Here is a 115,343-nt window from a genome sequence, read left to right on the forward strand (position 1 = left end):
CAAAATTTCACAGTACGGTATAGCAGGCAGGCAAAGTTACGCAAGCTCGCCCACTTGTATCCAGCCCGCACAATACCACTCGTGTAGCAGTGCTGTCACCGACGAATCGTCCGAGAGTGTTACAAAGCGTTTCGCACTCAGACACCGGTGATTAGCGAGGTCAAACAACCACTTTTTTGCGCCATCAAATGACGTTTCCTCTCCATTTAGGAAGAAAAAACGGCGGTTGTACAACAAATTAGTCTTGCGGTCCAGACGGACGCCTGACTTCGACGCTTGAGCGATGAAACGGGCTTCATTAAGCGGCCTTTGCGGCGGATCAAACACGACACTCGGCTTGGGTTCGCTGAGGTACGTGCCAAGGAACGACGCAATGTCCTGCTCTTTCCATTTGACCCCAGCAAGGATCGCGCCCACCCGTTCGACGAGGGCGGCGGGCAATTCGGCAGGACGGTCGACGGCAGGCTGCTGCGGGTCGCGATACAGCGCCCCGGCCTGCCCCGCGGACTCGCCGCGCTCGGCCAGATGGTAGAGGAACTGCGCGGTCAGCTCGCTCGCCGACGGCGCGCGAAAACCGATCGAGCAGGTCATGCATTCGCCCTCGGCGATCCCGTCGTGCGCGATATGCGGCGGCAGATACAACATGTCGCCCGGCTCGAGCACCCATTCCTCTTCTGCCTGGAAATTCTGTAAAACTTTCAAAGGCAAGCCGGCTTGCAGCGTCAGATTTTTCTGCGCGCTAATGCGCCAACGGCGCTTACCTTTTACTTGCAAAAGAAACACATCGTAGGAATCGAAGTGGGGGCCTACGCCGCCGCCATCACTTGCATAGGAAATCATCAGGTCGTCGAGGCGCGCGTCCGGCACGAACCGGAAGCGGTCCAGCAAGGCACGCGCGCGATCGTTGTAAAGGTCCACGCCTTGCACGAGCAGGGTCCAGGCGCGCTGCTTTAGCGTGGGCAGTTCGTCGGGCGCAAATGGACCGTGCTCGAGTTGCCACTTGTTGCGAAAATGCGTGATCAGGCGGGCTTCGACTTCGTCGCGATCGGCGAGCTCGAAAAATTCGTCGCGCGAGAGCGGCGCTTCGACGTTCGGAATCGCCTGGCGGATCAATAGAGGCTTCTTCTGCCAGTACCGGCGCATGAATTGCGACGGCGTCAGATTGCCGAGCAGCGGCGTCGGCGTGTCCGGCGAGGGCGGCAGAGTCGGCCGGGATGCCGGTGATGAATTCGTTGCCGAAGCTGGGTCGGCCGGGGTATTGGTGGGCCGCTTGGGCATCGTATAATGTGAGTTGTATTCTGGAGAATCGAATGAAAATCGCAAAGAACACCGTCGTGTCGGTCGCCTACAAGCTGTCGGATGCGCAGGGCAATCTGATTGAAGAAAGCGACGAGCCGATGGTCTATCTGCACGGCGGCTATGATGGCACGTTCCCCAAGATCGAGGAAGAGCTCGACGGCCACGAGGCCGGCTTCGAGGCTCAGATCCAGCTCGAGCCCGCAGACGCGTTCGGTGAGTACGATCCCGATCTCGTGAAGATCGAGCCGCGCGATCGCTTCCCGGAACCGCTCGAAGTCGGTATGCAATTCGAGGGCACGCCGGAAGAAGGCGACGAAGATCTCGACTCGCTGGTCTACGTCGTAACCGACGTCGCTGAAGACAAGGTCGTGCTCGACGGCAACCATCCGCTCGCCGGCATGGCGCTACGTTTCGCGTTGACCGTGAAAGACGTGCGCCCGGCAACGGAAGACGAAATCCAGCACGAGCACGCGCATGGCGCCGACGGCCTCGAAGTCCTCGACGAAGACGACGATGCCGAAGACGACGCTTCAGGGCCCACGCTGCACTGAGCTGGCGGGTAGGCCGGGCACGCCGGAGACGGCGCCCGGCACATGCGCCTGTGTCGCCGAAGCGGGTGGGACCGACATCGCCGGTCCGTACCCGCCACCGCCTTGATCGGCGGGAATGCGCGGTGACTCATCCTGTTGCGACTCGCCTGGAGTTTGCAGCAGCGGTGGTAAGTCCGAGGCGGGACCCGGCGCTGGGGCGGCCGGCATCGACGCCGCCGGCTCCTCGCGCAGTAACGTCGGCTGAGCAGAGGGCATTGGCATCTGCTTCGGCACGTCGTGCACACTCACGCGGAACGGCGGTTTCCTGGCGAGATCCGCGTCAATCTGAATCCACTGGTTAAGACGGTCATGCGGCGCAATCGCGACTCGCGTGAGATTCGTTACCAATATCCCTTTGTCATTGCGTAGCGGCTGATCGATCACGAAGCCGCCGCTGGCGTGTTCGTCGTCACAATGAATTACCAGCACCGGGCCGCGAAAAATCTGCGCCAGTTTGACGAGGCTGCGTTTGAACTCCAGAAAGCCGTCCCGGCGTGGGTTGCGTCCAAAGCGCAGCCACGCGAAGCGGTCTGGCCGTTCGTAGCGTTCCGGATCGGGATCGCCCTGAATGAACACGACAATGGCGCGTGCCTCGCGGCGTTTTGCATATTCGCCCGCATGCTCGAGCCAGAACGCATTGGCGATCACGCGATCTTCGAATTCGCCATTGCGGCCGCCCGCCGTCAGATAGTGATTGTTCGGGCTCGGCACATTCAGCCCGACGAACACGGTATCCGCCACTTGCCAGCGCACGTTCTCGCGATACGGCCGAAAGCGCGAGACTTCGCTTTCGCGTGTCAGCGCAATCGGGTTTTGACCCATCGAGGTGGGATCGACGAAGAGCGTCTGACGCAACTGGTCGAGCCGCTCCACGGGATCGAAGCCGCCGGCCTCGAGCGCGCCGCAGTCGGCCCAGTCGTGCTGGCCCGGAATGAAGAAGAGGGCGGGGCGCGAAGTTTCTAGCAGTGCGTGACGGCGTTCGTAGAGGGCATCGCGGCACGCTTCTTTTGCACCCTTCAGATTGCCGTCATAGACGATGAACGACAGCCCGCGTTCACGGCCGATCGCTTCGATCAGGCGTTGCGTGAAGGCTTCGTCGGCGACGCTTTGCATCGTGTTGGCGATGACCGCGAACGCATAGCGCTGCGTTTGCGCGGCGGCCGGCGAAGCATACGCGACAAGTCCGGCGAGCGGCACGAGGCCGCCCGTGAACATGAGTGCAAAGCTCAGCGCCGCGCGAAATCCGCGCGGACGCTGCGAAGGTTTGTGCGCGTCAATGATCCGCATCCGGCGCGGCGGCCAGCGCGTGGAGGTCGTACAGCAGATCGAGCGCTTCACGCGGGCGCAGATCGTTCGGATCGATGGCGCGCAGACGTTCGATCAGCGTCTCCATGGCGGGCGATAGCGCTGGCGCTGCCGGTTGGGCGTCGCGTTCGTCGTCCGCATCTTCGAGCAACATCGGCATGGGGGCGGCGAACAGATCGAGTTGTGGCGCGGGTTGCGCGGCCGACTGCTGTTCGAGATGCGCCAGATGTTTGCGCGCGGCGCGAATCACCGCGTTCGGCACACCCGCGAGTTGCGCGACCTGCAGACCGTAACTTTGATTCGCCGGGCCTTCGTTGACCGCATGCAGAAACACAATGCCGTGTCCATGCTCGACCGCCGAGAGATGCACGTTGGCCGCCTGCGCAAACTCGCCGGGCAATTGCGTCAACTCGAAATAGTGCGTGGCGAACAGCGTATGGCAACCGTTATGCGACAGCAGATGGCGCGCGATGGCCCAAGCCAGCGCGAGCCCGTCGAAGGTGGACGTGCCCCGGCCGATCTCGTCCATCAGCACGAGACTTTGCGGCGTGGCGTCGTTCAGGATCGCGGCCGCTTCGGTCATCTCGACCATGAAGGTGGAGCGGCCGCCGGCGAGGTCGTCTGCCGCGCCGATCCGCGTGAAGATGCGATCGATCGGTCCGAACGCCGCGCGTCGCGCCGGCACGTAGCTGCCGACATACGCCAGCAATGCGATCAGCGCGGTCTGCCGCATGAAGGTCGATTTACCGCCCATGTTCGGGCCGGTGATCAGCAGCAGTTTGCGCTCGGGCGTGAGCGAGCAGTCGTTGGCGATGAACTGCTCGACCTGCGCCTCGACCACCGGGTGCCGCCCTTGTTCGATCTCGATGCCGGTTTCCGGCGAGAACGTCGGCGCAACCCAGTCGAGTGCGCGGGCTCGCTCGGCAAATGCTGCGAGCAGATCGAGTTCGGCGAGTGCCGAGGCGACCCGCTGGCAATCCGGAATGAAGGGCAGGAGCGCCTGCAGCAACGCGTCGTAAAGCGAGCGTTCGCGCGCGAGTGCACGGTCCTGTGCGGACAGTGCTTTGTCCTCGAAAGTCTTCAGCTCCGGCGTGATGTAGCGCTCGGCATTCTTCAGCGTCTGACGGCGGCGATAGTCGTCGGGCACTTTGTCGGTTTGCCCGCGCGTGACTTCGATATAGAAGCCATGCACCTTGTTGTACTCGACGCGCAGATTGTTGATGCCAGTGCGCGCGCGTTCGCGGGTTTCGAGGTCGATCAGGAACTGCCCGCAGTTCTCCGAAATATCCCGGAGTTCGTCGAGTTCCGCATCGTAGCCACGAGCGATCACACCACCGTCGCGCACCATTGCCGAGGGTTCCTGCATCACCGCGCGACGCAGCAGTTCAACGCAGTCTTCGGGCGGCACGAGCGATGCGTCGATCCGCGCGAGCGAATCCGCATTCGACGAAACTGCCGCGAGTTGCGTGCGCAACTCAGGCAAGGCAATGAACGTATCGCGCAGGCTCGACAGATCGCGCGGGCGCGCCGACAGCAGCGCAAGCCGCCCGGTAATCCGCTCGATATCCGAGATCTGCCGCAACGCGCCGCGCAGCGAGTCGACGCTGGCGCCCGGTGGTGCGTCGAGCAGCGCGCCGATGGCCTGCTGACGCGCCTGCGCCACCGCCGATTCGCGCGGCGGATGATGCAGCCAGTGACGCAGCAGCCGGCTGCCCATAGTCGTGCAACAGGTGTCGAGCAGCGAGCACAGCGTGGGCGATTCGGTGCCGCGCAGCGTCTCGGTGAGTTCGAGGTTGCGGCGCGTGGCGGGGTCGAGGCCGATATATTCCGACTCGTATTCCACCTTCAGGCTACGCACGTGGCGCAGTTGCTGGCCTTGCGTGGCCGCCGCATACAACAGCAGCGCGCCGGCCGCGCCGCATGCGCAGGTCAGCGAATGGGCGCCGAAGCCGTCGAGGCCCGCCACTTCCAGTTGATCGCACAGCCGTTGCGTGCCTGACGCTACGTCGAAGTGCCACACCGGCACGCGGGTCAACGCGCCGGCATTGACTGGCGGCGTCCAGTTCGCCGAATCGGCGGGCGAGTCGGCCACGAGAATTTCGGCGGGACGAATCCGTTCGAGCGCGGCCGCCACCTGGTCGGGCGCGACTTCCGCGAGGCGCAGCGCGCCGCTCGCCAGATTCAGCCACGCCAGGCCGACGCTGGTCGCGACGCCGCGACGATTGTGCGCGACGCACAGCGCCATCAGGTAGACGTCGTTCTTGTCGGAGAGCAGGGCGGCGTCGGTCAGTGTACCGGGCGTAACCACGCGCATCACTTTGCGTTCGACCGGACCTTTCGAGGTGGCCGGGTCGCCGATCTGCTCGCAAATCGCGACGGATTCGCCGAGCTTCACGAGCTTGGCCAGATATTGCTCGACCGCGTGATGCGGCACGCCCGCCATCTTGATCGGATTGCCCGCCGACGCGCCACGCTGCGTGAGTGTCAGATCGAGCAGGCGCGCGGCTTTTTCCGCGTCTTCGAAAAAGAGTTCGTAGAAGTCGCCCATCCGGTAGAACACCAGTGTGCCCGGATGATCCGCCTTGATGCGTAGATACTGCTGCATCATGGGCGTGTGTTGTGCGACCTCGCCGGCCGCTGCGGTTTGAATACCCATCCTCGGTGTCTTTGCTTAAGCTGTTCAGGGCGTGAGTTTAACCTGCCGACGCCGCGAGCGGACCCTGGCCGGATGGCCAACGCGCCGCGTTTATTCTTCCACCATCGCGCGCATGTCCACGGTGCGCTCGTTCACCGCGCTGCGCCGTTTCGCGAGCCACATCATGAACGTGATGAAGCTGCCGAATACGACGATGATCCACTGCGCCGGCATTTTTGCCGTGAGCAGCAACGCGTAGACGCCGAGCATCAAGAGCACGGCGAGGTTCTGGTTGAAATTCTGCACCGCGATCGAATGACCGGCCGACAGCAGCGTCGCGCCGCGATGCTGAAGAATCGCGTTCATCGGCACGATGAAGAAACCCGACAGCGCGCCGAGCAGGATCATCAGCGGATAAGCGAAGAGGATGTAGAGCGGCAGTACGTAGGTGCCGATACGTATGCCCGCGCCCGCCGGAAACAGATCCTTGTTATAGAAGGCGACCGCAATCGCCACTGCGCCGGTGAGAATGCCGACCGGCAGCACCCGCAGCGATTTGCGTAACGGAATCAACGCGGCCGCGGCGGATGCGCCGACCGCGATGCCGAGACCCGTGACACCTTGCATCACTGCCGCTTTCGAAAGTGTTAATCCAAGGTTCACGTTGGCCCACTTGAGCACCAGCAATTGCAGCGTCACCGCGCCGCCCCACATCAGCGTCGTGACCCACAGCGCGATCTGCGCCAGCTTGTCGGCCCACAGCACGTTGAAGCAATGATAGAAATCGCCGACCAGTTTCTTCGGTTCCGAGAGACGGTTCGGATAGCGCGCGCCGGTGTCGGGGATGAACATGTTGACGGCCGCGGCGATCGCGTAGGTGAGCATCACGGCGAACATCGCCAGATCGGCGGAGGAGCGGATCAGCGGCAGATGCGCGTGTGCGACGAAGCGGTCGGCGACCGTGCTGATGAGCGCGCCGCCCACCATCGTGCCGACGATCGTCGACAGCACCGTCGCCGATTCGAGCCACGCGTTCGCCTTGACGAGCTTGTCGGGCGGCAGGAGCTCGGTGAGGATGCCGTACTTGGCCGGCGAATACGCGGCCGCGCCGAAGCCGACCACGCCGTAGGCGATCATCGGATGAACGCCCGCGATCATCATCAGGCAGCCGCTCGCTTTCAAGGCGTTGGAGACGAACATAACGTGTCGCTTCTGCAGGGAATCGGCAAACGCGCCGACGAAGGGCGCGAGCAGCACGTAAGAGACGGTAAAGAAAATCTGCAGGAGCGGCGTGACCCAGGCGGCCGAGCGAATCACCGAGAGCAGGGCGATGGCGGCGATCAGCAGGGCATTGTCCGCCAGCGACGAAATGAACTGCGCCGCGATGATGGTGTAGAAGCCTTTTTTCATGAAGCGGATCGGAAGCGGTGCGCGCGGTGGCGTACGGCAGGGCGCAGCAAAAACGCGCGAAAGGCAGCCGGCGTTTCACGTGCATGCGCCGGCGCGGCTTCCCGCTTTGTAGCACGAACGCTTCGTGTATGCAGGCGCGCCAACGAAAAAGCGGCCGAAGCCGCTTGTGGTGATTCTCTATGTGATCCGTTGCGCAGTCGGCCGATCGAATCAGACCGCCGCGCTTGCCGCCCTTTAGCCCGCTGCCTGCTGACGCGTGCGGCTGTAGCGCGAGAGGATCGGAATCATCTGCGCGTAGATTTTTGGGTTGCCCGTGACGATTTCGCCGATGTGCAGGAAGTCCGAGTCGCCCGTGTAGTTGCCGACCAGACCACCGGCTTCGGTGATCAGCAGGCTGCCTGCGGCGACGTCCCACGGATTGAGACCTTGCTCGAAGAAACCGTCCATGCGGCCGGCGGCGACGTTCGCCAGATCGAGTGCGGCTGCGCCCGGACGGCGCAGTCCGGCACAGGCTTCGGTCATTTCGGCGAACTGGCGGCCGTAGGCCTGCAGGCCGTCGGTTTCACGGAACGGAAAGCCCGTGCCGATCAGGCCGTCGGCCAGACGGTCGCGCTTGGCCACGCGGATGCGTCGATCGTTCAGGAACGCGCCGCGGCCGCGCGAGGCGGTGAACAGGTCGTTGCGAGTCGGATCGTAGACCACGGCTTGCGTCACGATGCCCTTGTGGGCGAGCGCGATCGACACGCAGTAGTACGGGAAGCCGTGAATGAAGTTGGTGGTGCCGTCGAGCGGATCGATGATCCACTGGAATTCGGATTCGTTATCCGACTTGCCGGATTCTTCGGCGAGGATGGCGTGATCGGGGTAGGCGGTCTTGAGCGTGTCGATGATCGCCGCTTCAGACGCTTTGTCGACCTCCGTGACGAAATCGTTGTGCTGTTTCTTGCTGACCTGGATCAGATCCAGATCGAGCGACGCGCGGTTGATGATCTGGGCTGCGCGGCGCGCGGCCTTCACAGCGATATTGAGCATGGGATGCATGAGACTGGATCCTTGTGCCGGGGCAGCACGGCTGCTGGCCGGTAAATGAGCGCGAACCTGCGCTAACTGGGCGCCCTCGATGAGGCGCGAAAACAGCACGGAACGCTCGCCCGGTACTGGACCGGTGCGCATTCCGCCGACGGAGACGAATTGAATAAGAACGAGGCGCCCAGGGAGCCGGCTGGCTGAACCAACGCAGGCAAAACCGGGCGCGAATATTGGTATTTTACCTGAGTCCGGGCGCGAAGGCAGCGATACCGAAACGGCGCACTCGCCAGATGCCAGCGATTTCCAGGGGATTTCCAGGTATTTCGCCTTGTATTCGCACGCAATTCAGGCCCGGCGCGGGGGTTGGCGCTACCATACGCGTCTTTAGCCTGCCGAATCCATCGTGGAACATACCCACCATTCTTCCGATCCCGCCGTGGCCGATCTGCGCGGCGGTTTCACGTCGACGCGCTTCGTGCTGGTCGAGCCGAGTCATCCGGGCAACGTGGGCGCCGCGGCGCGCGCGCTGAAAACCATGGGTTTCTCGCGGCTCGTGCTGGTGTCGCCGCGCGTGCCGCATGTGCAAAGCGATCCGGAAGCCATCGCGATGGCGAGCGGTGCCGACGACGTGCTGGCCTCCGCGCACATCGTGCCGACGCTCGCCGACGCATTGAGCGGCGCGCACTGGTCGATCGCGTTGACCGCGCGCCTGCGCGAATACGGTCCGCCGCAGTGGACGCCGCGCGCGGCCGCGAGCATCGCGCGTGGGCAGGCAGTGCATGGCGAGATCGCGCTGGTGTTCGGCAACGAGCGCACGGGGCTGTCAAACGAGGACGTCGAACGATGCAGCGCGCTCGCGCACATCCCGGCCAATCCGGCGTACAGCTCGCTCAATCTTGCGCAAGCCGTGCAGGTGTTGGCGTATGAACTGCGCACCGCTTATCTGGCGGCTGAAGACGCGGCGGCACTAGCCAGGGCGGTCGCGCAGGCAACTGCCGGTCACGGCGAGCCCGCGGGTCCGCGTGCGGCCAGCGACGAAATCGAAAGCATGTTCTCGCATCTGCAAAGTGCGCTGGTCGCACTGGACTTTCTCGATCCGGACAATCCGAAGAAGCTGATGTCGCGCTTGCGGCGCCTGTTCGCACGCTCGGGGCTCGAGCGCGAGGAAGTGAATATCGTGCGCGGCATCGCCAAGCACATCCTGCTGAAGACCAAACCGACAGACCACGACGCCTCCTGACGCAAGCGTGGTGCCGGACGTGACGACCTTGCCGGCAGCGTGGGCTTCCGGCAGGGTTTGCGCAATCGCCCTACAATCCTCGAAACGTTCCAAGTAAAGCTGCCGGCGTGCTAAGGCATGCAACAAGCTTTGCGCGTCGCGTGCGGCAGTTCGCGCAGGCGGCCATTCCCCTTTGGTCCCACCACACCGTTCCTGCCATGTTCACGAGACTTCGCGAAGACATTGCCACGATCCGCGAGCGCGATCCCGCGGCCCGCAGCGCCTGGGAAGTGCTCACGTGTTATCCGGGTTTGCATGCGCTCGTGCTGCACCGTCTCGCGCACGCATGCTGGCGAGCCAAACGTCGCTGGCTCGCGCGCTTCGTCTCGCAGATGGCGCGCTTCATGACCGGCATCGAGATCCATCCGGGCGCGACGCTCGGGCGGCGCGTGTTCATCGATCACGGCATGGGCGTGGTGATCGGCGAAACCGCGCAGATCGGCGACGACTGCACGATCTATCAAGGCGTGACGCTCGGCGGCACGTCGCTCACGCGGGGCGCGAAGCGGCATCCGACGCTCGAGCGCGGCGTCATTGTCGGGGCGGGGGCGAAGGTGCTGGGCGGCTTTACGATCGGCGCGGAAGCGAAGATCGGCTCGAACGCGGTGGTCACCAAACCGGTGCCCGCGCACGGTACGGCAGTGGGCAATCCGGCGCGGATCATCGTGCCGGCGGCGGCTGCCGTGGCGTCGGTCGCGCAATCCGCCGCGGTGCGAGCCGATGCGAACGGCGCCGCTGCGTGCGACGACGCAAAACGCCCCGGTGGACGCAGCAGTGCATTCTGCGCGTACGGCATTACGCCGAATGCGGACGACCCGGTGTCGTTGGCGATTCATGGGCTGATCGATCATGCCGCGACGCAGTCCAAACGTATCGATGAAATCGTCGACGCGCTGGAGCGGCTCGGTACGAGTCTGGAAGGGCTGCAAGGCGCCGATGCGGCCTTGCTCGATCTGCGGCGTTTGTCCAATGCGATTGCAGGGAAAGTGGACGGCGTGGCGGAACGCTGATCTGCGCGTTGCATTGCGAGGCGGCGATGCAACTGCCGCGCCGACACGACCAGCCGCCGTCAATCCAGCGGCAACGCCCGAATCCCTTCGGCATCGATTCGCAGATAGCCGCCACGGTGCTCGCCGTGGTCGAGTTCCCAGTCAGGCAGCACCCAACGCACGCCGCCCGGTTCGCGATGCCGCGCCGGACGATGCGTGTGGCCGTGAATGATCGTCGCCGTTTTCGACGCTTTGAATAACGCGGCGATCGCCTTCGACGTTACGTCGTATTTCGGCGAGACGGGGCGCGAACGACCTTGCTCGCTCTTCGAGCGCATGTTCTCCGCGAGCGCCTGGCGCCAGCGAAACGGCGACGCCAGAAACACGCCCTGCGCGATCCGGCTGCGCGCAAACCGCCTGAACGCCTGATAGCCGCGATCCGCGGTGCAAAGGCCGTCGCCATGCGCGAGCGCGATGCGCGTGCCGAATGCGGTAATCACGAACGGGTCCGGCAGCCAGATCGCGCCGGCCGCTTTCATGAATCTCTTGCCCAGCAGAAAATCACGATTGCCATGCATGATGTAGAGCGCGATGCCGCGCTCCGACAAGGTATGCAGCAGGGCCGCCATGCGCGCGACGAAGGGCTCGACGAGCATGTCGTCGCCGACCCAGTACTCGAACAGATCGCCGAGTATGAACACGGAATCGGCCTGCTCGGCCGTCACGCGGATGAAATGCTCGAACGCGGCGACCGTCTGCGGAATCGCCTCGCTCAAGTGAATGTCGGAGAGGAAAAAAAACGGGCGTGCGGCGTGCGGGCGTTTGCCCTCGCCAGGCACGCCCGCGGCGACGCTTCGCAGCGGCGTTTCTTGCAGCATTGAAGGTGCCTGATTCAGTTCGAACGAGCCGACGCTTAGTCGACGATCACGGCTTTTTCGATCACGACGTCGTCAGCCGGCACGTCCTGATGGAAACCCTTCGAGCCCGTCTTGACCTTCTTGATCTTTTCGACGATGTCGAGGCCGTCGACCACTTTGCCGAACACGGCGTAGCCCCAGCCCTGCGGCGTCGGCGACGAGTGGTTCAGGAACTCGTTGTCGTTCACGTTGATGAAGAATTGCGCGGTGGCCGAGTGCGGGTCGTTCGTGCGAGCCATCGCGACCGAGCCGTTGACGTTCTTCAGACCGTTGTTGGCTTCGTTGGTGATTGCCTCGCCCGTCGGCTTCTGCTTCATGCCGGGTTCGAAACCGCCGCCCTGAATCATGAAGCCGTCGATCACGCGGTGAAACACCGTGTTGTCGTAGTGACCGGCCTTCACGTAGTTGAGGAAGTTCTCAACCGATTTCGGTGCTTTTTCAGCGTCCAGTTCGAGCTTGATGACGCCGTGGTTCGTATGCAGTTCAACCATGATGGAATCCTTTGATGAACGGGGTGGGTAGAAAGACGCGGCGAGTCGTCATGTTCCGACGAGGGGCCGCGCCGGGGCGTGGATTTTACTTGCCGACAACCGTTGCCGACTCGATCACGATGGCCTTTTGCGGCACATCGCTCATCGGGCCGCGCGAGGTGGTGGGCGTGGTTTCGATTTTCTTTACGACGTCCATGCCGCCCGTGACCTTGCCGAACACGGCGTAGCCGTTGCCGTCCGGATTCGGATAGTCGAGACCGGTATTGTCCACCGTGTTGATGAAGAATTGCGCGGTGGCCGAATTCGGATCGCTGGTGCGCGCCATCGCGAGCGTGCCCGTGCTGTTCTTCAGACCGTTGCGGCTTTCCAGCGGAATCGGCGCGCGCGTGGGCTTCTCGGCGTAGCTCTGGGTGAAGCCGCCGCCCTGGATCATGAAGCCGGGAATCACGCGATGAAAGATCGTGCCGCTGTACTGGCCGGCCTTCACGTAGTCGAGGAAGTTGGCCACTGTTTTGGGCGCCTTCTCAGGATACAACTCGACACGGATGTCGCCTTCCGACGTCTTGAAGAGGACCGACGGATGCGCGGCTTGCGAACCGGACTGGGCAAAGGCGGGGGCGTTTGCGATCAGGGCGGCGCTGCCGAGCGCCAACATCAACCATTTCATGAAGATCCTCAGGGGTGGAAAAAACGTGATGCACGCAAGGGGCGTAGCAAAAGCCGCGCCCTTACTTCGACGGCGCCATGTAGGGCGGCTGGGCCAGCGAGCCGTTCGGGCCGCCGTACTGGAAGCTCGGCGACTGCGTCATGTTCGACATGGCGCGGGCGGTGTAGTCGCTGTCCGTCGTGGTGGCCTGCTTTGCGGTCGCGGGCGTTTTGCTCGGCGAGATCACTTTCTGGATGTCGGCGAGACGCTGCGTGGTGGTGGCGCTGGCCTTGCCGAGGCTCTGCGCGCGGCGATAGGCTTCGTTGGCCAGGCGCAGATACAGGTCGCCGAGATTTTCGTAGGCGAGACCGTAGCCGGGGTTCACCTTGGTCGCGGTTTCGAGCGCGGCGCGCGCTTCCGCATAACGGCCTTGCTTCGCGTAGAGCGCCGCCAGGTTGTTATACGGCTCCGGCAATTCGGGGTACAACTGCGTGAGTTCGGTGAACGCGGCGATCGCGTCGTCGTCGCGATTCAGGTGCGCGAGCACGGTGGCGCGCTTGAACTTGGCCTGGGCGTCGTGCGGGTTCGATGCGATGCGCGCGTCGAGCTGGGTCAGTGCGGTCTGCCAGTTTTTCTGCGTGATCGAGGCATCGATTTCCGGCGTGTTGTCGCGTACTGCCGGGCCTTGCGGCATGGTGGCGGCTTTCTGCGCGAAGGCCGCTGCACCGGGCAGTACCGCAAGGGCGACAGCCAGCGTGACGCGCAGGCTGAGGGCGCGTGCGCCGTCGAGGGTCACGCCACGCGTGACGCCGCCGAAGGCCGTCGCGGCGAGGGTCGCAGCGCTGCGCGCGCGGCCGCTGGAAGGTTTCATAGGCTCAGGTCTGGATGTTATACTCCGAGCCATTCTAACAAAAGGTCTGCGCGTTCCGTCGAACCGCAAACTGTCTTTTCGCCACTCGTGGTCGTCTCCGCCTTGATCGCAGCTTGATCGCCGCACCAGGTGCACCGGTTCAGCTGTATGCGACGCACCCGCCTTGCAGTTTTTGCGGGCGCGGCGCACAACGAAACACATTGCGGATTTCTTTCGGCCCACGCACCGTTCTCTATGGAATCACTGCGCATCTACAACACGCTCGCGCGTGACAAGCAAACTTTCGTGCCGCTGCAAGAAGGCGTCGTGCGAATGTACGTCTGCGGGATGACCGTGTACGACTATTGTCACGTCGGTCATGCGCGGGTGATGGTCGTGTTCGATATCGTGCAACGTTGGCTGCGCAAGCTCGGCTACGACGTGACCTACGTGCGCAACATCACGGATATCGACGACAAGATCATCCGGCGCGCAGTGGAAAACGGCGAGACGATCAAGGCGCTGACCGATCGTTTCATCGCGGCGCTGCATGAAGATGCGGACGCGCTCGGTATCGAGCGGCCCGACGTCGAGCCGCGCGCCACCGACTACATTCCGCAGATGCTCGGGATGATCGAACAGCTTGAAACAAACGGTTACGCCTATCAGGCGAGCGACGGCGACGTGAACTACGCGGTGCGCAAATTCGCGGGCTACGGCAAGCTCTCGGGCAAGTCGCTCGAAGATCTGCGCGCGGGCGAACGCGTCGCCGCCAACGACGCGAAGCAGGACCCGCTCGACTTCGTGCTGTGGAAAAAAGCCAAGCCCGAAGAGCCCGCCGACACCGGCTGGGACTCGAAATTCGGGCGCGGCCGTCCAGGCTGGCATATCGAATGCTCGGCGATGGGCTGCACCTTGCTCGGCGAACATTTCGACATTCACGGCGGCGGCCAGGACCTGCAGTTTCCGCACCACGAAAACGAAATTGCGCAAAGTGAAGCGGCCACCGGTCAAACGTTCGTCAATTACTGGATGCACAACGGCTACGTGCAGATCGACAATGAGAAGATGTCGAAGTCGTTGAATAACTTCTTTACGATCCGCGAAGTATTGGCGCAGTACGATGCCGAGGTCGTGAGATTTTTTATTGCGCGTGCGCATTACCGTTCGCCGTTGAATTACAGCGACGTGCATATCGACGACGCCCGCAACGCGCTTTCGCGTTTGTACACCGCGCTGAAAGACGTCACGCCGGACGACGCCGCATTGGACTGGAACGAAGCGCATGCGCAGCGTTTCCAGGCAGCAATGAACGACGACTTCAACACGCCGGTGGCAGTCTCGGTGCTGTTCGAGTTGGCAACTGAAGTGAACCGCACGCGCGACCCCGCGCTCGCCCGTCAATTGCGCCTGCTCGGCAATGTGATCGGGCTGCTCGGCCGTGAGCCGCGTGCATACCTGCAGCAGGCAGCCGGCGCCGCGGCACAAGGCGCGCTCGAGCCCGCCGCGATCGAAGCGAAGATCGCCGCGCGCGTGGCCGCCAAGCAGGCGAAAGACTATGCGGCAGCAGACCGGATTCGAGCCGAATTGCTCGAGGCCGGCGTTGCACTTGAAGACAAACCCGGCGGCTTGACCGAGTGGCGGCGCGTGTGAGCGCACCTCGAGCTTCCCTTTGATCGACTCGCCAGGCAGGAGGCAGGATGGCAACGGCCACGAAGACGCCGGCTAAACGAGCCACGTCTCAAACAAACGCAGCAGCCGCGGCAAAGTCGACACGGACGTCGGCTCGCACGGGCAGCGGCGCGGTAAAGAAAGCATCGTCGAAGGCCGCCGGGGTGGCGGCCAAGACCGGGGTGGGCGCCGCGAAGAAGACGGCTGCGAAGCGTGCGCTCAACGGCGCATCGGCGCATGCGCCGATTGCGAAACACGCCAAGGCCACGCGCGCCAAAACGAACGGCGCCTTGCCGCCCGAACTGGCGGGCAACGTACAGGAACTCGTGCGCGATACGAACGAAGGCGAAGTCGTGCGCAAGACGCGCGCGTCCACCAGTGTGGGCGGCGAAGCGGCGAGCGCGAACGAAGTCGCGGTGCCGGTGCAGATCGGCGGCCTCACGCCTGAGGTCACACGTCCGGCGTATTGGGACAAGGCGTGTGCCGACCTCGTCAAGCGCGACCGGATTCTGAAGAAGCTGATTCCGAAGTTCGGTCCGGTGCATCTGTTGAGCCGCGGCGATCCGTTCGTCACGCTCGCGCGTTCGGTGGTGGGGCAGCAGATCTCGGTCGCTTCCGCGCAAGCCGTGTGGGCAAAAGTCGAGGCGGCGTGTCCGAAGCTCGTGCCGCAGCAGTTCATCAAGCTAGGTCAGGAGAAGCTGACGGCATGCGGTTTGTCCAAACGCAAAGCCGAATATGTGCTCGATCTCGCGCAGCATTTCGTCTCGGGTGCGCTGCACGTCGGCAAGTGGACGTCGATGGAAGACGAGGCGGTGATCGCCGAACTCACGCAGATTCGCGGCATCGGCCGCTGGACCGCGGAGATGTTCCTGATCTTCAATCTGTCGCGCCCCGATGTCCTGCCGCTCGATGACCTCGGTCTGATCCGCGCAATCAGCGTCAACTATTTCAGCGGCGAACCCGTCACGCGCAGCGAAGCGCGCGAGGTCGCGGCAAACTGGGAGCCGTGGCGCACTGTCGCCACCTGGTATATGTGGCGTAGTCTTGACCCGTTGCCGGTCGACTACTGAAGAACAAGAAACGAGGCCGCCTCAAAAAACTATCGATTGTTGGAAATTGATAGTTGCGAGGGGGTTTTGACATCGGCGCGCGCGGTTAGAATACGCGCTGCCGGTAAGTCCAAGGATTACAAACAATGAAGACCACCTTTCTGGATTTCGAACAGCCGATCGCTGAACTCGAAGCGAAGATCGAAGAATTGCGCTTCGTGCAGGACGATTCGGCCGTCGATATTTCGGAAGAGATCGAGCGGCTGTCCAAGAAGAGCCAACAGCTCACCAAAGATCTGTACGCGAACCTGAGCCCGTGGCAGGTGTCGCAAATCGCCCGTCATCCGCAACGCCCGTATACGTTCGACTACGTGAGCGAACTGTTCACCGATTTCCATGAACTGCACGGCGACCGCAACTATGCGGACGACCTGTCGATCGTCGGCGGCCTCGCGCGTTTCAATGGCCAGGCCTGCATGGTGATCGGCCATCAGAAGGGTCGCGACACCAAGGAGCGTGCGCTGCGCAACTTCGGCATGCCGCGTCCGGAAGGCTATCGCAAGGCCGAGCGTCTGATGCGTCTCGCCGAAAAATTCAATCTGCCAATTTTCACGTTCATCGACACGCCGGGCGCTTACCCGGGTATCGGTGCGGAAGAGCGCGGGCAGTCCGAAGCGATCGGCCGCAATCTGTACGTGATGGCCGAGCTGAAGACGCCGCTGATCGCGACGATCATCGGTGAAGGCGGTTCGGGCGGGGCGCTCGCCATTGCCGTCGGCGACAGCGTGCTGATGCTGCAATTCTCGACCTATTCGGTGATTTCGCCGGAAGGCTGCGCGTCGATTCTGTGGAAAAGTGCCGCGAAAGCGCCGGAAGCCGCGGAAGCGCTCGGCCTGACCGCGCATCGTCTGAAAGCGCTTGGTCTGATCGACAAGATCGTCAACGAGCCGCTCGGCGGCGCGCATCGCGATCCGAAGGGCATGGCCGCCATGCTGCGCCGTGCGCTCGCCGATTCGCTGCGCCAGTTCCAGGGTATGAGCATTAACGACCTGCGTCAACGCCGTTTCGATCGGTTGATGTCGTACGGCAAGTTCAAGGAAACGACGCCGGGTGCGTAAGCCCGCGCGCGTGGCCTTTCGTCCTTCTGCGCATCGAGCGCTAGCGACGTGACTACCACCGCTGATTCCGCCGCCGACCGCCTCGTTCTCGAGGCGGTCGGCGTTTCGCTTTCTGGGCTGCCCGCGAATGCGCGCATTGCGATTGCGTTCAGTGGCGGGGTCGATTCCAGCGTGTTGCTCGATGCGACGGTGCGTGTGGCCGGTGCGTCGCGCTGCGTCGCATTGCATGTGCATCACGGCCTGAGCGCTCACGCCGATGCGTGGCTCTCGCACTGCGAGGCGTTTGCGCGAGAGCGCGGGGTGGCGTTCGAGGCGCGGCGCGTCGACGTGTCGCGCGATACGGGCGTGAGCGTCGAAGCTGCTGCGCGCGACGCGCGTTATCGCGCGCTGGATGCGCTGTGCGCGGCGCACGGCTCGCACACATTGTGGCTCGCGCAACACGCTGACGATCAGGCCGAAACGGTGCTGCTGCAACTCCTGCGCGGCGCGGGTCTGGCGGGCCTTGCGGCGATGGCGCCGGAATATCTGCCGGCGGGTGCGTCTGCCACGCGAGTGCGGCCGTTGCTTCATCTGTTGCGTGTGCAACTTGAACAGTACGCGAGCGCGCGTGCGCTGCAATGGATCGACGACGAATCGAACGCCGATACCCGCTACGCGCGTAACGCACTGCGCCACGAAGTCACGCCGGCGTTGGCCGTGCATTTTCCCGGCTTTCGCGATGCGCTCGCGCGAACCGCTGCGCATGCCGCGTCGGCGCAGCGTCTACTCGACGAGCTCGCGCGCATCGATATGGACACGCTCTCGCGCGACGAAGGACGCGCGCTGTCGCATGACGCGCTGGTCGCACTCGACGACGATCGCGCGCTCAATCTGCTGCGTTACTGGATGCGCGGTTTGGGCATGGTCGCGGCATCGAGTGCGCGGCTTGGCGACGCGCTGCGTCAACTGCGCGAAGTGGGCGCGGCGGGCGAGGGTCACGCCTTGCGGATCGATCATGCGGGGCAGGCTTTGCGCAGCTATCGCGGATCGATCTATTGGGAAGCCGGCGACAGTAGCGAACCTGCCGACGAAACCCGACTCACGGCGCGCGCGACAAGTGAACTCGCCTGGCACGGCGAGTCGATCTGGCGTTTGCCGCAATGGCGAGGGAGCTTTGTGTTCGCGGCGGTCGATTCGGCGGACGCCGACAAGATTGCGGAGACGCCGCCAAATCAGGCTGGCTCCCCGGCGAAACTTCACGACAGCGTCGACTCTGCCGCCACCGCAAACGACGACGACATTGACTCGGCCACCATTCCTCTAAGCGTTCTCCAACGCGCATTGTTGACCGCCCGTTCGCGCAGCGGCGGTGAACGGATGCGCACCGGCAGGTCGCAAAATGCGCCGACCCGCACGTTGAAAAACCTCTTCCAGGAACGCGGCATTCCCGCCTGGAAACGCGACGTGCCGCTGCTTTACCTCGGCGATCGGTTGCTGTTCGTGCCCTTGCTCGGCGTGAACCGCGCCACCATCCCCGATCCGATGAGCCCCGGCGAAGCGCGCGTCAGGATCAGCTGGCGAGAAGATCTGCTGATCGCCTGACCGACCGGTCGGACACACCGGTTATCCAGACGGTGAATCTGGCAATAATGCGCAAAATAGGGCACAAAACCACGCTGGACAAGCCTTCGCGGCCTCGATTCGGGCTATTTCAATGCCCCCTTTGGCTTGTCTTTTTACGCTCGATCGGGTACGTTAACTTGTTTGCCCGACCCGATTTAGCCCTCGCTTTTGTCGCTATCGTCGGTTGGCGATCGTGATCCGTCGTTTCCGGTAAGCCATTAGCGACCATTCCCGGGCAAACCCGCGCGTGCTGCACGCGTGCTGCATCTACGCCGCCACACACTCTGCCGTCGTTCACAAGACGTTGCGCGCCTGTGCTTTTGTGCGGTCGTCTCCAGCGCGCCAGCGCGGTTTCTCTTTCAGTTCAGAACGACAATGGCACTCATCGTACATAAATACGGCGGCACCTCGATGGGCTCGGTCGAGCGCATCAAGAACGTCGCCAAGCGCGTCGCGAAATGGCACAAGGCAGGCCACAAGATGGTCGTCGTGCCCTCGGCGATGTCTGGCGAAACCAACCGCTTGCTCGGTCTCGCGAAAGAAATCACCGCGCAGCCGAGCCCGCGCGAACTCGACATGATCGCCGCCACGGGCGAGCAGGTCAGCTCGGGGCTGCTCGCCATCGCGCTGCAGGAAGCCGGCGTCGACGCGGTCAGCTACGCCGGCTGGCAAGTGCCGGTCAGAACGGATAGCGCATTCACGAAAGCGCGCATCAGCGAAATCGACGGCGAGCGCGTGCTGCGCGATCTCGACGCGGGCAAAGTGGTGGTGATCACCGGCTTTCAGGGCATCGATCCTGAGGGCAACATCACCACGCTCGGCCGGGGCGGCTCGGACACGTCGGCAGTGGCGGTCGCCGCCGCGCTGAAAGCCGATGAATGCCTGATTTACACGGACGTCGACGGCGTCTACACGACCGACCCGCGCGTGGTGGAAGAAGCGCGCCGGCTCGATCGCGTGACATTCGAAGAAATGCTGGAAATGGCAAGCCTGGGTTCCAAGGTGCTGCAGATACGCTCGGTGGAATTCGCCGGCAAATATCAGGTGAAGACGCGCGTGCTGTCGAGCCTGACCGATCCGCTCATCCCGCTCGACGCCGAAATGAAGTCGGGCACCCTGATTACTTTTGAAGAAGACGAGACCATGGAAAAAGCAGTCATCTCGGGCATCGCGTTTCAGCGCGACGAAGCTCGTATCGCCGTGATGGGTGTGCCCGACAAGCCGGGTATCGCGTATCAGATTCTCGGCCCGGTGGCGGACGCGAATATCGACGTCGACATGATCATCCAGAACCAGAGCGTCGAAGGCAAAACGGCCTTCACGTTCACCGTGGGCCGCGGCGATTATCAGCGTGCCATGGACATCCTCACGACCCAGGTAAAGGGCCACGTGCAGGCTGAGCAGGTGCTGGGCGATCTGAAGGTGTCGAAGGTCTCGGTGGTCGGCGTCGGCATGCGTTCGCATGTGGGTATCGCGAGCACGATGTTTCGCACGCTGTCGGAAGAGGGCATCAACATCCAGATGATCTCGACCTCCGAAATCAAGATTTCGGTGCTGATCGACGAGAAGTATATGGAGCTCGCCGTACGCGCGCTGCATAAGGCGTTCGAACTGGATCAAGCGTAATTGCCTTGAAAACCGGGCGTACAGGAGCGCGCTGTTTTGCATTTGCGCGGCCGATCCGAATAATGGCGTGCCGATGACGAAACTGGCACAAAAAGTGTTCGCAAGACATTGACCTTCGCGGTGCGGCCCGCTATTATCTTGGCTTCGTTGCGCTGACTCCCTGCGCAACCGAAAGTTTGGGAGACGTGGCCGAGAGGTCGAAGGCACTCCCCTGCTAAGGGAGCATCTGGGCCAAAACCTGGATCGAGGGTTCGAATCCCTCCGTCTCCGCCAGAAGTGGTAGAGAGAACCCCGCAGAGTCTAGGCTCTGCGGGGTTTTTGTTTTGGGCGGCCGATAATTCCTGCCGATGGCGCGTGAACAGATCGCGCAGTTGGGCGTGATGCGGTCGTCGATTCAGTCGATTGCAGCGCGAAGCGTCGCGGCAAAGTACGCGGGTCGAGTATCCCGACGTTGGTCGCGCGGCTGCTGCCCGAGGCGTCGCTGAAACACGCGGAAAAGTATCCGCGAGTCGGCGTGCAGATACTCGACGGAAATCAGAATTTCGTGCTGTCGCAAGTACGGGCCGGCATCCCGGAGTTCGGCGTGTCTCTTCACCTCGGCGACGACGAGGATCTGATCTTCGAGCCTTTCCTTAACGATCGCTACGCGCCTGCCGTGCATCGCGACGATCCATTCGCCGATGCCCGATCCATTCCGCCTGGCGATCTGAAGCATACCAAACTGATTATCGGCGGACGCGACAGCGGCAATCGCCTGCGGCTGGAAATGCTGCTCGGCCAGGAGTCGGTGCGGCTGCGCTGGTTCTGTGACGTGGAGCACATCTCCCGGGTGACCGCGCTAGTCGAGCCGGTGTCGGACGACATCGATGCGCTCTATAGCAAGCTGGCGAAGCGGATCATTCCGCTGATCCAGGCGCATACCTGAAGACGTGAGCTCAGCGCATTCATTACAACGCCGCGATTGATCGCAGAAACCCTATCCGATGTAACGAGACGTAACTGGTTGGCCGAGTGTGCGATGTTATGCATCAGTTATTACAAAGTTGAAATACGCGCGGCGACACCTTGCGCTATATTTCCGCCAACAACACATTCTTCCAAAGGGTGATAAATGAAGTCCGCTCGTCTTGTTCCGCTTTTGATCGGGGTTTTCGCGTTGGGTGCGTCGGGTGTCGCAATGGCCGGCGGCCTTAACGTTGGTGTCAACATCGGCATTCCCGCGCCGATTTATGTCGCTCCTGCGCCGATGTATGCAGCGCCGCCGCCCCCGCCGCCGGTCGTGTATCAACCGGCTCCTGTGTACTACGGTGGCCCGGCAGTCGTGATCGGCTGGCATGGCGACCGCTACTGGGACGGCCGCCGCTACTGGGGACGCGACGACTGGTATCGTCATCATCCCCCGGGTCGTGCCGACTACGGTCGCGACCACTACGACAACCATCGCGGCTGGCACTAAGCGCGCGAACGGACTGCGGCTCGACGTAGCCGCAGAGTAAAAAAACCGCCCTCAAGGGCGGTTTTTTATTGCGCTCGCGTGAGACGCAGACGTCGACCCGAGCGCTTGCGTTATTGCGTCGCACACGTCATGCACATTCGCACACTTGCGCGAAGCCGCAAGCGATCGACCGGTTCGACAGCAGCCCGGTCGGCACGGGTTTATTGGGTAGAATTCCCTCACATTGCCATCGCCCAATCACCAATAAGGCCCCTATGACAACTGGCTTGCGCAGGGTTCAAACGCTTCGTGCACTTCGGTGCGGCGTGCTTCATAAACTCTCGCGTGTCGGTTTGCCGGTGGCGCCGCGTGCATGGCGCACGGCGTGTGGGCTGGCGATCAGCGGCGTACTCGTCGTCGTGGGCATGCTCGCCGCGTCGCCGGCCCACGCGGTCTACGCGATCGCGCAATATGGCGAGCCGAAATATCCCGCCGGCTTCAAGCACTTCGACTACGTCAACCCCGACGCGCCGAAGGGCGGCACGCTCGTGATGGCCAATCCGGGCCGTCTCACGAGCTTCGATAAATTCAATCCGTTCACGCTGCGCGGCAATACCGCGCCGGGTATCGACCTGCTGTTCGAAAGCCTGGCGACCGGCAGCAGCGACGAAGTGGCCTCGGCCTACGGCCTGCTCGCCGACGACATCGCCATTGCGCCGGACGGCATGTCGACCACCTTCCACATCAATCCGCGTGCGCGTTTTTCGAACGGCGATCCGGTGACCGCCGACGACGTCAAGTTTTCGCTCGACACGCTTAAAAGCCCGCAGGCCGCACCGCAGTTCGCCTCGTACTTTGCCGAGATCACGCGCGCGGTGGTGGTCGATCCGCACACGATCCGCTTCGAGTTCCATCAGCGCAATCGTGAGTTGCCGCTGCTCGCGGGCGGCATGCCGGTGTTCTCGCGCAAGTGGGGGATGAAGCCCGACGGCAGCCGCATTCCGTTCGATCAACTGGCGTTCGAAAAGCCGATTGCGAGCGGTCCATATCTGATCGACCAGTACGACAACGGACGCACCATCACGTACCGACGCGACCCGAACTACTGGGGGGCAAGCTTGCCGGTGCGGGTCGGCACGAACAACTTCGACCGGATCGTCTACAAGCTTTATTCGGATGCGGTCGCGCGGCTCGAAGCGTTCAAGGCAGGGGAGTACGACGCGCTGGTCGAGTACGTCGCGCGCAACTGGGTGCGGCGCGACGTGGGCAAGAAGTTCGACAGCGGCGAGCTGATCAAGCATGAATTCCCGCAACATAACGGCACCGGTATGCAGGGCTTCATGCTGAATACACGTCGGCCGCTGTTTCAGGACGTGCGGGTGCGCAAGGCGCTCGACCTCGCGCTCGACTTCCAGTGGCTGAACCGTCAGTTGTTCTTCAATCAGTACAGCCGCATCGACAGTTTTTTTGCCAACACCGATTTGCAGGCGAAGGGACTGCCTTCGCCAGGTGAGCTGGCGTTGCTCGAGCCGTGGCGCGCGACACTCGATCCCGCCGTGTTCGGCTTGCCGCCCAAACAGCCCGATACCGATCCGCCCGGCTCGCTGCGTGCCAATCTGCTGCAGGCGCGTGCGTTGTTGCAGCAGGCCGGCTGGACCTATCGCGACGGCGCGTTGCGCAACGCCAAAGGCGAGCCGTTCCAGTTCGAGATTCTCGACGACTCCGGCTCGTCCGCGCAGATGGAGCCGATCGTCGCGACCTTCATCCGCAACCTGCAGAAGCTGGGCATTACCGCGACGTTCCGCGTGTCGGATTTCGCGGTCTATCAGAAGCGTCTCGATGCCTTCGATTTCGACACCACGACGATTCGCATGCCCGACGTGCAAGTGCCGGGTTCGGAGCAGATCGACCGCTTCGGCAGCAAGGCCGCGGGCACGCCGGGTTCCGACAACCTGATCGGGCTGAAGTCGCCGGCCGTCGACGCGATTCTGCGCGCGCTCGTGCAGGCGCAGACGCGCGAACAGCTACTCGACGCAACTCATGCGCTCGACCGCGTGCTGATGCATGGCTACTATGTTGTGCCGCATTGGTACAGCGCGACGCATCGGGTGGCGTTCAAGCGCGGGCTGGCGTGGCCAAAAACGCTGCCCCTGTACTATGGCGCGGAAGGCTGGATCACGTCGACGTGGTGGTACGCGCAGCCGTCTCAGCCCGCGCAGCCGTAGCCGTAGCCGCGTCCGCACGAACGCCTGCGCTGATTCACGCCCATCATTTACCCAACGTCGTCGCACCGGAAAAGCCGCCATGTGGAGCTACATCCTCAAACGCCTGCTGCTGATGATCCCGACGCTGCTCGGTGTGCTGACGCTCACCTTCGCCGTGATCCAGTTCGTTCCGGGCGGCCCGGTCGAGCAGATGCAGCACGAACTGCGCAAGGGTGCGGAGAACGGCGCGCCGTTCGGTCTGCGCGCGCATAGCGGCGTGGACGCGCAGCAGATCGCGCAGCTGAAAGCGCTATACGGTTTCGACAAACCGCCGCTCGAACGCTACGGGCTGATGCTCAAGCGCTTCTCGACCTTCGATCTCGGGCAGAGCTACTTTCGCCATCAGAGCGTCTGGTCGCTGATCGTTTCGAAGCTGCCGGTGTCGATCAGCATCGGCTTATGGACCTTCTTTCTGACCTATCTGATATCGGTGCCGCTCGGCATCGCGAAGGCCGTGCGTAACGGCTCGCGCTTCGATATCGCGACGAGTCTGGTGGTGTTGATCGGCTACGCGATTCCGGGCTTCGTGCTCGGCGTACTGCTGCTCGTGCTGTTCGGCGGCGGCACCTTTCTGCAACTGTTTCCGCTGCGCAACCTCACCTCGGACAACTGGTCGCAGTTGAGTCTGGTCGGCAAGGTGCTCGACTATCTGTGGCATATCGCGATGCCGATCACGGCGTCGGTGGTGGGCAGTTTTGCGGTCGTCACCATGCTCACCAAGAATGCTTTTCTCGACGAAATCCGCAAGCAATACGTGTTGACCGCGCGCGCCAAAGGTTTGTCCGAGAAACGCGTGCTGTGGAAGCACGTGTTTCGCAATGCCTTGCTGCCGCTGATCGTCGGTTTTCCGGCGGCGTTCATCGGCGCGTTCTTCACCGGCAGTCTGCTGATCGAGACGCTGTTTTCGCTCGACGGCCTGGGCTTGCTGTCGTACGAATCGGTGGTGCGCCGCGACTATCCGGTCGTGCTCGGTACGCTGTATCTGTTCACGCTGATCGGTCTGGCGACCAAGCTGATTTCCGATCTTTGCTACGTGTGGGTCGATCCCCGCATCCAATTCGAACAACTGGAGCGTTGATGAATCGAACTCGCCTTTCAGCCGACGCGGCGGCGCGCACCGAACCGGCCCGCGCGTTCGTTTCGCCGACGCCCGCCCGCCGGGTCTGGCGGCGCTTTCGCCAGCAACGCCTCGGCTACTGGAGTCTGATTGTGTTCGTGGTGGCGTTCGCGGCGAGCCTCGCAGGGCCGCTGTGGTCGAACGACAAGCCGTTGGTGGTGCGCTATGACGGCCACCTGTATTTCCCGATGTTCAAGACCTACGCCGAGACCACCTTCGGCGGCGATTTCCCGACCCCGGCCGACTATCTCGATCCGTACGTCAAGCAGCGTCTGGACGCGCCGGGCAATTTCGTCCTGTATCCGCCGAATCGCTACTACTACGACACGCTGAACTACTTCTCCAAAGCGCCGAATCCCGCCCCGCCGTCGCGCGAAAACTGGCTTGGCACCGACGACCGTGGCCGCGATCTGTTCGCGCGCCTGCTCTATGGGTTCAGGGTGTCGGTGGAGTTCGGGCTGGTGCTGACCTTCATCGGGACGATCCTCGGCATTGCGGCAGGCGCCGTGCAGGGATACTTCGGAGGACGTACGGATATCATCGGGCAGCGGCTGATCGAAATCTGGAGCGCGATGCCGGAGTTGTATCTGCTGATCATCTTCTCGTCGATCTTCGAGCCGGGCTTCATTCTGCTGATCGTGCTGCTGTCGCTATTCGGCTGGATCGGTCTGTCCGATTACGTGCGCGCGGAGTTTCTGCGCAATCGCCAGCAGGACTATGTGCGGGCGGGGCGCGCGATGGGTCTGTCGAACTGGCAGATCATGTGGCGCCACGTGTTGCCCAATAGCCTGACACCGGTGATCACGTTCCTGCCGTTTCGTATGAGCGGGGCGATTCTCGCGCTGACGAGCCTCGATTTTCTCGGCCTCGGCGTGCCGTCGCCGACCCCGAGCCTGGGCGAACTGCTTGCGCAAGGCAAGGCGAATCTCGACGCGTGGTGGATTTCCCTGTCCACCTTCGGCGTGCTGGTGGCGATGCTGTTGCTGCTGACCTTCATGGGCGACGCGCTGCGCAACGCGCTCGACACCCGCATCGCCGATGCGATGCGCGCCGGAGGCAATCAATGAGCGCGCCGCTGGACCACGACGCACGACAGGGCGTGACGCCGCCGCTGCTCGAACTCGACCGTCTGCACGTGAGCTTCGGCGACACCGTCGCCGTGAGCGACGTTACGCTTGCGATCCAACGCGGCGAACGGGTCGCGCTGGTGGGCGAATCGGGCTCGGGCAAGAGCGTGACCGCGCTATCGATCCTGCGCCTCCTGAGCGACGCGCAGGTGAGCGGGGCGATCCGTTTCGACGGCGAGGATCTGCTCGTCAAAAGCGAGCGCGAGATGCGCGGCCTGCGCGGCTCGGACATCGCGATGATCTTCCAGGAGCCGATGACGGCGCTGAACCCGCTGTTTACGGTCGGCGATCAGATCGCGGAAACCATCGTCGTGCATGACGGCGTGAGCGCCAGCGAGGCCCGCAAACGCGCCGTCGCGTTGCTGGGGCGCACGGGTATCGCCGAGCCAGGCAAGCGTGTGAACAGCTACCCGCATCAGCTCTCGGGCGGTCAACGGCAACGCGCGATGATCGCGATGGCCCTCGCGTGCCGTCCGCGTCTTCTGTTGGCCGACGAGCCCACCACGGCGCTCGACGTGACGATCCGCGCGCAGATCGTCGAGTTGCTGCTCGAACTGCAGCGCGACGAAGCGGAGAAGCGCGGCATGGCCGTGCTGCTGATCACGCACGACCTGAATCTCGTGCGCCACTTCGCGCAGCGCGTCGCGGTGATGGAGAAGGGCGTGCTGGTGGAGAGCGGACCGGTCGAGCAGGTTTTCGCGTCGCCGCAGCATCCGTACACGCAGCGCCTGCTCGCGAGCCGGCCCGAGCGCACGGTGGTGCCGGTGCTGCCGATTGCACCCGTGCTGCTCGAAGCACGCGAAGTGTCGGTGGAATTCAAAACGAAGCTGCCGGGTTTCAGCGGCTGGTTTCGCTCGGGACATTTTCGCGCGGTCGACGAGGCGAATATATCGGTGCGCCAGGGCGAGACCCTGGGGATCGTCGGCGAATCGGGATCGGGCAAGTCCACGTTGGCGATGGCGCTGCTCGGACTGCAGCGCGTCGCGCACGGCGAGATCGACTTTCAGGGCAGGGCGCTCGGCAGCTATCGCGGCGCCGAGCAGACCGCCTTACGCTCGAACATGCAAGTCGTATTTCAGGATCCGTTCAGTTCGCTGTCGCCGCGTCAGACCGTCGAACGCATTGTCGGCGAAGGGCTGGCGCTGCATCGTCCGCAGATGAGCCCGCAGGCGCGGCGCGACAAGGTGGTGTCGGTGCTGCGCGAAGTCGGCCTCGACCGCACGGTGCTGTATCGCTATCCGCACGAATTCTCCGGCGGTCAGCGTCAACGGATCGCGATTGCGCGGGCGCTGGTGCTGGAGCCACGCATCCTGATCCTCGACGAACCAACCAGCGCGCTCGATGTTTCCATCCAGCAGCAAGTTCTCAAACTGCTCGCCGGGTTGCAACAGAAGTACAACCTCGGCTTCGTTTTCATCAGCCACGACCTCGCCGTCATCGGGGCAATGGCGCACCGAGTGGCGGTGATGCAAAACGGTTCGATCGTGGAAAGTGGCGCGGTTGAGCAGATTTTTGCGACGCCGTCGCACCCGTACACTCGAAAGCTGCTGAAAGCGGCGCTTGACCATTGATTTTTCACCCTTTCACCAATTGGGTGCGTCTCTCGATTGTATTTTTCTATTTGTTTTGACACGTGAATACTTACTGGCTAGTATCGACCAAACTTTTTTCCGTAGACCCCTGATTTTTAGGCAAAAAATACCGACCAATGCAGCACAGAAACCTAACCCAGGCTTGCACGCGCGTCGTCGCCGGGATGTTCATTGGCGTCTTGATGGCAGCAACTCCCGGCGCTTTCGCCGACGAAGTAAGCAGTTTTAATCAGAATGCCTCATTTTCGACCTCCACCGGGTCGAATTCCTTGTCCTCCCCGAATTCGCAAGCGGCCGCTCCCGACAGCGACGGCGGCGCCAAATCGTTCCTTTCCGGCATGGCCGGCAAAGCGGGCGACGTGGTCGTCGGCGCGCTGAACATGATCGGCGTTCGCTATCGCTGGGGTGGCAACACCCCCGATTCCGGGCTCGATTGCAGCGGTTTCGTCCGCTACGTGTTCCAGGACACGCTCGGTATGGCGCTGCCGCGTCGCGCCGAGGAAATGAGCCGTGTCGGCGAAAAGGTTCGCGTCAGCGACCTGAAGCCGGGCGATCTGGTGTTCTTCAACACCATGCGCCGCACTTTCTCGCACGTCGGCATCTATATCGGCGACAACAAGTTCGTGCACTCGCCTTCTACGGGCAGCACGATCCGCGTCGACGACATGGATAGCGGCTATTGGGAAAAGCGTTTCACCGGCGCGCGCCGGATCGAGACTTCCTACCAGGAAGGCGAAGATCTGCGCAAGCGTGTGAACGCGACGATCGGCGGCAATAACTGATTCTGCCCCGCGTCGGTGCATCCGGCGCCAGGTACAAAAAAGCCTGCTTCGAATGAAGCAGGCTTTTTGCATTGGGGCGGCGTGTTTTGGTGCAACCGGCCGGCGCTTGATGCCCGGACGTCGCGCTATGCCGCGACGCGACTTGCGGCGAGCTTGCGTTGCAACTCCGGCATGATCTTCGCGGCTGCTTCCTCACCGGCCAGAATCGCGGCGTTGCGCTGCGAGAAGTCGCTGCCGCTCATGGCGGCCAGATTCGGGCGGATGACGATGTCGGCGTATTTGTCGAGCTCGTAGGCCTTGATCGTCTGGCCCATGATCGTGAAGGTCTGCATCAGCACGTCGAAGGAACTGGCCGTCAGGCCGCTTTCCGGACGCTGCGAGATATCCACGGCGATCACGAAATCCGCGCCCATCTTGCGTGCGAACGACGCCGGCACCGGGCTCACCAGGCCGCCGTCGACATATTCGTGACCGCCGATCTTCACTGGCTCGAAAATCGACGGCACGCTGCACGAGGCGCGCACCGCGATGCCGGTGTTGCCACGCTGGAACAGGATCGGCTGACCGGTTCTGAGGTCGGTGGCGACCACGCCGAGCGGCTTGACCATCTTCTCGATCGGACGATTGTTCAGCGTCGTGTTCAGGTAGTTCTGCAGCGCCACGCCTTGCAGGAAGCCGCGGGTGCGAAACGGCATGGCCCAGTCGCTGATCGACGCTTCGTCCATCGTCAGCGCCAGCTTGTTCAGCGCGAAGCCGTTCATACCGGACGCGTACAGCGCGCCCACCACCGAGCCCGCGCTAGTGCCGGCCACCAGATCCACCTGAATGTTACGCGCCTCGAGCGCCTTGATGACGCCAATGTGGGCGAACCCCCGCGCGGCACCGCCGCCAAGCGCCAGCGCGACGCGGACGGGCCGCTGCGGCTTGTCGAGCGGCGGCGTGGGCGGCACGGTCGTGGTGGCCACCGGGGCGTTGTCGGTTTTGCCGCCGGTCGTGGTGCAGGCGGCCAGCACGGCGGATGCTGCGGCCAGCGAGAAATTGCGACGGGCGAGGTTAGGCGGTGAAGGTTTCAACGAATTCTCCAGCAACGGCGCGGGCGGCGTAGTCAACGTCGCTGCGGGCCGCGATCAGGCGGATAGTCAAACGGACGGGATCGCCGGCTGGCGATTCCATGCGCTGTGGTTACTATCTCCAGCCGCAGCGCGCGCACATCATAAATCAAAGCTTCGCGGGCGCGGCTGCGCCGTAATGAAACGTTGCAGAGGAAGCCCTCGGGCGTCGCGCTACGCGTCCCACGACCCGCTTGCACATCACACGGCGCTTCGCCATAGGCCGTTTGGACGAGGGCAGGCAGGCCGCTGTCGGAAGGTATAATTCGGCTCTCATATTTAATTCCTTCGTGTCCGTGCCCGGCGTTGTCCTGCCGGTAGGGCGCGTTCCGCTGCCGCGTTTCGCAGGCGATCTCTGCCTCGGGCGCCGGCGCCTGTCTTCCGAGTAACCGCTAATGACCACCTCCGTCCGTACCCGTTTCGCACCGAGTCCCACCGGCTTCATCCACCTCGGCAACATTCGCTCCGCGCTGTATCCGTGGGCGTTCGCGCGCAAGATGAAAGGGACTTTCGTGCTGCGGATCGAGGACACCGACGTCGAGCGCTCCACTTCCGAATCCGTCGACGCAATCCTCGAAGGCATGAGCTGGCTGGGCCTCGATTTCGACGAAGGCCCGTTCTACCAGATGCAGCGCATGGACCGTTATCGCGAAGTGCTCAAGGAGATGCAGGACAAGGGGCTGGTGTACCCGTGCTACATGTCCACGGAAGAACTGGACGCGCTGCGTGAGCGTCAACGTGAAGCGGGCGAAAAGCCGCGCTACGACGGCACGTGGCGCCCCGAACCGGGCAAGGTGCTGCCGCAGCCGCCAGCGGGCGTGGAGCCCGTGTTGCGCTTTCGCAATCCGCTCACCGGCGTGGTGGCGTGGGACGACGCCGTCAAAGGCCGCATCGAGATCTCGAACGAAGAACTTGACGACCTCGTGATCGCGCGCCCGGACGGCACGCCCACCTACAACTTCTGCGTGGTGGTCGACGATCTGGATATGCGGATCACGCACGTGATTCGCGGCGACGATCACGTGAACAACACGCCGCGCCAGATCAACATTCTGCGCGCGCTCGGCGGCGAACCGCCGGTCTACGCACACTTGCCGACCGTGCTGAACGAGCAGGGCGAGAAGATGAGCAAGCGCCACGGCGCAATGAGCGTGACGGGTTATCGCGACGCCGGTTTCCTGCCCGAAGCGGTGGTCAACTATCTGGCGCGTCTGGGCTGGTCGCATGGCGACGCGGAAATTTTCACGCGTGAACAGTTCGTCGAATGGTTCGATCTGGATCATCTGGGCAAGTCACCCGCGCAGTACGACCACGACAAGCTGAACTGGCTGAACGCGCACTACATCAAGGAAGCGGATAACGCGCGCCTTGCCGAACTGGCCAAGCCATTCTTCGCCGAATTGGGTATCGACGAAGCCGCGATTGCACAAGGCGCCGATCTGACGGCGGTGGTGGGCTTGCTGAAGGACCGGGCGTCGACGGTAAAGGAAATCGCCGACAACGCGGCGATGTTCTACCGCACGCCGGCGCCGGAAGCCGAAGCGGTCGCGCAGCATGTGACCGACGTCGTGCGCCCGGCGCTGGCCGATCTGGCCGCCGCGCTGAAAACGGCGGAGTGGACCAAGGAAGCGATTGCCGCCACCCTGAAGACGACGCTTGGCGCGCACAAGCTGAAGATGCCGCAACTGGCCATGCCGGTGCGTCTGCTGGTGGCGGGTACGACGCATACGCCGTCGATCGACAACGTGCTGATGCTGTTCGGCCGCGAGGTGGTCGTCGGCCGTATCGAAAAAGCGCTGGGCTGAGCGCGTTCGCGCCTGCCTTGAGAGGGTTTGCGTGCGTCTTTCAAAAAAAGTCGCACGCAATTGCTCAAAGGGTATTTACAAAGCGCAAATTGGCCTCTAGAATCTCGTTTCTGTTCTGCAAGGGGGGTATAGCTCAGCTGGGAGAGCGCTTGCATGGCATGCAAGAGGTCAGCGGTTCGATCCCGCTTACCTCCACCATCAGAGCAGTGTGAAGTTGTTCCGAAGTCTGGAACTTGTAGCAAAAAAGACTTCACAAACAGTTGTAACGTAGTTAAAATAGCGGTCTTCGCAGTTGACAAAACGAATTAACTACCAAGTTAGCGTGAGTTAGCAGCGAATTAAAGACAGATCTGAAAAGATTATGTCCCCTTCGTCTAGAGGCCTAGGACATCACCCTTTCACGGTGAGTACAGGGGTTCGAATCCCCTAGGGGACGCCAAGACATCGGCGTCGTTCGGTAAGAAGTTGAACGGCGTAGCTGGCAAGTGAGCATGGCTCATAAGCTGCGGTGCAAAAATCTGGAGCGGTAGTTCAGTTGGTTAGAATACCGGCCTGTCACGCCGGGGGTCGCGGGTTCGAGTCCCGTCCGCTCCGCCAGATTTGAGAAAGCCCACTTCGAAAGAAGTGGGCTTTTTTTATTCCCGCTCGCCTTCGTGCCGGGTATGCTCCGGACAAACAGCCATTGCCAGCGCGGACGCGCTGTTTTACCGTTGACCCGACTCATCTTCGTCGCCCGCCATGTTCGATCCAACTGAAGCCCCGTCACCGTTTCATCTGCGTTTGGCCAGCATGGACGATTTCGAGTTCGCCGAGGCGCTGACCCGCAACAACATGGGCGGTTACTATCGCCGGCACCATCTGGTCTGGCGCGGCGATCTGTTTCTCGGCAGCTGGCGCGAATCGGAGAATTTCATTCTTGAAGTGGACGGCACGCCGATCGGCGTGCTGCGCATCACGCAGGAAGGCGATTCGCTGCATATCCGCGACGTCCAGATTGCCGAAGGGCATCGGCGGCTCGGCGCGGGCACGTATCTGCTCGATATCTCACACCAATGGGCGCGTGAGCGCGGCCTGCGCGAGTTGCAGTTGCGCGTGTTCGTCGACAATCCCGCCGCGCGGCTTTATCAGCGCAAAGGCTACAAGCTGGCGGGGCCGCGTCTTGCGCAACTCGGCGCGATCCGGCATCTCGCGCGACGCGTCTGATACGCGCTTATGGTTGCTCCACGTCGCGCTCATTCTCACTCTGCTGCGCGCGATGTTCCGAGCCACGCTCGATGAACGCCCGCGGACTTTCGCCGAACGCCCGCCTGAACATCGCCGAGAATGCGCTCTGGCTTTGATAGCCCAGCTCCTGTGCAACGTGTGAAAGCGGGCGCCCCTGGCTCAGCAGCGGAATCGCGCGCGCCAGAATAGCCTGCTGACGCCACTGCGAAAAGCTCACTCCCAACTCCTGACGAAACAGCCGCGCGATCGTGCGCGTGCTGGCGCCGACGCTCGACGCCCACTGTTCGAGCGACTCGCCGTGCGTCGGGTCGGCGATTACCGCCTCGCACAGTGCGCGGAGACGTTTCTCGTTGGGCATCGGCACGGACAGCGGCAACGGCTCGGAGCGGGTCAGTTCGTCGAGCGCCAGGGCGCCGAGCAATTGCTCGCGAGTCGCCGAAATCGCGGAGGTATCGAGCGCCGCGATCACTTCACGCAACAGGTCGGACACCTCGACGACGCGCGGCGCATCCAGCCCGGCCGGCACGGTGTTTTCGGTGATGTAGAGCGTGCGCAGAAAGGCGTCTTCGACGGCGACGACCTCGTGCTCCACGTGCGGCGGCACCCAGATCGCGCGCGAGGGCGGCACCATCCACGTCGTGCCGGCCGTCGCGACCCGCAGCACGCCGCGCGATGCATAGGCCACCTGGGCCCATGCATGCGTGTGCCGTGCGATGCGCCAGCCGGAAGGCATCGGCCGCGAGCGTACGCGAATCGGATGCGTCTCGTTCGGCTGAAACTCGGGTGGAATGTCGGCGAAATGGACGAGACTCAATGGGTCTATGTCGATGGACGCAGTCATGAAAACGTTCGATCCAGATAGCGGAATCCGAAAAGCGACGGAGGCAGAGGCGCGACGGCGTCGACCCCGAACATGAATCGCCGTGAGCCCGACGCGCCGCGCGCCTCTCATTGTAGGTGTTGCCCGCGACCCATCGTTGCATAATGTCCCGACTACCCGGACTCGAGGACTACGCCATGACGTTTGCTACCGCGGATTTGTGCGACGCGCACGAAGATCAACTGGCGCAGGGCACCTTGCGTGTGCTCGAGCCGGTGTTTCACCTGTTCAGCCGCACCGAGTCTTTCAGCGGTGAAGCGGTGACGCTGAAAGTCTTCGAAGACAACGCGCTGGTGCGCAGCACGCTCGAAGAAAAGGGCGCGGGCCGCGTGCTGGTGGTGGATGGCGGCGGCAGCCTGCGCTGCGCGCTGGTCGGCGGCAATCTCGCGCAGATCGCGGAGCAGAACGGCTGGGCGGGCGTCGTCGTGAACGGCTGCGTGCGCGACGCGCTGGAGTTGAACGAAGTCAACGTCGGCGTCGCCGCGTTGACGACCTGCCCGCGGCGCAGCCAGCGACTCGGCGCGGGCGAACGCGATGTGCCGGTGCAACTGCCCGGCGCGTGGGTGCGTCCCGGCGAATGGATTTATGCGGATATCGACGGCGTGCTGGTGGCGAGTGCACCGCTGAATTGAACCCGCGTTTTCGGGCACAGGGCGGCTAAGGTTCGCTTCAGGACCGCCCGACTACCCACTTCAGGAGAGCAAACAATAATGCAGACTGTCTTTGTATACGGCACCTTGCGAGCCGGTGAAGTGAACGACATCCGCGATGCCGCAGCGCGCAACGACATCGACGCGCCCAACCTGCTCGGCACGGCCAGCGTGCGCGGCCATCTGTTCGACTTCGGCTCGTATCCGGGCCTTGTCGCCGACGAGGCGGGCGTCGATGTGATTGGCGACGTCTACGAAATCGAGGACGAACTGGTCGCGGTGCTCGACGAGATCGAAGCTGTCTATCCGGGCGTCGAAGACCGCTTTCTGGCGCGTGAAGTGATGGTGAAAGTGGACGGCGACGTCGTCAACTGCCGCTTCTATCCCGTCACGCCCAATGCGGTGAAGGGCCTGCCCGAGATCAAGTCGGGCGACTGGGTCGAGTACCGCACCACCCGCTGAAGCTCACGCGTCACGGGTAAAAAAACGGCCCGGCAAGCATGCGCCTGTCGGGCCGTCCGGTCGGTCAGTCTTGCGACGCAAGCCGCCTTCATGTGAAAGAAGGCGTGCCTGCTACTGCGTCGTTCGTTGCGAATGCATCGAATCAATCCGATGCGATGAGGCAAGCCGCGTGCCTCAAATTTCCTCGTACAGCGGCAGCGTCAGGAAGTCGGTGAACTGCTCCGACGTCGACATCTGCTCGAAGATCTGTGCGGCGCGATCGTACGGCGTCGTATCGCCGCCCACGGCCTGCTTCACCTTGTCGAGTTCCTGCGCCGACAGTTCGCGCACCAGCTCGGCTGTCACCTTGCGGCCGTCTTCGAGCTTGCCCTTCGGCGAGCGAATCCACTGCCACACCTGCGAGCGCGAAATTTCCGCGGTAGCGGCATCTTCCATCAGGTTGTGAATCGGCACGCAGCCATTGCCCGCGAGCCATGAACCCAGGTAGTGAATGCCGACGTTGATGTTGTTGCGCAGACCGCCTTCGGTGATCGGTGCTTCCGGACGGAAGTCCATCAGATCGGTGGCCGTGACGAGCACGTCGTCGCGTTGCTTGCCAATCTGGTTCGGTTTGTCGCCGAGCACCTTGACGAATTCTTCCATCGCGATCGGCACCAGACCCGGATGCGCAACCCAGCCGCCGTCGTAGCCGTCGCCGGCGTCGCGCGCCTTGTCGGAACGCACGCCGCCCATCGCCTTGTCGTTCGCGGCCGGATCGTTCTTGATCGGAATCAGCGCGCTCATGCCGCCGATCGCCGGCGCATGACGACGATGACACGTCTTCAGCAACAGCAGCGCATAGGCACGCATGAAGGGCGAGGTCATCGTGATCTGCGAGCGGTCGGCGAGACAGAAATCGCGATCGGCCTTGAACTTCTTGATTGCCGAAAAGATGTAGTCCCAGCGCCCGGCATTCAGACCCGAGCTATGTTCGCGCAACTCGTACAGGATCTCGTCCATTTCGAACGCGGCGACGATCGTTTCGATCAGCACGGTCGCGCGAATCGTGCCGCGCGGCACGCCGACCGCTTCCTGCGCGGCGACGAAAATGTCGTTCCACAGACGCGCTTCAAGGTGGCTCTCCATCTTCGGCAGATAGAAGTACGGGCCCGAGCCGCGCGCCACCAGTTCTTTCGCGTTGTGAACCATGTACAGCGCGAAGTCGAAAATGCCGCCCGACACGCGCTTGCCGTCCACCGTCACGTGCTTCTCGTCGAGATGCCAGCCACGCGGACGCACGATCAACGTAGCGACCTTGTCGTTCAATTGATACGACTTGCCGTTCTGCTCCAGCGAAATCGTGCGGCGCACCGCGTCCTTCAGATTGATATGGCCGGTGATCTGGTTGTCCCAGCTCGGCGCATTCGAATCCTCGAAGTCGGTCATGTACGAATCCGCGCCCGAGTTCAGCGCGTTGATGATCATCTTGCGCTCGACCGGACCGGTGATCTCCACGCGACGGCGCTGCAGATCCTGCGGCAGCGCGGCAATGGTCCAGTCGCCTTCGCGCACGCTCTTCGTCCCGGCGAGGAAGTCGGGGCGTTCGCCGGCATCGAGCCGCTGGGTGCGTTCCACACGCGCCTGCAGCAACTGCTGACGGCGCGGTTCGAAGGTGCGATGCAGGGCGGCGACGAGTTCGAGCCCTTCGCGCGTGAGGATCGCTTCATAGCCCGGCTTGATCTCAGCCGTAATTTCCATGCCCTGCGGCAACGGCAGTGACGTCAACATCGATGACTGCGGGTTCGCCATGTTTTCTCCTTGGTCGGTCAGATTGCAAAGATGCATATGTTGAAATGGGGTGGAGGTATGTCGCGGGTCCGGTGACAGCCTCATGCGCCAGGGCTGTGGCGCGTGCGGCTGCCGCCGGGGCCGTTGGTGCGGCCAGGCGACGTGGGTTTTTTCAGAAAGGCGAGCAGATCGTTCATGCTGCCGCCCGTGCCATGCGGCGCGATGCCCAGTTCTTCGACGGGTGCGTTTTGCCGGTTGAGCCAGAAAGTGGTGAAGCCGAACCACGTCGCGCCCGCCACGTCCCAGCCATTCGACGACACGAAGACGAGCTCGCGCGGCTGCGCGTCGAAGGCTTGCGTCGCGAGCGCGTAAGAGGCGGGCGAGGGTTTATAGACGCGCACCGCGTCGACGGACAGCACGTGGTCGAACAGGTTCGTCATGCCGGCGCTCTTCACGGCGATGTCCAGCATTTGCGGATTGCCGTTGGAGAGGATCGCGAGCTTGGGACGTGAATGGGAGGCGTCTTCCGTCGACGTCTGTCCGGCCGACGCGGGTCCATCGCGCAACAAACGCAGCGCGGACACGGCATCGGGGAAAGCGGACAGGCACGCGTATTCGTCCATCAGACGCTTTTCGGCCGCGGGGCCCAGCGTGAGCTGAAGCTTTTTTGCGGCGAAGCGCAGTGCGTCGAGCGTGATGTCCCAGAACGGCCGGTAGTGCGCGCCGGGTGCATTCGCGGGCGCCGCGAGCGTACGCAGTTGCGTGTACTCGATCTGCTTCTGACGCCACAACTGCGAGAGCGCGTCGCCATGACCGGGGAACATCTGCTCCGCGGCAGCGATCACCGAATGCACGTCGAACAGCGTGCCGTATGCGTCGAAAATCACTGCTTTTGGGGAGAGTGTCGTTGTGGCCGACATTGCCGTGCACTCCTATCAGAGGTCAGGGAGGATTGTATTAGTGATGCTCTACGCTAAAAAAGAGGCTAAAGATCACTTGATCTTTTACTTTCATGCACCTAATCTGACGCGCACCGACCACTTTCCCGCACCGCTGCGGCTCCAATTCCCATGGACCGTTTCAAGCAGATCGAAACTTTCACGACCGTCGCGGCGAAGGGCAGCCTGTCTGCGGCGGCCTCGGCCGAGGGCGTCGCGCCCGCGATCATCGGCCGACGGATCGACGCGCTCGAAGAGCGTCTCGGCGTCAAATTGCTGGTGCGCACCACGCGCAAGATCACGTTGACTTTCGAAGGCTCGGCCTTTCTCGAAGACTGTCAGCGCATCATTCACGACATGCAGAACGCCGAGGCGAGCGTCTCGGCGGGCGGGGTCAAAGCGAGCGGCCATTTGCGGCTGTCCGCGCCGGCGGGTTTCGGGCGTCGCCACGTCGCGCCGCTGGTGCCGGCCTTTACGGTCGCCCATCCGGATGTGTCGATCACGCTCGATCTGTCCGACCGGCTGGTCGATCTCGTCAACGAAGGTTTCGATTGTGCGGTGCGGCTCGGCGAGTTGCCCGATTCGTCGCTGGTCTCGCTCAAGCTCGGCGAGAACCGGCGCGTGTGCGTGGCGTCGCCCGCATATCTGAGCCGGCGCGGCGCGCCGCATACGCTCGCCGATCTCGCGCATCACAACTGTCTTGCGCTCGGCGCGAGCGCCAATCAGCAGCGCGGCTGGGTATTCCAGCAAGCCGACAAGGTGGTCTCGATCAAGGTGTCCGGCACGATGGAATGCTCGGACGGCGTGGTGCTGCACGAGTGGTGCATGGAGGGCTATGGTCTCGCGTGGCGCTCGTGGTGGGAAGTCGGCACCGATATCGCGGCGGGCCGGCTCGTGAGTGTGCTCGATGAATTCGCCGCGCCACCGATCGGCATCCACGCGGTTTTTCCGCAGCGCCGTCATTTGCCGCTGCGGGTGAGGCTGTTTCTGGATTTCCTCAAGCATACGTATGGGCATCCCGGGTATTGGGGCTGATCGCGCCCGGCGTCGCGAGTTGCAGGGGGTTTCCGATATGCGGACAGACCCTCGGCCGATCCACTCCCTCGCGCGCTCACGACCTACAATCGATTGAAGCGGCTTGTACGCCGAGCCTCGTTGAACGCTGACGCCGCGCGGCGTGCAGCCTGTGAGGGAGGGCATCATGTTCAGACACGTTCTGGTTCCGACCGACGGTTCCGACCTGTCGCGCAAGGCGATCAACGGCGCGATCGATCTCGCGCAGGCCGTCGGCGCGCGCATCACGGCCTATGCCTGCCTGCCGCAATATCCGTACTCGCCGTTTTCCGACGTGGTGGTCGAGCCGCCGTCCGAGTTTCTGCAGCGCAGTGAACGCGAAGCGCGCGTGCATCTGCGCGACATCGAGATGGCGGCGCACCGCGTCGGTGTCGAGGTGGTGAGCCGCACCAGCGTGCATCCGGCGCCGTATCTCGGCATCATCGAAGCGGCGGAGCAGGGTGGCTGCGACGTCATCTTCATGGCCTCGCACGGGCGGCGCGGTCTCGGCAGCCTGCTGATCGGCAGCGAAACGCAGCGCGTGCTCACGCATACGAAGATTCCGGTAATCGTGTATCGCTGACTGAGGCGTCACGACTCGCGCGTCCGTCAGCGGCATAAAAAACGCGCCGGCGACAAGGCCGGCACGTCCCGTACTCGCCGCACGATTCCGCTGTGCTGGCTTTATCTGCGCTGCAGCCCTTTCTCCCAGATTCCGGCCTTCGGGGCGACGAACTTGACCGCCGACGCCCCGAAGACCCGACCTCCCTGTGACGGCGGCTCTCTGACGGAGCCGCTTGATCGTCTGTCTGCCTTGCCGTTCCCGCGATCAGGCCGCGGGGTCGGTGTCGATACGCTTACGCGACCTTCTTCTCGAAGAACTGTTCGTCTTCCGTCGAGCCGTGCAGCGCGGTTGTCGACGCTTCGCGTTCGACCGTTTGCGTCACGGCGTCGAAGTAGCCCGTGCCGACTTCGCGCTGGTGCTTGACCGCGGTGAAGCCCTTGTCGGCGGCGGCGAATTCAGCCTGCTGCATTTCGACGAAAGCCGTCATCTGGTTGCGGGCGTAGCCGTGCGCGAGGTTGAACATCGAGTAGTTCAGTGCGTGGAAGCCGGCCAGCGTGATGAACTGGAACTTGTAGCCCATCGCGCCGAGTTCGCGCTGGAATTTGGCGATGGTCGCGTCGTCCAGATTCTTCTTCCAGTTGAACGACGGCGAGCAGTTGTACGACAGCAGTTGGTCCGGGTACTCCTTGTGGATCGCGTCGGCGAATTGCTTCGCGAACTCGAGGTCCGGCTTGCCGGTTTCACACCAGATCATGTCGGCGTACGGCGCGTAGGCGAGGCCGCGCGAGATCGCCTGTTCGATACCCGGCTTGGTGCGGTAGAAGCCTTCCACCGTACGCTCGCCGGTCAGGAACGGCTTGTCGTTGTCGTCGATATCCGAGGTGATCAGGTCGGCGGCTTCCGCATCGGTGCGAGCGAGCAGCACGGTCGGCGTGCCGGAGACGTCGGCGGCCAGACGCGCGGCGGTCAGCTTGGCGATGTTTTCGCGGGTCGGCACGAGCACCTTGCCGCCCATGTGGCCGCACTTCTTCACCGACGCCAGTTGGTCTTCGAAGTGAACGCCCGCAGCGCCGGCTTCGATCATCGCCTTCATCAGTTCGAAGGCATTCAGCACGCCGCCGAAACCGGCTTCCGCGTCGGCCACGATCGGCTGGAAGTAGTCCACATAGCCTTCGTCGCCCGGACCCTTGCCTTCCGACCACTGGATCTGGTCGGCGCGCGTCAGCGTGTTGTTGATGCGCTTGACGACGAGCGGCACGGAGTTGGCCGGATACAGCGATTGATCCGGGTACATTTCGCCGGCGACGTTCGCGTCGCCCGCCACTTGCCAGCCCGACAGATAGATCGCCTTCAGACCAGCCTTCACCTGCTGCATCGCCTGATTGCCGGTCAGCGCGCCGAGCGAGTTGACGAACGGCTCGGTGTTGACGCTTTCCCACAGCTTTTCGGCGCCGCGCCTGGCGAGCGTGTGCTCGACTTGCACCGAACCACGCAGACGGATCACGTCTTCCGCCGTGTAGCTGCGCTTCACGCCTTTCCAGCGCGGATCGGTTTCCCATTGCTGCTGGAGTTGCTTGGCTTGTTCTTCGCGCGTCGTCATGGTGTGCTCCTTATTTGCCTGTAATGGATGGGTGACTATCTGCCTTCTGCGAAGCGGTTGGCCCGGTTGGACGTTTCGTTTTCGTGAAGTCTTATAGAAGAGTCTAGGCAAATCGACGGCGCTGCAATAGCCGTCGCGAAGCGTTTTTGTGATATTTATATTTGTTTTAAATCAATGGCTTGTAATTGACGTTTCGCATTAAGAAACGATTTTTTCCATCTTGCAATAGGCTGTCTTGTGCTGTGCAGCACGATTTTTTACGACGCAAAAAAATTTTCCACATCGTGAAATTTAGACCGTGCCTGGAGTCGGGACGAAAAAAAACCGGCGCCTGAGCACCGGTTTCTTTCGACTCAGGGACGGCGCGGGGCCATCCTGGTCTTTTTCTAGCTGACTGCGAGTACTTCGTGAGCGCTGCAACCGGTCTTGCGACCCGAAGCAGCCTACGCTCACTTCAGCAATTAGCTGCCGCGACGCGCCGTACGCGGGCCGTCGCTGCGGCGCGCGCCGTAGCCGCCGTCACGCGAACCGCCGAAGCCTTCGCGCGAACCACCGTCACGCGAACCGCCGAAGCCTTCACGCGAACCACCGTCACGCGAACCGCTGCCAGCGGACTTGCCGGCCCAGCCGCCACCACTGCCGCTGCGCGAACCGCCGCCGTTGCCGGCCGGCTTGCCAGCGCCACTGCCGCTACCAAAGCGACGACCAGCACCGCCACCGTTGCCACCGCCCGGACGGCCACGGCCGCCAAAGCCAGGACGGCCGCCGTTGCCCGACGGAGCCGACTTGCGCGGCTCGAAGCCTGCGACGACATTGACCGGCAGCGGGGTGCGCACGAAGCGCTCGATGCGCTTCAGCGCGCCTTGTTCAGCGTGGTGCACGAGGCTCACTGCAATACCCGAGCGGCCAGCACGGCCGGTACGGCCGATACGGTGCACGTAGTCTTCAGCGAACTTCGGCAGATCGTAGTTGAACACGTGCGTGATGCCCGGGATGTCGATACCGCGAGCGGCGACGTCCGTTGCGACCAGCACGCGAACGCGACGCTCGCGCAGTGCCTTGATGGTGCGGTTACGCGCGCCTTGCGGCAGATCGCCGTGCAGAGCTGCCGATTCGAAACCGGCGTCGGCCAGACGGCCAGCCAGTTGGTCAGCGTCCATCTTGGTGGCCGTGAAGACGATAGCCTGATCGAGGCCTTCGTCGCGCAGCAGGTGGTCGAGCAGACGATCCTTGTGATCGCGGTCGTCCACGTAGTGAACCGTTTGCGAGATGTTGGTACGTTGTTCGAGGCGTTGAACGATCTCGATACGCTCCGGATCCTTCAGCAGGCGGCCGGTCAGCGAACCGATCTTGCCGTCGAGCGTGGCCGAGAACAACATCGTCTGACGCGTAGCCGGCGTAGCGGCAACGATCGTTTCGATGTCTTCGATGAAGCCCATGTCGAGCATGCGGTCGGCTTCGTCGAGCACCAGAATCTGCAGTTGCGACAGATCGATACGGCCGCGTTCCAGATGGTCGATCAGACGACCCGGCGTAGCAACCAGGATTTCCGGGTTCTTCGCCAGCAGCATCAGCTGTTGACCGTATGCGACGCCGCCCAGAATGCTGACGGTGCGCAGACGCTTCAGGTGCTTGCCGTACGTGGAGGCAGCGGTGGTGACCTGCATCGCGAGTTCGCGGGTCGGCGTCAGAACCAGCATGGTCGGACGTGCAACCGGTTGCGGACGACGCGTGGTGCGAGCGCCGTCGGCCGGGCGCGGCTCACGCGGCTGGCTGGCTTGCGACTTTTGCAGTTGCGAGAAACGCTCGATAGCCGGCAGCATGAACGCGGCGGTCTTGCCCGAACCGGTCGGGCTCGAGACCATCAGATCGCGACCGGCGATACCGGCGGGGATGGCGCGTTGTTGAACCGGCGTGGGGTTTTGATAACCGGCGGCGGTCAGCGCGGAGACGACATCCGCGGAGAGACCCAGCGACGCGAACGTCGGGCCGGTCGGCGCAGCGGCTTCAGCGACAACGGCTTCCGGAGCGGCAGCAACGGCTGCAGCTTGTTCGGGAGCGTCGGCGAAACCGAGGGCTTGATCGGCGATGGCGTTCAGCGGGCTATTGGTATTGCTCGAAGTCATGAGAATCCTTGGTAAATCCTTGGTACACACGGAATTAAAACGTCGGCGCCAATCGGCATACCCAAGTCGTCGGATTCAGCGAGCAAAGAAGCAGCGAGCAAATCGAAAAACGGGGGCAGCTCGCGACAATGAAGGCGAGCTTTTCGTTAGAAGCTGTATCGGATGCGACATGCCAACACGGCGTGCCGCCAGCCTGGGACATGATCGCCCGTAGGGGGCTAGGCAGGAGGGGACAGGTTCTAAACTGGATTGGAGCTAAACGCTACGAGGCGCTGCGCCGCAAAGGCCGCTAGAGGAAAGCCGGGCAAAGCAGTGAAGCGCAGGCAGCATTGTATAGGGTTTTGTTGCACTGCGCCACCATTAGGACATTTCCTATTCGGAAAAGTCCTAATTATCGAAGCGGGATCAGGCCGAGGCGCCGCTCCTGAGCGATTCGACCAGATCGACGTATTGCTGCTTGGCGGCGTCCTGCGCGGTGCCCTTGAGCGCGGCCCACGCGTCGTACTTGTATTTGCCGACGATGTCGGTGAAGCCTGGCTTGTCGCCCGTGACATCGCCTTCGCTGGCCTGCTTGAAGAGGGCGTAGAGACGCAGCAGGGTCAGGTTGCCCGGACGCTCCGGCAGTTGCTTGACGTCTTCCTGGGCTTGGGCGAATTGGCTATTGATGTCGGTCATGGTCGTGGTGCCCGCCGGGCGGGATCGGGTTGAAGTCGGCCGACGATCATAGCAACTGAGCGGCGCGGCCGGACCGAGGGCTCCTTCCAAACCGCGCCGTCGACCCAGGCGAATCCAACGCGCTGCTTCCAAACCGTGACCGTCAGTCCGCGGGAATCCAACGCGGTCCAAACCACATGGGCGCGCGCCGCGCCGATTACAATACGGTCCATGACTCAAACTGTGCTCCTTGCCCTTGATACCTCGACCGAATTCTGCTCGGTGGCGCTGCTGTCCATCGGCAGCGGCACCGCTCCCCAGCTCTGGGTCCGCCACGAGCAAACCGGTGCGGTTTCCAGCACGCGCCTGCTCCCCGCAATCCGCGAACTTTTCGACGAAGCCGGCCTGAAACTGGCCGACTGCGACGCGATCGCCTTTGGCTCCGGACCCGGCTCGTTTACCGGTTTGCGTACGGCTACCGGCGTCGCGCAGGGACTCGCGTTCGGGTTGAATTTGCCGGTGGTGCCGGTCAGCACCTTGCTGGCCTGCGCCGAAAGTGCACGCTTGCGCGATCCGTCGGCGACGCGCGTGCTCGCCGCGCTCGACGCGCGCATGGACGAAGTCTATTGGGCCGACTACGCCTGGGACGACGCTCAGGGCGAGTGGCGCACCGTGCAGGCGGCGTCGCTCGATGCGCCGGAGCGCGTGGTGTTGCCGGAGGTGCCGTTCACGCTGGTGGGCAACGCCGCGGCGGCTTTTGGCGCGCGATTGCCGGCTGTCGCCGCCGCACGCGTGGTCGATGGCGAAGCGTTGCCGCATGCCGGAGCGCTGGTCCACGCGGCGTTGCGCGCGCTTCGTGCCGGCCGCACGGTGCCGGCCGATCAGGCGGCGCCGGAATACATCCGCAACAAGGTCGCGCAAACCACGGTGGAGCGCGTCGCCGAGAAAGCAGAAAAAGCCGCCAAGGCGGCTAAAGCTGCCGACGAGGCCGCTCAAATCGCCAATAGTGGAGCGCAAAACGCACCGCACGGAGAGCACCGGCAATGAGTGGCGTGTTGCTAGCCGACCGCTACATATCGCCGATGACCGAAGGCGATCTGGACGAGGTCGCCGCCGTCGAGAAAATCGCCTATGAATTTCCGTGGAGCCGGGGCAACTTCGGCGACTCGCTGCGCAACGGCTATTTCGGCATCTGCCTGCGGCATGTCACGGGCACGCTGATCGGTTATTGCGTGCTGATGCCGGTGGTCGACGAAATGCATCTGCTCAATCTGTGCGTGACGCCGGCCGCGCAGGGCGCCGGCGCCGGGCTCGCGCTGCTGCGCGAAGCGGTGCGCATGACCCGCGCCGAAAAGCTCGAGGGGCTGCTGCTCGAAGTGCGGCCGTCGAATCATCGGGCGATCCGGCTTTATGAACGCTTCGGCTTTGCTTCGATCGGCCGGCGCAAAAATTATTATCCGGCGCGGCATCGCAGCCGGGAGGACGCCATCGTGATGCGTTTCTCGTTTGCCACGGAGGGCGCAGATGGCGCTGCATGAATCGGTATTGGAAGAGTTTGGACTCACCCCGTTGTGGGTGCGTCGCGGTATGGCTGCCGCACAGGAACCGGCCGTTGAAGCGCAAGCCGGAACCGACGCCGGGCAGGGCACGCAGCGCGACGATGGGCGCGGCGCAGCGCAGACGTTGCCTTCCGTTCCAGTAGAACGGGATGGCGTGCAACCAGTCGTGCGTGCGAACGAGCCGCAACCGCAACCGCAACCGCAACCGCAACCGCAACCGCAACCGCAATCTCGCGTCCCCCGGCAACCCGCTTCCGACGCATCGCCACCCGAGGACGATTTCGCATGGTTCGACGATCTGCCCGCCCACCCGCCCGGACAGGCGACTGCTGAAGCGCGTCGGGAAGCGCCTGCGGCGCCTGCCATCCACACACTCGATTGGGACGCGTTGAGCCAGCGCGTCGCTGCCTGCGAAAGCTGCCGCCTTTGCGAAAAGCGCGCCAACACGGTGTTCGGCGTCGGCGATCGGGAGGCCGACTGGATGCTGATCGGCGAGGCGCCCGGTGAAAACGAGGACCGGCTGGGCGAGCCGTTCGTCGGCCAGGCCGGCAAGCTGCTCGACAACATGCTGCGTTCGCTCACGCTCGCGCGCGACACCAACGTCTACATCGCGAACGTGATCAAGTGCCGGCCGCCCGGCAACCGCAATCCCGAAGCGGACGAAGTCGCGCGCTGCGAACCTTATCTGCAACGTCAGGTGGGACTGGTCAAACCGAAGCTGATCGTCGCGTTGGGCCGCTTTGCCGCGCAAAGTCTGCTGAAGACCGACGCCAGCATTTCGTCGCTGCGTGGCCGCGTGCATGGATACGAAGGCGTGCCGGTGATCGTCACTTATCATCCGGCGTACCTGCTGCGCAGTCTGCCCGACAAGGCCAAGGCTTGGGCCGACCTATGCCTTGCGCGCGACACGTGGCGCGCGGCTGACAACGCGCCGTCGAGCGCGTCGCAGTGATGGCTGCGGATGCGCCGGCGGCGCGTCCCGTTTTCATGCGCGCTGCGCATGGGGAAGTGCTCGATACGCTGCTCGACACATTGCGCGACCCCGCGGTGCGTGATCTCGCGTGGCTGCTGCTGAGCGCCGACCTGTTGCGTGCGCAACCGCCTGTGGGCATCCTGGCGACTCCCTTCGACACGCCCCACGCGTTCCACGCGACCGTCGACTGGCTACGGGCGCTCGATGCCGCTCCCGAGCCGTTACATCGCAACCTCGCTGAACCACGCATCACGCGACTCGGTCGCTATGCCGAGCGGCTGCTTGGCTGGTTTCTGGAGAATGGACCCGGCGCGCGCCTGATCGCCGCGGGTGTGCCGCTGCGGCGCGACGGCGTCACGCTCGGTGAGTGCGATTTTCTGCTGCGCACGCAAGCGGGCGAGCGGCTTCATTGGGAACTCGCCGTGAAGTGCTATCTGCACGCCGGCGACTCGCGTGCGCAACTGGCGGACTACGTCGGCCCAAACCTGAAAGACCGCTTCGACCTCAAGCTCGCGCATGTGCTGAATCATCAGTTGCCGTTGAGTGCGCGCGAGGAGTTTGCTTCGGTCGGCCATGCGGGGCCGTGGACGCCGCAAATGTTCATCAAAGGCTGGCTGTTCTGCCGGCATGGCGAGACGCCGGTCGACCCCGACGCACTCGACCCAGCGCATGGATGCGGCTGGTGGGTGACGCGCAGCGATTGGCCGGCTTTTAGCGCGACGCATGCGCGATGCTGGCGGCCACTGCCGAGGCTGGAATGGCTCGCGCCGAGGCGCTATGAGCGTGGCGTGACGCCGCCCGAGGAAGCGTTTTTTATCGATGCCGGCACGCTTGCCGCGCAACTATCGCAGCAGCATGGTCCGTCGATGGTTGCCGCATTCGTCGAGGACAGTACTGGCAATCTGATCGAGCGCTCGCGCGGTTTCATCGTGCCGGACGAGTGGCCGGAACTGGCACGGGACTACGCACGTCGCGCCTGACGGGCAGCGATCGACTGCGTCCCGCGAACCATGCGTACGACGCAGCCCAGCAGCCTCACCACCACCGATAAAAATGATGCACCGGCCCGACGCCGTGACCGACCGCGAGCCGGTCGCTCGCCTGTAGCGCGCCGGTCAGATAAACCTTCGCGTCCGCAACCGCGCTTGCCAGATCGCCACGCTGCGGAATCAGCGCCGCAATCGCCGACGACAGCGTGCAGCCGGTCCCATGGGTATTCTTCACCGGCACGCGCGGACCGCCCAGGCGCAATGTGCCGCTGTCCTGCACGAGCCAATCCGGGCTGTCCGCCGCGCTCAGATGGCCGCCCTTCATCAGCACCGCACGCGCGCCGAGCGCGCGCAGCGCTTCGCCTTGCTCGACCATTCCGGCCTCATCCGTCGCAGCTTCCACACCGAGTAGCGCGGCGGCTTCCGGCAGATTAGGCGTCAGCAGATCGGCCAGCGGCAGCAATTCGTCACGCACCGCCGCGACCGCATCGGGTAGCAGCAGCGCGTGATTGCTCTTCGAAATCATCACCGTGTCGAGCACGATGTGTCCCGGCCTGTGGCGACGCAGCGCTTCGGCCACCGCGCGTGCGATCGGCGCGTTGGCCAGCATGCCGATTTTCACGGCGTCGATGCGGATGTCATCGAACACCGCATCGAGCTGCGCCGTAATGAAACCAGGGTCCGGTGCGTGAATCGCGGTGACGCCGCGCGTGTTCTGTGCGGTCAGCGCGGTGATCACGCTTGCGCCGTAAGCGCCGAGCGCCGAAAAAGCCTTCAGATCGGCCTGAATGCCAGCACCGCCGCCGGAATCGGAACCGGCGATCGTCAGCACATTGGGAATCGGTTGAGTCATGGCAAAGCGAGGAAGAAGGATGACGCGAGGATGACGCGAGGATGACACGGGCCCGCTCGCGAGAGCCGGCCCGCTGCGGGTCAGTGCTGCTTGACTTCGCCGATCAGCGCGACCGAGTCGAAGGCGCGCTGGTTGGCCTGATGACGGCGCATCACGAACCACATCATCACGCACACGAAGGTGCCGAACAGCACGATCACCGCGGCGACCGGCACGTCGAGCCAGACCAGCACCGCGTACAGACAGAGCATCACGAGCACCGAGAGGTTTTCGTTGAAATTCTGCACGGCGATCGAATGACCCGCCGACAGCAGCACGTGACCGCGATGCTGAAGTAGCGCGTTCATCGGCACGACGAAAAAGCCCGACAGGCCGCCGACGATCATCAGGAAAATATACGCAAAGATGAGATAGCCCGGCACGCGGAAGTGGCCGATGTGCAGGCCCCAATGCGCGGGGAACAGATCGCGCGTGTAGAAGGCCATCAGCATCACGGCGATACCCATCATGATTCCGACCGGCAGCACGGAGAGCGATTTCTTCAAGGGCACGCGCGAGGCGGCGAAGATCGCGCCGGCGGCGACGCCCACGGCCACGACCGCCTGCAGAATGGCCGCTTCGGAGAGCGACATGTTCAGCGACACTTCGGCCCACTTCAGCACGATGAATTGCAGCGTCGCGCCCGCACCCCAGAACAGCGTGGTGACCGCAAGCGAGATCTGGCCGAGCTTGTCGCGCCACAACACGAGGAAACAGTCGGCGAAATCGGTGACCAGCTTGATCGGGCCGCGCTCCTGTCTCGGGTAACGGGCGCCGGTGTCGGGAATGCGCAGGTTGAAGAGCGCGGCGACCACGTAGATCGCCATGATGACGAGCATCGCGGCTTCAGCCGGCGTGTTGACCGTGGGAATGTGCTGCCGCAGGATCGGCGCGGCGATGTGCGGGCTGATCAGCGCGCCACCGAGCACCGTGCCGAGAATGATCGAGCCGACCGTGGTGCCTTCGATCCAGCCGTTCGCGGCGACGAGGCGGTCAGGCGGCAGAAGCTCGGTGAGGATGCCGTATTTGGCGGGCGAGTAGGCCGCCGCGCCGAACCCCACGATGCCATAGGCGATCAACGGGTGCGCTCCGACCAGCATCGTGATGCAGCCCAGCACCTTGATGGTGTTGGTGACGAACATCACGCGACCCTTGGGACGGGAATCGGCGAAGGCCCCCACGAAGGCGGCCAGCACGACGTACGACAGCACAAAGAACAACTTGAGCAGCGGCGTCATCCAGTTCGGGGCGTGAAGATCTTTCAGCAGTGCAATAGCAGCGATCAGAAGCGCATTGTCGGCCAGCGACGAAAAAAACTGCGCGGCCATGATGGTGTAAAAACCTTTTTTCATCTGATGCGATGCTTTCCTCGCTGCGGTCTGTCCGCCCCGGCCGTGTGCAAAGCGTCCGGGCTTATGCCGTTCGAAATGGGTTGTGCGCACGGCTTTATATCATGAAAATAGCTGGATTCGGACTAGCAGAATCCTTGATCGCACCGCCCAGCGGGCTGCCGAGCGCTGAAAACGCCCTGTAAGCCGCTGATTCGCAAGCGTCTTTACGAAAATATCCCATGCCGCGCCCCCTTTCAGCCACGATCCACACTGCCGCTCTCGCCAATAATCTCGCCGTCGCCCGGCGCTACGCGCCAAAATCCAAAATCTGGGCCGTCGTCAAGGCCAATGCCTACGGGCACGGGCTTGCGCGCGCTTTTCCGGGCCTGCGCGCCACCGACGGCTTCGGATTGCTGGACCTCGAAGAAGCGGTGAAGTTGCGTGAATTGGGCTGGGCCGGTCCGATTCTGCTGCTCGAAGGTTTCTTTCGTCCGACCGATATCGACGTAATCGACCGCTACAGCCTGAGCACCGCGCTGCATTCGGACGAACAGCTGCGCATGCTCGAAATGGCGCGTCTGTCCAAGCCCGTCAACATCCAGCTGAAGATGAACACCGGTATGAACCGGCTCGGTTACACGCCGGAGAAATTCCGCGCGGCGTGGGAACGGGCGCGCGCGGCGCAAGGCGTCGGCCAGATCACGTTGATGACCCATTTTTCCGATGCCGACGGCGAACGCGGCATCGACTATCAGATGGAGGCGTTCGAACGCGGCGCGCAGGGCATCGCCGGCGCGCGCAGCCTCGCCAATTCGGCGGCTACGCTGTGGCATCCGGCCGCGCATTTCGACTGGGTACGGCCGGGCATCATTCTGTACGGCGCGTCGCCCTCGGGTGTCACGGCCGCGATCGAAGGCACCGGTTTGCAACCGGCCATGACGCTGGCCTCGGAGCTGATCGCCGTGCAGACGCTCACCGAAGGGCAGACGGTCGGTTACGGCTCGTCCTTCAGGTCGCGCGCGCCGATGCGCATCGGCGTGGTGGCGTGCGGTTACGCGGACGGCTATCCGCGCGTCGCGCCGGAAGGCACGCCGGTGATCGTCGACGGTGTGCGCACGCGGATCGTCGGTCGGGTGTCGATGGACATGCTCACGGTGGATCTGACGCCGGTGCCGACCGCCAACGTCGGCTCGCGCGTCGAACTGTGGGGCAACGCGTTGCCCATCGACGACGTTGCGCAGTCGTGCGGCACGATCGGCTACGAGCTGATGTGCGCGGTCGCGCCGCGCGTGCCGGTGCGGGCCGAATAAGGCGCGCGGCCTTTCCCGTGGCCGCTGCGCGCGGCGGCCCATCCAGCGTATCTATCCAGCAAACCGCAACACAGGCAAAAACGCGCGTGGCTAAACCGAAAACCTTGTACATCTGTAGTGAATGCGGCGGGCAATCGCCGAAATGGGCCGGACAGTGCCCCTCATGCCAGGCGTGGAACACGCTGGTCGAATCGGTGGCCGAAGCGCCTTCCACCCACCGTTTCCAGTCTCTCGCGAAGAGCGCGCCAGTGCGCCGCCTCGCCGACATCGACGCGTCCGACGTGCCGCGCTTTTCCACCGGCGTCAGCGAATTCGACCGCGTGCTCGGCGGCGGTCTGGTGCCCGGCGGCGTGGTGCTGATCGGCGGCGATCCGGGCATCGGCAAATCCACGCTGTTGCTGCAATCGCTCGCCGAAATCGCCGCGGACAAACGCGCGCTCTATATCAGCGGCGAAGAATCGGCCGCGCAGATTGCGTTGCGCGCGCAACGGCTTTCCTTGCTGGAGCCCGGCTCGAAAGCGAGCGAGCTGCAATTGCTGGCGGAAATCCAGCTCGAAAAAATCCAGGCGACGATCACCGAGCAGCGTCCCGACGTCGCCGTGATCGACTCGATCCAGACGGTCTATTCCGATGCGCTGACCTCCGCGCCGGGCTCGGTCGCGCAGGTCCGCGAGTGCGCGGCGCAACTCACGCGCATCGCCAAGCAGTCGGGCACGACCATCATCATGGTCGGCCACGTCACGAAGGAAGGCGCACTCGCCGGGCCGCGCGTGCTCGAGCACATCGTCGATACGGTGCTGTACTTCGAGGGCGATACTCACTCGTCGTACCGTCTCGTGCGCGCGATCAAGAACCGCTTCGGCGCGGTCAACGAACTGGGCGTGTTTGCGATGACCGAGCGCGGCTTGCGCGGCGTCGCCAATCCGTCGGCGCTGTTTTTGTCGCAGCACGAGCAGTCGGTGCCGGGTTCCTGCGTGCTGGTGACGCAGGAGGGTACCCGTCCGTTGCTGGTGGAAGTGCAGGCGCTGGTCGACTCGGCCAACGCGCCGAATCCACGCCGGCTCGCAGTCGGCCTCGAACAGAACCGGCTCGCGATGCTGCTGGCGGTGCTGCACCGCCACGCCGGCATCGCCTGTTTCGATCAGGACGTGTTTCTGAACGCGGTGGGCGGCGTGAAGATCACCGAGCCCGCCGCCGACCTGGCGGTGCTGCTGGCGATTCACTCGTCGATGCGCAACAAGCCGCTGCCGAAGGGGCTGGTGGTGTTCGGCGAAGTGGGGCTGGCCGGCGAGATCCGGCCCTCGCCGCGCGGTCAGGACCGGCTCAAGGAAGCGGCCAAGCTGGGCTTCTCGGTAGCGGTCATTCCCAAGGCAAACGCGCCGAAACAGCCGATCGAAGGCTTACAGGTCGTTGCGGTCGAGCGGATCGAACAGGCCATCGATCGGGTCCGCACGCTTGAATAGACGGGGCGAGGGCGTCGGCGGGGGTCCTTTGCGCCGTAATGGTCGGTAAATATCTCCATATTGGCTGTAACCTGAGCGCCATTCCTTTTTCTTAAGCTGCACGGATATTGCATCGCATCCCTATGCCCGAAAAAGGACCGCGCCTTGAAACACTCATATGAAACCGTACCCGAGCGGCCGATGCAGGTGCGCGGCTGCCGCGTCTCCGCACCGATTCGTCAGCCATGGGGCGGCGCCTGCCGGATTGTCGAGTGGATCGACACGACGGGGCAGATTTCGCGCCGCGTAGTCGCTGAAGATGTAACGGCGGCCGAGGTGCGCGCCACCATCAACCGTCATGTGGAAGGCCGCAAACACTTTCTCTACGACGACGAAAAGACGCCGCGTCAGACCTTGCCACGGCAGACCGTGGTGCGCCGCTGAGGCTCTGGCCTCGGGCCAGAGGTTGAGCGTTAGCCGGTCAGCCTGCTCTGATCGTTTTTGTTTTCGCCTTCGCCTTCGCTCGCCGCGGCGTACGCCTGCGGATTGAACAGCGGATGCCGCGCGGCTTCCGCTGCCGTCAACACAGGCGAGACGCAACAGTCGAGTGGCTCCAGCAGCAATACCCAATCTTCCAGATCATGCTTGCCGATCACGTCGGCCAGCTCCTGCGCCAGCGCGGCGGCGTCCGGGCCGCCGATCGCCTGACCGAGGCTCCAGTGTCGGGTGGCCCATTCGGGCCGGTCGAGCGCCATGCACAGCGTTTCCCAGAACTTCAGTTCGAGTGCGCCGACCGCGAGCCAGCGGTTATCGCGCGTGCGATAGAGGTTGTAGCAGGGTACGCCGCCGTTCAGCAGACCTGCGCCGACCGGCGGCGCGTCGCCGTCGTTGGCGAGCCCGACCTGAGCGACGACGTTGTGCGCGTAGGTCGCGTGCGTCATTGATACGTCGACGAAACGGCCTTCGCCGCCTCGCGACACGCACCAGAGCGCCGCGAGAATCTGCGTAACCGCGCTGAGCGCTCCGCCGAGCAGGTCGGCGATCTGGAAATTCGGCAGGATCGGCGTGCCGTCACGGCTCGCCAGTTGTTCCAGCACGCCCGCGTAACCGATGTAGTTCAGATCGTGACCGGCATGGTCGACGAACGGGCCGCTCGCGCCGTAACCGCTGATCGCACAGTAGACGAGCCGCGGGTTGATCGCGCGCAAAGTTTCGTAGCCGACGCCGAGACGCTCCATCACACCGGGCCGGAAGCTTTCGATCAGCACGTCCGCTTCGGCGGCCAACGCGCAGAGCACGTTGCGCCCGGCTTCCGATTTGAGGTCGAGACGCGTCTCGCGTTTGCCGCGGTTCACCAGCCGGTAGAACGCGCCGGGCCGGCCGGCCACGCGGTCGCTCGAAGACTGCATCATCGTGCGGGTAGGGTCGCCTGCGCCGGGCGCTTCGATCTTCAGCACATCGGCGCCGAGTTCGGCGAGCCGCAGGGCGGCCACCGGTCCCGGCAGCAGGCGCGTCAGGTCCAGCACGCGCAGTCCTTGCAACGCCGGCGGCGTTGCAGCGGACGGAGACACGGATATAGTCGTGGACGACAAGGCCAAACTCCCCTCGATGCCGGCGCGGATCGCAACAGCCTGCCGCTAGCCGATTTGTTCGAGTTCCTCGTGAGTCTCGAGCCATTCGGCTTCGAGTGCTTCGAGGCGCGCGTTCACATCTGCCTGACGACGGATTGCCTCCGTCAGTTTGCTCTTCTGCCCGGGCTCGTAACTCGCCGGATCGACGACGAACGCATCGAGCGTCGCCTTCTCGGCATTGAGCGAGTCCATTTCCTTCTCGATCTTGTTGATGCGGCTTTGCAGCGGTTTTTTCAGGTGCGCGAGCTTCTGACGCGTTTCCGCTTCGAGACGCCGCTGCTCCTTGCGGTTCACGCCGTTGTCGCTATCGCCGGCGCCGTTCTCCGGGGAACCGGCCTTGAGCGCCGCGCGCTGATCGGCCGCGTGCTGCAGCAGCCAGTCGCGGTAGTCGTCGAGATCGCCGTCGAACTCCTGCAGGCGATGCTTCGCGACCAGCATGAATTGATCGGTCGTCGCGCGCAGCAGATGCCGGTCGTGCGAAACCAGAATCAGCGTGCCTTCGAATTGCGCGAGCGCCATGGTCAGCGCATGACGCGTTTCGAGGTCCAGATGGTTGGTCGGCTCGTCGAGCAGCAGTAGATTCGGCTTTTGCCAGATGATCAAGGCAAGCGCGAGGCGCGCTTTCTCACCGCCGGAGAACGGCGCGATTTTCGCCGTCGCCATTTCGCCGGAGAAGTTGAAGCTGCCGAGGAAGTCGCGCAATTCCTGTTCGCGGGTGTCCGGCGCGAGCCGCGCGAGATGCTGCAAAGGCGTGTCGTCCGCGCGCAGCGTTTCGAGCTGATGCTGCGCGAAATAGCCGATACGCAGCCCCTTGCCTTCGCGCACATGGCCGCTGAGCGCTTCGAGCGTGCCGGCCAGCGTCTTGATCAGCGTGGACTTGCCCTGGCCGTTGGCACCGAGCAGGCCGATGCGCTGCCCGTTCTGAATCGACAGCATGACGTGCTCGACGATCGGAATCTCGATACCTTCTTCTTCGTTGCGATAACCGCAGCGCACGTTCTCCATCACCATCATCGGATTCGGCGCGGAGTCGGGCGTGCGGAATTCGAACGTGAAGGGCGATGTAGCATGCGCCGGCGCGATCAGCTCCATCTTTTCCAGCGCTTTCACACGGCTCTGCGCCTGACGCGCTTTGGTAGCCTGGGCCTTGAAGCGGTTGATGTAGCTCTGCAGATGCTCGACGGTGCGCTGCTGTTTCTCATACGCGCTCTGCTGCAATGCGATCTGCTGCGCGCGCAGGATCTCGAATTGCGAGTAATTGCCGCCGTAACGCTTGATCTGCTGTTGCTCCAGATGCAGCGTGACGTTGCAGACCGAGTCGAGAAATTCGCGGTCGTGCGAAATCACGATCAACGTGCCGGGATAACGGTGCAGCCAGTCTTCGAGCCAGACGATCGCGTCGAGGTCCAGGTGATTGGTCGGCTCGTCGAGCAGCAGTAGGTCGGAGCGGCACATCAGCGCCTGCGCCAGATTCAGTCGCATGCGCCAGCCGCCCGAGAAACTGCTGACCGGCTCGCGTGTCTGTTCCAGCGTGAAGCCGAGGCCGAGCAGCAGGGCTTCGGCGCGAGCGGGAGCGGTGTAGCCGTCAGCGTCCGCGAAGGCCGCGTGCGCTTCGCCTTCAGCCGCGCCGTCGTGCGCGGCCGACGCGGCGGCAATGCGCGCTTCGATCGAGCGCAACGCGGCGTCGCCGTCGAGCGTGTAGGCGAGGGCGGTCTTATCTGCGGCGGGGGTTTCCTGCGCGACGTGGGCGATCCGCCAGGTCGGCGGCATCGAAAAATCGCCGCCGTCCGCATGCAGTTCGCCGAGCAGCACGGCGAACAGCGTCGACTTGCCCGCGCCGTTCGCCCCCACCAGGCCAGCCTTCTCGCCGGGATTGAGGGTGAACGTGGTGTTGTCGAAGAGCGGCTTGGTGCCGCGCGCGAGACTGAACTGGTTAAAGCGGATCACGAAGAGGCCGGCGGAAGAAAACCGCTATTTTAGACTGCCGGGGCTGACACCGGGCGCTCAACCGGCATCGGCCATTCGGCCGACTGTACCGGCCCGGCTTTTGGCATAGACTGACGGCTTTTACGGGGGGAGCACATGACATCGATTTATTCGTTTTCGGCACGTACGCTCGGCGGCGAGGAAGTGAGTCTCGAGCAGTATCAGGGCAAGGTTTTATTGATCGTCAATACCGCGAGCGAATGTGGCTTCACGCCGCAATACGCGGGTCTGCAGAAGGTGTACGACACTTACGCGGCACGTGGTCTCGCGGTGCTCGGTTTTCCGTGCAACCAGTTCGGCAAACAGGAGCCGGGCGACGCCACCCAGATCGGCAGCTTCTGCGAAAAGAACTATGGCGTGACCTTTCCGATGTTCGACAAGGTCGACGTGAACGGTGCGAACGCGCATCCGCTGTTCCGCTATCTGACAGGCGAGGCACCGGGCCTGCTGGGCCTCGAAGGGATCAAGTGGAATTTCACCAAATTCCTGATCGGCCGCGACGGCAGTGTGATCAAGCGCTATGCGCCGCTGACCAAGCCCGAGGCGATCACCGAGGATATCGAAAAGCTGTTGTGAGGCAGCGGGGTGCGCGCTCGAGGCGCACCCGCGACTTGCGTGCGAAACGCGGCGTTTACAGGATCGGCGAGAAGAGCCGCGCCACGTGCATTGCCACACGTCGCCATGCGCTCGCTTCCCGATATTCGTTGCGATCGATTTCGAGCGATTCGGCGAAGTCGGCGAGCAGCATGGTTTCGACCTCGCCGGCAAAGCCGCGGTCCACGGTCAGCACCATGATCTCGAAGTTCAGGCGGAACGAACGGTTGTCGAGATTGGCGCTGCCGATTGCCGCGGCCACGCTGTCGATCAGCACCACCTTCTGATGCAGGAAACCCGGCTGGTAGCGGAAGATGCGGATACCCGCGCGCAACGAGTCGTAGGCGTAGAGTTTCGAGGCCGCGAAGACGACCAGATGATCGCGCCGGCTAGGAATCAGAATGCGCACGTCCACGCCGCGCAGCACGGCGAGGCGCAGCGCCGAGAACACGGCTTCGTCGGGCACGAGGTAGGGCGTGGTGATCCAGATACGCTCGCGCGCCGCATTGATCGCTTCGACGAAAAAGAGGGAACAGGTCTCCTGTTTGTCGGCGGGCCCGCTCGGTACGACGAGGCAGTGCATGGCGTGGTTCGCGGCCGGGTGATCGGGCGGGGTGTCGAGTGGATCGCCCGCCAGGATGGTCGAGAGGGTTGCCAATGCATCGGCGGCCGGGATGTCTGCCGGGTCGCTCGTCCGGTTGTCTGGCCGGTGATCTACCCGGTCTTCCGCAGTGGGTGCGCTCTCGGCGCTCACCGTAGCCGGAGTCGTCGCGAGCGTAGCCAGGCCATGGGTCGCCGAGGCGTTCGACAGTGCTGCGATCGCGTGATCCGAAGAGTGGTTCGACGCAACGGCGATCACCCGGCTCGCTGCCTCGTTCGACGCGGCGACCGGCGCGTCATCGGTCCGATCCTCCGGGCGCGCCGTCGGCATATCGAATTCGGGCATCTGTTGCGTCGCCCAGTGCCAGTCTTCGGTGAACACGAACTGGATGCTGGCGACCGCCGGCCCCCGCACTTCGATATGCGTATCGCGCCACGGCGAGAGCGGTGGTTTGCCGCCGAGATACTCGACGCCCACGTTGTGGCCGCCCACGAACGCGCGTTCGCCATCGACTGAAACGATCTTGCGGTGATTGCGGAAATTCAGTTGCAGACGATTCACGAAGCGGCGATTGGTGGCGAACGGATGCGTCTCCACGCCGCCCGCGCGCAGCGCCGCCACGTAGCGGTGAGGCAGATCGAAGCTGCCGATACTGTCGTACAGGAAGTAGACGCGCACACCTTGTTGGGCTTTTGCGATCAGTGCGTCTTTGAGCATTTCGCCCAGCGCATCGTCGCGCACGATGAAGAACTGCACGATCACGTAGCGCCGTGCGCTCTCGATGGCTTCGAAAATGGCTTCAAAAGTTGCCGCGCCGTTCACCAGCGTGCGCACGGAATTGCCCGGCAGGAAAGGCATGCCGCCGAGGCGCGTGAGCGAATGCACGAGTCTCGCTCCAAGCTCCTGCGTAGGCAATCCCGCCGACGAAGCCTGGGTATCCCATTCCGGCGGATGCGCCCGCGTGCGCATCAATTCGTTCTCGACCCGGCGCGCGTCCGCGTAACCCGCGAATTTGCTGCGGCCGAGGAAGAGATACGGAATCACCGTGAGATAAGGCATGGCGACCAGCGACACGGCCCACGCGATCGCGCCTTGCGAGGTGCGGGTGTTGAGAATCGCGTGACACGCCGCGACCACGCCGAGGATATGGCACAGGGCGACCAGCGGGCCAACGTGAAGCAGGTCGAATTGCATAGGCGGCAGAAGGGTTGGCAAAAGGCCGCCGGGCTCGCGCAAGCGCGCAGCAGACAGCTGACCGCGCTCATCTTACCGAACGCGCACGGGTTGAGGGCGGTTCGGATCACGCGCGACGGCGTCGCCCACGAATGCGCCGGGCGCGGGCCGCAGAAAACACGAAGCGCGGCAGGAGAGCTACCCCTGCCGCGCTTCGCGGAGATCGACGATGAAACCTCAGACCGGCAGATCGGCAGCCTGAATCAGGAACACGTTGTCATCACCGGCGCTGGTCGACAGCCACACCAGATCGAGGCCGCCGAACGCGGCTTCCACGTTCGCGCGCTCGTTGCCGATTTCGACCACGAGCACACCGTTTTCGGTCAGCCAGTTGCGCGCCTGGGAAATGATCCGGCGCACGATGTCCATGCCGTCGTCGCCGCCTGCCAGCGCCATGTCCGGCTCGTGCTTGTATTCGGCAGGCAATTCCTGCATCGAAGTGGCATTGACATACGGCGGATTGCTGATGATCACGTCGTAGCGGCGCTCGGCGAGCGGCGCGTACAGATCGCCTTCGAACAAGGCGATGCGGTCTTCGAGCTTATATTCGGTGACGTTGCGCGTGGCGACTTCAAGCGCCGGCGCCGACAGATCGACCGCATCGATATCCGCGTTCGGAAAGGCGTGCGCCGCGAGAATCGCGAGGCAGCCGGAGCCCGTGCACAACTCCAGCACCGCGCCCACCTGCTCGGGATCTTCCACGTACGGCTGCAAACCGTCCTGCAGCAGTTCGCCGATGAACGAGCGCGGCACGATCACACGCTCATCCACGTGGAAGCGGAAGCCATGCATCCACGCTTCCTGCGTGATGTAGGCGGCCGGCACGCGCTCGGTGGCGCGGCGCTCGATCACGTTCAGCACCGCGTCGACTTCGGCCGGGCTCAGGCGCGCGTCGAGAAACGGCTCCAGCAGATCGAGCGGCAGATGCAGCGTGTGCAGCACGAGGTAGGCGGCTTCGTCGTAAGCGTTGGCCGAACCGTGGCCGAACGACAGATCGGCCTGATTGAAGCGCGACACCGCGAAACGCAGCAGGTCGCGAACAGTGGAAAACGGGAGCGTCATCGCAAATAGTCCTTGGGTCACGCAATAAGTTGTTCGAGCACGCGGCGATACACGTTTTTCAGCGGCTCGATGTGTGCGACTTCGATATGTTCGTCGATCTTGTGGATGCTGGCGTTGAGCGGCCCGAATTCGATCACCTGCGGGCAGATGCGTGCGATGAAGCGGCCGTCCGAGGTGCCGCCGGTGGTCGACAGTTCGGTCGTCACACCGGTCTCGTCCCTGATCGCCTGGGCGAGCGCGTTCGACAGTTCGCCGCGCGGCGTGAGGAACGGCAGGCCGCTCACCGACCAGTGCAGGTCGTATTCAAGGCCGTGTTTGTCGAGGATCGCCTGCACGCGGGCCTGCAAGCCTTCCACCGTGCTGGCGGTCGAAAAGCGGAAATTGAACATCACGTCCGCGTGACCCGCGATCACGTTGGTTGCGCCGGTGCCGCTGTGGATATTCGACACCTGCCACGTGGTGGGCGGAAAGTATTCGTTGCCGTCGTCCCAGCTTTCGGCGACCAGTTCGGCCAGCGCGGGCGCGAGCAGGTGCACCGGATTCTTCGCCAGATGCGGATAGGCGATGTGACCTTGCACGCCCTTGACGATCAGCTTGCCGGACATCGAGCCACGCCGGCCGTTCTTCACCATGTCGCCGAGCTGCGCGCTCGACGTCGGCTCGCCGACGATGCAATAGTCCATGCGCTCGCCGCGCACCTGCAAGGCCTCGACCACTTTGACGGTGCCGTCGGTGGCCGGGCCTTCTTCATCGCTCGTGATGAGGAAGGCGATCGTGCCGCGATGCGCCGGGTGCGCCGCGACGAATTCCTCGCTCGCCACCACGAAGCCCGCGATCGACGCCTTCATATCGGCCGCACCGCGCCCGTACAGCTTGCCGTCACGATGGGTCGGTTCGAAGGGCGCTGATTGCCACTGTTCGAGCGGGCCGGTCGGCACGACGTCGGTATGGCCGGCGAAGGCGAGCAGTTTGCCCTTCGTGCCATCCACGCCGCGTTTGACGGCCCACAGATTGGTCACGCCGTTCGATTCGATCGTTTCGTGCCCGAAGCCGATTGCCGACAGGCGTTCGATCAGGAGGCGCTGGCAATGCTGGTCGTCGGGCGTAACGGACGCGCGCGAGATCAGTTGTTCGGTAAGGGCGAGGGTGCCGGACATGGATTCAGTACAAGCCACTTTGAAATGAAAAAATGCCGGCTGACGGTGCAACACCGCAGCCGGCAACAGCTTTCAGGCAACGCGGCGAGGCCGCGTTTTGCCACGTATTGCGATGCGATGCGATGCGATGCGATGCGCGCGCCGGAACCTGATTGCGCCGCCATTGCGCGCCGCTTCAGACCCCGCGCCGCGGATCAGGCAAACAGCGCCGCGTACTCATCCGCCGAAAAGCCCAGCGACTTGACCCGGCCGTTCACCACCAGCACGGGCCGCTTGATCACCGACGGCTTGTGGATCATCAGCGCGATCGCACCCGACTGCGTGTCCGCCGCCGCTTTCATCTCGTCGGACAGGCCACGCCACGTGGTGCCACGACGGTTCAGCAGCGCGTCGAGCTTCACGTCTTTCAGCCAGTCCTGCACGAGCGGTTCGGCCACGCCGTGCTTCTTGAAGTCGTAAAACTCGAATTCGACGCCGTGTTCTTCCAGCCACACACGGGCTTTCTTCACGGTGTCGCAGTTCGGGATGCCGAAGACGACGGTTTTGGTCCCGCGCGCCATTAGTCGCCTCGCAGCAGCTCGTTCAGGCCGACCTTCGCACGCGTCTTGGCGTCGACCTTCTTGACGATCACGGCGCAGTAGAGGCTATGCGAGCCATCTTTCGACGGCAGGTTGCCCGCCACCACCACCGAGCCCGCCGGAATGCGGCCGTACGTCACTTCGCCGGTTTCGCGGTCGAAAATCTTGGTGCTCTGGCCGAGGTACACGCCCATCGAGATCACCGAGTTTTCTTCGACGATCACGCCTTCCACCACTTCCGAACGCGCGCCGATGAAGCAGTTGTCTTCGATGATGACCGGGTTCGCCTGCAGCGGCTCCAGCACGCCGCCGATGCCCACGCCGCCCGACAGGTGGACGTTCTTGCCGATCTGCGCGCACGAACCGACGGTGGCCCAGGTATCGACCATCGTGCCTTCGTCGACGTACGCGCCGATGTTGGTGTACGACGGCATCAGCACGACGTTCTTCGCGATGAACGAGCCACGGCGCGCGATCGCGGGCGGCACCACGCGGAAGCCGCCGGCGGCGAAGTCTTCAGCGGTGTAGTTGGCGAACTTCGACGGCACCTTGTCGTAGAACTGGCTGTAACCGCCAGCCGGCATCGGTGCGTTGTCTTCGAGGCGGAACGACAGCAGCACGGCTTTCTTCAGCCATTGGTTCACGACCCAGTCGCCGTCTTTCTTCTCGGCGACGCGCAGCGCGCCCTTGTCCAGTTGCTCGATGGCGTGGGCGACGGCTTCGCGCACGTCGGCGGGAGCGGCCTTCGGCGACAGTTCGGCGCGGTTTTCCCAGGCGGTGTCGATGATCTGCTGAAGTTGTTGCGACATATGCGTGCTTTTCTGAAGAGTTGAAGTCTGAAGAAGGAGATGCGGCGCGGGGCGTTAGCTCGAAAACGACCGAAGCAAACTCAACCCGCGAGCGCGCGGCAAAAATCGACGATCCGCTGTGCGCCTTGCGTGCATTCGTCGACATTGGCGACGAGCGCGAGGCGCACGAAATTGCGGCCGGGGTTCACGCCGTGCGCAGTGCGCGCGAGGAACGAGCCCGGCAGAACCGTCACATTATAGTCGGCGTAGAGGCGCTGGGCGAACTCGGTATCCGTAAGGCCCGTGCGCGAGACGTCCGCCCACAGGTAAAACGCGGCGTCGGGCAGGCGCACGTCGAGCACCTCGGCGAGCATCGGCGTGACGGTGGCAAACTTCTGCACGTACTTCGCGCGGTTCTCGCGCACGTGCGTCTCGTCGTTCCAGGCCGCGATGCTGGCGCTCTGGAACACCGTCGACAAGGCCGCGCCGTGGTACGTGCGGTAGAGCAGGAAAGCTTTCAGGATCGCCGCGTCGCCCGCGACGAAACCCGAGCGCATGCCCGGCACGTTGGAGCGCTTGGACAGGCTCGACAGCATGATGAGCCGCTCGAAGCCACGGCCGAGCCGATGCGCGGCTTCCAGCGCGCCGAGCGGCGGCTGCGCTTCGTCGAAATAGATTTCCGAGTAGCACTCGTCGGAGGCGATCACGAAGCCGTAGCGGTCCGACAGCGCGAACAGTTCGCGCCAGTCGTCGAGCGTGAGCACCGCGCCCGTCGGGTTGCCGGGCGAGCAGACGTACAGCAGTTGCGTGCGCGCCCAGATGTCGGCCGGTACCGCCGAATAGTCGCAGGCGAAGTTGCGCGCCGGGTCGCTATTGACGAAATACGGCTGCGCGCCGGCGAGAATCGCCGCGCCTTCGTAGATTTGGTAGAACGGGTTCGGACAGAGTACGATCGCAGGCTCGCTGTCAGCCTTCGCGTTGGCGTTCCCGTTGGCGTTGCGTTTCGGATCGATCACCGTCTGTGCCAGCGCGAACAGCGCCTCGCGCGAACCCGACACCGGCAGCACCTGAGTGGCCGGATCGACCGGCGGCAGGTTGTAGCGCTGCGTGACCCATTGCGCGATCGATTCGCGCAGAGCGGGCGAGCCGAGCGTGGCCGGATACGTGGCGAGACCGCCGAGCGAGGCGATCACGGCGTCGCGGATCAGCGCCGGCGTGGGATGTTTCGGCTCGCCGATGCCGAAGCTGATAGGCGCAAGGCCGGCCGGCGGCGTGACGTCTTTGAAAAGCACGCGCAGCTTTTCGAACGGATAGGACTGAAGGGAATCGAGTAGCGGGTTCACTGGACGGATCGAGCCTGATCGAGGATGGGCGCAGACGTAGGCAGCAGGATGAGCAGGATGCTGGCCACGCGCACCGGCGGCGCGGCGCATGACAATGCGCCAGACGGGACGGCAGCGGCGGCGAGTAGAGGATTATAGCGTGGCGCAACCCGCCAGGCGGCGCAGGCAATGCGTTGCAGCGGGAACGACGCGAACCGCCGACGGTTCGCGCAAGAGAGAAGCAGGAGCAGCAATGTACGCAGCAGTCCTGGAGACATTCGGACCAGGTGGGCGCAAGAACGCCGCGGTCCGCAACAGAATCACCGCGAGCGACGCCGCAGGCAACCCCGAGGGACGCGACCGAACCGCTGTCTTCCTTGTCACACCAGGTTCGACAAGCGCGACAAGCTCATCGGGCCACGCCAGTTGCGCCCCCAGCGACTCCGCCAGGAGTCTCGCACCATGACCAACTGGCTTCGTAACGGCTGGCCGACGCTCGCAATCATGCTGGGCGCATCGGTGTGGGGCATGATCTGGTATCCGCTACGCATGCTCGCGGCGCTCGGCGTCACCGGCACGGCGGCCAGCGCGCTGACGAGCGGCGCCGGTTGCCTGTTCGTTCTACTGGTGCGTTATCGGACGCTCAAGACGGTGCGCTGGCACTGGCTGCTGCCGGCCCTGGCATTGGCGGCGGGCATCACCAACCTCGGCTTCGTGTGGGGCTCGATCCACGGCCAGGTGATGCGCGTGCTGCTGCTGTTCTATCTGACCCCGGCCTGGACCGCGCTCTTCGCGCACTTCATCCTGCACGAGCGGCTGACCTGGGCGGGTGCGGGGCTCGCGGCGCTGTCGCTGGCCGGCGCGATGACCATGCTGTGGTCGCCCCAGCTCGGTCTTCCCGTGCCCGGCAATCTCGCCGAATGGGCGGGCCTCGCCGGCGGCATGGGCTTCGCGATGAGCAATGTGCTGATCCTGAAGACGAGCCGTGTGCTGCCCGACATGAAGCCCGAAATGCGTACCGCGACGATCTTCGGCGGCGCGGCGATTTTCAGCGCCTGCGCCTCGCTGTTCGAAGCGATGCCTGCGCCGCCCACCGGCGCGCACCTCGGCACGGCCGCGTGGCTGGTAGTCGGCCTCGGTTTTCTGCTGGCGTCCAACAATATGCTGGTGCAGTACGGGCTCGCCCGCGTGCCGGCCAATCGGGCGTCGATCATCATGCTGTTCGAGATCGTCGTCACGGCGTTGTCCGCGTGGCTATTTGCCGGCGAAACGCCCGGCCCGCGCGAGTGGGCAGGCGGCCTGTGCATCGTGCTGGCCTCGGCGCTGTCCAGTTGGGTGCATCGGACCAGGGCGCTGCCGCCCGATCCGGACAATCCCGAGCCGGGCCTCGCAGCGGGCCGCGAAACAGACCGTAAGGACGGTAAGAACCGCTCACGTGCGATGGTATGATTGCCCCTCATTAGCCGGCGCACGTTTCACCGCGTGCAGTCGGCGCCCGTGTCGCGAAGGTTCGCGAGTCGTTTCGCCGTCGTGGCGAGCGGCCAGCGCGGCCTTCACGAGCTACCTGATATTTTCCCTTTTCAAACAGCGAAATCGCCGTGCGTCTGACCTCGATCAAACTCGCTGGCTTCAAGTCATTCGTCGATCCTACGCATTTCCAGGTCCCGGGCCAGCTGGTCGGCGTGGTGGGACCGAATGGATGCGGCAAGTCCAACATCATCGATGCCGTGCGCTGGGTGCTCGGCGAATCGCGCGCCTCCGAGCTGCGTGGCGAGTCGATGCAGGACGTGATCTTCAATGGCTCGACCGCGCGCAAGCCGGGTAGCCGCGCCAGCGTCGAACTCGTGTTCGACAACGCCGACGGCCGTGCCGCCGGACAGTGGGGCCAGTATGCCGAAATCGCCGTGAAGCGCGTGCTCACGCGCGACGGCACCTCGAGCTACTACATCAACAATCTGCCGGCGCGTCGCCGCGACATTCAGGACATTTTCCTCGGCACCGGTCTCGGGCCGCGCGCCTACGCGATCATCGGGCAGGGCATGATCGCGCGCCTGATCGAGGCGAAGCCGGAAGAGTTGCGCGTGTTTCTGGAAGAAGCCGCGGGCGTGTCGAAGTACAAGGAACGCCGTCGCGAGACCGAGAACCGTCTGCACGACACGCGCGAGAATCTGACGCGGGTCGAAGACATCGTCCGCGAGTTGGGTGCGAATCTGGAAAAGCTGGAAGCGCAGGCCATCGTCGCGACCCGCTATAAGGATCTGCAGACCGACGGTGAAGAGAAGCAGCGTCTCCTGTGGCTGTTGCGCAAGAACGAAGCGGGCGGCGAGCAGGAACGTCAGCAGCGCGCGATCGAGCAGGCGCAGATCGACCTCGAAGCGCAAACCGCCCGGCTGCGTGAAGTCGAAGCGCAGCTGGAAACGCTGCGCGTCGCGCATTATTCCGCCAGCGATGCGATGCAAGGCGCGCAAGGCTCGCTGTACGAGGCGAACGCCGAAGTCAGCCGGCTCGAAGCCGAGATCAAGTTCATCGTCGAATCGCGCAATCGCACTCAGGCGCAGATCGCCGCGTTGACCGCGCAGCGTGAGCAGTGGCAGTCGCAGGCTCAAAAGGCCCAGGGCGATCTCGAAGACGCCGAAGAACAACTGGCCGTCGCGGAAGAAAAAGCCGCGATCGCCGAAGAAGAAGCCGCCGCTAAGCACGACGCGATGCCCGCGCTCGAAGCCCGCTGGCGCGACGCGCAAACCGGATTGAACGCCGAGCGCGGCGGTATCGCGCAGACCGAACAGGCGCTCAAGCTCGAAGCCGCGCATCAACGCAATGCCGACCAGCAATTGCAGCAGTTGCAGCAGCGTCACGAACGCCTGAAGCTGGAAGCGGGCGGTCTGGACGCCCCCGACGAAGCGCAGCTCGAAGACTTGCGCATGCAGCTCGCCGAGCACGAAGAAATCCTGCACGACGCGCAAGCCCGCCTCGCCGACGCGCAGGAAACGCTGCCGCGTCTGGACGGCGAACGCCGTGCCGCCCAGGAGCGCGTGCAGTCGGAAAGTGCGCAGATTCATCAGCTCGACGCACGCCTCGCCGCGCTCAGGCAGCTGCAGGAAAACGTCCAGACCGAGGGCAAGATCCAGCCGTGGCTCGACAAGCACGAACTGGGCGGCCTGCCGCGTCTGTGGAAGAAGCTGCATGTCGAAGCGGGCTGGGAAGCCGCGCTCGAAGCCGTGTTGCGCGAGCGTCTGGCCGCGCTGGAAGTATCGAATCTCGACTGGGTCAAGGCGTTCGCGACCGATGCGCCGCCTGCCAAGCTCGCCTTCTACGCACCGCCCGCGGCGGGTCAACCCGCCGCGACGCCGGCCGCGTTGCGCCCGCTGCTGTCGCTGGTGCGTATCGACGACGCCGGCATTCGCGCCGTGCTGAACGACTGGCTGGGTCTGTCCTTCGTCGCCGACGATCTGCAGCAGGCTCTGGCGATGCGCGCGCAACTGCCGGAAGGCGGTTCGTTCGTCGTCAAGGCGGGTCACTTGGTGACGCGCGTGGGCGTGCAGTTGTATGCCGCCGATTCGGAACAGGCCGGCATGCTGGCCCGCCAGCAGGAAATCGAAAACCTCGGCCGTCAGGTGCGCGCACAGGCCTTGCTCGCGGACGAAGCGAAGGCCGCCGCGATCCGCGCCGAAGCCGCTCACACGCAAGCCGCCCAGGCGTTGACCGATGTGCGCCAGCAGGCCGAACGCGCCACGCAACGCGTGCACGCCTTGCAGATGGACGTGCTCAAGCTCACGCAGGCACACGAGCGCTACACGCAGCGCAGCACGCAGATTCGCGAGGAACTCGAAGAGATCACCGCGCAGATCGAAGAGCAACGCGCGATGCGTGCGGAGTCGGAAGCGAACTTCGAGCGTCACGACGGCGAACTCGCCGAACTGCAGGCGCGTTTCGAAGATCATCAACTGGCTTTCGAAGCGCTCGACGAAGCCCTCACCGCCGCGCGCGGGCAGGCGCGCGATCTCGATCGTGCCGCCACCGATGCGCGCTTCGCCGCGCGCAACATGGCGAACCGCATCGACGAATTGAAGCGCAGCATCCAGGTCGCGCACGAGCAGAGCGAGCGGGTCGCGGCGTCGCTGGAAGACGCGCGCGCCGAGCTCGAAACGATCAACGAGCAGACCGCCCATACCGGCTTGCAGGACGCGCTCGATATTCGCGCCGTCAAGGAAGAGGCGCTGCACGCCGCGCGTCTCGAACTGGACGACCTGACCGCCAAGCTGCGTGCCGCCGACGAAACGCGTCTGAGCGCCGAGCGCGCGTTGCAACCGCTGCGCGATCGCATCAACGAATTGCAGTTGAAGGAACAGGCGGCGCGTCTGAACGGCGAGCAGTTCATCGAGCAACTGGCCGCGGCCGGTGTCGACGAGGCCGAGTTGCAGGCCAAGCTCACGCCGGACATGAAGCCGTCGTATCTGCAGGGCGAAGTCACGCGCATCAACAACGCGATCGCGGCGCTCGGTCCGGTCAACATGGCCGCGCTCGACGAACTGAAGGCGGCGAGCGAGCGCAAGAGCTTCCTCGACGCGCAATCGACCGACCTGAACAGCGCGATCGAAACGCTCGAAGACGCCATCCGCAAGATCGACGCGGAAACGCGCACGCTCCTGCAAGGCACCTTCGACCAGGTCAATCACCACTTCGGCGAACTGTTCCCGCGTCTGTTTGGCGGCGGCCAGGCCAGGCTGATCATGACCGGCGACGAAATTCTCGACGCCGGCGTGCAGGTGATGGCGCAGCCGCCGGGCAAGAAGAATTCGACCATCCATCTGCTCTCGGGTGGTGAGAAGGCGCTGACGGCGACCGCGCTGGTGTTCGCGATGTTCCAGTTGAATCCCGCACCGTTCTGTTTGCTCGACGAAGTGGACGCACCGCTCGACGACGCCAACACGGAACGCTTCGCGAACCTCGTGCGCGCGATGTCGGACAAGACCCAGTTCCTGTTCATCTCGCACAACAAGATCGCGATGGAAATGGCGCAGCAGTTGATCGGCGTGACCATGCAGGAGCAGGGCGTGTCGCGGATCGTGGCGGTGGACATGGAATCGGCGGCGGGTTTCGCCCAGAATATCGGTTGAGTCTGGGTTTGAATTGATGAACGCGGGCGCCCGCGTTCAGCGCAGCGGCCACTGGCCGCGCGAAACGTGGGGCGGGCGCAGAACCGCGCAGACAGAAGAATTGCTGATGGAGCATGCATGGACGAGTTGACACTCGGTTTGATCGGCGCTGGCGCCGTGGTGGTCGGGGGCGTGGTCGTGTACAACGCGTGGCAAGGCGCGAAGGTGCGCCGCAAGATGCCGCGGCCGATGCCCGCAGAAACCGCCGAGAACTTCGCGCGGGACGATCAGGAGGAGCAGAGCCCGTTTATCGAACCGGCTCGTCCGACTACGCGTCGCGAGCCGGTGGTGGGCGGTTCGGATGCGGGAGCGGAAACGGCAGCGGCGCGCGTAGAGCCGACTTTTGGCGTCGCGGGTGCCGCGCCGCTCGATACGGCGGCCGATATCCAGGCCGAGACGACGACGCCGAACGGCTATCCGGAAGCCGAGGGTGTGGCGCAAGCCGAGCGCGGCGAGGGCGCCGAAGAGGCTGCTGCTACCGCTCGCCAGGCCGAGGAGCCGCAGGAACCGATTCTGCCCGCCGCTACGACGATTTCGTCGGCGCCGCCGGCTATCGTCGATCGCCGGATCGACTGCATCGTGCCGATTCGCCTGAACGGCCCGGTCGCGGGCGACAAGGTCATTCCGCTCGCGCAGCGTCTGCGCCGCGCCGGCAGCAAGCCGGTGCATATCGAAGGCAAGCTCGAAGGCGGCGCGTGGGAATTGCTGCAAAACGGCGCGCGCTACGAAGAATTACGCGCGGCCGCGCAACTGGCCAATCGCAGCGGCGCGCTCAACGAGCTGGAGTTCTCCGAGTTCGTGACCGGCGTGCAGCAGTTCGCCGATGCGCTGGATGCGTCGCCGGAATTTCCCGACATGCTCGAAACGGTCGCAATGGCGCGTGAGCTGGACGGTTTTGCCGCACAGTGCGACGCGCAGCTGTCGATCAACGTGCTCTCGGACGGCGCGCCGTGGTCGGCCAATTATGTGCAGGCGGTGGCGTCGCAAGACGGTTTGCTGCTCTCGCGCGACGGCACGCGCTTCGTCAAGCTCGACGCGAGGCAAAGCCCGGTGTTCATGCTGCAATTCGGCGACACCAACTTCCTGCGCGACGACCTGACCTACAAGGGCGGCCAGATGATTACGCTGGTGCTCGACGTACCGGTGGCCGACGAGGACATCCTGCCGTTCCGGCTGATGTGCGACTACGCGAAATCGCTGGCTGAGCGGATCGGCGGACGGGTAGTCGACGACGGACGCCGGCCATTGCCCGAAAGCGCGCTGCTCGCCATCGAAAAACAGCTGATGACGCTTTACGCGAAGCTCGAACAGGCGGGCATTCCCGCCGGTTCGCCGGCCACGCGGCGTTTGTTCAGCCAGTAAGCTGCGCGTTTTTTCGTGGTGTTTGTGACGGCCGCACGATGTGCGGCCGTTGTCGTTTCGGGCGGCGTAATCGCCCAGCACGAGATGTCGTGGGGGACGCCGCGAAACTGGCCATCCGGCCGATGTAAAGGGGCACGCTTCCTGCGATAATCCAATGTCCTGATTTCACTTAACGCAGCTTCCGACCGCATGTCCCGAACTCCCGCTTCCCCTCCAGCAACCAGCGCTCCCGCCGAGCGGGCCGCGTGGCTGCGCGCAGAACTCGAACGAGCCAACTACGCGTACTACGTGCTCGACCAGCCGGACCTGCCGGACGCGGAATACGACAAGCTCTTCAAGGAACTGGAGCGTATCGAGACGGAGCATCCGGACCTGATCGTGCCGGATTCGCCCACTCAGCGAGTCGGCGGTGAGGCGGCGAGCGGCTTCGAGCCGGTCGTCCACGACCAGCCCATGCTGTCTCTGAACAACGGTTTCGCCGACGAAGACATCGTCGCGTTCGATAAACGCGTCGGCGACGCGCTCGGCAAGAACGCCAGCGAGCCGCCCGTGCCGGTGGAATACGCAGCCGAGCTGAAGTTCGACGGCCTCGCCATCTCGCTGCGTTACGTCGACGGCACGTTCGTCCAGGCGTCCACGCGCGGCGACGGCACTACCGGCGAGAACGTCACGGAAAACGTTCGCACGATCCGCTCCATCCCGCTGAAGCTCAAAGGCAAACGCGTGCCGCACGTGCTCGACGTACGCGGCGAAGTGCTGATGTTCAAGCGCGATTTCGAACGTCTGAACGAACGTCAGCGGGCTGCGGAGCAGAAGGAATTCGCCAACCCGCGCAACGCCGCAGCGGGCAGTTTGCGGCAGCTCGATTCGAAGATCACCGCACAGCGGCCGCTGTCGTTTTTTGCGTATGGAATCGGCGTGCTCGAGGGCAGGGAGATGCCTGCCACGCATAGCGAAATGCTCGACTGGTACAAGGAGCTCGGCTTGCCGGTCAACGGCGAACGCGCGGTGGTGCAGGGCGCCGAGGGCTTGCTCGGCTTTTTCCACGGCGTCGGCGAAAAGCGCGAGAAGCTGCCGTATGACATCGACGGCGTGGTCTACAAGGTCAACCGGCGCGACGAACAGGACGCGCTCGGCTTTGTGTCGCGTGCGCCGCGTTTTGCGCTCGCGCACAAATTCCCCGCGCAGGAAGCGCTGACCAAACTCATCGCAATCGACGTGCAGGTGGGACGCACCGGCGCGATCACGCCGGTGGCGCGGCTGGAGCCGGTGTTCGTCGGCGGCGCGACGGTGACGAATGCGACTTTGCACAACGAAGACGAAGTGCGGCGCAAGGATATTCGCATCGGCGACACGGTGATCGTGCGGCGCGCCGGCGACGTGATTCCCGAAGTTGTGAGCGCGCTGCTCGACCGGCGTCCTGAGGACGCGCACGAGTTCGTCATGCCCACACAGTGCCCGGTGTGCGGCTCGAATATCGAGCGCTTGCCGGACGAGGCGATCGCTCGCTGCACCGGCGGTTTGTTCTGCCCGGCGCAACGCAAGCAGGCGCTTTGGCACTTCGCGCAACGGCGAGCGCTGGATATCGACGGCCTCGGTGAGAAGATCATCGACCAGTTGGTCGAGCAGAATCTGGTGCGCACGCCAGCCGACTTGTTCAATCTCGGCTTTGCCACGCTCGCTGAACTTGATCGTTTCGCGGAGAAGTCGGCGCAGAACCTGCTCGATTCGCTCGAAAAGGCCAAGCACACCACGATGGCTCGCTTTATTTATGCGCTGGGGATTCGTCATGTGGGCGAATCGACGGCGAAGGATCTGGCCAAGCACTTCGGCTCGCTGGATCCGATCATGGATGCCTCGGTCGAAGCCTTGCTGGAAGTCAACGACGTGGGACCGGTGGTCGCCGAGTCGCTTCACCAGTTCTTTGCCGAAGACCACAACCGCACGGTGATCGAGCAACTGCGCGCGCCGGGAAAGGTGACCTGGCCGGAAGGGCCGCCCGCTCCGAAGGCGCCGCAGGGCGTGCTGGCCGGCAAGACCGTGGTGCTAACCGGCACTTTGCCGGGTCTCGCCCGCGAGGTAGCGAAAGAAATGCTCGAAGCGGCCGGTGCCAAAGTGGCCGGCTCAGTGTCGAAGAAAACAGATTATGTGGTGGCGGGGGCGGAAGCCGGCAGCAAATTGGCCAAAGCCGAGGAACTCGGCATCCCCGTACTCGACGAAGATGGTATGCGTAAGCTCCTGGAGGGGCAGTTATGATCCGCGAAATTCTTAAGATGGGCGATCCGCGTTTGTTGCGCATTGCCGATCCGGTCGATCACTTCGACACGCCCGAGTTGCATGAACTCATCAAAGACATGTTCGAGACCATGCACGACGCGAACGGGGCGGGTCTTGCCGCGCCGCAGATCGGGGTGAACCTGCAGGTGGTGATCTTCGGTTTCAGCCGTAACGAACGCTATCCGGACGCGCCGTCGGTGCCGGAGACGGTGCTCATCAATCCGACTATCACGCCGGTCTCGCAGGATATGGAAGAGGGTTGGGAAGGCTGTCTGTCGGTGCCTGGGTTGCGAGGCGCGGTAAGCCGGTTCTCGATGATCAAGTATCACGGCTTCGATCAGTACGGAAATCCGATCGACCGCGTCGCCGAGGGCTTTCACGCCCGGGTGGTGCAGCACGAATGCGATCATCTGATCGGCAAGCTGTATCCGATGCGGATCAACGATTTCGCGAAGTTCGGCTTCACGGAAGTCCTGTTTCCGGATATGGATCCGAATAGCGACGATTGACGGTTTTGCCAACGCTGTCAAGCCTCTTAAGGCTGTGGCCGGCGGCAAAAAAAACCCACGCGATTGCGTGGGTTTTTTGTTGGGCGAGCGGTCCCGGCGTCAGAACGATTCGTCCGCCGACAGATAACGCCACTGTCCCGGCGGCAGTGCGCCCAGCACGACGTGGCCCATCCTTACGCGCTTGAGGCCGATCACTTCGAGGCCGACCAGTTCGCACATGCGGCGGATCTGGCGCTTCTTGCCTTCGCGCAGCACGAAACGCAACTGCTCGCCGTTCTGCCAGTTGACCTGGGCCGGCTTGAGCGGCACGTCGTCGAGCGACAAGCCGTGGCATAACAGCGCCAGGCTTTCCGGCGGGAAATGGTTCTCCACGTCGACGCTATGTTCGCCAAACGCGACGCGCACCAGATATTCCTTGTCGACGTCGGAATGGCCGCCGATCAGCTGTTTTGCGACGCGGCCGTCCTGCGTCAACACGAGCAAGCCCGTCGAATCGATATCCAGACGGCCTGCCGGTGCGAGTTGTCGGAGATGCGAGACCGAGAAACGGATCTCCGAGGCGTCGCCTTCCCAACGATTTTCCGGCGTCACCAGCGTGATGGCCGGTTGATAGCCGTCTTCCGCCTGGCCCGACACGAGGCCCACCGGCTTGTGGATCAGCACCGTCACCTGGCTTGCTTGCGCGGCTTCGGCGGCAGGGTCGATTTCGATGCGCTGATCCGGACGAACCTTGGTGCCGAGCGTATCGATCCGCTCGCCGTCCACCAGCACCCAGCCCTTTTCGATCCATTCATCGGCTTCGCGGCGCGAGCACAGGCCGAGTTCGGACATCAGTTTCGACAGACGCAGCGTGCCCGGCGCGTCTTCATAGTCGCGACGCGGAGTGCGCGGGGCGGCGTCGGTATCGGTGTTGCGTTCGGCGCGAGCTGCGGGCGCCGGGTTGCGCGGTTTTTCCGCGCGAGCCGGACGGACGTCGCCGAAGCGGCGGCCAGCGGCGGGTAGTGTTTTATCGAAGCTGCGGGCAGGTCGTTCGCTGCGCTCGCCACGTTCAGCACGATCGGCGGCGCGCGGCGGGCGATCGCCGAATCCGCGTTTTGCGGGTGCGCGTTCTCCGCGCTCGTCACGCGGCGCGCGTGCCGGACGGTCCGAACGATCGCCGTAGCCGCTTTTCACCGGTTTTGCGAAGCTGCGCTCGCCACGATCTCCTCGGTCGCCCTCGACGCGACGCGGTGCGCTGTCGCCACGCGGGCCGCGATCGCCAAAACGGGGACGCTCGGAAGCGCCTCGTTCATCGCGCGCAGGGCGTTCGCCACGCTGGCCGCCTTCCGACGGACGGCCTGCACCGGGGCGCGCGCCGCTGAACGGCCGACGTTCGCCATCTTCGCGACGCGGCGGGCGGTCGCCGAAACTGCGCGGTGCGCGTTCGGTGCGATCGCCGGTGCCTTCAAACTTACGGGGCGCGCGTTCGCCGCGATCGCCGGCGCCTTCAAATCGACGAGGCGCGCGTTCACCGCGATCACCGGCGCCTTCAAACTTACGGGGAGCGCGTTCGCCGCGATCGCTGGCGCCTTCAAATCCACGAGGCGCGCGTTCACCGCGATCGCCTGCGCCTTCGAACTTACGCGGCGCGCGTTCACCGCGATCACCTACGCCTTCGAACTTACGGGGAGCGCGTTCACCGCGATCGCCTGCGCCTTCGAACTTACGCGGCGCGCGTTCACCGCGATCACCGGCGCCTTCGAACTTACGCGGCGCGCGTTCACCACGATCGCCCGCACCTTCAAACTTACGCGGCGCACGCTCTCCCGCCTCTCTGCGCGGACCGCGTTCACCGCTGCCCTCAAACCGACGCGGAGCGCCACGCTCACCTTCATCGCGACGCGGCGGGCGATCCGACGGCGCACGACGCGCAGCGCCCGCATCCCGCTCACGTGAAAACGATCCTTCAGCACGCGGCGCTCGCGCGCCGGCACCAGCGGCCTTACCGCCAGCCGGTCGCTTACCCGCACCAGATGCGGCCCCAGCGCCTTCACCCCGTGCCCCACTAAAACCCGTCGGCGACGGTTTCGGTCCCGCCGGACGTGTCGGCTTACGCGCCGACGTGCTGCCGGTACGGACAGGGGCGCGTTCGGACGAAGCCGGCCGCGGGTGCTTGGCTGTTAATTTGAGTCGCATGAAATCTCACACTGCAATCGCGCGCAGGAGTTCGGTCTCGACCTGAATTTGCAGGCGGTTGTCCGACAGACCGAGTCCATCCAGCAGGAACACGTCTTCGACGCGTTCGCCAAGCGTGTTGATCCGCGCCGAAGCGACGCCGACCCGATGCTCGGCGAGCACGCGCGCGATCGAATAAAGAAGGCCTGGCCGGTCGTTGGCCGACACGGACAGGATGTAATATTGGCCGCGCTCGTCGGCCCGAAGATCGACGCGCGGCGTGACAGGGAAGGTCCGCGACAGCCGCGACAGCCGGCCTTTCGACGGCCCGGGAAGCAGGGTGCCGTCGCCCGTGAGGCGGGCGGTCAGTTCCTGTTCGACCAGGTTGGCAATATCGCGATAATGCACGTCTTCTTCGGTATGCGCGACGAGGAAATTATCGAGCGCATACCCATGACGCGTCGTGCTGACCCGCGCATCCAGCACCGACAGGCCATTGCGGTCGAAATACGAGCAAATCGCGGCAAACAGATCGGGCTGGTCTTTTACATACACCAGCACCTGCAGCGCCTCGCCGATGGGCGACGGACGCGCGCGCACGATCGGCAGCGGGGTTTCGACATGGCGCGACAACACCCGCGTTTGCCAGGCGATGTCCGCCGCGTCGTGACGCAGGAAATAGCCGATATCGAGCTTGTCCCACAGCGCTTTTTCCGCGCCTTCCGGCACGGTTTCGAGACGCAGCAAGGCGAGCGCTTCTTCCTTGCGGGACTTGAGTTCGGAGTGCGCATCGGGACGGGCGCCGCCCAGTACGGCCAGCGTCGCGCGATACAGGTCTTCGAGCAGCTTGCCTTTCCACGTGTTCCAGACTTTCGGGCTGGTGCCGCGAATGTCGGCGACGGTCAGCAGATAAAGCGCGGTGAGACGGCGTTCGGTGCCGACCAGCTCGGCGAAACGCTTGATGACTTCCGGGTCGCTCGTGTCCTGCTTTTGCGCGACCTGGCTCATGGTCAAATGCTGCTGCACCAGCCACACGACCAGTTCGCCGTCCTCGCCTTCGATGCCGTGGTTGCGGCAGAAGCGCCGCGCGTCGGCCATGCCAAGTTGCGAGTGATCGCCGCCGCGGCCTTTGGCGATGTCGTGAAACAGCGCCGCCACGTACAACACCCACGGCCGGTCGAAATTGACGATCAACTGGCTGCAGAACGGATACTCGTGCGCGTGTTCGGCCACCGCGAAACGTCGCAGATTGCGCAGCACCATGAGGATGTGCTGATCGACGGTGTAGACGTGATACAGGTCATGCTGCATTTGTCCGACGATGCGCCGGAAGTTCAGCAGATAGCGTCCCAGCACGCTGGTCTGATTCATCAGCCGAAGCGCGTGCGTGATTCCGGCAGGCTGCTTCAGGATGTCCATGAAGAGGCGGCGGTTTTCCGGGTCGCGGCGCCAGTGCTGATTCATCACGTCGCGGGCGTTGTAGATCGCGCGCAGCGTGCGTGCCGACAGGCCCTTCACGCCAGGGGTCTGCTCGTAGAGCAGAAACGCCTCGAGGATCGCGTTGGGCTCGCGCTGAAACACGTCATCGCTGGCGATTTCCAGCATGCCCTGTTTTTCGACGAAACGGTCCGACAGCACGCGCGTGATGCCGCTCGTACTCGGGAAGAGTTGCGCCTCGATGTTCTGGATCAGGATCGTCGCGAGTTGCGTGACGGCCTTCGCCGCCCAGTAATAGCGGCGCATCAGCTGCTCGCTGGCACGCTTGGTCGCGGTCGGCTTGTAGCCGAAGCTTTCGGCCACCGACGTCTGCAGATCGAACACCAGAATGTCCTGGCGACGCCCCGCGGTCACATGCAGCCGCGCACGAAGCGTCTTCAGGAAGCTTTCGTTGCGGCGCAGTTCGTGAGCTTCGCGCTCGGTGATGAGCTCGCGCGCCTCGAGTTCGCGCCAACTGCTGCCGAAACCGGCCGCCTGGGTGATCCACAGGATCAGCTGCAGATCGCGCAGGCCGCCCGGGCTTTCCTTGATATTGGGTTCGAGCGCGTAGGGTGTGTCCTGGAATTTGGCGTGGCGCTGGCGCATTTCCAGCACTTTTGCCTGGAAGAAAGCCTTCGGGTCGAGCGCGTCGCGGTAACGTCGCGCAAAATCGTCGAATAGCGTGGCGCTGCCCGTGATACGCCGGGCTTCGAGCAGCGAGGTGCGTACGGTGACGTCGTTGGCGGCTTCTTCGAGGCATTGCGACACGCTGCGCACGCTGCTGCCGAGTTCCAGACCCAGATCCCACGCGAGGCTGATGAAACGCTCGATGCGCGCTTCGAGATGCTCGATCGGCGCGTCGGGCAGCAGCACCAGAATGTCGATGTCCGAATGCGGCGCCAATTCGCCGCGCCCGTAGCCGCCGACCGCCAGCAAGGCCAGTTCGGGCGGCAGTTCGCAGGTGTTCCAGGCGGCGCGCAGCGAGTCGTCGGTGGCGCGCGCGAGGGCGGCCATCAGCGAATCGACGTTGGCAGCCGTCTTGAAGCGTTCCAGCAGTTGGGCTTTGGCCACCTTGTAGTCCGCCTTGAGCGACGTGGCATGGGATTGGGCGACGGCTGGAACACTACTCATTGGCAGGCGGGCGGTGAGGTCGGAAATCGGTCAGGCGGTGGCCGCGACCATTGGCGGACGTGCGGGCGTGCCGGCCGAGACGGTCAGCACGTCGTAGCCGGTGTCCGTGACGAGCACGGTGTGCTCCCACTGGGCCGACAGGCTGCGGTCTTTGGTCTTGACGGTCCACTGGTCCGGCATGGTGCGGATGTCGCGGCGGCCGGCGTTGATCATCGGTTCGATGGTGAAGATCATGCCGGCTTGCAGTTCGAAGCCGGTGCCGGGTCGGCCGTAATGCAGGATCTGCGGGTCTTCGTGAAACACCGTGCCGATACCGTGGCCGCAATACTCGCGCACCACGCTGTAGCCCTGGGCTTCGGCGTGTTTCTGGATCGCATGGCCGATATCGCCGAGGTGCGCGCCCGGACGAACCTGGTCGATGCCGAGCCACATGCATTCGAAGGTGGTCTGAACCAGCCGCTTTGCCATGATCGAGCCTTCGCCGACGATGAACATGCGGCTGGTGTCGCCGAAATAGCCTTCTTTGATGACCGTGATATCGATGTTCAACGCGTCGCCGTTCTTCAGCGTTTTGTCACCGGGAATGCCGTGACAGATCACGTCGTTGACCGAAATGCAGGTCGCCTTGGGATAGGGCGGGTAGCCGGGCGGCTGATAATTCAGCGGCGCCGGGACCGTGCCCTGTTCCTTCAGCATGTATTCGTGGCAGAGGCGGTCGAGTTCGCCGGTGGTAATGCCGGCGGCGACGAACGGTGTAATGTAGTCGAGCACTTCGCTTGCAAGCTTGCAGGCAACGCGCATCTGCGCGATATCGTGTTCGGTTTTGAGCGTAATAGCCATGAGTCGGGCCTGAAATGCGAATTATTGCAAGATTATCGCACCATATTCCGGCTGCCGCAGGCTTTTGCAACCCCTCGGCACCGCTCGCGCCGTGCCTCGGCATGACGGGCCGCGATCCGGCTGCGTCAAACTGGGCTGATTGGGCAGGTTGAGTCGTGCGATAGTCACGTGCTATAATGTTTGGCTAAGTCGATCCATGTCTCGTTTTATTGTCCGAGATGGCAAAAAGATGGTGGGAACGACTTCTCGTGATGTCAGTTGTCTGCGTCACGAGGTCGAGTAGTGTAAGGCAGCAGACTCGCAAGCCGGCGCACCCAGGGTGTCCGTCGTGTTCAGCCAAATATAAGGCGGGCGCGGCCGATGCGGCAGCCGGCTTAAGACCCAACCCTCGCGGAGATTTTCATGGCAGTTACTATGCGTCAAATGCTGGAAGCCGGTGTCCACTTCGGTCACCAAACGCGCTTCTGGAACCCGAAAATGGCCCCCTTCATTTTCGGTCATCGCAACAAGATTCACATTATCAACCTCGAAAAGACGCTGCCGATGTACAACGACGCGCTGAAGTACGCGCGTCAACTGGCAGCCAATCGCGGCACGATTCTGTTTGTCGGCACGAAGCGTCAATCGCGCGACACGATCGCTGAAGAAGCGCAGCGCGCAGGTATGCCGTTCGTCAACGCGCGCTGGCTCGGCGGTATGCTGACCAACTTCAAGACGCTGAAGGTATCGATCAAGCGCCTGAAGGACATGGAAGCAGCGCTGGAAGCAGGCGAAACCGAACGCATGAGCAAGAAAGAAGCTCTGCTGTTCGAACGCGAAATGGCCAAGCTGGTCAAGTCGATCGGTGGCGTGAAGGACATGGGCGGCATTCCGGACGCGATCTTCGTGGTCGACGTCGGCTACCACAAGATTGCTGTGACCGAAGCTAACAAGCTGGGCATTCCGGTCATCGCCGTGGTCGACACGAACCACTCGCCGATCGGCATCGACTACGTGATCCCGGGTAACGACGACGCTTCGAAGGCTGTCGCTCTGTACACCGCTGGCGTGGCTGACGCGATCCTGGAAGGCCGTGCTAACGCGGTCAACGAAACGGTGCAGGCTGCACGTGGTGGCGACGGCGACGAGTTCGTCGAGGTCAACGCGGAAGCGTAAAGCTGCCCCGTGTCCGGCAAAAAAGGGGGCTTTCTACAGGCCCCCTTTTTTTAAGTCGCGACGATGCAGCAGGGCGCTGAAAGACGTGCCCAAAGCGTGCCCCGTAAAAAATACGTGAAACGCTGAAACGAATTCTTGCCGCCGGTATCGAAGTCCGGGCGGCGTGTGACAGACGGAACTCAAGGAGCAAATGATGGCGGCAATTACCGCAAGCATGGTTGCAGAACTGCGCGCAAAGACCGACGCGCCGATGATGGAATGCAAGAAGGCGCTGACGGAAGCCGACGGCGATATGGCGCGCGCTGAAGAGCTGCTGCGCGTGAAGCTGGGCAACAAGGCCAGCAAGGCGGCATCGCGCGTCACGGCTGAAGGCGTGGTCGCATCGTTCATCGGCGGCAATGCGGGTTCGCTGGTCGAGCTGAACTGCGAAACCGATTTCGTTTCGAAGAACGACGACTTCCTGGCCTTCACCAAGAAGGTCGCCGAGCTGGTCGCTACGCAAAACCCGGCTGACGTCGCTGCTCTGTCGGCACTGCCGCTGGACGGCTCGACGGTCGACGCAGTGCGTCTGGCATTGGTCGGCAAGATCGGTGAAAACCTGTCGATCCGCCGTTTCGTGCGTTTCGACACGGCTAACAAGCTGGCAGCATACCTGCACGGCACGCGTATCGGCGTGCTGGTCGAGTACACCGGCGCGGACGAGCAGGTCGGCAAGGACGTGGCGATGCACATCGCTGCAATGAAGCCGGTGTCGCTGTCGTCGGACGACGTGCCGGCGGATCTGATCGCCAAGGAACGCAGCATCGCTGAGCAGAAGGCGGCTGAATCGGGCAAGCCGGCTGAAATCGTCGCCAAGATGGTCGACGGCAGCGTGCAGAAGTATCTGAAGGAAGTGTCGCTGCTGAACCAGACGTTCGTTAAGAACGACAAGCAGACGATCGAACAGATGCTGAAGGCTGGCAACGCGAGCGTGCAGAAGTTCGCGCTGTTCGTGGTCGGCGAAGGCATCGAGAAGAAGCAGGACGACTTCGCAGCCGAAGTGGCCGCTCAAGTCGCTGCTGCAAAGCAGCAATAAGCTTCACCCAAGCTTCAGCTAGTATCGTTGGACCCGCGGTGGAGCAAGACTCTGCCGCGGTCGGCAGCGCCGCAAGGCTGCGCGCGGGTTGACCCTCGCTGCGCGGCCGCCCTTGGCAAACCCCAGGGTTTTGTCAATTTGGCGGTGCTTGCCCGAATCAGCATTTCACCCCTACATTAGTCCCTTGTTGTTGCCCTGTTCTGCGCGATCTGGATACCCCTATGCCCACTGCCTACAAACGCGTCCTGCTCAAACTCTCCGGTGAAGCCCTGATGGGCGACGATGCCTTCGGCATCAACCGCGCGACCATCGAACGAATGGTGGCGGACGTGGCCGAAGTGGTCCGTCTCGGAACGCAGCTGGCCGTGGTGATCGGCGGCGGCAATATTTTTCGTGGCGTCGCAGGCGGCGCGGCCGGTATGGACCGCGCCACGGCCGATTACATGGGCATGCTGGCCACCATGATGAACGCGCTGGCCCTGCAGGATGCGATGCGTCACGCGGGCATCGAGGCGCGCGTGCAATCCGCGTTGCGCATGGATCAGGTGGTCGAGCCGTACATCCGCCCCCGCGCGATCCGCCAGCTCGAAGAAGGCAAAGTCGTGATTTTTGCGGCCGGCACCGGCAACCCGTTCTTCACGACCGACACGGCCGCTGCGCTGCGCGGTGCCGAAGTCGGTGCGGAAGTCGTGCTGAAGGCCACCAAGGTGGACGGCGTCTATTCGGCCGATCCCAAGAAAGACCCGAGCGCAACGCGCTACACGACGATCAGCTTCGACGAAGCCATCGGCCGCAATCTGCAGGTGATGGACGCCACGGCGTTCGCGCTGTGCCGCGACCAGAAGCTGCCGATCCGTGTGTTTTCGATCGTCAAGCCGGGCGCGCTCAAGCGCATCGTTCAAGGCGAGGACGAGGGCACCCTCGTCCACGTGTAAACTCTCGTTCACATAACGTGGGCTTTAACGCGAGCCCGTGCCGCCGCCTATTGCGCGCGCTGGCCGGCTCGCACCGTTCTGAAGGTTCGGAGGTTTAAAAATGTCTGTGGCTGATATCAGGAAGGGCGTTGAACAAAAGATGCAACGCTCCATCGACGCGTTCAGGAACGACCTGTCGAAAATCCGCACGGGCCGTGCACACACGGGCCTGCTCGATCACATCCAGTGCGACTATTACGGTTCGCCGGTGCCGATTTCGCAGGTCGCGAATCTGACGCTGATCGACGCGCGTACCATCGGCGTCCAGCCGTGGGAAAAGAAGATGGTCCAGGTCGTCGAAAAGGCGATCCGCGAGTCGGACCTCGGTCTGAACCCGGCCACGCAAGGCGACGTGATCCGCGTGCCGATGCCCGCGCTAACCGAAGAACGCCGTCGCGAACTGACCAAGGTGGCCAAGAGCGAGGCGGAAACGGCCAAGATTGCCGTGCGCAATCTGCGCCGCGACGCGAACGAGCAACTCAAGAAGCTCGTGAAAGACAAGGAAATTTCAGAAGACGACGAGCGTCGTGCCGGTGACGACGTTCAGAAGCTGACGGACAAGTTCGTCTCTGAAATCGAAAAACTCGTCGTGACGAAAGAAGCCGAGATCATGACGGTCTGAGGCCGCCCGGCACTCAGTACTTTCAAGATTTCCACTTCTTTTTTTGCAGTCACTGTCCCGACGGCCATGACCTATACCAGCTCAACCGTGCGCGTGCCTGATGTCGCCACGGTGCCGCGACATATCGCGATCATCATGGACGGCAACGGCCGTTGGGCCACCCAGCGGCGCTTGCCGCGCGTGGCGGGCCATACGCGCGGCGTCGATGCCGTGCGCGCGGCCGTCGAGGCGTGCGCCCGTCAGGGCGTCGAATATCTGACGCTGTTCGCCTTCAGTTCCGAAAACTGGCGTCGGCCGAACGAAGAAGTTTCGTTCCTGATGCGCCTGTTCGTGACCGCGCTCGAGCGCGAGATCGGCAAGCTGCACGCGAACGGCATCCGTTTGCGGGTGGTGGGCGATCTCGATCGTTTCGACACGCGCATCCGCGATCTGATCAAACGCGCGGAAACCAAGACCGCGCGTAATACCCGCCTCACACTGACCATCGCTGCCAACTACGGCGGCCGCTGGGACATCATGCAGGCCACCCGCAAGCTCGCCGAGCAATCGGCGCTGGCGGGCAAGGCGGTGGAGGTGAGCGAGGAATCGTTCGCCGAGCACCTGTCGATGGCTTATGCACCGGAGCCGGATCTGTTCATCCGCACCGGCGGCGAGCGCCGCGTCAGCAACTTCCTGCTGTGGCAGCTTGCGTACACCGAGTTCTACTTCACCGACACGTTCTGGCCTGATTTCGACGCCGACGCGCTCGGCCACGCCATCGCTTCGTACGCGGAGCGCGAGCGCCGCTTCGGGCGCACCAGTGCTCAACTCGAGCCGCAATCGCAGAACGTCGATTCGCTTCCATGCTAAAAACCCGTGTTATCACGGCGATCATCCTGCTGGCAGTGTTCCTGCCGGTCACGTTGTTCGCGCCGTTGGGCGCGTTCGGCGCGCTGATCGCGTTTGTCGTCGTGTTCGCCGCCTGGGAATGGGCCCGTCTGCTCAAGCTGGGCGGCGCCGGTCCCGTGATCTATGCGTTGGTAACCGCGGTGGCGCTGGTCGCCAGTACCCGGCTTGGCACGGGTATCGAAGAAGCCCGTTCGCTCTTCAAGGCCGCCGGCATCTTCTGGATCGTCGCAGGGCCGTTCGTGCTGCTGCGCAAGCCCACGCTCGCGCAGGGCGCCTGGCGTATCTTTCTATTTCTTGCCGGCATTGTGATATTCGTCGCATGCTGGCATGCTCTCGTCGCCGCGCGCATGCAGGGCGTGCCTTTCGTGCTGTCGCTGCTGCTATTGGTCTGGTTGGCCGATATCGGCGCATACTTCTCCGGAAAAGCTTTCGGAAAGCACAAGCTGGCGCCTGCCATCAGTCCGGGTAAAACCTGGGAGGGCGCGATCGGCGGCTGGCTGGTCGTGATGATCGTCGCAGCGGCGGCGGTCTTTTTGCATGCGTTCGAGCCGACCCTGTATTCTGCGCTGCTGGCGCAATGGGGCGCCATACGCACGCTGCTCGCCTTGACCTTGCTGGTGGCATTCAGCGTGGTCGGCGATCTGTTCGAATCGATGATGAAACGCCAGGCTGGTGTGAAAGATTCAAGCGGCCTGTTGCCGGGGCACGGCGGCGTGCTCGACCGCATCGACGCCTTATTGCCGGTGCTGCCGCTTGCCATGCTGCTGCTCGGCTAGAGAAAGAGATATGCAAAAACGTCTGACATTGCTCGGTTCCACGGGCTCGATTGGAGACAGCACGCTCGACGTCGTCGCGCGTCATCCCGAACGCTTTTCGGTCTACGCGCTCACGGCGCATCGCAACGGCGACAAGCTCGTCGAGCAATGCCTGCGTTTTCAGCCGGAAGTCGCCGTCGTCGGCGATGCCGACACGGCGGCGAACGTCGCGGCGAAACTGCGTGCAGCCGGCTGCAAAACCGAGGTGACATACGGGCCGCAAGCGCTCGTCGACGTGTCGAAGAGCGAAAGCTGCGACACGGTCGTGGCGGCAATCGTCGGTGCCGCGGGTCTTGCGCCCACGCTCGCCGCAGCGCGCGCCGGCAAGCGCATTCTGCTCGCCAACAAGGAAGCGCTGGTCATGTCCGGCGCGATCTTCATGGACGCCGTGCGCGACAACGGCGCGATCCTGCTGCCGGTCGACAGCGAACACAACGCGATTTTCCAATGCCTGCCGCGCGAAGCCGCGCTGCACGGCGGCGTCTCCAAAATCATTCTGACCGCTTCGGGCGGCCCGTTTCGCACCCGCGAACCGGCCACGCTCGTCGACGTCACGCCCGACGAAGCCTGCAAGCATCCGAACTGGGTGATGGGCCGCAAGATCTCCGTCGACTCCGCCACGATGATGAACAAGGGCCTCGAAGTGATCGAGGCGCACTGGCTCTTCGATCTGCCGGGCGAACGCATCGAGGTGTTGATCCACCCGCAAAGCGTGATTCACTCGATGGTCTCCTACGCCGACGGTTCGGTACTCGCGCAGCTCGGCAACCCCGACATGCGCACGCCGATCGCTCACGCGTTGGCCTTCCCCGATCGCGTCGATTCGGGCGTCGCGCAACTCGATCTGCTGCAGGTCGCATCGTTGTCGTTCGAGAAGCCGGATTACACGCGCTTTCCGTGTCTTGCGCTTGCCGTGAAGGCTTTGGCCGAAGGCGGCGTCGCCAGCGCCGCGCTGAACGCCGCCAACGAAATCGCCGTCGAAGCGTTCCTGCAACGTCAGATCGGTTTCATGGCGATTGCCCAGGTGGTCGATGCGGTACTCAACGCACTGCCGAGCCGCAGCGCGCACGCGCTCGAAGACGTGATCGAAGCGGATGCCGCCGCGCGTCGCGCCGCTACCGAATTCATCGCGCGTCTGCCCGACAACGCTCGTCGCACGGAACGCGCCGTCCAGTGAGGCGCTTATGAATCTGCTGATCGAACTGCTTGCCTTCGCGGTCGCGATTGGCGTGCTCGTGGTCGTCCACGAGTATGGGCACTACAGTGTCGCGCGTTTGTGCGGCGTCAAGGTGCTGCGCTTTTCGATCGGCTTCGGCAGGCCGCTGTTCCAGTGGGTGAGTCCGAAAACGGGCACCGAGTGGACCATCGCGGCGTTGCCGCTCGGCGGTTACGTGAAGATGCTCGACGAGCGCGAAACCGGCACCGAGCCGATTCCCGCCGACGCTTTGCCGCACGCGTTCAACCGGCAACCGGTGTGGCGCCGCTTTGCGATCGTCGCGGCCGGTCCGGTGGCGAATTTCCTGTTGGCTATCGTCTTGTTCGCGCTCGTGTTCGCTACGGGCGTGACGGAGCCGGCTGCGGTGATCGCGGCGCCCGCGCCGAACACGCCGGCCGCTGTTGCCGGTTTCGACGGTGGCGAAACGATCGTTGCCGTGCGTGCCGGGGAGGCAAGCGAATCGGAGCCGGTGCGTTCGTGGTCGGATCTGCGCTGGAAGCTGCTGGGCGCGGCATTCGATCACAAGCGCGTCGTGTTGAGCGCGAAAGACGCCCACGGCACTTCCGACTTCCAGCTTGATTTGCGCGGTCTGACCGAAAAAGATGTCGACGACGACTTCATGTCGCATCTCGGCTTCGAGCCGGGCGGCGGCAAGCTGACGGTTGCGGGCGTGCAGCCGGGCAGCGCGGCGCAGAAAGCCGGGCTGGTGACGGGCGATCGCCTGCGTGCGGTCGACGGTACGCCGACCGATAATGCAACCGCCTTCATCGCTTATGTAAAATCTCACGCCGGCAAGCCTGTGATGTTGCAGGTTGAGCGTGGCGGGCAGGCCGGTCAGGCGGGCAAGCTCGAAGACGTGAGCGTCGTGCCGCAGTCGCAGCGTGACGAAACGACCGGTCAGCAGATCGGCCGTATCGGCGCGGAACTGGCCACGCAGGTGCCCTCGATCGATGTGCATTACGGCCCGGTCGAAAGCCTGCAATTGGGTGCGCACCGCACGTGGGATCTCGCGGTTTACTCGGTGCGCATGTTCGGCCGGATGATCATCGGCGAGGCTTCGCTGAAAAATCTTTCCGGCCCCGTGACGATCGCCGATTACGCGGGAAAGAGCGCGCGTCTAGGTCCATCTGCATTCCTGTCGTTCCTGGCCCTTGTCAGTATTAGCCTTGGTGTACTGAACCTGCTACCAATTCCGGTATTGGACGGGGGTCATCTGTTATATTATTTGGTTGAAGCTGTGACCGGTAAAGTTGTCTCCGATCGCTGGCAACTCGTTTTTCAGAGGGCGGGTCTCGCCTGCATCGTCGCATTGTCGGCGATTGCGCTGTTCAACGATCTGGCTCGTTTAATCCATTTTTAAAGTGTCTGGCGGCGTTCACGATGGCGACCGTCTGACCTGATGCAGCTATACACACTGGGGAAGCACGTTGTTTAAACCTCATCGCTTTGTTCCAAAGACGGTTATAGCCGCGGCATTCGCCGCGCATGGGCTGGTTGCTCACGCAACGACGCCCTTCGTGGTGCAAGACATCCGGATCGAGGGATTGCAACGCGTCGAACCAGGTACCGTGTTCGCGTACCTGCCCATCAAGCAAGGCGATACCTTTAGCGACGACAAGGCATCGGAAGCAATCCGCGCGCTGTACGCCACGGGTTTCTTCAACGACGTCAAGATCGCGACCGAAGGCAATGTCGTCATCGTGCAGGTGCTGGAGCGTCCGGCCATCGGCACGATCGACTTCGCGGGCATTCACGAGTTCGACAAGGAAAACCTGACCAAGGCGCTGCGCGCGGTCGGTTTGTCGCAAGGCCGTTATTACGACAAGGCACTCGTCGACAAGGCCGAGCAGGAGCTGAAGCGTCAATACCTGACGCGGGGTTACTACGCTGCTGAAGTCACCACCACCATCACGCCGATCGACCGCAATCGCGTCTCGGTGCTGTTCTCGGTGGCCGAAGGTCCGAGCGCGAAGATCCGCCAGATCAACTTCATCGGCAACAAGGCGTTCAGCACCGGTACGCTGCGCGACGAAATGCAGCTGTCCACGCCGAACTGGTTCTCGTGGTACACGAAGAACGACCTGTACGCGAAAGACAAGCTCACCGGCGACCTTGAAAACGTCCGCTCGTATTACCTGAATCGCGGCTACCTCGAGTTCAACATCGAGTCGACCCAGGTGTCGATCACGCCGGACAAGAAGGACATGTACCTGACGGTCACGCTGCATGAAGGCGAGCCGTACACGATTTCGAGCATCAAGCTCGCCGGCAACCTGCTCGATCGCGAGCCGGAGCTGGCCAAGCTCATCAAGATCAAACCGGGCGACCGCTTCTCGGCTGAAAAGCTGCAAGCCACCACCAAGTCGATCGTCGACAAGCTCGGCGAATACGGCTACGCATTCGCTACCGTCAACGCGCAGCCGCAGATCGATCAGGCCAACCACAAGGTCGATCTGACGCTGCAGGTCGACCCGAGCCGCCGCGTCTACGTGCGCCGCATCAACGTGGTCGGCAACACGCGTACCCGCGACGAAGTGGTGCGCCGCGAAATGCGTCAGCTCGAAAGCTCGTGGTTCGATTCGAACCGCCTCGCGCTGTCGAAAGACCGGATCAACCGCCTCGGCTACTTCACCGACGTGGACGTGACCACGGTGCCGGTGGAAGGCACGCCCGACCAGGTCGACGTGGACGTCAAGGTGGCCGAAAAGCCAACCGGCGCGATCACGCTGGGTGCGGGCTTCTCGTCGACCGACAAGGTGGTGCTGTCGGCCGGCGTGTCGCAAGACAACGTGTTCGGCTCGGGTACCAGCCTGTCGGTGAACGTGAACACCGCGAAAACCTATCGTACGTTGACGGTCACGCAGGTCGACCCGTACTTCACGGTCGACGGCATCAAGCGGATTACCGACGTCTATTACCGTACGTACCAGCCGCTGTACTACTCGACGGATTCGAGCTTCAAGATCGTCACGGTGGGTGGCGACCTGAAGTTCGGCATCCCGTTCTCGGAAGTCGATACGGTGTACTTCGGTGCCGGCCTCGAGCAGAACCAGCTGGACGTCGACGACAACACGCCGGCTTCGTACAAGCAGTATGTGCAGGACTTCGGCCGTGTCTCGAACAACGTGCCGATCACGGTCGGCTGGTCGCGCGACGCGCGTGACAGCGCGCTCGTGCCGAGCCGCGGTTACTTCACGCAGGCCAACGCCGAGTACGGCACGCCGATCGGCGGCACGCAATACTACAAGGCCGACCTGAACGCGCAGTACTATTACTCGTTCTCGCGCGGCTTCGTGCTGGGCTTCAACTTCCAGGGCGGCTACGGTAACGGCCTGAGCGGCAAGCCTTACCCGATTTTCAAGAACTACTACGCCGGCGGTATCGGTTCGGTGCGAGGCTTCGAGCCGAGCTCGCTGGGTCCGCGCGACAAGACCACGAACGACCCGATCGGCGGCTCGAAACTGCTGGTGGGCAATATCGAGTTGACGTTCCCGTTGCCGGGCACGGGCTACGACCGCACGTTGCGGGTCTTTACATTCCTGGATGCGGGTAACGTCTGGGCCGACGCGAGTGCCGCCGCTAATTCGACCGGCGCGAACGGTCTGCGGTACGGCTACGGTGTCGGCCTGGCGTGGATTTCGCCGATCGGTCCGCTCAAGCTCAGTCTGGGTTTCCCGCTCGTGAAACACACCGGCGACCAGTATCAGAAATTCCAGTTCCAGATCGGGACGGCGTTCTGATCGCGGCGGCGGCGGGCGGCCTTGCTGGCGGGGCCGGCCAAATTACAGTATCGAGAGGATGACTTTGCTAACCGGTATGTTTTCGAAACGTGTGGCGTGCGCACTGGCGCTGGCAATGACCTTGGGCGTCGGGGTGGCGCACGGGCAGGAGGCGCGTATCGCCGCGGTGAATTCCGACCGTATCCTGCGCGAATCCGCTGCCGCCAAAGCCGCCCAGGTCAAGCTCGAGGCCGAGTTTGCGAAGCGCGACAAGGACCTCGCGGACATGGCGCAGAAGCTGAAGTCGATGTCCGATTCGCTCGACAAGAGCGGCGCGTCCATGGCGCCGGCCGACCGCGCGCAGAAGCAGCGCGATCTGTCGCAAATGGACACGGATTTTCAACGTAAGCAGCGTGAGTTTCGTGAAGATCTGAATCAGCGTCGCAATGAAGAGCTGGCAGCGGTGCTGGATCGCGCAAACAAGGTGATCAAACAGATCGCCGAGCAGCAGCATTACGATCTGATCGTGCAGGAAGCGGTCTACGTGAGCCCGCGTATCGATATCACCGATCAGGTGCTCAAGGCACTGGCGGCATCGGGTAACTGAGCGCAGGCGGGTCATCAACCCGCCTTGCGTGGCATCGGGTTATAAGCAGCACGGACGGCATGCTTCGCGCCGGGAGTGCTGGATTGAACTGCAGGAGACAGGACAGGCATGGCATTTACGCTAGAGGACATCGTCCAACGGTTCGGCGGTGAAGTAGTCGGAAATGGTTCGCAGCGCGTGGGCAGTCTGGCGCCGCTCGACCAGGCAGGCCCGGACCAACTGGCGTTCCTCGCCAACCCGAAATACCTGTCGCAAGTCGAAACGACTCGCGCGGGCGCGGTGTTGATCAACGCCGACGACCTCGCCAAGCTCGCATCCCGCGAGAATCACAACTTCATCGTCACGCCCAATCCGTACGCGTACTTCGCGCGCGTCGCTCAAACCTTCATCGATCTCGCCGCGCCCAAGGTGGCCGCCGGCGTGCATCCGAGCGCCACGGTCGATCCGTCGGCGCAGGTTGCCGGGAGCGCGGTGATCGGACCGCATGTCACGGTGGAAGCCGGTGCGGTGATCGGTGAGAACGTGCGCCTCGACGCCAACGTGGTGATCGGCCGTGGCACGCGCATCGGCGCGGGCTCCCATCTGTATCCGAACGTGGCCGTGTACTACGGTTGCAGGATCGGCGAGCGGGTGATCGTGCACGCCGGCGCGGTGATCGGTTCCGATGGCTTCGGCTTCGCGCCGGATTTCGTCGGCGACGGCGATGCGCGTACCGGCAGCTGGGTGAAGATTCCGCAGGTCGGCGGCGTGTCGATCGCCGACGACGTCGAAATCGGCGCCAATACCACGATCGACCGTGGCGCGATGGCCGATACGATCATCGAAGAAAGCGTGAAGATCGACAACCTCGTGCAGATCGGCCACAACTGCAAGATCGGCGCGTACACGGTGATCGCCGGTTGTGCTGGCATCGCGGGCAGCACGACGATTGGCCGCCATTGCATGATCGGCGGCGCCGTCGGCATTGCCGGGCACGTCACGCTGGCCGATTACGTGATCGTCACGGCCAAGTCGGGCGTCTCGAAGTCGTTGCTGAAAGCCGGTATCTACACCAGCGCGTTCCCGGCCGTGAACCACGCGGACTGGAACAAAAGCGCCGCGCTGCTACGCAATATCGACAAGCTCCGCGACCGTATCAAAGCGCTCGAGAGCGCCGCAGCCAATCAGGCGGGCGGCGGCCAGACGGGCACATCGTCAGGCGCGGCAAACCATTCCACGGGCGACAAATCCTGAGGTAGCGAAGTAATTCGCAAGGCTACCGGCCGGCTCCGCGTAAAATAGCGGGCAAGCATCAGAAGCAAAGTCGGTTGCCGTGACCGGGTGGCGCGGCCGCCGGGTCATGGCAGGCGCCGGCAGCGCGCGTTACCAACCCACCTGCACCAGCATCCGCAGTCATCATCGCGCAGTCAATGCGTGAGTCGAAACACCATGAGCACCGAAAAAATCAATCTCGACATTCATAAGATTCTCACGCTGCTGCCGCATCGTTACCCGATCCTGCTGGTCGACCGGGTGCTCGAACTCGAGCCGCACAAGAGCATCAAAGCGTTGAAGAACGTGTCGATCAATGAGCCGTATTTCCAGGGGCACTTTCCGACCCGTCCGGTGATGCCGGGCGTGCTGATTCTCGAAGCGCTCGCGCAAACTGCGGCGCTGCTGACGTTTTCGGAAGAGCCGAGCGACCCGTCGAACACGCTGTACCTGTTCGTCGGTATCGACAATGCGCGCTTCAAGCGCGTGGTGGAACCGGGCGATCAGCTGATCCTGAACTGCACGTTCGAGCGTCACATGCGCGGTATCTGGAAGTTCAAGGCGCGCGCCGAAGTGGATGGCGTGGTCGCGGCGGAAGCCGATCTGATGTGCGCGGTGCGGCACACGGACAAAGACGCGTAACACGGCGTCCGGGCAGTCAGCCGCCTGAACCAGGCGCTGCCGGCTCTGCCTTTGGCCCATCCAGCAACGCAACAGAATCAGAAGCGAGGACGCATGAGCAGGATTCATCCCACTGCGATCGTCGAACCCGGCGCACAGATCGACGAAACCGTCGAAATTGGACCGTATGCCGTGATCGGCGCCCATGTGACGATCGGCGCACGGACCACCGTCGGTTCGCATAGCGTGATCGAAGGTCACACCAGGATCGGCGAAGACAACCGGATTGGCCACTACGCCAACGTCGGCGGCCGTCCTCAAGACATGAAGTACCGTGACGAGCCCACCCGGCTCGAGATCGGCAACCGCAACACGATCCGCGAGTTCACCACGATCCACACCGGCACGGTGCAGGACGCGGGCGTCACCACGCTGGGCGACGACAACTGGATCATGGCGTACGTGCACCTCGGGCACGACTGCCACGTCGGCAATAACGTCATTCTGTCGAGCAACGCGCAGATGGCGGGCCACGTGACGATCGGCGACCACGCGATCGTCGGCGGCATGTCGGGCGTGCATCAGTTCGTGCGCATCGGTGCGCATTCCATGCTGGGCGGCGCTTCGGCGCTGGTGCAGGACGTTCCGCCGTTCGTGATCGCCGCCGGCAACAAGGCTGAACCGCACGGTGTCAACGTCGAAGGTCTGCGCCGCCGTGGTTTCTCGGCAGACGCGATTTCGGCGCTGCGCACGGCGTATCGCGTGCTGTACAAGAACGGTTTATCGCTGGAAGAAGCGAAGGTGCAGCTGCGCGACCTCGCATCTGCTGGCGGCGACGGCGATGCGGCGGTGCAAACGCTGCTCGCGTTCGTCGAAACGTCGCAACGCGGCATCATCCGCTAAGCGATGGCATTGCAACCCAGTCCGCTGCGCGTCGCAATGGTGGCAGGCGAACCGTCCGGTGACCTGCTGGCGGCGTCGCTGCTCAACGGCCTCGCGAGCCGTCTGCCCGCCGGTACCCAGTATTACGGGATCGGCGGTCCGCGTATGACCGCCACCGGTTTCGACGCCCATTTCCCGATGGAAAAGCTCACGGTGCGCGGCTATGTCGAAGCCCTGAAGCATATCCCCGAGATCCTCGGCATTCGCAACGAGCTCAAGCGTCAGTTGCTCGCGGAGCCGCCGTCCGTGTTCATCGGCGTGGACGCGCCCGATTTCAACTTCGGGCTCGAACATCCGTTGCGCGACGCGGGCATTCCCACCATTCACTTCGTGTGCCCGTCCATCTGGGCGTGGCGCGGCGGACGTATCAAGAAGATCGCCAAGGCGGTCGACCACATGCTGTGCGTGTTCCCGTTCGAGACGGCGCTGCTGGAAAAAGCAGGCGTACCGGCCTCGTACGTGGGCCATCCGCTCGCTGACGAAATCCCGCTGGTGCCCGACACGCTCGGCGCGCGCCGTACCCTGGGTCTCGCCGAAGACGGTCCGATCATCGCGGTGCTGCCGGGCAGCCGGCGCTCGGAGATCGATCTGATCGGTCCGACGTTCTTCGCGGCGATGGAAATGATGCAGCACCAGGAGCCCGGTGTGCGGTTCGTGATGCCGGCGGCCACCCCTGCGCTGCGCGAGATGCTGCGGCCGCTGGTCGATTCGCATCCCGGCCTCTCGTTGACGATTACCGACGGCCAGTCGCAGCTCGCCATGACCGCCGCCGACGCGATTCTCGTGAAAAGCGGCACGGTCACGCTCGAAGCCGCGCTGCTGAAAAAGCCGATGGTCATCTCGTACAAGGTACCGTGGCTCACGGGCCAGATCATGCGGCGCCAGGGCTATCTGCCGTATGTCGGCCTGCCGAACATTCTGGCGGGGCGTTTCGTGGTGCCGGAGATTCTGCAGCACTTCGCCACGCCGCAAGCGCTGGCCGAAGCCACGCTGAAACAGTTGCGCGACGAGACCAACCGGCGCACGCTGACGGAAATCTTCACGGAGATGCATCACGTGCTGAAGCAGAACACCGCGCAGCGTGCGGCGGAAGTCGTGGCGAGCGTCGTCGAAAAGCGTAGGGCGCGGGCGTGACGAGCGAGCGCGCACCGCGTCGCAAGACCGTGGCCGGCGCATCGGCGCAGCAGGTCGGCCTGAACTTCGAGACGCCGGACGACATCGTCTGCGGCGTCGACGAGGCAGGGCGCGGACCGCTGGCCGGTCCCGTGGTGGCAGCGGCGGTGATTTTCGATCCGTCCAAGCCGATGATTCGCGGCCTCGACGATTCCAAGGTGCTGACCGCTAAAAAACGCGACGAACTGTACGACAAGATCGTCGACCGGGCGCTCGCTTACTGCATTGCGTCGGCTAGCGTCGAAGAAATCGATTCGCTGAACATCCTGCACGCCACCATGCTGGCGATGAAGCGCGCTGTGGAAGGTCTGTCCGTCACGCCGACGCTCGTGAAAATCGACGGCAATCGCTGCCCGACGCTGAGCGTTCGCAGCGAAGCGGTGATCGGCGGCGACGCGCTGGTGAAGAGCATTTCGGCGGCGTCGATTCTGGCCAAGGTCACGCGCGACCGCATGTTGCTCGAATTGCATCAGACGTTTCCGGTGTACGGTTTCAACGCCCACGCCGGCTATGGCACGCCGCAGCATCTCGCCGCCTTGCGCGAGCATGGGCCGTGCGAGCATCATCGGCGTTCGTTCGCGCCGGTGCGCGAAGCGCATCTGCGCTTCGGCACGAGTGGGTCGCTGCGGATGGTGGAAGTCATTACTGTCAAGGGCGTGCTGACCGACGCAATGCTCGACGACGACGCCTTCGGCGAACGCAGCAGCGTTTAAGGCATCGTCAGCAAGTTAGCGGCGCAGCGGCTGAGATTTGCCGTCGTGCGTCGCCGAATTCTTTCCTCATTCTCACTGTCTTCGCTGCCTGTGAAAGCCATCACCTCGCGGGACAATCCGCTCTATAAGCGCCTCAGGGCACTCGCCGGCTCGACGCATCAACAGCGTCGCAGCGGCAATGCATTGCTCGAAGGCTTTCATCTCGCGAGTGCTTATCTCGACGTCGCCGGGCAGCCGGAAATGTGCATCGTCACCGACGCCGCGCTGCATCACGAGGAAGCGCAGGCGATCGTGTCGCGCATCGAAGATCATCGGATCGTGACCTTGCCGGATGCATTGTTCGGGCAGTTGTCGAACGTCGTGCATGGCGTCGGGATTCTGTTGCTGGTCGACAAACTCGACGCGCCGCTGCCCGAGAAAGTCGCGCAAACCTGTCTCGTGCTCGACGGCGTGCAGGACGCGGGCAACGTCGGCTCGATCCTGCGCAGCGCGGCGGCGGCGGGCATACAGCAGGTGTTCTGCGCGCCGGGCACGGCGTACGCCTGGTCGTCGAAAGTCTTGCGCTCGGGCATGGGCGCGCACTTCCTGTTGCAGATTCACGAAGACGTCGAAGCGCAGACGCTGATCGAGCGACTCGCGGTGCCGATCGTCATCACGGATTCGCACGGCGCCGAGCCGATTTACGACTGCGATCTGAGCGGGCCGCTCGCTTGGGTGTTCGGCAACGAAGGGGCGGGCGTCTCGCAGATCTGGCGCGACGCGGTCTCGTTGCGAGTGACGATTCCCCAGCCGGGCGGCATGGAGTCGCTGAATGTGGCGGCTGCGGCGGCCGTGTGCGTATTCGAGCAGTGCCGCCAGCAGCGCGGGCGCGGGTGAGTAGAGGCGTGGCGCAGTCGACGCGAAGCTCAGCCCCGCGCCGATCACACTCAAAGCCGACTCAATAAGCCTGCCTGTCCAGCTTGATTTCCTGCAGGATCGTCGTCGCGATCTCCTCGATCGACTTGTGCGTCGACGACAGCCACTTGATCCCTTCACGCCGCATCATCGCTTCGGCTTCGTTGATCTCGTAGCGGCAATTTTCCGGCGCGGCGTACTTGCTGCCCGGACGACGCTCGTTACGGATCTCCGACAACCGCTGCGGATCGATCGACAAGCCAAACATCTTCTGACGATGCGCCAATAGCGGCGTAGGCAGTTTGCCGCGCTCGAAGTCTTCGGGAATCAGCGGATAGTTCGCCGCTTTCACGCCGTACTGCATGGCCAGATACAGGCTCGTCGGCGTCTTGCCGCTGCGCGATACGCCGACCAGAATCACGTCGGCGTCGGCCAGATTGCGGTTCGACTGACCGTCGTCGTGCGCGAGCGAAAAGTTGATCGCCTCGATCCGGTTCTTGTACTCCTCGGTGTCCGCATTCTGGTGACCACGTCCCATCGCGTGGCTCGACTTCAGTTCCAGTTCCTGTTCGAGCGGCTCGACGAAGGTCTGGAACATGTCGAGCACGAGCGCGTTCGAACCTTTGACGATCTGATTCGAGGCACTGTCCACCAGGGTGGTGAAGACGATCGGACGTCGGCCGTCCTGCTGGATCGCTTCGTTGATTTTTTCGAGTGTGGCGTAGGCCTTTTCGGTCGAGTCGACGAAGGGCACGCGAACCAGGCGGAATTTCTGGTCGAACTGGGAGAGGATCGAATGCGCGAAGGTTTCGGCAGTGATCCCGGTACCGTCGGAGACGATGAATACGGTGGGCGGCATCAGTGGGGCTGGGGAACGTGAGCGGGAAAAAGCGCTCGAATCAAACATCGCTGGTTCGCGTTCGCTGCCCGGTGGCTAACCGGAGGCTGCAGCGGCGTCGAATCAGCGCACCGTGGGCACCGCTACCGCGCCCGGAACGCCGAAGGTCTCGCAAAAGCCCGTTGGCCGGTCCGGGGCGCGATTCGAGGCGCAATTCTCGTCCGACAGTCACATTTCGAGAGTCGGCACGGTAGAATAGCGGCAACCTGTTGGATAAGCAATTGCAGGCGATTGGCGTCTAACTCACCGCGAACGGTCGTTCAACGCCTCGCTTTCTGTCGGTAACTTGCGGCGAAAGTAGTGGATTGACCGGTAAATTCGGCCAATCACCTTCTTCGTGGCATTGGTCGCCGAGCGCGATTGCTTCTCCAACAGGTTGTGCAAGACGCGAGGTCACGCTCCCAATGGGCGTCTCGCGTTCGAGCCCACTTGCACAGCCGTGAATTTCTTTCACACTTAGGGGCTTGTATGACTAACGCAGTTACCGTCGCAAAGGATAAGGCGTATGTAGTTCCGTTCGAGCAGTTGCGGATGACCGATGTGGAGATTGTCGGTGGCAAGAACGCGTCGCTAGGCGAGATGATCAGTCAACTCGCCGAAGCAGGCGTGCGGGTGCCCACTGGTTTCGCCACCACGGCGCTGGCTTTCCGTGACTTCCTCAATCACAACAATCTGACCGAACGCATCGCCAAACGTCTCGAGACGCTCGACGTCGACGACGTGAAAGCGCTCGCCGAAGCCGGCAAAGAGATCCGCCAATGGATCATCGACGCGCCGATGCAGCCGCAGCTCGAAGCGGACATCCGCGCGGGTTTCGACACCCTGCAAAACAGCTCGCCTGAAGAGTTGTCGTTCGCCGTGCGTTCGTCGGCAACGGCCGAAGACTTGCCGGACGCTTCGTTCGCGGGTCAGCAGGAAAGCTACCTCAACGTAGTCGGCATCGACGACGTGCTCGATCGCATGAAGCACGTGTTTGCGTCGCTGTATAACGACCGCGCTATCTCCTATCGCGTCCACAAGGGCTTCACTCACGCTGAAGTCGCCTTGTCGGCGGGCGTGCAGCGCATGGTGCGCTCGGACGTCGGCGCAGCGGGCGTGATGTTCACGCTGGACACCGAATCGGGCTTCAAGGACGCGGTCTTCATCACGTCGAGCTACGGCCTGGGTGAAACCGTCGTGCAAGGCGCGGTGAATCCGGACGAGTTCTACGTCTACAAGACCACGCTCGCGCAAGGCAAGTACCCGATCATCCGCCGTTCGATCGGCTCGAAGCTGATCAAGATGGAATTCACGAAGGCGGGCGAAGCCGGTCGCGTGAAGACCGTGGACGTGACGCACGAGCAGCGCAACCGCTTCTCGATCACCGACGAAGACGTGATCGAACTCGCAAAATACGCCGTCATCATCGAAAAGCACTACGAGCGTCCGATGGACATCGAGTGGGGCAAAGATGGCCGCGACGGCAAGATCTTCATTCTGCAGGCGCGTCCCGAAACGGTGAAGAGCCAGGCCGCGGGCAAGGCCGAGCAGCGCTTCAAGCTGAAGGGTCAATCGAACGTGCTGGCAACCGGCCGCGCGATCGGTCAGAAGATCGGCGCGGGCCCGGTGCGCGTGATTCACGATCCGTCGGAGATGGACCGTGTGCAGCCGGGCGACGTGCTGGTCGCCGACATGACCGACCCGAACTGGGAGCCGGTCATGAAGCGCGCGTCGGCAATCGTCACGAACCGTGGCGGCCGTACCTGCCACGCGGCGATCATCGCGCGTGAGCTGGGCGTGCCGGCGGTGGTCGGTTGCGGCGACGCCACCGACGTGCTGAAGGAAGGCGCGCTGGTGACGGTGTCGTGCGCGGAAGGCGACGAAGGCAAGATCTACGACGGTCTGCTCGAAACCGAAATCACCGAAGTGCAGCGCGGCGAACTGCCGCCGATTCCGGTGAAGATCATGATGAACGTGGGCAACCCGCAACTGGCCTTCGACTTCTCGCAACTGCCGAACGCAGGCGTGGGTCTGGCGCGGCTCGAGTTCATCATCAACAACAACATCGGCGTGCACCCGAAGGCGATTCTCGAGTACCCGAACATCGATCAGGACTTGAAGAAGGCCGTGGAAAGCGTCGCTCGCGGTCACGCGTCGCCGCGCGCCTTCTACGTCGACAAGCTGACCGAAGGGATCGCGACGATCGCGGCGGCGTTCTATCCGAAGCCGGTGATCGTGCGTCTGTCGGACTTCAAGTCGAACGAGTACAAGAAGCTGATCGGCGGTTCGCGTTACGAGCCGGACGAAGAAAACCCGATGCTGGGTTTCCGTGGCGCGTCACGCTACATCGCCGACGACTTCGCCGAAGCGTTCCAGATGGAATGCATCGCGCTGAAGAAGGTGCGCGAAGAGATGGGCCTCGACAACGTCGAGATCATGGTGCCGTTCGTGCGTACGCTGAAGCAGGCGGAGCGCGTGGTCGGGCTGCTGTCGAAGTACGGCCTGAAGCGCGGCGAGAAGGGTCTGCGTCTGATCATGATGTGCGAAGTGCCGTCGAACGCGATTCTCGCCGAAGAATTCCTGCAATTCTTCGACGGCTTCTCGATCGGTTCGAACGACCTGACGCAGCTCACGCTCGGCCTCGATCGCGATTCCGGCATGGAATTGCTGGCGGTGGATTTCGACGAGCGCGATCCGGCGGTCAAGTTCCTGCTGCAGCGCGCGATTTCGACCTGCCTGCGTCTGAACAAGTACGTCGGTATTTGCGGTCAGGGCCCGTCGGATCATCCGGACTTCGCGCAATGGCTGACGGACGAGGGCATTGCGTCGATCTCGCTGAACCCGGACTCGATCATCGAGACGTGGCAACAGCTGGCGAAGTCGGCGGCGAAGTAAGGGCGAAGTGAGCGTCAAGCGCATGCCGCGTCCTAAGCGGCATGCATAGCGAGGGTGTTGTGCATCAAAGGCGCGTTAAAGCGTGCAGCGCCACTCGCTAAATTGCCTGTGCTTCGTGCTATAAACACCCCGGTAGATCCGGGGTGTTTTGCTTTGTGGAGGTCGATGTGGCGCCAGGGGGATTGTTCTGGTGGATCGGCGCAGGCGTGCTGGTCGTGCTGGAGTTGATGAGCGGCACGTTCTATCTGTTGATGATCGCGCTAGGGTTCGCCGCAGCCGCGATCGCGCATATTGCGGGTGCGCCCGTGTACCTGCAGTTCGTGGTGGCCGCGCTCGTGGCGATGGCCGCGGTGTTGCTGCTACGGCGTTCACGCTTCGGCCGCAGACTGCGCAAAGACGCCGCACACAACCCGGACGTCAATCTCGACATCGGCCAGACCCTGACGGTCGACGCCTGGCAGGCACGCCGGGCGCGCGCCGACTATCGCGGCGCCGCGTGGGACATCGAACTCGCGCCGGGCGAGCCGGAAGACGCTCACCTTTATGAAATCACCGCGCTGCACGGCAGTTGTCTTGTCGTCGTCGCATGCAGGCGGACTGCGCAGGCCTGACACGCCACGCATCTGACCAGCGAGCTTCACCCAGCTCTCGCCAACCAATCGAGTACGGACCGGAGAACAATAATGGATGTATCGACCATCGTCGGGGTAGTCGTCCTGATCATCGTGATCGTGACTGCGGCGCAGACGCTCAAGATCGTGCCGCAGCAGCATGCGTGGGTGCTGGAGCGGCTGGGCCGCTATCACCGCACGCTGACGCCGGGTTTGAGCTTCGCGTTTCCGTTCGTCGACCGGATCGCGTACAAGCACATCCTCAAGGAAATACCCCTCGAAGTACCGAGCCAGGTGTGTATCACGCGCGACAACACGCAACTGCAGGTGGACGGCGTGCTGTACTTCCAGGTCACCGATCCGATGAAGGCGTCGTACGGTTCGAGCAACTTCGTGTTCGCGATCACGCAGTTGTCGCAGACCACGCTGCGCTCGGTGATCGGCAAGCTCGAACTCGACAAGACCTTCGAGGAGCGCGACTTCATCAACCACAGCATCGTATCGTCGCTCGATCTGGCGGCGACGAACTGGGGCGTGAAGGTGCTGCGCTACGAGATCAAGGACCTCACGCCGCCCAAAGAGATTCTTCACGCGATGCAGGCGCAGATCACCGCCGAGCGTGAGAAGCGGGCGCTGATCGCGGCCTCGGAAGGGCGCAAGCAGGAGCAGATCAATATTGCCTCGGGCGGGCGCGAGGCGGCGATCCAGAAGTCGGAAGGCGAACGGCAGGCGGCGATTAACCAGGCGCAGGGGCAAGCCTCCGCGATTCTGGCCGTGGCCGAAGCCAATTCGCAGGCCATTCAGAAGATCGCGGCGGCGATCCAGTCGAACGGCGGGATGGAAGCGGTGAACCTCAAGGTGGCCGAACAATACGTGAACGCGTTCGGCAATCTGGCGAAGCAGGGCACTACGCTGATCGTGCCGGGCAACCTGGCGGATATGAGTTCGATGATCGCGTCGGCGCTGACGATCGTGAACAAAGGGAAGGGCACGACCGACCTGCGCTAAGGGCGTTGGCCGCGCGGTGGGATTCCCGGTGCCGCAGGCAATCAGCCAGAACGCAGCTTTGTCATAGGCAATCGGCCAAACAAAGGCAGAAGAAACCCAAAAAAATGGCCCGCTTTTGAACCGCGGGCCATTTTCGTTGAACCGTCACGTTACGCGGCAAATCCGCGCATCGGGCAGCAGGCAATCAGCAGGCGGGCCGCCCGCTCAGCCCGGCGAGCGCATCAGGCGCGCCTTCTCGCGTTCCCAGTCGCGTTTCTTCTCGGACTCGCGTTTGTCGTGTTGCTTCTTGCCCTTCGCCAGCCCGATTTCGCATTTGACGCGGCCACCCTTGTAGTGGAAGTTCAGCGGCACGAGCGTGTAGCCGCGCTGCTCGACCTTGCCGATCAGTTTGCTGATTTCCTCGCTATGCAGCAGCAGCTTGCGCGTGCGCACGGGGTCGGGGTGGATGTGGGTCGAGGCTTCGGGCAACGGGCTGATGTGCGTGCCGATCAGGAACAGTTCGTTGTCTTTGATGACGACGTAACCTTCCTTGATCTGGCCGCGCCCGGCGCGCAGCGCCTTGACCTCCCATCCTTCGAGCACGAGCCCTGCTTCATAGCGTTCTTCGACCGAGTAGTCGTAGAAAGCTTTTCTGTTGTCGATGATGCTCATGAATGGAAAGTGCCCAACTCGTTTAAAATCACGATTTTAGCAAAGCGGGGCAAGGAAAGCCCGCAGCGCTTGTCCACCCTTGCCACGCGTTGTTCAATTTATGGCAGATGTCCAGAAAACCGTGTTGATCCGCCATTCGGCGGAACAGATGTTCGACCTCGTTACCGACGTCGCCGATTACCCCAATTTCCTGCCCTGGTGCGGAGGAGTCGAAATTCGCCGCCAGGACGAAACCTGCATGGAAGCGAAGATCGATATCAACTTCAAGGGCATCAAACAGCACTTCGCGACCCGCAACAGCATGGAGCGGCCCACGCGCATCGATATGGAGTTCGCCGACGGCCCGTTTCGCAAGTTCACGGGCTTCTGGCGCTTCACGCCGCTGCGGGCGGACGCCTGCAAGATCGAATTCGCGCTGCACTACGAGTTCACCAACATCATCCTCGAGAAGCTGATCGGGCCGGTGTTCAGCCACATCGCCAATACCTTCGTGGAATCGTTCGTGAAGCGCGCCGATCAGCGCTACGGTAAGGCATGAGCGCGCGCCTGTCGATCGAAGTCTGCTATGCGCTGCCGGGCGAGCAGACGCTGCTTGCCGTCGATTTGCCCGAGGGCGCCACGCTCAAGCAGGCGCTCGACGCGAGCGGTATCTTGCAGCGTTGTCCGCAGATCGATCTGACCACGCAGAAGGTCGGCGTGTTCGGCAAGCTCAAGCCGCTCGACGCGGTGCTGGCCGATCATGATCGCGTGGAGATTTACCGGCCACTGCTGGTGGATCCGAAGTTGTCGCGGCAACGGCGGGTGGAAAAGACCCGCAAGGCCGGCTCGATCGAAGGACGACGTTGGCAGAACCGGGATTCGCGCTAGGCAGGGCGCGTAGCCAGGCCGCAGTGGCGGTGGCGCAACTGGGTCAAGGGGAAATCGCCGCCGGGGCGTCGGTCATGCCGCGAGGCTTGGCCTAGCGTGGCCAAGCCAAGCCAAGCCAAGCCAAGCCGCAGCGTGCTCGCCGCGCTTCGATTCAATGCGCTGACACCTGCCCGTCTTTCTCGAGCGGCGCGGCGCCCGACGAATCGTCGTCCGCATGTTGACGTACCGACCAGCACACGCCCGCCACCAACAGCAGGATCGCCGCCATCTCCAGCGGACGCGGCAGGCGCTGGTCGTAAATAAACGCGTAGAGCAGCGCGAATAACGTCTCGAATACGATCATCTGACCGGAAAGCGTCAACGGCAGCCGCTTCGAGGCGGCATTCCACAAGCCGTTGCCCAGCCACGAGGCGCCGACCGCGAGGCCCAGGTTCAGCATCCAGAAGGTATGCCAGCGGCCGTCGGCCACATCGGCCTGCAGTCCGCCCGAGGGCAGCACGGCGATCACGAGCCACAGTGCCGCGCCGAGCGCGCCCGTCACCACGCCCCACAAGACCGACCATTCGTTGCCGCTGAAATGCGTCTGACGCTGCAGATAGCGGGAATTTTCGACCGCAAACCATGTCCAGCAGGCCAACGCGCCGACCGCACAGCCGAGCCCGAGCAGCTTGGTGGCGACGCTGACCGGCGTGTCGTCCGTAACGGTGAAGACGTCGATATTGATGCAGGCGATGCCTGCCATGACGATCGCAAGCGGCCAGGCAAGGCGCGCGAGCGGCACCGCGCCGTGATCGCGCCGGCCGAGCAGGGTCACCGTGACAGGCAGCACGCCGACGATCAGCGAAGCCGGCGCGATGCCGACGAGATGCACGGCGGCGGTGAGCAGCACGTAATAGAGAAGGTTGCCGGCCAGCGCCAGCTTCACCAGCGCGCCCAGATCCTCGCGCGTGAGGCGTTTGACGAGCGAGCGTGCCATCGGCAGGGTGGCGGCCAGCGAGACGACGCCGTACATGGTGTAGCGACCCGCGCTCAACAGCAGCGGCGAGAAATCGGGCAGCACGCGCGGCACCAGAAAAACCATGCCCCACAAGGCCCCGGCCATTACTCCATATGCCACACCGCGCTGCATCGACTGCTCCTGCAAGGAAAACTGGAATGATCGGCAGAATAGCGGCGGGATAGGCGAGGCGTCTTGTCAGATTCTGCAATCGGGCGGCATTTTGTGGTTTTGACTTGCCTGGCGCCACTTTGCGCCCGAACGCGCAAACGAAACCCGATCGAACCCGAGGTGAACGAATTAGCGAATTTCAAGGCCCCAGAGTCACGAAAAAAATCGCCCGAAATTCGCTAAGCTGCTGTTAGTGCAGTGAAAACCGGGGAGGTATCGCGTATAATTCGCTTTTGCGCCTATAGGATTTGCCATGCGTCTGATCCAAACAGCACTCACGTTCGATGACGTGCTCCTCGTCCCGGCCTTCTCCGATGTTCTGCCGCGCGACACCAGCCTCAAGACCCGGCTGACCCGCAACATTTCCCTGAATATGCCGCTCGTGTCCGCCGCCATGGACACCGTCACCGAAGCCCGTCTCGCCATTGCAATGGCGCAAATGGGTGGCGTGGGCATCATCCACAAGAATCTCACGCCGGCCGAACAGGCGCGTGAAGTTGCCAAGGTCAAGCGCTTCGAATCGGGCGTCGTGCGCGATCCGATTACGGTGCCGCCGCAAATGAAGGTGCGCGACGTCATTGCACTGTCGCGCCAGCATGGCATTTCGGGCTTCCCGGTCGTCGAAGGCGCGCAGCTGATCGGCATCGTCACGAATCGTGACCTGCGTTTCGAAGAGCGTCTGGACGAGCCGGTGCGCAACATCATGACGCCGCGCGAGCGCCTCGTCACCGTCAAGGAAGGCACGCCGCTCGCCGAGGCCAAGGCGCTGATGCACAGCCACCGCCTCGAGCGCGTGCTGGTCATCAACGAGGCATTCGAACTGCGCGGCCTGATGACGGTGAAAGACATCACCAAGCAGACCGAGCACCCGGACGCATGTAAAGACGAACACGGCAAGCTGCGCGCAGGCGCGGCGGTCGGCGTGGGCGAAGACAACGAAGAACGCGTCGAACTGCTGGTGCAGGCCGGGGTGGACGTGATCGTGGTCGATACGGCGCACGGCCACAGCAAGGGCGTGCTCGAGCGCGTCCGTTGGGTCAAGCAGAACTTCCCGCACGTCGAAGTGATCGGCGGCAACATCGCCACCGCGGCAGCGGCCAGGGCGCTGGTCGAATACGGCGCAGACGGCGTGAAGGTCGGGATCGGCCCAGGCTCGATCTGCACGACGCGGATCGTCGCCGGTGTCGGCGTGCCGCAAGTCACCGCCATCTCCAATGTTTCCGAAGCGCTGGCGGGCACGGGCGTGCCGGTCATCGCCGACGGCGGCGTGCGCTTCTCGGGCGACGTCAGCAAGGCGCTGGCAGCGGGCGCAAATGCCGTGATGATGGGCAGTATGTTCGCCGGCACCGAAGAATCGCCGGGCGACGTGTTCCTGTATCAAGGCCGTCAATACAAGTCGTACCGTGGCATGGGTTCGGTCGGCGCGATGAAGGACGGCGCAGCAGACCGCTACTTCCAGGACAACTCCGCGAACATCGACAAGCTGGTGCCGGAAGGGATCGAAGGCCGCGTCGCCTACAAGGGCTCGGTCAACGCGATCCTGTTCCAGTTGATCGGCGGTGTGCGTGCCAGCATGGGTTACTGCGGCTGCCGCACCATCACCGAGATGAACGACAAGGCCGAGTTCGTGCAGATCACGGGCGCGGGCTTGCGCGAGTCGCACGTGCATGACGTGCAGATCACCAAGGAAGCGCCCAACTACCACGTGGACTAAACGCCAATGAAGCCATTGCTGCGCGCTGTACTCATCCTCGATGCCTTGTTGTTGCTTGCGTTCGGCGTGCTGTTCCTGCTGACGCCCTGGACTTCGTTGTACAACGCGCTGCTTCTGGTGCAAACCCAGCCGGCGCTGGTCGGCCAGGGGTTTGGCGTGGCGCTGATCGGGCTGGCGTGGCTGGCCTTCCATGCGTCGGTCGACGGGGCGCTGACCTCGACGGTCGCCAAGGTGGTCGGCCACGTGAACTGGCTGACCGGCGTGCTGATGCTGATCTGGCTGCTCGGTCTGCATACGCCGGCGCTCACCGGTTTTGGGCAGATCGTCGCGGTGCTGAGCGGCGTGGTGCTGCTGGTGATCGGTCTGGGCGGCGTGCGCCTGTCTGGCGCGGTGCGCCGGCGCGAAAGAGTGCGGCTGGCCGAAGCCGTCGCCGCTGAGCGCGCCGAGAAACAGGCCGCCAAAGACGCCGCGAAAGATGCGGCGAACGTGGCTGCCAGCCGGCGCGAGCCGGGTCACGTAACGGCAGGTTTTCCGGTGTATCACGCCGAGCCGATCGTCGAGCCCGTGGTGCCGGTCGTACCGGTATCGCGGCCGGTGAGTTCGGCGTCGGTGGCGTCGCTTCATCCCGAAGTCGACGAGCCCGGGTTGACGGCCTCCGAACGGGCTGCCCGCGCCGAAGCCGCAGCCGCCCGCGACGATGCCCGCGACGCCGCCGCCGGCGCGCCCCGGCCACCGCTGCATGGTTGACGCACCGCCCATCGCCGCGTCACGTTTCACGCTCGATCGTCCTCCCGTGGACCGCTTTGAATTCAACGCCGCGCACTGCGCGCGGCATCTTATATCCGCTCACTTTTGACTCCGTCCGCTGCCATGCATGACAAGATCCTGATCCTCGACTTCGGTTCGCAAGTCACCCAACTGATTGCACGTCGCGTTCGCGAAGCCAACGTGTATTCGGAAATCCATCCGTACGACGTCGACGCGTCGTTCATCCGCGACTTCGCGCCCAAGGGCGTGATCCTCTCCGGCGGCCCGAGCTCGGTCACCGAAACGGATACGCCGCGCGTGCCGCAAGCCGTGTTCGAACTCGGCGTGCCGGTGCTCGGCATCTGCTACGGCATGCAAGCCATGGCCGAGCAGCTGGGCGGCAAGGTCGACATCGGCCATCTGCGTGAATTCGGCTACGCCGAAGTGCGCGCGCGCAACCATACGAGCCTGCTGGAAGGCATCAGCGACTTCACCACGCCGGAAGGTCACGGCATGCTGAAGGTGTGGATGAGCCACGGCGACAAGGTGCTGGAAATGCCGCCGGGCTTCGCGCTGATGGCGTCGACGGAATCGTGCCCGATCGCGGCGATGGCCGACGAGAAACGTCATTTCTACGGCCTGCAATGGCACCCGGAAGTCACCCACACGGTCCAGGGCCGCGCGATGCTCGAACGCTTCGTGCTGAAGATCTGCGGTGCGCAGCCCGACTGGGAAATGGGCAACTACGTCGACGAAGCCGTCGCGAAGATTCGCGAGCAGGTCGGCAAGGAACACGTGATTCTGGGCCTGTCGGGCGGCGTGGATTCGTCGGTGGCGGCGGCGCTGCTGCATCGCGCGATCGGCGATCAGCTGACCTGCGTGTTCGTCGATCACGGCCTGCTGCGTTTGAACGAAGCCGAGCAGGTGATGGCGACCTTCGCCGACCACCTCGGCGTGAAGGTGATCCACGTCGACGCCAGCGAAGTGTTCCTGCGCAAGCTGGCCGGCGTGACCGATCCGGAAGCGAAGCGCAAGATCATCGGCGCGGAATTCGTCGAAGTGTTCCAGACCGAAGCGGGCAAGCTGACCGACGCGAAGTGGCTGGCGCAAGGCACGATCTATCCGGACGTGATCGAATCGGCGGGCAAGGGCAAGAAGGGCGCGCAGACCATCAAGAGCCACCACAACGTGGGCGGCCTGCCGGAAACGCTGAACCTGAAGCTGCTCGAACCGCTGCGCGAACTGTTCAAGGACGAAGTGCGCGAACTGGGCGTGAAGCTCGGTCTGCCGCCGGCCATGGTGTATCGCCATCCGTTCCCGGGCCCGGGTCTGGGCGTGCGGATTCTCGGCGAAGTGAAGCGCGATTTCGCGGACCTGCTGCGCCGCGCGGATGCGATTTTCATCGAGACGCTGCGTACCTTCATCGACAAGGAAACCGGCAAGTCGTGGTACGACCTGACGAGCCAGGCTTTCGCGGTGTTCCTGCCGGTGAAGAGTGTGGGCGTGATGGGCGACGGCCGCACTTATGAGTACGTCGTCGCGCTGCGTGCCGTGCAGACGCTGGACTTCATGACCGCGCATTGGGCGCATCTGCCGCATGAATTGCTGGGTCATGTGTCGAACCGCATCATCAACGAAGTGCGTGGGATCAACCGGGTGGTGTATGACATCTCGGGGAAGCCGCCGGCAACGATCGAGTGGGAATAAGCGTCGGCTAGCGGGCATCGGTAGCTCTCGCGGTTGGCGGCAGTAAAACTGTCCCAACCGCGGCGACGCCATACGATGCTCGCCCTTTATCCGTCCCGCTCAGGGAACGCCTGACGAGAGTGCGCTAGCGATGCCCAGACACAATCCAGCGCTGCATCGTAGCCGCAGACCTCGCATGACGCGGGGGCGCCGGCGACTTCTCATCATCTGCCTGATCGTGCTGTTGGCCATGCTAGGTTGGGCATTCGTCACAGCACTCAAACCCGCCCTCCAGCGCACGATCGTCATCACGACCGGTGCGGACAACGGTATCTATCGAGGCTTTGCGGATCGCTATGCGCCCATCCTGAAGCGCGAAGGCATCACGCTCGATATCCGCGCTTCGTCCGGGTCGGTCGAGAATTATCAGCGGCTGACGAATCCCGCCAGCGAATACGAAGTGGGCTTCATCCAGTCGGGCACCACCAGCCCCAAAGAAACCGATCACCTGGAGACCATCGCCGCCGTCTCATACGAGCCGATCTGGGTGTTCTATCGCGGCGACACGATCGTCAACCGGCTGGCGCAACTGCGCGGCAAGAAGGTTGCCATCGGCGTTCCCGGCAGCGGCCTGCTCAATGTCTCGCTCGTCCTGCTGGGCTATAGCGGCATCACGCGCGACAACACCACACTGCTCGAGATGGATGCGCTCAAGGCCTATCAGGCGCTTGAGAATGGCCAACTGGATGCGGCGTTCTTTATCGGCAGACCCGACGCAGCCATCCAGAAGACGCTGCTCAACAGCGACTTGAAGCTGATGAGTTTTGCCCAGGCCGAAGCGCTGGCGCAAAAATTTCCGTCCCTCTCCAAAATTATTTTCCCACGCGCCTCGACCAGCATCGTCAACGATCTGCCGCGGGCCGATGTCACCTTGCTGGCCGCCACGGCTCTGCTCGTGTCCAAAGACAGCCTGCACCCGGCGCTCGACTACCTGCTGCTGGACGCGGCCAAAACGGTCCACGGCGGCGACGATTACTTCACGCCGCTAGGCACGTTTCCCAACCTGAACACCGAAGAATTTCCCATTTCCGACGAGAGCGTTCGCTACTTCAAATCGGGTCGCCCGTTCCTGCAACGCTACCTGCCATTCTGGCTGGCGAGTCTCATCGAAAGGCGATTGCTGATCCTGCTGCCCTTCATGGCTTTGCTGATAGGCTTGCTGCAGGCATTGCCGCGCATGGTGGAGGCGCGGATGAAAAGACGGCTTGTGGTGTGGTATCGGGAGATCAAATCGCTGGAAGACGAAATATGGAAAAACGCGCAACCGGCCCCGACCCAGATCGCGAAATGGCGCGATGAAATCGAGAGCATCGATGCGCATGCCAGCCAGATAAGGATTCCACATCGCTATTTTCAGGATGTCTACGCGCTCAAGCAGGCAATCGGTGTCGTGCGGGACCGGATTTCCCAGGCCGCTGCGAAGATGAACGAATCCACATCCGGTGGCCGCACCTGATCGATCAACCGCTGCGGCAAGCCAGTGAGCATGGCGGCAAAAGCCTGGTGTCAGCCCGCAGCAATCGCGGCCTTTAGCCGAGCCCAAGCCTGATCCAGGAACAGGGCAGAGCGTCGTGCGTAGCCACGCGCGTGACCGGAACTCTCCGGTCACGCGAATTCCTTTCAGCGTCCCGGCGTACTGACCGGCACTGTGCGACGCGCGGCGAGATTGCGTTCGCGCAGCGACTCGGTGGTGTCGCCCGAGCCGTCCGCTTGCCAGCCCGGCGGCAGAATCACGTAGCGGATCGCCGTCCACACGCTGCTCGCCGAGGCCACATCGCGGGCGAGACTTACCCAGTGCTCGAATTCGACCACCAGCGGATTGCGCGAACGCGTCGGCGTGGTGAGACCGTAACGGCACGGCTCATCGGCGCGCTCGGCGACATACGTGCCGAACAGGCGGTCGAAAATAACGAGCACACCGCCAAAGTTCGCATCCAGATAATCGACATTCGACGCGTGGTGCACGCGATGTGCGGACGGCGTGTTGAACACGTACTCGAGCCAGCCGAGTTTCGGCGTCCACGTGTTATGCAGCCAGAACTGGTAAAGCAGGTTGAAACTCAGCGTCGCCAGGACGATTTCCGGACGCACGCCGAGCCACACGAGCGGCGCAAAAAAGATCGCCGAGCCGGTCAGCTTGCCGGTCAGCCCGAGCCGGTAAGCGGACGACAGCGTTAACTGGTTCGGCGAGTGATGCACTGCATGCGTCGCCCAGAAAAAGCGGATACGGTGCGACGCGCGGTGATACCAGTAGTAGCAGAACTCCTGGCCGATAAACAGCAGGAACAGCATCAGTGCACTGTTGAGCGTGACGGTAAAGAGGCGGTGATCCCAGGCGAGCGCGAAGACGGGCGCCGCAAGCGAGAGCGGCAGGAAGGCCAGCAGCTTGCGTCCGGCCACGTCGGCCAGCGAAATCCACACTTCATACCAGTCGAAGCGCGCAGCGGTGCCGCGTAGTTTGTGGGTAAGGACGCACGCCTCGATCAGCGAGACGGCAATGACGAACAAGGTGACGCAAAGCGCGAGTTTTCCAGTGGTGAGCATGATGGGCAGATAACCGGTTGAGATGAGACGCGTCGTCTGCGGGAACAGGCCGCTATCGCGTCGGGTTCAGCTAATGTAGTGGGCCGGCCGGCTGAAAACCACGCGGAAACTATGTCGGCTCATGTCACGACATGCGGGCCGCGAGGGCCGCGCCAGCGCTGCAGGGCGGGCGCGGGCGGCACGTCGCGGTGGTGTAACACCGCGACATGTTTTCCGCGTCGATTAGTTCGCGGGGTCCTCTTATAGTTCGTTCCGTTGCCACGCCACTGTGCGTGACTGAAACGAACCAGGAAGGATCGCTAATGAAACTCCATCACCTCGCCGCAGCCGCCGCTGCCATGCTCATCGCCGTCAGCACACCCGCCGTGGCGGGATGGTCGGGCCACGGCACCGCCTACACGCCGCACGGCACCTACAACGGCGCCCATTACGGGTCCTGTGGCGGCGGCACGTGCTCGCACGCCGGCGCCGTCGAAAATCCCTACGGCCGGGTTGCGACCAACAGCGGCAGCGTGACCCGCACCGCCCCCGGCCAGTTCTCGAATTCGGGCACGGCGACCGGTCCCAACGGACGGCAGGTGCAGCACTCCGGCGACACCAGCTGCGCGGGCGGCGCGTGCGATCACACCGGCAGCCTGAATGGATCCGACGGCCACAGCGCGACGACCTCGGGCAGCGTGACGCGCAACGCGCCGGGTCAGTATTCGTCCTCGGGGACGGTCACCGCCGCGAACGGCAATGCCACCAGTCACGCCGCGTCGACGAACTGCGCCGGGTCCACCTGCGCGCGTTCCGGCACCGTGACGGGCGCAGACGGCGGAACCGTCACGCATGCCGACAGCGCGACACGGGTGGCGCCGGGCGTGGTGACGACGGGCGGCGGCACGACGGTCGTGCACGGCGGCACGGTGACGACAGGGAGCACCACGGTCGTACATGGCGGCGCGGTCGCGACGGGCAGCGCGACGGTGGTAGTGGGCGCGGCCCCGGTCGTCGTCGGGGCGCCGCCGGTCGTCGCCGTGGCGGCACCGGTGGTGGTCGCGCCGCCGGCTGTGTACGTGACGCCGCCGCCGGTCGCGTACATCGCGCCCGTGCCGCCCAAGACGGTTTATGTCGCACCGCCGCCGAAACCCGTCTATGTCGCACCGCCGCCGAAGGTCGTCTACGTCGCTCCGCCTCCCAAGGTGGTGTACGTCGCGCCGCCGCCGCCCAAAGTCGTCTACGTCGCACCGCCCCCGCCGCGCGTCGTCTTCATCGCGCCGCAAGCCCGCGCGCTGTATGTCGCCCCGCGCGCCGTGTACGTCGCCCCCGCGCCGCGCGCTGCCGTGATGGTGCCCGGCCATTGGCTCGGCCGCGTCTGGGTGCCGCCGCACTGGGCCTGAGGCCAAACATCAGATCAATTGCATCAACCCCGCCGGCCACGAGCGTCGGCTACACCACGGAGTCAACGATGAAAAAGATGATCACGGTTCTGGTCTTGTGTATTGTTTCTGCAGCGGCGTCGGCGCAGGGCGCATTGCCGCCCGGCGACACGCCCCGCAGCGAGCGCGCCATGCAGCAGTTGCAGGCCCGCTTTGCCAGCGCCAACACCACGGGCGACGGCAAGCTGACGCGTGAGCAGGCGGCGGCAGGCATGCCGATGGTGGCGAAGCATTTCGACGAGATCGATACGCAGCGCGTCGGTTACGTCACGCTGCCGCAGATCGAGAACCTGATGAAGCAACGGGCAATGGCACGCTGAATGCCGGCGAGCGCGGGAGACGCGTCATGGAACAGGAAAACAGGATCATCGTGCTGGACGACGAAGCCGAATTGCGCAATATGCTGCAACGCTTCCTGACCGGCCACGGCTTCCAGGTGCGCGTCGTCGCCGATGGCCGGCAACTCGACCGCTACCTGCAGCGCGAACCCTACGACCTGCTGGTGCTCGACCTGATGATGGAGCCGGAAGACGGTCTGACGGTGTGCCGGCGGCTGCGCGCGGAAGGCCAGACCCTGCCCATCCTCATGCTGACCGCGAAGGGCGATCCGGTCGACCGCGTGGTCGGCCTCGAAACCGGCGCCGACGACTACCTCGCCAAGCCCTTTCTCCCCGACGAACTCGTCGCGCGAATCCGGGCATTGCTGCGCCGCCAGAAAATGGCCGCGGGCGTGCCGACCGTGACGTCGCAGACGCTGCGCTTCGGCGAATACCAGTTCGACGTCGGCAAGCAAACGCTGCTGCATCGCGGCGAGCCCGTCGAGGTGCACTCCGCGCAGATGTTGCTGCTGCATGCGCTGGGTTCGTCGCCGAATCGTCCGGTAAGCCGCGAAAACCTGCTCGCGCGGGCGCGCGGGCGCGACCACGAAGCCCTCGATCGCAGCATCGACGTGCAGATCCTGCGGCTGCGTCAGATCGTCGAGGACGATCCGTCGAAACCGCGCTTCATCAAGACTGTGTGGGGTGTCGGCTACATGCTCGTCGCCGGAATCGACTCGTGAGCGACACCGCGCGCCCACGCCGCCGCCTCGGATGGCTGCCGCGCTCGCTGCTGGCGCGCAATATCGCCTTGCTGGTGGCGCTCGTCGCGCTGACCCAGGTGTGCTCTTTCACGGTGCTGCTGCATTTCGTCCAGCGTCCGCGCATCGATCGCGCGGCAATCATCTTCGCCGACTACGTGAAGACGCTCGACAGCGTGCTGGTCGCCATGCCGCCCGACGAAGGACGGGCAGCGGCGGCGCGGCTGGGCGGGCAGACCGAAGCGCCCGCTCATCTCGGCCTCGAACCGACGCCCAGTCCGGTGCGCTTTTTTCGCACATGGCAACGCGATGTTTTCGTCGGCGCGTTGCGGCGGTATCTGCCGCTCTACATGCAGGTGCGCTGGCAGACCGGCGACGGCGAGCGGCTCTGGATTCGCGTGCGGGTCGCGGGCGACCCTTGCTGGATCGCGCTGCCGATGACCGAAGATGCTCAGGCGAGCGGCATTACCACGACGCTCGCGCTCTCGCTGGGCCTCGCGCTGCTGGCCGCGCTGACGGGTTATCTGATCCAGTTGCACCTGAACCGTCCGCTCGAGGACCTGGCGCAGGCCGCGCGGCGCGTGAGCGGGGGCGAGGCGCCCGTTGCGCTGCCCACCGACGGCCCGACGGAAATCGCTCAGGTCAGCCGCGCCTTCAACCAGATGACGGAGGCGTTGCAGCAGGCGGAAGCGACCCGCGCGCTGATGCTCGCGGGCGTGTCCCATGACATCCGCACGCCGCTCACCAAGCTGCGCCTCGCGATGGCGATGGCGATTCCGCGCGGCGCCGATGAGAGCTTCGTCGCATCGGCGGAAAACTATCTCGACCACATCGACACGATTCTCCAGCAGTTCATGGACTACGCCGGCAGTGGCGAGCGTGAGCTCGCCCAGCCCGGCGACCTCGACGCATTGATTACCCAGCTTGCCGCGGATTTCGCGGGCCTCGGACACGAGTTCGAGCTTTCGCTGGGCCGCATGCCGGTGTTCGCCTACCGGCCCGTCAGCCTGATGCGGCTACTCATGAACCTGATGCAGAACGCGATCGTCTATGGGCGCACCGGTCTCGCCGTGCGTACGTGGACCGAAGGCGACTACGCGTGCGTCGCCGTGTGCGATCGCGGCAGCGCAATCGCCGCCGACGAACTGGAAAAGCTCAAGGCGCCGTTCAGTCGCGGCGCGAACGCCCGGACCCATTCGGGCGGCACGGGCCTCGGGCTTGCCATCGTCGAACGGATCGCGCGTTTGCATGGCGGCTCGCTGCAATTTCGCAGCCGCGAAGGCGGCGGTCTCGAGGCGCTCGTCAGCTTGCCGCTGAACCGGCAGTCCGCGTAAAAACGCTCGCGTCGACCCGGCGCCAGGCGGGTCCGGCCTGGGCGACATCGAACGACATACTTCCTGAATGGCGCGTGCCGCCGCTTCCTCCCATACTCGCGTCTGCGTGTTCCCCGATGGTTTGCGGTCCTGTGGATCGATCGATTGTCGGTGAGCTTTTCTCCGCCAATTGATGGCACGACCGTGCCGATGACAGGATCGTTATGCAAACCTCATTCAAGTCCCTCGTTCGCCATGCTCGACGTTTCGCAGGCGCCGCACTCGTGACCGGATCGCTGCTGCTGAGCGGCTGTGCCTCGGCCGCCGACGTCATCACACCGATCAGCGCGGCGCCGCAAGTCCGCGCGAACGTGATCTACGTGTATTCGTTCGATGCCACGCCCGGTCAGGTCAAACTCGACAGTGGTGTCGCGCAGCAATTGAAGGCGGCGATGAGCGGGGAAAGCGCCGCGCAGAAGCAGGACCGCACGGCGAGCGATACCCGCGAACAGGTCGCCGACGAAATCGTGCGCCAGTTGCAGTCGATGGGCCTGCGTGCGGTGCGCATGGACGGCCCGGTGCCGGCGCACGAAACCGCGCTGATCGTCGAAGGCAACTTCCAGACGATCGACGAAGGCAAGCGCCGCCGTCGCATCCTGATCGGCCTTGGCGCCGGCAAAAGCGAAGTCGGGGCGTCGGTCCAGATCCTCTACAAGCCCGCCGGCGGCGCACCGATGCCGCTGCAAAGCTTTTCCACCGACGCCAATAGCGGCCACATGCCGGGCGTCGCGGAAACGGCGGGCGTCGGCGCGGCGGCCGGCCATGTCGCGACAGCGGCGGTGACGGGCACGACGCTGCACGGTGTGTCCGAAGTGAAAGGCGACAGCGTGGCCGGCGACGCAAAAAAGCTGGGCGATTCGATCGCGAAGCAGATCGCGGCGGCGAGCGTCGCAAACGGCTGGATGTAAAGCCTGCGGTCGGGCGCCGACACTGGGGAATGCCCAGGCTTGAGCCGCCGCTATTCATCAGCGTAGAATCGTCGCACATCGGTTTGGGGGCCCAGCAATGCGTCTGGTTTCTCGTTGCGATTTCATCCACGAACCCGGGCGAGTCCCGGTGTTTTTTCGACCCGCCTCTCGCGTCGAGGTCGGCGGTCGTTGCGGAACTGTCGTCGGCTCCGCTTCATGACTCCTCTCATCTCCGTGCAGCGGCTCTGCAAGAGCTTCCCCGGCGTCCGGGCGCTGCACGATATCCAGTTCGACCTGATGGCGGGTGAAGTCCACGCGCTGATGGGCGAAAACGGCGCCGGCAAATCGACGCTGATGAAAATCCTCGCTGGCGTCTATACCCGCGATTCGGGCGATATCCTGCGCGACGGCCAGCCGGTCGATTTCCAGAGCCCGCGCGAAGCCCAGGCGATGGGCGTCGGCATCATTCATCAGGAACTTCAACTGATGAACCATCTGAGCGTCGCCCAGAATATGTTCATCGGCCGCGAGCCGCGTGGACGCCTCGGCGTGTTTCTCGACGAAGACAAGCTCAATGCGCAGGCACGCGACATTCTGGCCCACATGCATGTGAGCATCGATCCGCGCGCCGTGGTCGGCACACTGACGGTCGCCAGACAGCAGATGGTCGAGATCGCCAAGGCGCTGTCGTTCGATTCGCGCGTGCTCATCATGGACGAGCCGACTTCGGCGCTCAACGACGCCGAGATCGCCGAGCTGTTTCGCATCATCCGCGAGTTGAAGGGGCGCGGTGTCGGCATCGTCTATATCTCTCACAAGATGGACGAGCTCAAGCAGATCGCCGATCGCGTCACCGTGATGCGCGACGGCGAATATGTGGCCACGGTCGCCGCCCAGGACACGAGCGTCGAAACGATCATCGGCATGATGGTGGGGCGAACGCTGACCGATGCGGCGACGTCGCACAGCACCACCGGCAGGGGCGACATTGCGCTCGAAGTCAGACATCTGAACGCCGGCCCGCTCGTCAGGGACGTGAGCTTCACGCTGCACAACGGCGA

The 115,343-nt window shown here is 63.5% G+C and carries 98 protein-coding genes, 4 tRNA genes and 3 pseudogenes (1 of these 105 running past the window's edge); 70 read left to right on the forward strand and 35 right to left on the reverse strand.

From position 1 onward, the window contains the following. Nucleotides 1-36 precede the first annotated feature (36 nt). A complete protein-coding gene (locus FQ705_RS26885; protein ID WP_144146684.1) occupies nt 37-1,278 on the reverse strand; it encodes a cupin domain-containing protein in 1,242 nt (413 codons plus the stop codon). A 32-nt stretch (nt 1,279-1,310) separates the two neighbouring features. On the opposite strand from FQ705_RS26885, the gene FQ705_RS26890 reads away from it, so the two are divergent. Continuing rightward, a complete protein-coding gene (locus FQ705_RS26890; RefSeq protein ID WP_144146299.1) occupies nt 1,311-1,850 on the forward strand; it encodes a peptidylprolyl isomerase in 540 nt (179 codons plus the stop codon). Here the strand turns inward: FQ705_RS26890 and FQ705_RS26895 are convergent. From FQ705_RS26895 to FQ705_RS26910, 4 genes are all read right to left on the reverse strand, one after another. Beyond that, the gene (locus tag FQ705_RS26895; RefSeq protein ID WP_144146687.1) at nt 1,830-3,176 is read right to left on the reverse strand and encodes a hypothetical protein; all 1,347 of its coding nucleotides are present in this window, start codon (nt 3,174-3,176) and stop codon (nt 1,830-1,832) included. The genes FQ705_RS26890 and FQ705_RS26895 overlap by 21 nt on opposite strands. Next, nucleotides 3,163-5,850, reverse strand: a complete 2,688-nt coding sequence (gene mutS, locus FQ705_RS26900) for a DNA mismatch repair protein MutS (protein WP_144146302.1) — start codon at nt 5,848-5,850, stop codon at nt 3,163-3,165. Before mutS ends, FQ705_RS26895 begins: the two co-directional genes overlap by 14 nt. A 90-nt stretch (nt 5,851-5,940) precedes the next feature. Next, nucleotides 5,941-7,239, reverse strand: coding sequence for a lysophospholipid transporter LplT (lplT, locus tag FQ705_RS26905; protein WP_144146305.1), 1,299 nt, complete (start codon nt 7,237-7,239; stop codon nt 5,941-5,943). Nucleotides 7,240-7,473: 234 nt separating this feature from the next. Beyond that, complete coding sequence (locus tag FQ705_RS26910; RefSeq protein ID WP_144146308.1) at nt 7,474-8,280, reverse strand: inositol monophosphatase family protein; 807 nt, start codon at nt 8,278-8,280, stop codon at nt 7,474-7,476. Between the two features lie 391 nt (nt 8,281-8,671). On the opposite strand from FQ705_RS26910, the gene FQ705_RS26915 reads away from it, so the two are divergent. Both FQ705_RS26915 and cysE read left to right on the forward strand, forming a co-directional pair. Beyond that, the gene (locus tag FQ705_RS26915) at nt 8,672-9,508 is read left to right on the forward strand and encodes an RNA methyltransferase (protein ID WP_144146311.1); all 837 of its coding nucleotides are present in this window, start codon (nt 8,672-8,674) and stop codon (nt 9,506-9,508) included. A 197-nt stretch (nt 9,509-9,705) separates the two neighbouring features. Next, nucleotides 9,706-10,557: a serine O-acetyltransferase gene (cysE, locus tag FQ705_RS26920; protein WP_144146314.1), complete on the forward strand. Its 852-nt coding sequence runs from the start codon at nt 9,706-9,708 to the stop codon at nt 10,555-10,557. Nucleotides 10,558-10,616: 59 nt separating this feature from the next. Here cysE and FQ705_RS26925 read toward each other — a convergent pair whose 3' ends face one another. From FQ705_RS26925 to FQ705_RS26940, 4 genes are all read right to left on the reverse strand, one after another. Further along, a complete protein-coding gene (locus FQ705_RS26925; RefSeq protein WP_144146317.1) occupies nt 10,617-11,414 on the reverse strand; it encodes a UDP-2,3-diacylglucosamine diphosphatase in 798 nt (265 codons plus the stop codon). A gap of 35 nt (nt 11,415-11,449) precedes the next feature. Further along, nucleotides 11,450-11,944, reverse strand: a complete 495-nt coding sequence (locus FQ705_RS26930) for a peptidylprolyl isomerase (protein WP_144146320.1) — start codon at nt 11,942-11,944, stop codon at nt 11,450-11,452. 85 nt (nt 11,945-12,029) lie between these two features. Next, nucleotides 12,030-12,611, reverse strand: a complete 582-nt coding sequence (locus tag FQ705_RS26935) for a peptidylprolyl isomerase (RefSeq protein ID WP_144146323.1) — start codon at nt 12,609-12,611, stop codon at nt 12,030-12,032. 61 nt (nt 12,612-12,672) lie between these two features. Next, a complete protein-coding gene (locus tag FQ705_RS26940; protein WP_144146326.1) occupies nt 12,673-13,461 on the reverse strand; it encodes a tetratricopeptide repeat protein in 789 nt (262 codons plus the stop codon). Between the two features lie 234 nt (nt 13,462-13,695). Between FQ705_RS26940 and cysS the strand changes: the two genes are divergently transcribed. From cysS to tilS (FQ705_RS35005), 4 genes and pseudogenes are all read left to right on the forward strand, one after another. After that, nucleotides 13,696-15,093, forward strand: a complete 1,398-nt coding sequence (gene cysS / locus FQ705_RS26945) for a cysteine--tRNA ligase (protein ID WP_144146328.1) — start codon at nt 13,696-13,698, stop codon at nt 15,091-15,093. Nucleotides 15,094-15,140: 47 nt separating this feature from the next. Continuing rightward, complete coding sequence (locus FQ705_RS26950) at nt 15,141-16,181, forward strand: DNA-3-methyladenine glycosylase family protein (protein ID WP_144146331.1); 1,041 nt, start codon at nt 15,141-15,143, stop codon at nt 16,179-16,181. 125 nt (nt 16,182-16,306) lie between these two features. After that, nucleotides 16,307-17,278 (forward strand): acetyl-CoA carboxylase carboxyltransferase subunit alpha, encoded by a 972-nt coding sequence (locus FQ705_RS26955; RefSeq protein ID WP_144146334.1) that lies wholly within the window; start codon nt 16,307-16,309, stop codon nt 17,276-17,278. A 189-nt stretch (nt 17,279-17,467) separates the two neighbouring features. After that, nucleotides 17,468-17,905: pseudogene (gene tilS, locus FQ705_RS35005) on the forward strand (tRNA lysidine(34) synthetase TilS); the annotation flags it as partial. Between the two features lie 135 nt (nt 17,906-18,040). Here the strand turns inward: tilS (FQ705_RS35005) and FQ705_RS35010 are convergent. Next, nucleotides 18,041-18,256, reverse strand: coding sequence for a hypothetical protein (locus FQ705_RS35010; RefSeq protein WP_409934737.1), 216 nt, complete (start codon nt 18,254-18,256; stop codon nt 18,041-18,043). On the opposite strand from FQ705_RS35010, the gene tilS (FQ705_RS35015) reads away from it, so the two are divergent. The 10 genes and pseudogenes from tilS (FQ705_RS35015) to FQ705_RS27005 all read left to right on the forward strand — a co-directional run bounded on the left by tilS (FQ705_RS35015) (nt 18,152) and on the right by FQ705_RS27005 (nt 28,823). Beyond that, nucleotides 18,152-18,859, forward strand: coding sequence for a tRNA lysidine(34) synthetase TilS (tilS, locus tag FQ705_RS35015; RefSeq protein ID WP_409934738.1), 708 nt, complete (start codon nt 18,152-18,154; stop codon nt 18,857-18,859). The two genes, FQ705_RS35010 and tilS (FQ705_RS35015), sit on opposite strands and share 105 nt — an antisense overlap. A gap of 396 nt (nt 18,860-19,255) precedes the next feature. Beyond that, nucleotides 19,256-20,506, forward strand: coding sequence for an aspartate kinase (locus FQ705_RS26965; RefSeq protein WP_144146340.1), 1,251 nt, complete (start codon nt 19,256-19,258; stop codon nt 20,504-20,506). 179 nt (nt 20,507-20,685) lie between these two features. After that, nucleotides 20,686-20,779, forward strand: a tRNA-Ser gene (locus FQ705_RS26970). Between the two features lie 65 nt (nt 20,780-20,844). Beyond that, a pseudogene (locus FQ705_RS26975) lies at nt 20,845-21,350 on the forward strand (LysR substrate-binding domain-containing protein); the annotation flags it as partial. Between the two features lie 267 nt (nt 21,351-21,617). After that, nucleotides 21,618-21,962 (forward strand): hypothetical protein, encoded by a 345-nt coding sequence (locus FQ705_RS26980; RefSeq protein ID WP_144146343.1) that lies wholly within the window; start codon nt 21,618-21,620, stop codon nt 21,960-21,962. A 404-nt stretch (nt 21,963-22,366) separates the two neighbouring features. Next, entirely contained in the window at nt 22,367-24,166 is a 1,800-nt protein-coding gene (locus FQ705_RS26985) for an extracellular solute-binding protein (RefSeq protein ID WP_186308013.1), read from the forward strand. A 79-nt stretch (nt 24,167-24,245) separates the two neighbouring features. Beyond that, on the forward strand, nt 24,246-25,283 hold the full coding sequence (locus tag FQ705_RS26990; RefSeq protein ID WP_144146346.1) for a microcin C ABC transporter permease YejB: 1,038 nt from the start codon (nt 24,246-24,248) through the stop codon (nt 25,281-25,283). Next, nucleotides 25,283-26,389, forward strand: coding sequence for an ABC transporter permease (locus tag FQ705_RS26995; protein WP_144146349.1), 1,107 nt, complete (start codon nt 25,283-25,285; stop codon nt 26,387-26,389). Before FQ705_RS26990 ends, FQ705_RS26995 begins: the two co-directional genes overlap by 1 nt. Then, entirely contained in the window at nt 26,386-28,020 is a 1,635-nt protein-coding gene (locus tag FQ705_RS27000) for an ABC transporter ATP-binding protein (RefSeq protein ID WP_144146352.1), read from the forward strand. The genes FQ705_RS26995 and FQ705_RS27000 overlap by 4 nt, the downstream gene beginning before the upstream one ends. Nucleotides 28,021-28,157: 137 nt before the next feature. Continuing rightward, on the forward strand, nt 28,158-28,823 hold the full coding sequence (locus FQ705_RS27005; protein ID WP_144146355.1) for a C40 family peptidase: 666 nt from the start codon (nt 28,158-28,160) through the stop codon (nt 28,821-28,823). A 125-nt stretch (nt 28,824-28,948) separates the two neighbouring features. On the opposite strand, the gene FQ705_RS27010 is transcribed toward FQ705_RS27005, so the two are convergent. Then, the gene (locus FQ705_RS27010; protein WP_144146359.1) at nt 28,949-29,896 is read right to left on the reverse strand and encodes a patatin-like phospholipase family protein; all 948 of its coding nucleotides are present in this window, start codon (nt 29,894-29,896) and stop codon (nt 28,949-28,951) included. Between the two features lie 431 nt (nt 29,897-30,327). Between FQ705_RS27010 and gltX the strand changes: the two genes are divergently transcribed. From gltX to FQ705_RS27035, 5 genes are all read left to right on the forward strand, one after another. After that, entirely contained in the window at nt 30,328-31,737 is a 1,410-nt protein-coding gene (gltX, locus tag FQ705_RS27015) for a glutamate--tRNA ligase (protein ID WP_144146362.1), read from the forward strand. A gap of 122 nt (nt 31,738-31,859) precedes the next feature. Continuing rightward, a tRNA-Ala gene (locus FQ705_RS27020) sits at nt 31,860-31,935 on the forward strand. 165 nt (nt 31,936-32,100) lie between these two features. After that, nucleotides 32,101-32,176: transfer RNA gene (locus FQ705_RS27025), tRNA-Glu, on the forward strand. Nucleotides 32,177-32,257: 81 nt separating this feature from the next. Further along, nucleotides 32,258-32,334 (forward strand) — tRNA-Asp (locus tag FQ705_RS27030). Between the two features lie 141 nt (nt 32,335-32,475). After that, complete coding sequence (locus tag FQ705_RS27035) at nt 32,476-32,940, forward strand: GNAT family N-acetyltransferase (protein ID WP_144146365.1); 465 nt, start codon at nt 32,476-32,478, stop codon at nt 32,938-32,940. A gap of 7 nt (nt 32,941-32,947) precedes the next feature. Here the strand turns inward: FQ705_RS27035 and FQ705_RS27040 are convergent, their stop codons facing one another. Continuing rightward, on the reverse strand, nt 32,948-33,802 hold the full coding sequence (locus tag FQ705_RS27040) for an AraC family transcriptional regulator (protein ID WP_144146367.1): 855 nt from the start codon (nt 33,800-33,802) through the stop codon (nt 32,948-32,950). A gap of 176 nt (nt 33,803-33,978) precedes the next feature. Here FQ705_RS27040 and rraA point away from each other — a divergent pair, with 176 nt between their 5' ends. Next, nucleotides 33,979-34,473 carry a ribonuclease E activity regulator RraA gene (gene rraA, locus FQ705_RS27045; RefSeq protein WP_144146370.1) on the forward strand — a complete coding sequence of 165 codons (495 nt, stop codon included), beginning with the start codon at nt 33,979-33,981 and terminating at the stop codon, nt 34,471-34,473. 78 nt (nt 34,474-34,551) lie between these two features. Then, nucleotides 34,552-34,953: a gamma-glutamylcyclotransferase gene (locus FQ705_RS27050; protein ID WP_144146373.1), complete on the forward strand. Its 402-nt coding sequence runs from the start codon at nt 34,552-34,554 to the stop codon at nt 34,951-34,953. A gap of 174 nt (nt 34,954-35,127) precedes the next feature. Here the strand turns inward: FQ705_RS27050 and aceB are convergent, their stop codons facing one another. Continuing rightward, complete coding sequence (gene aceB, locus FQ705_RS27055; RefSeq protein WP_144146693.1) at nt 35,128-36,720, reverse strand: malate synthase A; 1,593 nt, start codon at nt 36,718-36,720, stop codon at nt 35,128-35,130. Between the two features lie 101 nt (nt 36,721-36,821). Further along, nucleotides 36,822-37,640 carry a haloacid dehalogenase type II gene (locus tag FQ705_RS27060; protein WP_144146375.1) on the reverse strand — a complete coding sequence of 273 codons (819 nt, stop codon included), beginning with the start codon at nt 37,638-37,640 and terminating at the stop codon, nt 36,822-36,824. A gap of 150 nt (nt 37,641-37,790) precedes the next feature. Between FQ705_RS27060 and FQ705_RS27065 the strand changes: the two genes are divergently transcribed. After that, the gene (locus FQ705_RS27065) at nt 37,791-38,693 is read left to right on the forward strand and encodes a LysR family transcriptional regulator (protein ID WP_144146378.1); all 903 of its coding nucleotides are present in this window, start codon (nt 37,791-37,793) and stop codon (nt 38,691-38,693) included. A 166-nt stretch (nt 38,694-38,859) separates the two neighbouring features. Then, complete coding sequence (locus FQ705_RS27070) at nt 38,860-39,294, forward strand: universal stress protein (RefSeq protein WP_144146381.1); 435 nt, start codon at nt 38,860-38,862, stop codon at nt 39,292-39,294. A 274-nt stretch (nt 39,295-39,568) separates the two neighbouring features. Here the strand turns inward: FQ705_RS27070 and aceA are convergent, their stop codons facing one another. The 3 genes from aceA to FQ705_RS27085 all read right to left on the reverse strand — a co-directional run bounded on the left by aceA (nt 39,569) and on the right by FQ705_RS27085 (nt 43,677). Beyond that, nucleotides 39,569-40,876 (reverse strand): isocitrate lyase, encoded by a 1,308-nt coding sequence (gene aceA / locus FQ705_RS27075; RefSeq protein WP_144146384.1) that lies wholly within the window; start codon nt 40,874-40,876, stop codon nt 39,569-39,571. Between the two features lie 461 nt (nt 40,877-41,337). Then, nucleotides 41,338-43,002 (reverse strand): DEAD/DEAH box helicase, encoded by a 1,665-nt coding sequence (locus FQ705_RS27080; RefSeq protein ID WP_144146387.1) that lies wholly within the window; start codon nt 43,000-43,002, stop codon nt 41,338-41,340. Between the two features lie 405 nt (nt 43,003-43,407). Continuing rightward, nucleotides 43,408-43,677, reverse strand: coding sequence for an acyl-CoA-binding protein (locus FQ705_RS27085; RefSeq protein ID WP_144146389.1), 270 nt, complete (start codon nt 43,675-43,677; stop codon nt 43,408-43,410). Between the two features lie 210 nt (nt 43,678-43,887). On the opposite strand from FQ705_RS27085, the gene tsaB reads away from it, so the two are divergent. Genes tsaB through FQ705_RS27105 form a run of 4 tightly spaced genes read left to right on the forward strand, consistent with a single transcriptional unit; the run spans nt 43,888 to nt 47,168 of the window. Beyond that, entirely contained in the window at nt 43,888-44,703 is an 816-nt protein-coding gene (gene tsaB / locus FQ705_RS27090) for a tRNA (adenosine(37)-N6)-threonylcarbamoyltransferase complex dimerization subunit type 1 TsaB (protein WP_144146392.1), read from the forward strand. Further along, the gene (gene rimI / locus FQ705_RS27095; RefSeq protein ID WP_144146395.1) at nt 44,700-45,194 is read left to right on the forward strand and encodes a ribosomal protein S18-alanine N-acetyltransferase; all 495 of its coding nucleotides are present in this window, start codon (nt 44,700-44,702) and stop codon (nt 45,192-45,194) included. The genes tsaB and rimI overlap by 4 nt, the downstream gene beginning before the upstream one ends. Next, nucleotides 45,181-46,167, forward strand: coding sequence for a uracil-DNA glycosylase family protein (locus FQ705_RS27100; RefSeq protein WP_144146398.1), 987 nt, complete (start codon nt 45,181-45,183; stop codon nt 46,165-46,167). Before rimI ends, FQ705_RS27100 begins: the two co-directional genes overlap by 14 nt. Next, the gene (locus FQ705_RS27105) at nt 46,167-47,168 is read left to right on the forward strand and encodes a DUF1853 family protein (protein WP_144146696.1); all 1,002 of its coding nucleotides are present in this window, start codon (nt 46,167-46,169) and stop codon (nt 47,166-47,168) included. The genes FQ705_RS27100 and FQ705_RS27105 overlap by 1 nt, the downstream gene beginning before the upstream one ends. 55 nt (nt 47,169-47,223) lie before the next feature. Here the strand turns inward: FQ705_RS27105 and thiD are convergent, their stop codons facing one another. Both thiD and lplT (FQ705_RS27115) read right to left on the reverse strand, forming a co-directional pair. Continuing rightward, on the reverse strand, nt 47,224-48,030 hold the full coding sequence (gene thiD / locus FQ705_RS27110; RefSeq protein WP_144146401.1) for a bifunctional hydroxymethylpyrimidine kinase/phosphomethylpyrimidine kinase: 807 nt from the start codon (nt 48,028-48,030) through the stop codon (nt 47,224-47,226). A gap of 80 nt (nt 48,031-48,110) precedes the next feature. After that, complete coding sequence (gene lplT / locus FQ705_RS27115; protein ID WP_144146403.1) at nt 48,111-49,421, reverse strand: lysophospholipid transporter LplT; 1,311 nt, start codon at nt 49,419-49,421, stop codon at nt 48,111-48,113. 218 nt (nt 49,422-49,639) lie between these two features. Here lplT (FQ705_RS27115) and alr point away from each other — a divergent pair, with 218 nt between their 5' ends. From alr to FQ705_RS27130, 3 genes are all read left to right on the forward strand, one after another. Next, on the forward strand, nt 49,640-50,710 hold the full coding sequence (gene alr / locus FQ705_RS27120; protein ID WP_144146405.1) for an alanine racemase: 1,071 nt from the start codon (nt 49,640-49,642) through the stop codon (nt 50,708-50,710). An 86-nt stretch (nt 50,711-50,796) separates the two neighbouring features. Then, on the forward strand, nt 50,797-52,173 hold the full coding sequence (radA, locus tag FQ705_RS27125; RefSeq protein WP_144146408.1) for a DNA repair protein RadA: 1,377 nt from the start codon (nt 50,797-50,799) through the stop codon (nt 52,171-52,173). A 144-nt stretch (nt 52,174-52,317) separates the two neighbouring features. After that, nucleotides 52,318-52,596, forward strand: a complete 279-nt coding sequence (locus tag FQ705_RS27130; RefSeq protein ID WP_144146411.1) for a DUF2866 domain-containing protein — start codon at nt 52,318-52,320, stop codon at nt 52,594-52,596. A gap of 29 nt (nt 52,597-52,625) precedes the next feature. Here FQ705_RS27130 and FQ705_RS27135 read toward each other — a convergent pair whose 3' ends face one another. Beyond that, nucleotides 52,626-53,693 (reverse strand): CaiB/BaiF CoA transferase family protein, encoded by a 1,068-nt coding sequence (locus tag FQ705_RS27135; protein ID WP_144146699.1) that lies wholly within the window; start codon nt 53,691-53,693, stop codon nt 52,626-52,628. A 96-nt stretch (nt 53,694-53,789) separates the two neighbouring features. Beyond that, nucleotides 53,790-55,730 carry an ATP-binding cassette domain-containing protein gene (locus FQ705_RS27140; protein ID WP_144146414.1) on the reverse strand — a complete coding sequence of 647 codons (1,941 nt, stop codon included), beginning with the start codon at nt 55,728-55,730 and terminating at the stop codon, nt 53,790-53,792. A 135-nt stretch (nt 55,731-55,865) separates the two neighbouring features. Here FQ705_RS27140 and FQ705_RS27145 point away from each other — a divergent pair, with 135 nt between their 5' ends. Further along, entirely contained in the window at nt 55,866-56,345 is a 480-nt protein-coding gene (locus FQ705_RS27145; protein WP_144146419.1) for a glutathione peroxidase, read from the forward strand. Nucleotides 56,346-56,400: 55 nt separating this feature from the next. Here FQ705_RS27145 and FQ705_RS34650 read toward each other — a convergent pair whose 3' ends face one another. The 7 genes and pseudogenes from FQ705_RS34650 to dapC all read right to left on the reverse strand — a co-directional run bounded on the left by FQ705_RS34650 (nt 56,401) and on the right by dapC (nt 63,125). Further along, nucleotides 56,401-57,822 carry a cardiolipin synthase gene (locus FQ705_RS34650; RefSeq protein WP_409934739.1) on the reverse strand — a complete coding sequence of 474 codons (1,422 nt, stop codon included), beginning with the start codon at nt 57,820-57,822 and terminating at the stop codon, nt 56,401-56,403. A gap of 219 nt (nt 57,823-58,041) precedes the next feature. Next, nucleotides 58,042-58,158: pseudogene (locus FQ705_RS35020) on the reverse strand (hypothetical protein); the annotation flags it as partial. Nucleotides 58,159-58,374: 216 nt separating this feature from the next. Beyond that, complete coding sequence (gene prmB, locus FQ705_RS27160) at nt 58,375-59,259, reverse strand: 50S ribosomal protein L3 N(5)-glutamine methyltransferase (RefSeq protein ID WP_144146422.1); 885 nt, start codon at nt 59,257-59,259, stop codon at nt 58,375-58,377. Between the two features lie 17 nt (nt 59,260-59,276). Then, complete coding sequence (gene dapE / locus FQ705_RS27165; protein ID WP_144146425.1) at nt 59,277-60,416, reverse strand: succinyl-diaminopimelate desuccinylase; 1,140 nt, start codon at nt 60,414-60,416, stop codon at nt 59,277-59,279. A gap of 194 nt (nt 60,417-60,610) precedes the next feature. Continuing rightward, entirely contained in the window at nt 60,611-60,976 is a 366-nt protein-coding gene (locus FQ705_RS27170; protein ID WP_144146427.1) for an ArsC family reductase, read from the reverse strand. After that, on the reverse strand, nt 60,976-61,803 hold the full coding sequence (dapD, locus tag FQ705_RS27175) for a 2,3,4,5-tetrahydropyridine-2,6-dicarboxylate N-succinyltransferase (protein ID WP_144146430.1): 828 nt from the start codon (nt 61,801-61,803) through the stop codon (nt 60,976-60,978). Before dapD ends, FQ705_RS27170 begins: the two co-directional genes overlap by 1 nt. An 80-nt stretch (nt 61,804-61,883) precedes the next feature. Continuing rightward, nucleotides 61,884-63,125, reverse strand: coding sequence for a succinyldiaminopimelate transaminase (gene dapC, locus FQ705_RS27180; RefSeq protein ID WP_144146701.1), 1,242 nt, complete (start codon nt 63,123-63,125; stop codon nt 61,884-61,886). 441 nt (nt 63,126-63,566) lie between these two features. Between dapC and FQ705_RS27185 the strand changes: the two genes are divergently transcribed. From FQ705_RS27185 to def, 5 genes are all read left to right on the forward strand, one after another. Then, complete coding sequence (locus FQ705_RS27185; RefSeq protein ID WP_144146433.1) at nt 63,567-64,553, forward strand: DMT family transporter; 987 nt, start codon at nt 63,567-63,569, stop codon at nt 64,551-64,553. A 149-nt stretch (nt 64,554-64,702) separates the two neighbouring features. Continuing rightward, the gene (smc, locus tag FQ705_RS27190; protein ID WP_144146436.1) at nt 64,703-68,221 is read left to right on the forward strand and encodes a chromosome segregation protein SMC; all 3,519 of its coding nucleotides are present in this window, start codon (nt 64,703-64,705) and stop codon (nt 68,219-68,221) included. A gap of 117 nt (nt 68,222-68,338) precedes the next feature. After that, a complete protein-coding gene (locus tag FQ705_RS27195) occupies nt 68,339-69,622 on the forward strand; it encodes a cell division protein ZipA C-terminal FtsZ-binding domain-containing protein (RefSeq protein ID WP_144146439.1) in 1,284 nt (427 codons plus the stop codon). 189 nt (nt 69,623-69,811) lie between these two features. Further along, on the forward strand, nt 69,812-71,878 hold the full coding sequence (gene ligA / locus FQ705_RS27200; RefSeq protein WP_144146442.1) for an NAD-dependent DNA ligase LigA: 2,067 nt from the start codon (nt 69,812-69,814) through the stop codon (nt 71,876-71,878). Beyond that, nucleotides 71,875-72,408: a peptide deformylase gene (def, locus tag FQ705_RS27205; protein ID WP_144146445.1), complete on the forward strand. Its 534-nt coding sequence runs from the start codon at nt 71,875-71,877 to the stop codon at nt 72,406-72,408. The genes ligA and def overlap by 4 nt, the downstream gene beginning before the upstream one ends. Before the next feature lie 99 nt (nt 72,409-72,507). On the opposite strand, the gene FQ705_RS27210 is transcribed toward def, so the two are convergent. From FQ705_RS27210 to map, 3 genes are read right to left on the reverse strand one after another with little or no spacing between them, the layout of a single operon-like run. Beyond that, on the reverse strand, nt 72,508-74,583 hold the full coding sequence (locus tag FQ705_RS27210) for a pseudouridine synthase (RefSeq protein WP_144146448.1): 2,076 nt from the start codon (nt 74,581-74,583) through the stop codon (nt 72,508-72,510). A 6-nt stretch (nt 74,584-74,589) separates the two neighbouring features. Further along, on the reverse strand, nt 74,590-77,169 hold the full coding sequence (locus FQ705_RS27215) for a [protein-PII] uridylyltransferase (protein ID WP_144146451.1): 2,580 nt from the start codon (nt 77,167-77,169) through the stop codon (nt 74,590-74,592). 30 nt (nt 77,170-77,199) lie between these two features. After that, a complete protein-coding gene (map, locus tag FQ705_RS27220; RefSeq protein WP_144146454.1) occupies nt 77,200-78,009 on the reverse strand; it encodes a type I methionyl aminopeptidase in 810 nt (269 codons plus the stop codon). A gap of 402 nt (nt 78,010-78,411) precedes the next feature. Here map and rpsB point away from each other — a divergent pair, with 402 nt between their 5' ends. From rpsB to FQ705_RS27300, 16 genes are all read left to right on the forward strand, one after another. After that, on the forward strand, nt 78,412-79,164 hold the full coding sequence (gene rpsB / locus FQ705_RS27225) for a 30S ribosomal protein S2 (RefSeq protein WP_144146457.1): 753 nt from the start codon (nt 78,412-78,414) through the stop codon (nt 79,162-79,164). Nucleotides 79,165-79,357: 193 nt separating this feature from the next. Beyond that, nucleotides 79,358-80,239: a translation elongation factor Ts gene (gene tsf, locus FQ705_RS27230; RefSeq protein WP_144146460.1), complete on the forward strand. Its 882-nt coding sequence runs from the start codon at nt 79,358-79,360 to the stop codon at nt 80,237-80,239. Between the two features lie 221 nt (nt 80,240-80,460). Beyond that, complete coding sequence (gene pyrH, locus FQ705_RS27235) at nt 80,461-81,174, forward strand: UMP kinase (RefSeq protein WP_144146463.1); 714 nt, start codon at nt 80,461-80,463, stop codon at nt 81,172-81,174. A gap of 100 nt (nt 81,175-81,274) precedes the next feature. Then, nucleotides 81,275-81,835, forward strand: coding sequence for a ribosome recycling factor (gene frr, locus FQ705_RS27240; RefSeq protein WP_144146466.1), 561 nt, complete (start codon nt 81,275-81,277; stop codon nt 81,833-81,835). 66 nt (nt 81,836-81,901) lie between these two features. Further along, nucleotides 81,902-82,684, forward strand: a complete 783-nt coding sequence (gene uppS, locus FQ705_RS27245) for a polyprenyl diphosphate synthase (protein ID WP_144146469.1) — start codon at nt 81,902-81,904, stop codon at nt 82,682-82,684. Beyond that, entirely contained in the window at nt 82,678-83,499 is an 822-nt protein-coding gene (locus FQ705_RS27250; protein WP_144146472.1) for a phosphatidate cytidylyltransferase, read from the forward strand. Before uppS ends, FQ705_RS27250 begins: the two co-directional genes overlap by 7 nt. A 10-nt stretch (nt 83,500-83,509) precedes the next feature. After that, nucleotides 83,510-84,715, forward strand: a complete 1,206-nt coding sequence (locus tag FQ705_RS27255) for a 1-deoxy-D-xylulose-5-phosphate reductoisomerase (RefSeq protein ID WP_144146475.1) — start codon at nt 83,510-83,512, stop codon at nt 84,713-84,715. A gap of 7 nt (nt 84,716-84,722) precedes the next feature. Then, on the forward strand, nt 84,723-86,114 hold the full coding sequence (gene rseP, locus FQ705_RS27260; protein ID WP_144146478.1) for an RIP metalloprotease RseP: 1,392 nt from the start codon (nt 84,723-84,725) through the stop codon (nt 86,112-86,114). A gap of 67 nt (nt 86,115-86,181) precedes the next feature. Then, nucleotides 86,182-88,494 carry an outer membrane protein assembly factor BamA gene (gene bamA, locus FQ705_RS27265; RefSeq protein ID WP_144146481.1) on the forward strand — a complete coding sequence of 771 codons (2,313 nt, stop codon included), beginning with the start codon at nt 86,182-86,184 and terminating at the stop codon, nt 88,492-88,494. Nucleotides 88,495-88,558: 64 nt separating this feature from the next. Next, nucleotides 88,559-89,080: an OmpH family outer membrane protein gene (locus FQ705_RS27270; protein ID WP_186308015.1), complete on the forward strand. Its 522-nt coding sequence runs from the start codon at nt 88,559-88,561 to the stop codon at nt 89,078-89,080. A gap of 108 nt (nt 89,081-89,188) precedes the next feature. Beyond that, the gene (lpxD, locus tag FQ705_RS27275; protein WP_144146484.1) at nt 89,189-90,313 is read left to right on the forward strand and encodes a UDP-3-O-(3-hydroxymyristoyl)glucosamine N-acyltransferase; all 1,125 of its coding nucleotides are present in this window, start codon (nt 89,189-89,191) and stop codon (nt 90,311-90,313) included. A 195-nt stretch (nt 90,314-90,508) separates the two neighbouring features. After that, nucleotides 90,509-90,973, forward strand: a complete 465-nt coding sequence (gene fabZ, locus FQ705_RS27280) for a 3-hydroxyacyl-ACP dehydratase FabZ (protein WP_006048683.1) — start codon at nt 90,509-90,511, stop codon at nt 90,971-90,973. Between the two features lie 93 nt (nt 90,974-91,066). Then, nucleotides 91,067-91,855, forward strand: a complete 789-nt coding sequence (lpxA, locus tag FQ705_RS27285) for an acyl-ACP--UDP-N-acetylglucosamine O-acyltransferase (RefSeq protein ID WP_144146487.1) — start codon at nt 91,067-91,069, stop codon at nt 91,853-91,855. Nucleotides 91,856-91,858: 3 nt separating this feature from the next. After that, nucleotides 91,859-93,028 carry a lipid-A-disaccharide synthase gene (gene lpxB, locus FQ705_RS27290; protein ID WP_144146490.1) on the forward strand — a complete coding sequence of 390 codons (1,170 nt, stop codon included), beginning with the start codon at nt 91,859-91,861 and terminating at the stop codon, nt 93,026-93,028. Further along, a complete protein-coding gene (gene rnhB, locus FQ705_RS27295) occupies nt 93,025-93,780 on the forward strand; it encodes a ribonuclease HII (RefSeq protein ID WP_144146493.1) in 756 nt (251 codons plus the stop codon). Before lpxB ends, rnhB begins: the two co-directional genes overlap by 4 nt. Nucleotides 93,781-93,870: 90 nt before the next feature. After that, nucleotides 93,871-94,656, forward strand: coding sequence for a TrmH family RNA methyltransferase (locus tag FQ705_RS27300; RefSeq protein WP_144146496.1), 786 nt, complete (start codon nt 93,871-93,873; stop codon nt 94,654-94,656). 61 nt (nt 94,657-94,717) lie between these two features. Here the strand turns inward: FQ705_RS27300 and FQ705_RS27305 are convergent, their stop codons facing one another. Then, nucleotides 94,718-95,533 (reverse strand): pyruvate, water dikinase regulatory protein, encoded by an 816-nt coding sequence (locus tag FQ705_RS27305; protein WP_074764231.1) that lies wholly within the window; start codon nt 95,531-95,533, stop codon nt 94,718-94,720. A gap of 507 nt (nt 95,534-96,040) precedes the next feature. On the opposite strand from FQ705_RS27305, the gene ppsA reads away from it, so the two are divergent. The 3 genes from ppsA (at nt 96,041) to FQ705_RS27320 (ending at nt 100,065) form a co-directional block, all read left to right on the forward strand. After that, nucleotides 96,041-98,446 (forward strand): phosphoenolpyruvate synthase, encoded by a 2,406-nt coding sequence (gene ppsA, locus FQ705_RS27310; RefSeq protein WP_144146499.1) that lies wholly within the window; start codon nt 96,041-96,043, stop codon nt 98,444-98,446. A gap of 167 nt (nt 98,447-98,613) precedes the next feature. Next, entirely contained in the window at nt 98,614-99,057 is a 444-nt protein-coding gene (locus FQ705_RS27315; RefSeq protein WP_144146502.1) for an NfeD family protein, read from the forward strand. A gap of 72 nt (nt 99,058-99,129) precedes the next feature. Further along, a complete protein-coding gene (locus FQ705_RS27320) occupies nt 99,130-100,065 on the forward strand; it encodes an SPFH domain-containing protein (protein WP_144146505.1) in 936 nt (311 codons plus the stop codon). Nucleotides 100,066-100,269: 204 nt separating this feature from the next. On the opposite strand, the gene smpB is transcribed toward FQ705_RS27320, so the two are convergent. Further along, nucleotides 100,270-100,716 (reverse strand): SsrA-binding protein SmpB, encoded by a 447-nt coding sequence (smpB, locus tag FQ705_RS27325; RefSeq protein WP_035546168.1) that lies wholly within the window; start codon nt 100,714-100,716, stop codon nt 100,270-100,272. Nucleotides 100,717-100,816: 100 nt separating this feature from the next. On the opposite strand from smpB, the gene FQ705_RS27335 reads away from it, so the two are divergent. Beyond that, complete coding sequence (locus FQ705_RS27335; protein WP_144146508.1) at nt 100,817-101,254, forward strand: type II toxin-antitoxin system RatA family toxin; 438 nt, start codon at nt 100,817-100,819, stop codon at nt 101,252-101,254. Continuing rightward, nucleotides 101,251-101,583, forward strand: coding sequence for an RnfH family protein (locus tag FQ705_RS27340; protein WP_144146511.1), 333 nt, complete (start codon nt 101,251-101,253; stop codon nt 101,581-101,583). The genes FQ705_RS27335 and FQ705_RS27340 overlap by 4 nt, the downstream gene beginning before the upstream one ends. A 151-nt stretch (nt 101,584-101,734) precedes the next feature. Here the strand turns inward: FQ705_RS27340 and FQ705_RS27345 are convergent, their stop codons facing one another. Then, nucleotides 101,735-102,712, reverse strand: a complete 978-nt coding sequence (locus FQ705_RS27345; RefSeq protein ID WP_144146514.1) for a DMT family transporter — start codon at nt 102,710-102,712, stop codon at nt 101,735-101,737. A 292-nt stretch (nt 102,713-103,004) separates the two neighbouring features. Between FQ705_RS27345 and guaB the strand changes: the two genes are divergently transcribed. From guaB to FQ705_RS27365, 4 genes are all read left to right on the forward strand, one after another. Beyond that, on the forward strand, nt 103,005-104,465 hold the full coding sequence (gene guaB / locus FQ705_RS27350) for an IMP dehydrogenase (RefSeq protein ID WP_144146517.1): 1,461 nt from the start codon (nt 103,005-103,007) through the stop codon (nt 104,463-104,465). Nucleotides 104,466-104,471: 6 nt separating this feature from the next. Further along, nucleotides 104,472-105,212 (forward strand): hypothetical protein, encoded by a 741-nt coding sequence (locus FQ705_RS27355; protein ID WP_144146520.1) that lies wholly within the window; start codon nt 104,472-104,474, stop codon nt 105,210-105,212. Nucleotides 105,213-105,335: 123 nt separating this feature from the next. After that, nucleotides 105,336-106,919 (forward strand): glutamine-hydrolyzing GMP synthase, encoded by a 1,584-nt coding sequence (gene guaA / locus FQ705_RS27360; protein ID WP_144146523.1) that lies wholly within the window; start codon nt 105,336-105,338, stop codon nt 106,917-106,919. 175 nt (nt 106,920-107,094) lie between these two features. Continuing rightward, the gene (locus FQ705_RS27365; RefSeq protein WP_144146526.1) at nt 107,095-108,414 is read left to right on the forward strand and encodes a TAXI family TRAP transporter solute-binding subunit; all 1,320 of its coding nucleotides are present in this window, start codon (nt 107,095-107,097) and stop codon (nt 108,412-108,414) included. A gap of 164 nt (nt 108,415-108,578) precedes the next feature. On the opposite strand, the gene FQ705_RS27370 is transcribed toward FQ705_RS27365, so the two are convergent. Next, nucleotides 108,579-109,502, reverse strand: coding sequence for a sterol desaturase family protein (locus tag FQ705_RS27370; RefSeq protein WP_144146529.1), 924 nt, complete (start codon nt 109,500-109,502; stop codon nt 108,579-108,581). A gap of 302 nt (nt 109,503-109,804) precedes the next feature. On the opposite strand from FQ705_RS27370, the gene FQ705_RS27375 reads away from it, so the two are divergent. The 6 genes from FQ705_RS27375 to FQ705_RS27400 all read left to right on the forward strand — a co-directional run. Beyond that, on the forward strand, nt 109,805-110,884 hold the full coding sequence (locus FQ705_RS27375) for a hypothetical protein (protein WP_144146532.1): 1,080 nt from the start codon (nt 109,805-109,807) through the stop codon (nt 110,882-110,884). Between the two features lie 68 nt (nt 110,885-110,952). After that, nucleotides 110,953-111,243, forward strand: a complete 291-nt coding sequence (locus tag FQ705_RS27380) for an EF-hand domain-containing protein (RefSeq protein WP_144146535.1) — start codon at nt 110,953-110,955, stop codon at nt 111,241-111,243. A gap of 26 nt (nt 111,244-111,269) precedes the next feature. Next, entirely contained in the window at nt 111,270-111,983 is a 714-nt protein-coding gene (locus FQ705_RS27385) for a response regulator (RefSeq protein WP_144146538.1), read from the forward strand. Then, nucleotides 111,980-113,335, forward strand: coding sequence for an ATP-binding protein (locus tag FQ705_RS27390; protein WP_144146541.1), 1,356 nt, complete (start codon nt 111,980-111,982; stop codon nt 113,333-113,335). Before FQ705_RS27385 ends, FQ705_RS27390 begins: the two co-directional genes overlap by 4 nt. 203 nt (nt 113,336-113,538) lie before the next feature. Then, nucleotides 113,539-114,282 (forward strand): DUF4410 domain-containing protein, encoded by a 744-nt coding sequence (locus tag FQ705_RS27395; RefSeq protein ID WP_144146544.1) that lies wholly within the window; start codon nt 113,539-113,541, stop codon nt 114,280-114,282. A gap of 216 nt (nt 114,283-114,498) precedes the next feature. Then, on the forward strand, nt 114,499-115,343 hold the 5' portion of the coding sequence (locus FQ705_RS27400) for a sugar ABC transporter ATP-binding protein (RefSeq protein ID WP_144146547.1). The gene runs 670 nt beyond the window's last position; only the first 845 of its 1,515 coding nucleotides appear in the window; the start codon lies at nt 114,499-114,501; its stop codon lies off the right edge, out of view.

The sequence above is a fragment of the Paraburkholderia sp. BCC1884 genome (genome assembly GCF_900996225.1).
GTDB lineage: Bacteria > Pseudomonadota > Gammaproteobacteria > Burkholderiales > Burkholderiaceae > Paraburkholderia.

What these genes read in the sequence shown, in the direction of transcription:
- FQ705_RS27145 (WP_144146419.1), top strand. Translation starts at nt 55,866, where the DNA reads ATGACATCGATTTATTCGTTTTCGGCACGTACGCTCGGCGGCGAGGAA.
- lplT (WP_144146403.1), bottom strand. Translation starts at nt 49,421, where the DNA reads ATGAAAAAAGGTTTTTACACCATCATGGCCGCGCAGTTTTTTTCGTCG.
- def (WP_144146445.1), top strand. Translation starts at nt 71,875, where the DNA reads ATGATCCGCGAAATTCTTAAGATGGGCGATCCGCGTTTGTTGCGCATT.
- thiD (WP_144146401.1), bottom strand. Translation starts at nt 48,030, where the DNA reads ATGACTCAACCGATTCCCAATGTGCTGACGATCGCCGGTTCCGATTCC.
- FQ705_RS26925 (WP_144146317.1), bottom strand. Translation starts at nt 11,414, where the DNA reads ATGCTGCAAGAAACGCCGCTGCGAAGCGTCGCCGCGGGCGTGCCTGGC.
- FQ705_RS27210 (WP_144146448.1), bottom strand. Translation starts at nt 74,583, where the DNA reads ATGCGACTCAAATTAACAGCCAAGCACCCGCGGCCGGCTTCGTCCGAA.
- FQ705_RS27250 (WP_144146472.1), top strand. Translation starts at nt 82,678, where the DNA reads ATGCTAAAAACCCGTGTTATCACGGCGATCATCCTGCTGGCAGTGTTC.
- FQ705_RS26990 (WP_144146346.1), top strand. Translation starts at nt 24,246, where the DNA reads ATGTGGAGCTACATCCTCAAACGCCTGCTGCTGATGATCCCGACGCTG.
- FQ705_RS26980 (WP_144146343.1), top strand. Translation starts at nt 21,618, where the DNA reads ATGAAGTCCGCTCGTCTTGTTCCGCTTTTGATCGGGGTTTTCGCGTTG.
- rimI (WP_144146395.1), top strand. Translation starts at nt 44,700, where the DNA reads ATGAGTGGCGTGTTGCTAGCCGACCGCTACATATCGCCGATGACCGAA.
- rraA (WP_144146370.1), top strand. Translation starts at nt 33,979, where the DNA reads ATGACGTTTGCTACCGCGGATTTGTGCGACGCGCACGAAGATCAACTG.
- FQ705_RS27085 (WP_144146389.1), bottom strand. Translation starts at nt 43,677, where the DNA reads ATGACCGACATCAATAGCCAATTCGCCCAAGCCCAGGAAGACGTCAAG.
- FQ705_RS27170 (WP_144146427.1), bottom strand. Translation starts at nt 60,976, where the DNA reads ATGGCGCGCGGGACCAAAACCGTCGTCTTCGGCATCCCGAACTGCGAC.
- ligA (WP_144146442.1), top strand. Translation starts at nt 69,812, where the DNA reads ATGTCCCGAACTCCCGCTTCCCCTCCAGCAACCAGCGCTCCCGCCGAG.
- FQ705_RS27105 (WP_144146696.1), top strand. Translation starts at nt 46,167, where the DNA reads ATGGCTGCGGATGCGCCGGCGGCGCGTCCCGTTTTCATGCGCGCTGCG.
- FQ705_RS27065 (WP_144146378.1), top strand. Translation starts at nt 37,791, where the DNA reads ATGGACCGTTTCAAGCAGATCGAAACTTTCACGACCGTCGCGGCGAAG.
- FQ705_RS27035 (WP_144146365.1), top strand. Translation starts at nt 32,476, where the DNA reads ATGTTCGATCCAACTGAAGCCCCGTCACCGTTTCATCTGCGTTTGGCC.
- FQ705_RS27195 (WP_144146439.1), top strand. Translation starts at nt 68,339, where the DNA reads ATGGACGAGTTGACACTCGGTTTGATCGGCGCTGGCGCCGTGGTGGTC.
- FQ705_RS27395 (WP_144146544.1), top strand. Translation starts at nt 113,539, where the DNA reads ATGCAAACCTCATTCAAGTCCCTCGTTCGCCATGCTCGACGTTTCGCA.
- FQ705_RS27335 (WP_144146508.1), top strand. Translation starts at nt 100,817, where the DNA reads ATGGCAGATGTCCAGAAAACCGTGTTGATCCGCCATTCGGCGGAACAG.
- FQ705_RS26930 (WP_144146320.1), bottom strand. Translation starts at nt 11,944, where the DNA reads ATGGTTGAACTGCATACGAACCACGGCGTCATCAAGCTCGAACTGGAC.
- uppS (WP_144146469.1), top strand. Translation starts at nt 81,902, where the DNA reads ATGACCTATACCAGCTCAACCGTGCGCGTGCCTGATGTCGCCACGGTG.
- FQ705_RS26985 (WP_186308013.1), top strand. Translation starts at nt 22,367, where the DNA reads ATGCTCGCCGCGTCGCCGGCCCACGCGGTCTACGCGATCGCGCAATAT.
- FQ705_RS27345 (WP_144146514.1), bottom strand. Translation starts at nt 102,712, where the DNA reads ATGCAGCGCGGTGTGGCATATGGAGTAATGGCCGGGGCCTTGTGGGGC.
- cysE (WP_144146314.1), top strand. Translation starts at nt 9,706, where the DNA reads ATGTTCACGAGACTTCGCGAAGACATTGCCACGATCCGCGAGCGCGAT.
- FQ705_RS27375 (WP_144146532.1), top strand. Translation starts at nt 109,805, where the DNA reads ATGAAACTCCATCACCTCGCCGCAGCCGCCGCTGCCATGCTCATCGCC.
- FQ705_RS27000 (WP_144146352.1), top strand. Translation starts at nt 26,386, where the DNA reads ATGAGCGCGCCGCTGGACCACGACGCACGACAGGGCGTGACGCCGCCG.
- FQ705_RS27320 (WP_144146505.1), top strand. Translation starts at nt 99,130, where the DNA reads ATGGATGTATCGACCATCGTCGGGGTAGTCGTCCTGATCATCGTGATC.
- guaA (WP_144146523.1), top strand. Translation starts at nt 105,336, where the DNA reads ATGCATGACAAGATCCTGATCCTCGACTTCGGTTCGCAAGTCACCCAA.
- FQ705_RS26935 (WP_144146323.1), bottom strand. Translation starts at nt 12,611, where the DNA reads ATGAAATGGTTGATGTTGGCGCTCGGCAGCGCCGCCCTGATCGCAAAC.
- lpxD (WP_144146484.1), top strand. Translation starts at nt 89,189, where the DNA reads ATGGCATTTACGCTAGAGGACATCGTCCAACGGTTCGGCGGTGAAGTA.
- FQ705_RS27215 (WP_144146451.1), bottom strand. Translation starts at nt 77,169, where the DNA reads ATGAGTAGTGTTCCAGCCGTCGCCCAATCCCATGCCACGTCGCTCAAG.
- FQ705_RS27340 (WP_144146511.1), top strand. Translation starts at nt 101,251, where the DNA reads ATGAGCGCGCGCCTGTCGATCGAAGTCTGCTATGCGCTGCCGGGCGAG.
- FQ705_RS27060 (WP_144146375.1), bottom strand. Translation starts at nt 37,640, where the DNA reads ATGTCGGCCACAACGACACTCTCCCCAAAAGCAGTGATTTTCGACGCA.
- prmB (WP_144146422.1), bottom strand. Translation starts at nt 59,259, where the DNA reads ATGACGCTCCCGTTTTCCACTGTTCGCGACCTGCTGCGTTTCGCGGTG.
- FQ705_RS27005 (WP_144146355.1), top strand. Translation starts at nt 28,158, where the DNA reads ATGCAGCACAGAAACCTAACCCAGGCTTGCACGCGCGTCGTCGCCGGG.
- FQ705_RS27355 (WP_144146520.1), top strand. Translation starts at nt 104,472, where the DNA reads ATGAAGCCATTGCTGCGCGCTGTACTCATCCTCGATGCCTTGTTGTTG.
- gltX (WP_144146362.1), top strand. Translation starts at nt 30,328, where the DNA reads ATGACCACCTCCGTCCGTACCCGTTTCGCACCGAGTCCCACCGGCTTC.
- FQ705_RS27050 (WP_144146373.1), top strand. Translation starts at nt 34,552, where the DNA reads ATGCAGACTGTCTTTGTATACGGCACCTTGCGAGCCGGTGAAGTGAAC.
- FQ705_RS27365 (WP_144146526.1), top strand. Translation starts at nt 107,095, where the DNA reads ATGACGCGGGGGCGCCGGCGACTTCTCATCATCTGCCTGATCGTGCTG.
- FQ705_RS27100 (WP_144146398.1), top strand. Translation starts at nt 45,181, where the DNA reads ATGGCGCTGCATGAATCGGTATTGGAAGAGTTTGGACTCACCCCGTTG.
- map (WP_144146454.1), bottom strand. Translation starts at nt 78,009, where the DNA reads ATGGCTATTACGCTCAAAACCGAACACGATATCGCGCAGATGCGCGTT.
- smpB (WP_035546168.1), bottom strand. Translation starts at nt 100,716, where the DNA reads ATGAGCATCATCGACAACAGAAAAGCTTTCTACGACTACTCGGTCGAA.
- FQ705_RS26890 (WP_144146299.1), top strand. Translation starts at nt 1,311, where the DNA reads ATGAAAATCGCAAAGAACACCGTCGTGTCGGTCGCCTACAAGCTGTCG.
- fabZ (WP_006048683.1), top strand. Translation starts at nt 90,509, where the DNA reads ATGAGCACCGAAAAAATCAATCTCGACATTCATAAGATTCTCACGCTG.
- FQ705_RS26965 (WP_144146340.1), top strand. Translation starts at nt 19,256, where the DNA reads ATGGCACTCATCGTACATAAATACGGCGGCACCTCGATGGGCTCGGTC.
- FQ705_RS26955 (WP_144146334.1), top strand. Translation starts at nt 16,307, where the DNA reads ATGAAGACCACCTTTCTGGATTTCGAACAGCCGATCGCTGAACTCGAA.
- cysS (WP_144146328.1), top strand. Translation starts at nt 13,696, where the DNA reads ATGGAATCACTGCGCATCTACAACACGCTCGCGCGTGACAAGCAAACT.
- FQ705_RS27070 (WP_144146381.1), top strand. Translation starts at nt 38,860, where the DNA reads ATGTTCAGACACGTTCTGGTTCCGACCGACGGTTCCGACCTGTCGCGC.
- FQ705_RS27370 (WP_144146529.1), bottom strand. Translation starts at nt 109,502, where the DNA reads ATGCTCACCACTGGAAAACTCGCGCTTTGCGTCACCTTGTTCGTCATT.
- FQ705_RS26910 (WP_144146308.1), bottom strand. Translation starts at nt 8,280, where the DNA reads ATGCATCCCATGCTCAATATCGCTGTGAAGGCCGCGCGCCGCGCAGCC.
- ppsA (WP_144146499.1), top strand. Translation starts at nt 96,041, where the DNA reads ATGACTAACGCAGTTACCGTCGCAAAGGATAAGGCGTATGTAGTTCCG.
- guaB (WP_144146517.1), top strand. Translation starts at nt 103,005, where the DNA reads ATGCGTCTGATCCAAACAGCACTCACGTTCGATGACGTGCTCCTCGTC.
- dapD (WP_144146430.1), bottom strand. Translation starts at nt 61,803, where the DNA reads ATGTCGCAACAACTTCAGCAGATCATCGACACCGCCTGGGAAAACCGC.
- alr (WP_144146405.1), top strand. Translation starts at nt 49,640, where the DNA reads ATGCCGCGCCCCCTTTCAGCCACGATCCACACTGCCGCTCTCGCCAAT.
- FQ705_RS26950 (WP_144146331.1), top strand. Translation starts at nt 15,141, where the DNA reads ATGGCAACGGCCACGAAGACGCCGGCTAAACGAGCCACGTCTCAAACA.
- aceA (WP_144146384.1), bottom strand. Translation starts at nt 40,876, where the DNA reads ATGACGACGCGCGAAGAACAAGCCAAGCAACTCCAGCAGCAATGGGAA.
- dapE (WP_144146425.1), bottom strand. Translation starts at nt 60,416, where the DNA reads ATGTCCGGCACCCTCGCCCTTACCGAACAACTGATCTCGCGCGCGTCC.
- FQ705_RS27185 (WP_144146433.1), top strand. Translation starts at nt 63,567, where the DNA reads ATGACCAACTGGCTTCGTAACGGCTGGCCGACGCTCGCAATCATGCTG.
- FQ705_RS26895 (WP_144146687.1), bottom strand. Translation starts at nt 3,176, where the DNA reads ATGCGGATCATTGACGCGCACAAACCTTCGCAGCGTCCGCGCGGATTT.
- lpxA (WP_144146487.1), top strand. Translation starts at nt 91,067, where the DNA reads ATGAGCAGGATTCATCCCACTGCGATCGTCGAACCCGGCGCACAGATC.
- FQ705_RS27385 (WP_144146538.1), top strand. Translation starts at nt 111,270, where the DNA reads ATGGAACAGGAAAACAGGATCATCGTGCTGGACGACGAAGCCGAATTG.
- lpxB (WP_144146490.1), top strand. Translation starts at nt 91,859, where the DNA reads ATGGCATTGCAACCCAGTCCGCTGCGCGTCGCAATGGTGGCAGGCGAA.
- FQ705_RS26885 (WP_144146684.1), bottom strand. Translation starts at nt 1,278, where the DNA reads ATGCCCAAGCGGCCCACCAATACCCCGGCCGACCCAGCTTCGGCAACG.
- FQ705_RS27305 (WP_074764231.1), bottom strand. Translation starts at nt 95,533, where the DNA reads ATGCCGCCCACCGTATTCATCGTCTCCGACGGTACCGGGATCACTGCC.
- FQ705_RS27380 (WP_144146535.1), top strand. Translation starts at nt 110,953, where the DNA reads ATGAAAAAGATGATCACGGTTCTGGTCTTGTGTATTGTTTCTGCAGCG.
- tsaB (WP_144146392.1), top strand. Translation starts at nt 43,888, where the DNA reads ATGACTCAAACTGTGCTCCTTGCCCTTGATACCTCGACCGAATTCTGC.
- pyrH (WP_144146463.1), top strand. Translation starts at nt 80,461, where the DNA reads ATGCCCACTGCCTACAAACGCGTCCTGCTCAAACTCTCCGGTGAAGCC.
- rpsB (WP_144146457.1), top strand. Translation starts at nt 78,412, where the DNA reads ATGGCAGTTACTATGCGTCAAATGCTGGAAGCCGGTGTCCACTTCGGT.
- tsf (WP_144146460.1), top strand. Translation starts at nt 79,358, where the DNA reads ATGGCGGCAATTACCGCAAGCATGGTTGCAGAACTGCGCGCAAAGACC.
- FQ705_RS27255 (WP_144146475.1), top strand. Translation starts at nt 83,510, where the DNA reads ATGCAAAAACGTCTGACATTGCTCGGTTCCACGGGCTCGATTGGAGAC.
- aceB (WP_144146693.1), bottom strand. Translation starts at nt 36,720, where the DNA reads ATGTTGACGTCACTGCCGTTGCCGCAGGGCATGGAAATTACGGCTGAG.
- frr (WP_144146466.1), top strand. Translation starts at nt 81,275, where the DNA reads ATGTCTGTGGCTGATATCAGGAAGGGCGTTGAACAAAAGATGCAACGC.
- FQ705_RS26995 (WP_144146349.1), top strand. Translation starts at nt 25,283, where the DNA reads ATGAATCGAACTCGCCTTTCAGCCGACGCGGCGGCGCGCACCGAACCG.
- FQ705_RS34650 (WP_409934739.1), bottom strand. Translation starts at nt 57,822, where the DNA reads ATGCCTTTCCTGCCGGGCAATTCCGTGCGCACGCTGGTGAACGGCGCG.
- lplT (WP_144146305.1), bottom strand. Translation starts at nt 7,239, where the DNA reads ATGAAAAAAGGCTTCTACACCATCATCGCGGCGCAGTTCATTTCGTCG.
- FQ705_RS26940 (WP_144146326.1), bottom strand. Translation starts at nt 13,461, where the DNA reads ATGAAACCTTCCAGCGGCCGCGCGCGCAGCGCTGCGACCCTCGCCGCG.
- mutS (WP_144146302.1), bottom strand. Translation starts at nt 5,850, where the DNA reads ATGGGTATTCAAACCGCAGCGGCCGGCGAGGTCGCACAACACACGCCC.
- rseP (WP_144146478.1), top strand. Translation starts at nt 84,723, where the DNA reads ATGAATCTGCTGATCGAACTGCTTGCCTTCGCGGTCGCGATTGGCGTG.
- FQ705_RS27080 (WP_144146387.1), bottom strand. Translation starts at nt 43,002, where the DNA reads ATGACTTCGAGCAATACCAATAGCCCGCTGAACGCCATCGCCGATCAA.
- FQ705_RS27040 (WP_144146367.1), bottom strand. Translation starts at nt 33,802, where the DNA reads ATGACTGCGTCCATCGACATAGACCCATTGAGTCTCGTCCATTTCGCC.